Genomic DNA, 115,343 nt, shown 5'->3' with positions numbered 1-115,343 from the left:
ATCTTCCCCGCGCTCGCCCAGGTCGTGGAGCAGGTGCTCACCAGCGCCGGCTACACGCCCCTGCTGTGCACGCAGACACCCGGCGGGTCGACCGAGGACCAGCTGACCGAGATGCTGGTGGACCGGGGCGTGGCCGGGATCGTGTTCGTCTCCGGCCTGCACGCCGACTCCACCGCCGACATGGGCCGCTACACCAAGCTCGCCGGGCGCGGCATCCCGTTCGTCATGATCAACGGCTACACCGAGAAGGTCTCCGCGCCGTTCATGTCCACCGACGACCGGGCGGCCATGCGGCTGGCCGTGTCGCACCTGGTCGAGCTGGGCCACGAGCGGATCGGGCTGGCCGTCGGGCCGCGCCGGTTCGTGCCCGTGCTGCGCAAGATCGAGGGTTTCGTGCAGCACATGCGCACCGCCCTGCCCTACACCGCCGAGCAGGCCGAGGAGCTGGTGCAGCACTCGCTGTTCACCGTCGAGGGCGGGCAGTCCGCGGCCGCGGCGTTGCTGGACAAGGGGTGCACCGCGATCGTGTGCGGCAGCGACCTGATGGCGTTCGGCGCGATCCGGGCGGCGCGGCAGCGCGGGTTGGGCGTGCCGCAGGACGTGTCCGTGGTCGGGTTCGACGACTCACCGCTGATCGTGTTCGCCGACCCGCCCCTGACGACGCTGCGCCAGCCCGTCGAGGCGATGGGGCAGGCCGCGGTCAACGCGCTGCTGGAGGAGATCGGCGGCACCCCCGCACCGCACGCCGAGTTCGTGTTCCTGCCCGAGCTGGTGGTGCGCGGCTCGACGGGCGCGCGGCCGAGGTGAGCACCGTCGGGGCGACCGCCGACCGGGCCAGGGCGCTGCGCATGCGGGCGCAACGCCTGACCACCCCCGCCCGGTCGCTGTCGGAGCTGCTGCGCGACGTGCTCGCCGTGCAGGCGCAGGACCTGGCCGCGGCGGGACTGGCCGTGCGCGCCCGCACCACCGGCCTGTCCCCCGCCGACCTGCGCGCCGCGCTCGACGCCGGCGACGTCGTGCGGACGTGCGCGATGCGCGGCGCGGTGCACCTGGTGCGCCGCGAGGACGTCGGCTGGCTGGTGGCGCTGCTCGGCCCGGTGAACGCGGCCCGGTCCCGGCGGCGGCGGCTGGAGCTGGGCCTCACCGACGAGGTCTGCGGGCGGGCGCTGGACGCGCTGCGCGAGGTGCTGACCGAGCCGCTGACCAGGGCGCAGGTCGTGGCGCGGCTCGCCGGGGTGGGGGTGGCGCTCGACCCGGCCGCGCCCGCCTACCTGCTGGCCCACGCCGCCAACCTGGGCGTGGTGTGCGCGGGCGAGTCGACCTACCGGCTGCTGGAGCCGTCCGACGACGAGCCGCGCGGCGCGGCCGAGCTGGTCCGGCGCTACCTGCGCGCCTGCGGTCCCGCCACGGTCGAGGACTTCACCGCGTGGAGCGGCCTGCCGGAGGCGGAGGTGCGGGCCGCGTTCCCGTTCGGCGAGCTGGTCGAGGGCAGGCACGGCTGGCAGTTGCCCGCCGCCGACGCCGCCGACCTGGACGGCACGGTCCGCCTCCTCGGCCCGTTCGACACGTTCCTGCTGGGCTACGCCGACCGGGCGCTGCTGCTGGACCCGTCGCACGCGCCGCGGGCACGGTCCGCGGGTCCGCACGTCGTGGTGGACGGCCAGGTGCGGGGCACGTGGCGTCGCCGTGACGGCCGGGTGGTGGTGGAGCAGTTCGGCCACATCCCGGTGTCCGACCTGGACGTCGAGGTCGAGTCGGTCCTGGCCTGGGGCTGACGGGGGTTCAGTAGCACGCGAACTCGGTGTCGAGGACCGCGCAGGTGCGGGCGTTCCTCCTGCTGCTGGTCCGGAACGGGTGCCCGTCATCCGTGATCGGCAGGACGCCCACCTGGCCTTGGGAGGCCCAGTGCAGGTCGATCACCCAGTCGCAGTCGCACCCGTCGGTCTTCGCCTCGACCACGAACGTCTCGGTGTCGGTCAGCGAGACGGTGTAGGGGAACTTGATCGGCTTGCGTTCCCACTGCGGCGTGTCCGGGTCCGTCGCGCCGAACTGGTCCTCGGCCGTCGGCGCGACCGGATCCCGGTCGAGGTCCACCGAGAGCCGGCGCACGACCCCCGGTCCACCGCACTGCCGCACCACGGCGGTACCGCGCAGCGGTTCACGCCTGGCCACGACGCGCACCCGGAGGTCCGTGAGCACGACCTGCGCGTCCGACCTGCCCTGCACGGTGATCATGACCTGGCCCGGGCTCGCCGCCGCGCCGCCCTCGTTCACCTGGTCCCACTCCGACCAGCCGCCGTGGGACGTGACCTCCTGCGGGACCGGCAGCCGGATCTGCTCCGGCGGCTTCGGCGTGATCCACGGCGCTCCGCAGGTCGGCGTGATCTTGCGGACGGCGTGCGTGAACGGTATCGGCTCCGTCGGAGCCGCCCGCCCGCTCGCCGGCGCTGCGGTCCCGTCGTGGTCGAGCAGGCGGTTCGCCAGCAGGCCACCGGTGCCGGCCGCGAGCACGACCAGGGCGACCACCACGATCAGCGCCAGTGCGGAGGAGTTGTGGTGCACGACGTAGCTGAGGTTGTTTGTGACGACGTTGCCCGTGCCCCGCGCGGAGGCGCTCGCGGCAGGCGCGGCGTCGGCCCGTCCGGTGCCCGAGGTGCCCACAGGGCGGTTCCCCATCAGCGCGAGCAGTCCGGAGACGACGGTCACGAGCAGCACGACCAGCCATGCGAGCGGGTTGCTCTTCCACTCGGTGGCGAAGTTGATCACGATTCCCGACAGCGCGGTGGCCCCGGACGTCGCGAAAGCCAGGATGCGTTGTCGGCGGTCCGCGCCGGTCGTGCCCATCGTCGCCCCTTCCGGCCCGCCGACTTCGCGGATGGGATGACCTGTGACAGGACTATCGCGCCGGCCACCGAGCACGTGACGCCACATCACTCGAAAGGGCGAGCGGCAACGGGATCCCGCGGGCGGTGGAAGAGTGGCCCGCCCGCCGGGAGTCACCTCGGACAGGGGCCGCGGGATGCCGGTGAACATCGCCGCACCCGAGATCGCCACCAGGGCGAAGCTGTCCACCGCGCCGGAGGTGAACCGGCTTGAACGCCGTCCCGCCCGGCACGCGGTCCACGGCCCGTTGCGCGGCTGGTGGTGCACGTTGGCCACCGGCCACCCCGAAGGCAGGCGGTGGAAGGCCGTAGTGGCGTTCGCCCCCGCCGCCGCGGGTGCCCGCGCCTCGGCGGCGCCGCTCGGCGCGGCCGAGGCGCCCCGACCGGACCGGGGACCACGAGCAAGGCGGTCGTTCCCGCTCGCACCACGACTCCCACCACGCTCCATTGCGCAAGGACGTGCAGCTCCTTGCACGCCAACACTGTCGGAGAAACCGTGCAAACGCCTGACGTGCCGAGACACCGGAAAGGGCTTGCAAACTGCTTAGCCCGGGCGTTGCTTCGTGGATCTCCCGGTGTGCGCGCGAGCGGATGTCGTACGGTGTCCCGATGACCGAGCGGGCATCGGGAGGCGGTGTGGTGCCGCGTGCGCTGAGTTCGTTCGTCGGCCGCAAGGACCTGCTGGCCGAGCTGCGCCGGCGGATCGGCGCCGCACCGCTCATCACGCTGACCGGCGTGGGCGGCGGCGGCAAGACCCGCCTGGCGCTGGAGCTGGCGGCGCAGGTGCACCGGGCGTACGACGACGGCGTGCGGGTCGTGGAGCTGGCGTCCGCGCGCGGCGGCGACCCGGAGTTGTTGGCACAGGTGGTGCTCAGCGCCGTGGGCGTGCCCGACCAGGCCACCACCACGCCGCTGGAGACGTTGGTCGACTACCTGCGCCACCGCCAGGTGCTGCTGGTGCTCGACAACTGCGAGCACCTGGTCGAGCCGGTCGCGCGGCTGGTGCGCGCGGTGCTCGGCGCGGCGCCCGGCGTGCGCGTCCTGGCCACCAGCCGCGCCCGCCTGCGCGTGCCCGGCGAGGTGCTGGTCATGGTGCCGCCGCTGGACGTGCCCGCCGAGGACGCGCCGATGGACCTCGGCTACGAGTCCGTGGCGCTGCTGGTCGACCGGGCCGAGGCGAGCGTGCCGGGCTGGCGGGTGACGCCGGAGAACTGGCCGGACGTGGTGCGCGTGCTGCGGCGCGTCTCGGGCATCCCGCTGGCCATCGAGCAGGCCGTGGTGCGGATGCGGTCCATGCCGGTGTCGCTGCTGGCCGACCGCCTCGACGACGTGATGCGCGTGCTGACCGCCAACGACACCACCGCGGTCGAGCACCACCAGACCATGGCCGCGCTCATCGACTGGAGCCACGCCCACTGCACGCCGGCCGAACGCCTGCTGTGGGCGCGCCTGTCGGTGTTCGAGGGCGGCTTCAGCCTCCCCGCCGCCGAGGCCGTCTGCGCGGGCGACGGCCTGCCCGCCGACGAGGTGGCCGACGCCCTGGCGGGGCTGCTGGACAAGTCGATCGCCCTGCCCTCCGCCGATCGCAGCCGCTACCACCTGCTGGAACCGCTGCGCCAGCACGGCGCGGCGAGCCTGCGCGCCGCCGGCGAGGTGGACGAGGTGCGCCAACGCCACCAGGACTACTTCCGCCGCGAAGCCGCCCGCCTGGCCGAGTCGTTCGCGGGCCACAACGAAGCCGCGCTGCTGGCCGCCGTCGACGCCGACATGGCCAACCACCGCGTCGTCCTCAACGACCTGATCCGCAACCCCGACACCGCCCACGTCGGCCTGCTGATGAGCGTCGACCTGGCCCGCACCCGCTGGTACACCTACGCCGGCCGATTACCGGAAGAACGGCTGTGGCTGGGCCGCGCCCTGGCCGCCACCCCGCCGACCCCGGACCCGCTGCGCGCCAGCGCCATCGCCCTGGACGCCTGGATCGCCCTCTGCCTGGGCGTGGAACGCGAACTCGTCGCCCGGCGCGTCGACGAAGCCGACGCCATGGCCCGCGAGGTGGGCGGCCCGGTCCCCGCGGTCACCTTCGTGCGCGGGGCGTACGCGGTCCTGGCCCTCGGCGCGATCGAAGGCGTCGAACTGCTGCGCCAGGCCCACGAGGAGTTCGGCGCGCTGGGCCCGGCGTTCGCCGTCGACCACCACCTGGCGCACATCCTGCTCACCGTGTCGCTGGTGCTGCTGGGCTCCCGCGAACAGGCCGAACCGGCCGCCGAGGAGTTCCACGCCGAGTGCCGGCGCCTCGGCGCGCTCTGGGGCATCAGCTGGGCACACTGGTGCCGCGGCGTCGTCCAGACCCGCTGGGGCGACCCGGTCGGCGCGCTGGACGTCCTGCTCGAAGGACTGCGCGTGCAACGGGAGATCCGCGACAAGTGGGGCCCGCTGTGGTCCATCGAAGCCCTCGGCTGGGCCCACTCGCGAGCGGGCGACGGCTCGGCGGCCGCCCGCATGCTCGGCCTGGCCCACGGCCTGCACCGCGTCACCGGCGTCCGCGTCGACGGCCTGGTCCCGTTCGCCTGGATGACGGCGCAGGCCGTGGCCCGCGCGAAGGCCGTCCTGGGCGAGGACGAGTACGCCCGCGCCTACGCGAGCCCGGCCGAGTCCGTGGACCAGGCCCTGGCCGCCGTCCTGGACGAAGTCCCGACCACCGAGCCGAACCGCCGCCCGGGCGGCCTCACCCCGGCCGAGTGGAACGTCGCGAAACTGGTGGGCGACGGCCTCTCCAACCCGGAGGTGGCCACCAGGCTGGTCATCTCCCCCGCCACCGTCCACACCCACCTGACCCGCATCTACCGCAAGCTCGACATCACCAACCGCCACCAGCTGATCACCCTGCTGGCCGGCCTCCCCGACTGACCACACCACGCGGGTCGGCCCGCTGCGGCTTGATTCGACAGGGGTTCGGGTGCCCCGGGTCGGATCAAGCCGCAGCGGCCATGGACCTCACCCCTCCAACAGCACCCTCGCCTCGGCGAACGTGTTGGGCACCACCTTGTCCGCCCGCACCAGCTCCCCGGCCTCCACCACCAACCGCGCCCGCGGCGCCCGGATCCGCAACGCGCTCAACGCCGCCCGCGCCTCGATCCGCGCCAGGTGGTGCCCCAGGCAGTAGTGCACCCCGTGCCCGAACGCCGCGTGCCCCAGCGCCGCGTTCCCGCCCACCGGCACCCGCATGGGGTCGAACCGGTCCGCCGTGGGCCCGTGCACCTCCGGGTCGCGCCCCGCCGTCCCGAGGCCGATCATCACGACCGACCCCTCCGGGATCACCCCGCCGGCCAGCTCGATGTCGGTCTTGGCGCGGTAGTGGGGCGTCACCCGCACCGGCGGGTCCCACCGGGCCGCCTCCTCGATCGCCAACCCCACCGTCTCGGCGTTCAGCCCGTCCCACGCGCCGGGTGAGGACAGCAGCGCGACCACGGCGTTGCCGATCAACCCGGTCGTCGTCTCGTGCCCGGCCACGAGCAGCAGGATCGCCGTGGTCAGCAGCTCCTCGGGCGTCAGCCGCTCCCCGTCTACCCGGGCCTGCACGAGCCCGCTGAGCAGCGCGTCGTCCGGCTGCTCCCGCTTGTACTCGATCAGCCCGGCGAGGTAGCCGAACATGGCGTCCGACGCCGGCACCACCAGCTCGGGGCGTTCGGTCATCATCGCCGCGGTCCAGTGGCGGAGCTGGTCGCGGTCCTCGACGGGCACGCCGAGCAGGTCGCAGATCACCGTCAGCGGCAGCGGGAAGGCCAGGCCCTCGATCAGGTCGGCCTCGTCGGGCAGCGCGGCCACCAGGTCGTGCGCGGTCCGCTCCACGATCGGCTGCAGGGCGTTGATGCGCCGCGCGGTGAACGCCTGCGACACGAGGGCGCGCAGCTTGCGGTGGTGGGGCGGGTCGGTGTTGAGCATCGACGGGCCGATGATCCGCGACAGGTCGGTCGGCCGCCCCTTGCGCGCCAACTGGTCCTGCATCGCGGTGCGCAGCCCGACGGCGTCCTTGGCCAGCCGGTCGTCGGCGAGCAGCGCGCGGGTCGCGTCCAGTCCCATCGTGGTCACGAGCACTTCGAGGCCGTTGGGCAGCTCGGCCGGGTGCACCGGGCCGACGCGGGCCAGGGCGTCCTCGTGGGCGTGGTGTTGCCAGCCGCGCAGCGGGCCGCCGACGAGGGCCTGTCGGTCCGGGGCGAACTCCGCGGTCAGCTGCACGTCGTCTCCTTGGTGGTGCGGTGGTGGGGTGATCGGGTTCCGGTGATCGGGTTCTGCGGCGTCCACTTTCGTGTGAGCCCCACACGCCGCGCATCCACCGCTCTCCGTATTCCGGGTGACAGCGTACGGAGATCGGTGGACGCCACCCGGCCGCCGCGAATACGGAGGCGCGTACGGAGGTTTGCCGATGCGGGCTCCCGCACACCTGCGCGAGGCTGGAGGGCGTCCGACACCCCGACGGTCGGACGCAGACCGGGCGGATCGGGCGGATCCGCCGCCGCCCGGCGTCCCGGGGGGAACGGGGAGGTGCCGCACCCCCGCGCGGCACCTTTCCCCGCTCGCCGGCCACTCCACTCGCCGGCCACCCGCTCTCCGGCGTGGCCGGCCGTCAGCCGTCAGCCGCGATCCGGCCCAGCACCCGGTGGAACACGCGGTCCAGCACGTCCGCCTCCGCCGCCGACAACCCGTCGAACAGGTACCGCCGCACGGTCTCCACGTGCCCCGGCGCGGCGGACTCGATGGCCGCCCGCCCGGCGGCCGTGAGCCGCACCATCGACCCGCGCGCGTCCTCGGCGCAGTCCTCCCGCGCCACCAGCCCGCGCTTCTCCATCCGCCCGACCTGGTGGGACAGCCTGCTGCGCTCCCACCCGACCAGCGCGCCCAGCTCCCGCGACCGCAGCACACCGCCCTCGGCCCCCGACAGCGGCACGAGCAGCGCGTAGTCGGCGTTGGACAGCCCCGAGTCGCGCACCAGCTGCCGCTCCAACGCGCTGTGCAGCTCGCGGTGGACGGCGAGGTACGCCTGCCACACCCGCGCCTCCCGCTCGTCCAGCCACCGGGGTCCGCCCATGGCAGCCCACGCTAGCAAGATGTTGACGTGTCATCAATGTTCGCCTACGTTGTTGACGTGTCCACAAAGGGAATGCAGCTCGGGGTCTACAGCTTCGGCGACCGCCACCCCGACCCGGTCACGGGCGAGCAGGTGTCGGTCGCGGACAAGCTGGCGCAGACGCTGGAGCGGATCAGGCTGGCCGACGAGCTGGGGCTGGGCTTCTACGGCCTGGGCGAGCACCACCTCGCCGACTACTCGATCTCCAACCCCGGCACGGTCCTCGCCGCCGCCGCGAGCACCACCTCCCGCATCACGCTCAGCAGCGCGGTCACCGTGCTCAGCACCGAGGACCCGGTGCGCGTCTACCAGCAGTTCACGACGCTCGACCAGCTCAGCCGGGGCCGGGCCGAACTGCTGGCCGGGCGCGGGTCGTTCACCGAGTCCTTCCCGCTGTTCGGGGCGGACCTGGAGGACTACGACGAGCTGTTCGAGGAGAAGCTCGCGCTGCTGCTGCGCCTGGACCGGGAAGACCCCATCACGTGGTCCGGCAGGTTCCGCGCGCCGCTGGAAGACGCGCACGTCTACCCGCGGCCCTACGGCGAGCGGCTGCGGATCTCGGTGGGCACGGGCGGCAACCCGGAGTCGTCGGTCCGCGCCGGGCTGCTCGGCCTGCCCGTGGTGTACGCGGTCATCGGCGGCGAGCCGGAGCGGTTCGCGCCGCTGGTGGACCTGTACCGGCGCGCGGGCGAGGCGGGCGGGCAGGAGGCCGGGGACCTGCACGTGACCATGAGCGCGATCGGCCTGGTCGCCCGCCGGTCCCAGGACGCCAAGGACTCCTTCCACCCGTACTGGCTGGAGACCATGAAGTACGGCGCACGGGCACGCGGCTGGCCCGTGCCGTCGCGCGCCGAGTACGACTCGTGGGCCCGGGGCGCGCGCTCGATCTTCGCGGGCAGCCCGCAGGAGGTCGCCGAGCGGCTGATCTCCGTGGGCCGGCTCACCGGGGCGGACCGCTACGCGATGCAGATGGACTGGTCGGGCGTGCCGCACCGCCTCGTCATGGAGGCCATCGAACTCCTCGGGACCGAGGTTAAGCCCTTGGTGGACAAGGAACTCGGAAGCTCCACAGAGGACTGAAGCGGCGGAACCCCCGGTGTGACACCACCCACTCGTGGTCACGCGGAGGAGACGCACCCGTGAATCCCCGGTAAAGTCGCACGTCGGCGGCTTTTCTTGGAGGACTTTCACAGTGCGTCTTCGTCGCACCGGTGCCCACCGGTGACCCTCGCCCCCCATCCCGAACACCTCGCTCCGGTCGACGTCCCCGCGCTGTTCCGCGCCGGCGTCGCCGCGCCCGCGCGGACCCTGGTCGACGTCCTGGCCGACACCGCGCGCCGGCACCCCCACTCCCCCGCGCTGGACGACGGCACGACCTCGCTGACCTACCGGGAACTGCTCGACGCGGTCGACGCGCGGAGCCGGGAACTCGCGGCGGCCGGCGTCGGCGTCGGCGACCGGGTCGGCATCCGCGTCCCCTCCGGCACGGTCGACCTGTACGTCGCGGTGCTCGCCGTGCTCACCGCGGGCGCGGCGTACGTGCCCGTCGACGCCGACGACCCGGACGAGCGCGCCGAACTCGTGTTCGCCGAGGCCGGCGTCTGCGCGGTCGTCACCGACCGGCTGGAGCCGCGCGGCACGCCCCTGGGCCTGGTCGGCCCGCCCGGGCCGGACGACGACGCGTGGATCATCTTCACCTCCGGCTCCACCGGCAAGCCCAAGGGCGTCGCGGTCTCGCACCGCGCCGCCGCCGCGTTCGTCGACGCCGAGGCCCGCCTGTTCCTGGTCGACGACCCGATCGGGCCCGACGACCGGGTGCTGGCCGGGCTGTCGGTCGCGTTCGACGCCTCGTGCGAGGAGATGTGGCTGGCCTGGCGGCACGGCGCGTGCCTGGTCCCCGCGCCCCGCGCGCTGGTCCGCACCGGCTTCGACCTCGGCCCCTGGCTGGTCGAGCGCGAGGTCACGGTGGTGTCCACGGTCCCCACGCTGGCCGCGCTGTGGCCGGTCGACGCGCTGGACGACGTCCGCCTGCTGATCTTCGGCGGCGAGGCGTGCCCGCCCGAGCTGGCCGAGCGGCTCGCCGTCGACGGCCGCGAGGTGTGGAACACCTACGGCCCGACCGAGGCCACGGTGGTGGCGTGCGCGGCCCGGCTGACCGGTGAGGGCCCGGTGCGGATCGGGCTGCCGCTGGACGGCTGGGAGCTGGCCGTGGTCGACGCGGCGGGCGCGCCCGTCCCGATGGGCGGCTCCGGCGAGCTGGTGATCGGCGGCGTCGGGCTGGCCCGCTACCTCGACCCCGCCAAGGACGCCGAGAAGTTCGCCCCGCTGCCCGCGCTGGGCTGGGACCGCGCCTACCGCAGCGGCGACCTGGTCCGCGCCGAGCCCGAGGGGCTGCTGTTCCTCGGCCGGGCCGACGAGCAGGTCAAGCTGGGCGGGCGGCGGATCGAGCTGGGCGAGGTCGACGCGGCGCTGCAGGCGCTGCCCGGTGTCGCCGGCGCCGCCGCCGCGGTGCGCACGACCGGGACCGGCAACCAGGTCCTGGTCGGGTACGTCGTCGCGCCGGACGGCTTCGACCAGGCCGACGCGGTGGCCAGGCTGCGCGCGGCGCTGCCCGCCGCCCTCGTGCCGCTGCTGGCCGCGGTGCCCACCCTGCCCACCCGCACCTCGGGCAAGGTCGACCGGGCCGCGCTGCCCTGGCCGCTGCCCGACCTCGACGCGCCGGCGCCGGCCGCGGACCTCACGCCGACCGAGCGCTGGCTGGCCGAGCAGTGGTCGCACCTGCTCGGCTCCCGGGTCGCCGGCCGGGACGCGGACTTCTTCGCCCACGGCGGCGGCAGCCTCGCCGCCGCCCAGCTGGTCTCCACGATCCGGACCCGCCACCCCGCCGGCTCGGTCAACGACGTCTACCAGCACCCGACGCTGCGCGCCCTGGCCGCGCGCCTGGACGAGCTGGGCGGCGACCAGGGCGTCACGCGCGAGGTCGCCCCCACCCCGCGGCGCACCGGCGTCGTCCAGACGCTGCTGCTCGTGCCGTTGACGGCGCTGGTCGGCCTGCGCTGGTGCGTGGTCCTGGCCGCGGTCGGCAACGTCGTCGGGTTCACCCCGCCGGTCTCGTGGTGGTGGATCGCCGCCGGGTGGCTGGTGTTCGTCAGCCCGCCGGGCAAGATCGCCATCGCGGCCGGTGGCGCGCGGCTGCTGCTGCGCGGCCTGCGCCCCGGCACGTACCCGCGCGGCGGTGGCGCGCACCTGCGGCTGTGGACCGCCGAACGGCTGGCCGGGTTCAGCGGGGCCACCGACCTGGCCGGCTCCTGGCTCACGCACTACGCCCGCGCGCTGGGCGCCCGGATCGGCCCGGACGTCGACCTGCACGCCGCACCGCCGGTGACCGGCATGCTCAAGCTCGGCAAGGGCTGCGCCGTCGAGCCCGAGGTCGACCTGTCCGGGCACTGGGTCGACGGCGACCGGGTGCACGTCGGCCGCATCCGGGTCGGCGCGGGCGCGGTCGTCGGCGCGCGCAGCACCCTGTTCCCCGGCGCGCGGATCGGCAAGCGGGCCGAGGTCGCGCCCGGCTCCGGCGTGCTCGGCTCGGTGCCGACGGGCCAGCGGTGGGCCGGAGTCCCGGCGCAGCGCCGCGGCAAGGCGGCGCGGCCCGGTCCGCGACCGCCGCGGTCGGCGTGGTGGAAGTTCGTCTACGGCGTCACGACGTCGGCGCTGGGCCTGCTGCCGGTGGCGGCGGCCCTGCCCCCGGCGCTGGTCCTGCTGCGCGGGCCGCTGACGCCCGGCTCGGCGCTGCTCGCCGTGCCGGCGGCGACGGTGGCGTGGCTCGGCTCGTACGCGCTGCTGGTGCTGGTGTCCGTGCGGCTGCTGGGCCTCGGGCTGCGGGCGGGCGCGCACCCCGTGCACAGCCGCGTCGCCTGGCAGGCGTGGACCACCGAACGGCTGATGAACACCGCCCGGGTGGCGTTGTTCCCGCTGTACGCGAGCCTGTTCACGCCGGTGTGGCTGCGGGCGCTCGGGATGCGCGTCGGCCGCCGGGTCGAGGCGTCCACCGTGCTGGCGCTGCCGAGGATGACCACGATCGACGACGGCGCGTTCCTCGCCGACGACACCATGGTCGCCTCCTACGAGCTGGGCGGCGGCTGGCTGCGCATCGCCGCCGCGCGGGTCGGCAAGCGCGCGTTCCTGGGCAACTCGGGCATGACCGCCCCCGGTCGCTCGGTGCCCAACCGCGGCCTGGTGGGCGTGCTGTCGGCGACCCCCAAGCGCGCCAAGGCGGGCACCTCCTACCTGGGCATGCCGCCGATGAAGCTGCCGCGCGCGGCGGAGCGGGGCGACCAGAGCCGCACGTTCGACCCGCCGCGCCGCCTGGTGGTGGCCCGGGCGCTGGTCGAGCTGTGCCGGGTCGTGCCGGTGATGTGCCACGTGGCGCTGGTCGTCGGCGTGCTGTTCGCGCTGCGGGCCGCGCTGTCCTGGGCCCCGTGGGCGGCGCCGCTGCTGGCCGGCCCGCTGCTGCTGACCGCCGCCGCGGTGGCGTGCGCGGTGTCGGCGACGGCGAAGTGGCTGCTGGTGGGCCGCTTCCGGGCGCGGGAGCACCCGCTGTGGAGCGGGTTCGTGTGGCGCAACGAGCTGGCGGACACGTTCGTCGAGGTGCTCGCGGTGCCGTGGCTGGTCGGCCGCGCCGGCGGGTCGCCGGTGATGGCGGCGTGGCTGCGCTGCCTGGGCGCGCGGGTCGGCCGCGGCACGTGGGTCGAGTCGCACTGGTTCCCGGAGGCGGACCTGGTGCGGCTGGGCGACGGCGCGGCGGTCAACCGGGGGTGCGTGGTGCAGACCCACCTGTTCCATGATCGGATCCTGCGCATGGACCAGGTGGAGCTGGCGGCGGGCGCGACGCTCGGACCGCACGGGATCGTGCTGCCGGGCGCGACGGTCGGCGCGCACGCGGTGGTAGGCCCGGCGTCGCTGGTGATGCGCGGCGAGCACGTGCCGGCGGGCACGCGCTGGCTGGGCAACCCGATCTCCGCCTGGCGATGACCGGCCCGTACCTGCCCGGCCACGGTGACGACGGCTACCGGGTCGAGCGCTACGACCTGGAGCTGGACTACAAGCCGCACAGCGGCCGGTTGGCCGGTCGGGCGACGCTGTCCGCCGTCGCCGCCGGCCCGTGCGCCCGCGTGGTGCTCGACTTCGGGACGCTCGCGGTCGGCCGGGTGCTGGTGGACGGCCTCCCCGCGCGGCACGTCCACGGCGGCGGCAAGCTGCGCGTGCGCCCGGCGCGGCCGGTGGACGGGCCGTTCACCGTCGAGGTGCGGTACTCCGGCCAGGTCCGCCCGGTCCGCACCCGGCACTGGGGCGAGCTGGGCTGGGACCGGCTCACCGACGGCGCGCTGGTGGCGAGCCAGCCGATCGGCGCGCCGTCCTGGTTCCCGTGCAACGACCTGGTGCGGGACAAGGCGGCCTACCGGGTGTCGGTCACCGCGCCGTCGCCGTACACCGTGCTGGCCAACGGAGTGCCGGTCAACGGAGTGCCGGTCGGGCGGCACGGGAGTGGCGGCGGCACGACGTGGGTCTACGAGCAGGCCGAGCCGATGGCCGCCTACCTGGCGTCGGTGCAGATCGGCCGCTACGAGCGGCTGCCGCTGGCCGCGGGGCAGGACGTGGCCGCACCCGCGCGGCTCCTGCGCGCCGCGCGGCACGACTTCGCCCGCCAGCCGGCGATGATGGCCGTGTTCGAGGAGCTGTTCGGCCCCTACCCCTTCCGGACCTACCAGGTCGTGGTCACCGACGACGAGCTGGAGGTGCCCGTCGAGGCGCAGGGCATGTCGGTGTTCGGCGCGAACCACGTCGACGGGCGGCGCGGGCACGAGCGGCTGGTGGCGCACGAGCTGGCGCACCAGTGGTTCGGCAACAGCGTCGGGCTGGCCGACTGGCGCGACATCTGGCTCAACGAGGGCTTCGCCTGCTACGCCGAGTGGCTGTGGTCGGAGCGCTCCGGCGGGCCCGCCGCCGCGGTCCACGCGGCCCGCGCGCACGCCCGGCTGGCCCGTGCGCCGCAGGACCTGCGGATCGGCGACCCCGGCGTGCCGAACCTGTTCGACGATCGGGTCTACCAGCGCGGCGCGCTGACGCTGCACGGACTGCGCACGCGCCTGGGCGACCCGGCGTTCTTCGCCGTCCTGCGCGAGTGGACCGGCGCGCACCGGCACGCCACCGCCACCACCGGCGACTTCGTGGCGCTGGCCCAGCGCCACGCGACCGAGCCGCTGACCGCGTTCTTCCGCGCCTGGCTGGCCGAACCGCGCCTGCCCCACCCGTGATTCGATCACGGCGGTATGGGGTAGATGTCCGTTATGCCCGGTCGAGTAGCGGTGTTCGCGCCGTCACCTGAGTTGACGGTCACGGTGGAAGAGCTGGACGGCACGCCCGACATCCACATCCACGCCGGAGGTCAGGGCGTGTGGATCTCGCGCATGGTCGAGTCCCTGGGAGCCGAGGTCGTGCTGTGCGCGGCGCTCGGCGGCGAGACCGGGCAGGTGCTGCGGCACCTGATCGGGATCGAGCTGAAGGCGCGCGAGGTCGCCGCCCGCAACGGCGGGTACGTGCACGACCGGCGCGACGGCGGGCGCGACCAGGTGGTCCGGATGCCCGCCGACGCGCTGTCGCGCCACGAGCTGGACGACCTGTACGAGATGACGCTGGTCGAGGCCCTCGGCGCGGGCGTCGCCGTGCTCAGCGGGCCCGCCGCGCAGGACACCCCCGTGCCCGACTCCGTCTACGAGCGACTGGCCAAGGACCTGCGCGGCAACGGCTGCCACGTCGTCGTGGACCTCTCCGGCGACCGGCTGGCCGCCGCGCTGGCCGGCGGGCCGACCGTGGTCAAGGTCAGCCACGAGGAGCTGGTGTCCGACGGGCTCGCCGCCTCCGACGCCCTGCCCGACCTGGTCGCCGCGTGCCGCGAGGTCGCCGAGTGCGGCGCGAGCGCGGTGGTCGTGTCCCGCGCCGCCGACGAGACGCTGGCGTGGCTGGAGGGCGAGCTGTACCTCGTGGAGGTGCCGGAGCTGAGCCCGGTCGACACCCGCGGCGGCGGCGACTCGATGACCGCCGGACTGGCCGCCGGGCTCGCGCTGGGCGAGTCTTTGGAGGAGTCGCTCAAGCTGGGCGCGGCGGCCGGCGCGGTCAACGTGACGCGGCACGGCCTGGGCACCGGCAGCGGCGACGTGGTGCGCGAGCTGGTCGAACGGGTGCGGCTGCGGCCCTGGGAGGACGACTGATGAGGGTGCTCATCACCAACGACGACGGCATCGACTCGCCCGGTCTGGCCGCCCTGGCGGCCGCCGCGGTGGCCCACGGCTGGACGACGGTCGTCGCCGCGCCGGCGCGGGAGTCCAGCGGCACGAGCGCCGGCCTCACCGCCGCCCAGGACGACCGGCGCGTGGAGGTGGCGCGGCGGGAGCTGCCCGGCCTGCCGGGCGTGCCCGCCCACGCGGTCGCCGCGCACCCCGCGTTCATCGCCCTGGTCGCCTCCCAGGGCGCGTTCGGCGACCCACCGGACGTCGTGCTGTCGGGCGTCAACCGCGGCGCGAACGTCGGCCGCGCGGTCCTGCACTCCGGCACCGTCGGCGCGGCCCTGACCGCCGCCGTCAACGGCGCCCGCGCCCTGGCCGTGTCGCTGGACGTCGGGCTGGACCCGGACGTGCCGCACCACTGGGACACCGCCGTCGCCGTCGCGGCCCGGCTGTTCGACCGGGTCGCCGCGCTGCCGGCGGGCGCGGTGCTCAACCTCAACGTGCCCAACCTCGCCGAGGTCGGCGAGCCGAAGCGGGCCGCGCTGGCCGAGTTCGGCGCGGTGCGCACCAGGATCAAGGACGGCGACGACGGCTCCATCAGCCTCGCCGCCGTCCTGGTGGACGACGAGCTGGAGCCGGGGACCGACGCGGCGCTGCTGGCCGAGGGTCACCCGACCGTCACGCCGCTGCGGTCGGTCGCCGAGGACCCCGACGTGGAGGTGTAGCCGCTAGTCGTCCTCCGCGCCCGGCGCGGCGGCCTCGGACTGCTCGACGACGTCGGAGCGGCCCAGCGCGTCCTCCGCACCGTTGACCAGGTCCGGACCGCCCCACTGGGGTCCGTCGGACTGGCCGAGCCTGTGCTTGCCCATGCTGTGCCTCCCTCGATCCCCGGACAGGTACCCACCGCCGGGCGGTTCACACCCCGAACGGCCGGTGGCCTGCCTCGGGGTGAGGCAGGCCACCGGGGGACGCACGGCCGGGGGGTCGTCAGCCGGCGTAGTGCACGTCCGGCCACGGCGGGGTGGCCATGCCGCTGCCGATGGGGAAGCTGGGGTGCGGCGGCTGGTTGTACGCGGTGTTCTGCCAGGCGATCGCCACGCGGTACATCGTGTCGTGCATCAGCGTGGGGATGCGCCGGTCGGTCCGGTGCGGGGTGGAGTAGATCCGCAGCCCGGAGTTGTCCGACTTGCGCCAGACCACCTCCTCGCGCCAGTCGCCCAGGATGTCGCCCGACAGGGCCGGCGTGGCCTTGGTCCCGTTGTTCGACGCCACGCCCGAGCCCGTCAGCAGGCGAGTGTCACCGCTCGTGCCGTACTTGTCGATGCGCGTCTGGTCCACCAGCTCCCGCGTGGGGTCGCCGTCCCACCAGGCCAGGAAGTTGATCGAGGACGGCTTGCGGCCGATGTTCTGGCCCGCGGTGTTGCGCAGGCTGCCGTCCATGGCCGACCACATCTCCGCGCCGGGGTTGCCCGCGTAGATGTCGTCGGCCACGCCCCGGCCGTTGTCGCCGCCCGAGGCGGTGGTCCACAGCCGCTGCCCGGTGCGGGCGTCGGCGAACCAGGAACCCGGCTTCGAGGAGTCCTCCGAGACCTTGAAGTACTCCAGCCCCGGCCGCGCGGGGTCGAAGTCGCCCAGGTGCGCCGCGTCGCCGTGCCCCAGGCCCGTGGTCCACAGGCCGCGGCCGTTGTCGTCGATCGCCGCCGCGCCGTAGACGATCTCGTCCCGGCCGTCGCCGTCGACGTCGCCGACGGTCAGCGCGTGGTTGCCCTGGCCCGCGTAGCCGCCGTTGCCCGACGCGTTCGAGTCGAACGTCCACCGCTTGGTGAGCGCGCCGTCGCGGAAGTCCCACGCGGCGATCACCGCGCGCGTGTAGTAACCGCGCGCCATGATCAGCGACGGCCGGGCGCCGTCCAGGTACGCGGTGCCCGCCAGGAACCGGTCCACCCGGTTGCCGTAGCTGTCGCCCCACGACGACACCGTGCCGCGCGGCGGGTCGTAGTTCACCGTCGACACGGCCGCGCCGGTCTGACCGTTGAACACGGTCAGGAACTCCGGACCGGACAGCACGTAGCCGTCGCCGTTGCGGTAGTCGGCGCTCGCGTTGCCGATGACCGCGCCGCGGCCGTCCTTGGTGCCGTCGGCGGTCTTCATCGCCACCTCGGCCTTGCCGTCACCGTCGTAGTCGTACACCTGGAACTGGGTGTAGTGCGCTCCCGCCCGGATGTTGCGGCCCAGGTCGATCCGCCACAGCCGGGTGCCGTCCAGCCGGTAGGCGTCGACGAACACGGTGCCGGTCACGCCCGCCTGGCTGTTGTCCTTGGCGTTGTCCGGGTCCCACTTGAGGACGAACTCGTAGTCGCCGTCGCCGTCCAGGTCGCCCACGCTCGCGTCGTTGGCGACGTAGTTGCTCCCCGGCGACTGGATCGGCACGTCCCGGTAGCCGGAGCCGAACGCCAGCGACGCGGGCGACGCCGGCTGCTCGACGCCGTTCACCACGGCGCGCACGGTGTAGGAGGCGTCCGCCGCCGCGCCGTCGTCCAGGTAGTTGGTCGAGGTCGTGATCGGCGACGGGGTGAGCTTCGTGCCACCCCGGTACACGGTGAAGCCGACGTCCTGCGGGTCACCCGCCAGCAGCCGCCAGCTCACCAGGTTGCCGCTGCCCGACCGCACGCTGACCACACCGCGGTCCAGGCGCTCGACCTGCCTGCGGCCGGTCGGGTCCGACGGGCCGGGCCCGGGCGTGGTGGTCGTCGTGGTCGTCGTGGTGGTGGTGGACGTGGTGGTCGTCGTCGTGGTGGTGGTCGGGTCCACGGTGCCCGTGCAGACCGTGCCGTTGAGCGTGAACCGGGTCGGCACGCCGACCTCGGTGCCGCTGGTGGTGCCGTTGAACCCGAACGACACCGAGCCGCCGGTCGGGATGGACCGGTTCCAGTCCACGTTGGACGCCGTCACGCTCGCGCCCGACGCGGCGAACACGGCGTTCCAGCCCTCGCCGAAGCGCTCGGGGCCGGGGAACGACCAGCCGAGCGTCCAGCCGGCGACCGGGTCGCCGAGGTTGGTGACGACCACGGTGGCGGAGAACCCGCCCTGCCACTTGTTCGGCACCGTGTAGTCGACCCGGCAGCCGGGTGCCGCCGAGGCCACGCCGGCGACCAGGAGGCCGCCGGACAGCGCGGTGATCGCCGTAGCGGCGGCGATCGCCCGTGCCCTGAACGAATTGGTGAGCACCGTTGCTCCTCCGTCGATTTCTGGGAGCGCTCCCAGTCGTGACCGGGGTTACGCCCTCGCCCACGCTCATCAGAGCACCACGACCGAGCGCCCGTCAAGGATGAAACGATTCATCCCGTCCTGTCACACTGGGAAATGCCAGGGCTCCCACCTGGCCGCGAGCGGAATGAAAAGTTTCAACGAACCACCCGCTCACCTGGTGCGCCGACGCGGCCGCGCCACCCTCCTGCTCGACTCCCGCACCACCAGCTCCGGCGCGAACAGCACGTGCCGGTGCCGGTGCTCGTCGGGCGTCATCGTCTCCGCGATCACCAGCTCGGCGGCCGTGCGGCCGATCAGCTGGCGCGGCTGCCGCACCGACGTCAGCGGCACGGCGGCGGCCGCGGCGAAGTCGATGTCGTCGTAGCCGACGATGGCGACGTCCTCCGGCACCCGCACGCCCGCGCGCACCAGCACCTGGAGCACGCCCAGCGCGAGCAGGTCGTTGGCGCAGAACACCGCGTCCGGGCGGGTGGCGCGGGCCAGCAGCTGCTCGGCCGCGCGCTGGCCGGACGCCACGTTGAGCGCGGGCACCCGCAGCTCCTCCAGCACGCCCTCGTCGCGACCGGCCTTGCGCACCGCGTCGACCGCGCCCTCGTGCCGCTGGCGGGCCTGGTGGATGCGCGCCGGGCCGTTGACCATCACGATCCGCTCGTAGCCCTCGGCGAGCAGGTGCGTGACGGCCAGCTCGCCGCCCGCCCGGTCGTCCACGGCCACCGCGCACAGGTCCGGGTCGGTCGTCGGGTGGTCCAGCAGCACCACGGACATGCCCCGGTCGCGCAGCCTGCGCACCGCGGCCAGGTCCGCGTCCACGGGCGTGATCAGCACGCCGTGCACCCGCTGCTCGGCCAGCAGCTCCACGTGCCGCGCCTCGCGCCGTGGCGACTCGTCGCTGTTGCACAGGATCACCGCGTGCCCGGCCTCGCTCGCCGTGTCCTCCACGCCCCGGGCGACGTCGGTGAAGAACGGGTTGCCCACGTCGAGCACCACCAGCCCGATGGCGCGCGGCGTGCCCGAGCGCAGTTGCCGCGCCGCGTCGTTGCGGACGAAGCCCAGCTCCTCGATCGCGCCCATGACCCGGTCCCGGGTCGCCGGGGCGACGACCTCGGGGCGGTTGAGCACGTTCGAGACCGTGCCGACGGACACCTTCGCGCGCGTGGCCACGTCGCGGATGCTCACCGATGACACCACCGTGCCTCCTCGGCGGACTGAAGGTGTGGGAGGTGGACTCTACCGGCCGGTACCGCTCCCGACCCGAGCCGACCGCCCGTGTCGATCACCGCAGGAACGCGGCGGCCACACCCGCGTCCACCGGGATGTGCGCGCCGGTGGTGTGCGACAACTCCCCCGCCGTCAGCGCGAACACCGCGTTGGCCACGTGCTCGGGCAGCACCTCCCGCTTGAGCAGCGTCCGCCGGGCGTAGAACGCGCCCAGCTCCTCCTCCGGCACCCCGTGCACGGCGGCGCGCCGGGCGCCCCAGCCGCCCGCGAAGATGCCCGAGCCGCGCACCACCCCGTCCGGGTTCACGCCGTTGACCCGGATGCCGTGCTCGCCCAGTTCGGCGGCCAGCAGCCGGACCTGGTGGGACTGGTCGGCCTTCGCCGCGCCGTAGGCGACGTTGTTCGGCCCCGCGAACACGGCGTTCTTGGAGGCGATGTAGACGATGTCGCCGCCCATCCCCTGCTCGACCATCACCCGGGTCGCGGCCCTGGCGACCAGGAACGACCCGCGCGCCATGACGTCGTGCTGGAGGTCCCAGTCCCGGGTCGTGGTCTCCAGCAGCGGCTTCGAGATCGACAGGCCGGCGTTGTTGACCACCAGGTCCACGCCGCCGAAGGCCAGGCACGCCTCCTCGACGGCCGCGGTGACCGCGTCCTCGTCGGTCACGTCGGCGATCGCGGCCACCGCGGTGTCCGGGCCCAGCTCGTCGGCCACCGCACGGGCCGCCTCGGCGTCGACGTCCGCGACGACCACGCACGCGCCCTCCGCGGCCAACCGCCGCGCGACGGCCCTGCCGATGCCCGAACCCGCGCCCGTCACCAGGGCGACCCGGGCGGCCAGCGGCCCGGGCGCCGGCAGGCGGCGGAGCTTGGCCTCCTCCAGCGCCCAGTACTCGATGCGGAACTTCTCGGCCTCGTCGATCGGCGCGTACCGCGACACCGACTCCGCGCCGCGCATCACGTTGATCGCGTTGACGTAGAACTCGCCGGCCACGCGCGCGGTCCGCTTGTCCCGGCCGTAGGAGAACATGCCGACGCCGGGCACCAGGACGACGGCCGGGTCGGCGCCGCGCATCGGCGGCGAGTCCGGCCCGGCGTGCCGCTCGTAGTAGGCGCGGTAGTCCTCGCGGTAGGCCGCGTGCAGCTCGCGCAGCCGGGCGGCGACCTCGGGCAGCGGCGCGGTCGGCGGCAGGTCGAGCACCATCGGCCGCACCTTGGTGCGCAGGAAGTGGTCGGGGCACGAGGTGCCCAGCGCGGCGAGCCGCGGGTGCGCCTCGTGGGCCAGGAAGTCCAGCACCGCGTCGGCGTCGGTGAAGTGGCCGACCTGCGGCCGGTCCGTCGAGGTCAGGCCGCGCAGCAGCGGGGCCAGCGCGGCGGCGCGGGCACGGCGCTCCGCGGCGGGCAGCGGGTCGTGCAGCCGCGCGCCGAACGGGTCGGGCCTGCCGTGCTCGGCGAGGAATCCGGCGGCCCGCCGGATGATCTCCAGCGACCGCTCCCGGCACTGCCGCGAGGTCTCGCCCCACGCGGTGATGCCGTGGCCGCCGAGGATTACCCCGATCGCGTTCGGGTTGTCCCGGGCGATGGCGGCGATGTCGAGGCCGAGCTGGAACCCGGGCCGCCGCCACGGCACCCACAGCACGCGGTCACCGAACGCCGCCGCGGTCAACGCCTCGCCGTCGGCCGCGGCCGCGAGCGCGATGCCGGCGTCGGGGTGCAGGTGGTCGACGTGCGCGGCCCGCACGAGGCCGTGCACGGCGGTGTCGATCGACGGGGCCGCGCCGCCCCTGCCGTGCAGGCAGTGGTCGAACGCGGCGACCATCTCGTCCTCGCGGTCCACGCCCGGGTAGACGTCGACCAGGGCGCGCAGCCGGTCCAGCCGCAGCACGGCCAGGCCGTGCTCGGTCAGCGTGCCCAGGTCGCCGCCGGAGCCCTTGACCCACAGCAGGTCCACCGGCCCGCCGGTCACCGGGTCGGTCCCCACGCCCTTGGCCGAGGTGTTGCCGCCCGCGTAGTTCGTGGTCGCGGGGTCCGCGCCCAGCTCGTGCGACCGCGCCAGCAGCGCCCGCACCGGGTCGTCCACCCGGTCCTCCCCTCCGCCGGTCACGCGCCCCAGCCCGCCTGCTCGCCGCCCACCCGTTCCGCCACGATCCGCTCGCCGTACCCCGAGCGGGCGTAGGCCGCCATCGGGTCCGGGTCCAGCCCCATGCCCTCGCGCACCGACGCCACCAGCGGGCGGACGTCGGTGTTGTAGGCGTCCATCACCACGGCGTTCGCGCCGAGGACGTCACCGGCCAGCTGCGCGGCGCGCAACGCGTCCCGGTCGACCAGCAGCGCCTTCGCGGTAGCCTCCTGCACGTTCATCACCGACCGGATCTGGCCGGGGATCTTCGGTTCGATGTTGTGGCACTGGTCGAGCATGAACGCCACGCCCGAGGTGACGTCCAGCGCGCCGCCCCGCACGACCTCGACCATGATCCGGAACAGCTGGAACGGGTCCGCCGCGCCGACCATGAGGTCGTCGTCGGCGTAGAAGCGGGAGTTGAAGTCGAACCCGCCGAGCCTGCCCGCGCGCAGCAGCACCGCGACGATGAACTCGATGTTGGTGCCCGGCGCGTGGTGGCCGGTGTCGACCACCACCCGCGCCCGCTCCCCCAGCTCCAGGCAGTGCGCGTAGGCGGTGCCCCAGTCGGGCACGTCGGTGGTGTAGAACGCGGGCTCGAACAGCTTGTACTCCAACAGGACGCGCTGGTGGGGCGCGAGGCGGTCGTAGGTCTCGCGCAGCGCCTCGGCGAGCCGGTCCTGCCGGGCCCGGATGTCGTCCTGGCCGGGGTAGTTGGTGCCGTCGGCGAACCACAGCTTGAGGTCGCGCGACCCGGTGGCGTCCATGACGTCGACGCAGTGCAGCAGGTGGTCGACCGCCTTGCGGCGCACGGCCGGGTCCGGCGAGCACACGCTGCCCAGCACGTAGGCGTCGTCCTGGAAGACGTTGGCGTTGACCGTGCCGACGGACACGCCCAGGTCCCGCGCGAACTCCGCCAGCCCGGCGTAGTCGTCGACCGCGTCCCACGGGATGTGCAGCGCCACGGACGGCGCGACGCCGGTGAACCGGTGCACGGTGGCGGCGTCGGCGACCTTCTCGTGCGGCGTGCGCGGCACACCGCGCTGGGCGAAGACCTTGAACCGGGTGCCGGAGTTGCCGAACGCCCACGACGGCAGCTCGATGCGCTGCCCCGCGAGGGCCTCGGCCGCGCCGTCCGGCCCGGGTGACCCCGTGTTGCTGTCCACGTCGGACTCCTTACCTGCTCGGTCGAGGTGGAAGACCCCGGTCGGCGGTCTCATGGCCTCGTCGGGGCGCACGCGTCCAGGGCCGTGGAGAACTCGGCCACCTCGGCCTGCCACCGGTCGTTGACCTCGCGGGCGGCCGTGCCCCGCCGGGCCGCGTCCCGGTCGGGGGTCTCCAGGTGGCCGACGAGCAGCCCGTCGTCGGCCAGGAAGAGGCTGTAGTCGCCCCACCCGGTACTCCTCCGGCCGCTCGGGGCGCACCCGGAGCGGGAAGCAGACACGGCGCACGCCGACCTCCCGGGACGGAACGCTTCAGGCTGAAGCCGTGGTTGCGGCACAACGCCGTCAACGGTCCGGGCCGCCGCGTCTCACGGTGGCCGCACGCCGTCGTGGAAGGTCACCCGGACGGCGATCTCCCGCCGCTGCCCCGGGCGCAGCACCAGGGGCTCGTCCCGGGCCAGCGCCGAGCCGATCCCCTGGTACCGCCCGACGCGGACGAACCACGGGTCGGTCGGTCCGGACACCACGGCGGTCCACGGCCGCACGGGGTCGGCCACGACCACCGCCAGCCACGGCGCGGTCCGGCCGTCGACCTCCGCCTCCCCCGCGCCGTTGGGGCTGTAGACCCGCACGGACAGCGGGTCCAGCTCGGGCAACCGCCAGAACCAACCGCCGCAGCCCGCGCCCCCGCCGGTGCCGCGCAGCACCACCTCGCGCTCGGCGGTGAGGACGCTGGTCCAGTCCAGCTCCCAGCCGTCGGCGACCGGGCGGCGGCGGACGCGGCGGTGCTCGCGCAGCAGCACCCCGCCCGCCGCGTCGCACCAGGCCGGCTCGTCCGGGCCGGTCGCCTCCACGCGACCCAGCCCGCCGGGCACGTCGTCGCGCCCGCCCCACAGGTTGACGCCGTTGACGTCGGGCAGGGCGAGGCCGATGCCCCGGTGCCACGGGTGGTCGGCCGGGTGCTCGCCGGTGACCACGACCCCGCCGAGGGTGCGCACGGGGTGCAGCGCCGGTCGCGGCACGACCAGCGGCAGCCGCACGGCGTCCCAGCCGTACCGCGCCACGCCGCCCAGCGGCGACCACGGCACCTCCAGCTCGGCGAACGTCCGCAGGTGCTCGGCGGCCTTCGCCACGACGTGGTCGACGCCGTCCACGTCGACCCGCCTGCCGTTGCGGCGCAGCCACGCCGGGTCGATCGGGGCCGGGTCCGGCGCGGTGCGGACGGCCTCCACCACGCGGGTGAACGCCCCGGTGCGGTCCAGCGGGGCGTTCAGCGGCACGGCCGGGTCCGCCAGGTGGTCCAGCAGGTTCCGCAGGGGCGAGTCGGCGCGGTAGCGCTCCTCGATGCCGTCGACCACCAGCCGGTGCCGGGCGTAGTGCAGCTCGGCGCGTGTGCGGCTGCCGTGCACGACGAGCACCGGGTCCCGCACGACCTCGGCGCACAACGTCACCGCGACCACGACGACCGTGCCGCGGCGCGTGCGCAGCCGCAGGCACGACGTGTCGTCGGCTTCGACGTCGCGCGAGCGCAGCAGCTCCAGCTCGATGTCGTGCACGTCGTCCACGCCCGTGCTGCCGTCCAGGGCCAGCGCGGTCGCGATGCCGTGGGCGAACGGGTTGGTCAGCGCGCCGTCCACCACCGGCACCCCGTCGAGCGCCCGCCGACCGGCCCACGGCGCGCGGGCGTAGTAGGCGTCGTCGCGCGACCACGTGCCGCGCACCCCGATCCCCCGGACCTCCCCCAGCGCGCCGGACCGCATCAGCCCGGCCAGCCGGCGCACCGCGGGCGAGCCGAGGCTCTGGAAGCCGACCTGCACCGCCCGGCCCGTCGAGCGGGCCACCAGCTCGTGCCAGTCCGCCAGCGTCGGCGTGGGCGGCTTCTCCAGCAGCAGGTGCGCGCCGGCGTCGAGCACCTGGTGCGCCAGCGGGACGTGCGTGTGCACGGGGGTGGAGACGATGCCGAGGTCCGCGTCGGCCATCAGCGGGGGCAGCTCCGCCCGCACCGGCCGGTCGCCGACGAGCCGCCGCGCCTCGGCGTCGAGCGGGGCGACCTCGCACACGCCGGTGAGCCGGACCCGGCCCTCGGCCTCCAGCGCCGCGATCTCCCGCAGGTGGAGCCTGCCGTAGCCGGACGCCCCGGCGAGCACGACCCGCGGCGTCACCGCCCCTCCGCCGCGGGGGGCACCACGAACCCGGACATCGGCCCCCTCGTCCCGATCACCGCTGGTGAATTGAATCGGTTCAAGCACCGTAGGCAGGATCACGCACCGCCGTCAAGACCGGCCTCGATCCGCCGCAACGCCACCGAAGCCCGCTCTTGCCTCGTGGATCGAGCCGGGCAACCGGGTGGACCGGTTCCTCGCCGACGTCGCCTACCCGGGACGTCGCCTACCCGGTCGGCAGGTGGCCCTCTTGCCCGCGCACGGCAGGGACGGCACGTCGCCGGAGTACGGCTCGCTCGCCACCCGGGGGCGCACTCGCCCGGCATCGCCGACGTGGACGGCGACGGCGGGCAGGAGGTCGGGTACGGCTCGTCCACCGCGGTGCACGAGGGCGGGCGGTACGCGCCTTACGGCTGCGCGATGCGGGCCGCGGCCGCGGGCGAGGTGCTCTACGGCGGCTGCACCGGCGTGGACACCGGGCGCGGGATGGTCGGCGACGTGGTGCCCTCCGAGCCCGGCCTGGAGACCCGGGCGTCGGTGCCCGGCGGCTGCGCACCGCGGACAGCTCGGCCCTGCGGATCCACCTGAGCACGGAGGTCACCGGCCACAAGCCCCGCACGCCGACGCACGACCCGCGGTACCGCGTGGACGCGGCGCGGCGGCAGACCGGCTACGACCAGCCCGGCTCCTGCCCGGCCTCGGACGTGGAGTGGGCGAGGGTGCCCCGTTAGGGTCGACGGGTGATCACCCTGGCCGTGGCCCAGCCGCGCTGCACCGCCCTGGACGTGCCCGCCAACGTGGCGGCCCACGCGGAGGCGGTGCGTGCGGCCGGGGCGCGGGTGGTGGTGTTCCCGGAGCTGTCGTTGACCGGCTACCACCTCGACGCGCCGGTGGTGCCGTTCGACCTGCTGGAGCCCCTGGTGGCGGCGTGCGCCGAGACGGGCTCGGTGGCGTTGGCCGGCGCGCCGGTGGCCGGGCCGTGCATCGGCGTGCTGGAGGTGACCGGCGCGGGCGTGCGGGTGGCGTACCGGAAGGTGTGGCTGGGCGGCGGCGAGCCGGACCGCTTCCGGCCGGGTGACGCGCCCGCGGTCGTCGAGGTGGACGGGGTGCGCCTGGGGCTCGCGGTCTGCAAGGACACGGGCGTGCCGCGGCACGCGGCGGACACGATGGCGTTGGGCGCGGACGTGTACGTGGCCTCGGTGCTGGAGCACGCGCACGACGTCGGCGTGCTGGACGAGCGGGCGCGGCGGGTGGCGGCCGACCACGGCGTGTGGGTGGCGGTGGCGAGCTTCGCGGGCGGCACGGGCGAGGGGTACGGGTCGGCGGCGGGCCGTTCGGCGGTGTGGGACCCGTCGGGCGCGGTGGTCGTCGCCGCAGGCACGGGCGTGGACGAGGTGGTGCGGGCGGTGGTCCCGGGACGCGCCGGGTGACGTCGCCGGTGGCGGGCGCGCGTGGCCTCTAGAGTGGCGCCATGGAGGTCGCGGTGGTCACCGGCGCGGCGCGGGGCTTCGGGCGGGAGATCGCCCGCCGGTTGCGGGCCCGCGGGTACGAGGTCGTGCTGACCGACGTCGACGGCGCGGTGCAGGAGGCCGCCCGGGAGGTCGGCGGGCACGGGGTCGTCGCCGACGTGCGCGACCCGGCGGCGCACCGCGCGGTGGCGGAGCGCGCGGCGGCGCTGGGGCGGCTGTCGGTGTGGGTGAACAACGCGGGCGTGGTGCTCACCGGGCAGCCGTGGGAGCACGACGACGACGTGGTGCGGCGGACCGTCGAGGTGAACCTGCTGGGCGTGGTGTTCGGCTGCCGGGCCGCGGTGGAGGCGATGCGGGAACGCGGCGGGCGGATCCTCAACATCGCGTCGATGTCGGCGTTCGGGCCGGTGCCGGGGCTGGCGGTGTACGCGGCGACCAAGGCGGGCGTGCTCAACTTCGGGCTGAGCCTGGAGGGGGACCTGCGGCGGGCCGGTGTGCCGGTGCGGGTGCTCACCTGCTGCCCGGACGCGGCCGACACGCGGCTGGTGCGGGACGTCCGCGACGACCCGGCGTCGGCGATCCTCTTCTCCGGGGGCGGGCTGCTGTCGGCGCAGGAGGTGGCCGACCGGGCGGTGGCGATGCTGGACGGCCGGCGGTTGGTGCGGGCGGTGCCGGGGTGGCGGGCCGGGATGGCGCGGGTGGGCGCGGTCGTGCCGTCGGCGGGGTTGCGGGCGCTGGCCGGGTTGCGGCGGTTCGGCGAGCGGCGGCGCACCGGTCGGTGAGGTCGGCGCGGCGGCGGCCGCGCTGATCCGGAAGGCGCACGGGGTTGCGCCGGACGGGCGCGGTCGTGGGGTCGGTGGTCGCCCACCGGTGCACTTTCACCGTCCACAGTGGAATGAATGCGCGATCTTCTCCGTCACCCGACCGATGTCTCCGCATCAGTGCGGCCCCATCGTGGTGACCATCGCACCGACGCCCGCACAACGACGTGCGGCCTCACCGGGAGGTGCACCCCGATGATCCATTCCGTTCCCGCCGCGCACGCGGACGAAGCAGGGGCGCGGGCCGAGACCATGGCCCGGTTCCTGCGCGACGTACCCGTCCCCTTCACCCGCGTGCTGTCCCTGTGGGTGGGCTACCGCCTGCGCCGCGACCCCCGGCGACCCGACGCGCCGCACCACCTCACCCCCCGACAGGCCCACCTGCTCGGCTTACCCCCGCACGCGGAGGTGACCCGGCGCGAGGGCTACCTGGTGCCCCACCTCGGCGACGACGGCCCGCGCCTGGCCGCGATCACCGCCCTGGTTCACCAGCGCGCCCTCGACCTGGACGAACCGGGGCGCGACGAGCTCGACCGCGGCTACACGCCGCTCGGCGTGCTGGTCACCGGCGCGCGTCGGGCGACCCACTACGCCGCCACCACCCCGGCCCCCGACGACCCGGACTTCGCCGACCCGCTGCCCGACGAACCCGGCGACGTGCCCGCCCTGTGGTGCCAGGCCACGCTGCTCAGCGCCGGCCGGCCCGTCGCGCTGGTGCGGGAGACCGTCTACCGGGTGGCGTTCACCGGCCGCCGCCCGCCCGACCTGACGCCCTACCTGACCCCGGCGCCACCCCGCCTGGTGTCCTGATGCGCGCCCGGACCGCCGCGCTCGCCGCGGCGACCGTGGCGGCGGGGTCCAGCGGGTACGTGGTCGCGGCGGTCCTCACCGAGGTCGCCGCCGACCTCGGCGTCACCACCGGCGCGGCGGGCCGGGCGATCACCGCGTTCGCCCTGGCGTACGCGGTCGGCTCGCCGGTGCTGGCGATGCTCACCGCGCGGTTCGAGCGGCGGGCCCTGCTGGTGGCCGCGCTGCTCGTCGCCGCGCTGGGCAACGCCGGGGCGGCGCTGGCGCCCACGCTGGACCTGCTGCTGGTGGCCCGCGTCGTGACCGCGTGCGGCGCGGCGCTGGCCACGCCGGCGGCCACCGCGGTCGCCGCGCAGCTCAACCCCGGCCACAAGGCCAAGGCGATGGCGGTGGTGACGGCGGGGTTGACGGCGGCGACGCTGCTGGGCGTGCCCGCCGGGCGGTTCGTCGCCGACCGGCACGGCTACCGGGCGGCGTTCGTGCTGGTGGCCGTCCTGTGCGTGGTGGCGGCGCTGGTGGTGCGGTGCGCCGTGCCGACCGTGCGGCCCGGCGCGGCGGTGGGGTTCCGGCAGCGGCTCGCACCGCTGGCCGACCCGCCCGTGCGCCGGCTGCTGGCGGTGTCGCTGCTGGCGTGCCTGGCGACGTTCAGCGTCTACGGCTACCTCGGTCCGATCACCGGCCGCCCGCCCGACAGCGGCCACCTGCTGGCCTACGGGCTGGGTGGCGTGCTGGGCAACGCGCTCGGCGGCGTCGCCGCGGACCGGCACGGGCCGCGCGCTCCGCTGCTGGTGGCGCTGGGCGGGTGCGCGGCGGTGCTCGTGCTGCTGCCGGGCCTGCTGGCGGGTGCGACGGCGTTCGTCGTGATGGCCGCGTGGGGCGCGTCGTTCTGGGCGTTCAACCCGCCCCTGTTCGCGACCCTGGTGGCGCTGGACCCGGACCGGGCGAACCTCCTGCTCGCCCTGAACGCCTCCGCCATCTACTCCGGCATCGCCGGCGCGGGCGTGCTCGGCGGCGCGCTGGCCGCCCCGGCGATACCCCTCGTCGGCGCGGCCGTCGCCGTCGCGGCCGCCGTGATCGCCGCCACGAACCGCGAGAGGGGGCTGGTGCCGCGCTGATCGGCGCGATCCGGGTTAGGTTGCCCGCATGGCCGGAAAGGTGCCTTCGGTGGAGCTGGAGGTCGGGGACCGCGTCGTGCGGATCTCGAACCCGGATCGCGTCTACTTCCCCGCCCGCGGGGAGACCAAGCTGGACCTCGCCCGCTACTACCTGTCGGTCGGCGACGGGATCGTGCGCGCCCTGCGCGACCGGCCGTGCATGATGCACCGCTACCCCTCCGGCGTGACCGGCGAGAAGGTGCACCAGAAGCGGCTGCCCCACGGCGCGCCGCCGTGGGTGCGCACGGTGCGGGTGCACTTCCCCCGCTACGACCGGCACGCCGACGAGCTGTGCGTGGCCGACGTGGCCGACGTGGTGTGGGCGGTGCAGATGTCGACGGTGGAGTTCCACCCGTGGAACTCGCGGCGCGCCGACACCGAGAAGCCCGACGAGTGGCGCATCGACCTCGACCCGATGCCGGACTGCCCGTTCGACCGGGTGCGGCGGGTCGCGCACGTGGTGCGCGAGGTGCTGGCCGACCTGGGCGCGGTGGGCTGGCCGAAGACGTCGGGCGGGTCCGGGCTGCACGTCTACGTGCGGATCAAGCCGGAGTGGGGCTTCGCCGACGTGCGGCGGGCGGCGCTGGCGTTCGCGCGGGAGGTGGAGCGGCGCGCGCCCGACGACGTGACGACGGCGTGGTGGCGACGCGACCGCGACCCGCGCAGCCTTTTCGTGGACTACAACCAGAACGCCCGCGATCACACGATCGCCAGCGCCTACTCGGTGCGCGGCGTGCCGGAGGCGACGGTGTCCACGCCGGTGCGGTGGGACGAGATCGACTCGCTGGACCCGCGCGACTTCACCATCGCCACGGTGCCCGCGAGGTTCGCCGAGCTGGGCGACCTGCACGCCGGCATCGACGACGCCGCGTTCTCGATCGAGCCGCTGCTGGAGTGGGCCGACCGCGACGGGGTGGACGTCCCGGAGCCCTAGCGCAGCACGCGCGGCCGGCACCGGCCCAGGGCGATGCCGTTCTCGACGTGGTGCAGCGCCTCGCGCTCGGTCCAGCCCTCGACGCCGTCGTGCCGGGCGGCGGCGGACAGCAGCACGGCCACGGCGGTGGTCTCGTCCAGCCAGCCCGCGCCGACCAGCTCGCCGAGTCGGCAGGCGGCGGTGAACACGACGTGCGCGCGGGTGCCGGGCCGGGCCTCGCGGACCCGTTCGGACTCGCCCTCCAGCACCGCGGCCCGGTAGGCGTCGACCCGGCGCGGCGACGGCCGCTGGGCCGGGATCGGCGGGTGCTCCGGCGCGGGCGGGGTGAGCACGGCGACCAGCCACTCCGGCGCGGGCGCGACCGGGGCGTCCCGCAGCACGCGGTAGCGGTGGGGGCCGAGCGCCGAACCGGCGGCGACGACGTACCCGCCGACGCCCCGCGTGTCGACGTGCGGCGCGATCCGGCCGACCGTGTTGCCCAGCGGCACGTCCGGCGCGCGGAAGTAGCGGTGCTCTCCCCCGCTGGGCGTGGCCACGGTGTAGGTGTCGCGGGGGTCGTCCGCGCCGTGCTGCCAGGCCCGGCGGGCGAACGCCTGTCGGCCGTGCGGCACGTCGAGGTCGACCACCAGCAGCCCGGCCGGGCCGCACGCGACGCCGACGTTGTAGGCGTGGCGCGACCACCAATGCCCGATCCGGTCGCGGTCCAGGGTCGCCGCGTCCTCCCAGCCGCGCACCGCGGGTTCCTTGCCGTGCGGGCGCAGCGGGACCACGGGCCACCCGCGTGCCGCGGCGTCCAGCGCCGCCCGGTGCCTGGACATGCTCGTCCCCCTCGGTGTTCGGGCAACGGGGGAAGCGCCACCACCGTCCAGTGTGCCGGTCCGCGACCGCCGGGACGACCACCGTTCGGACCCGGGCACCGGCCGGTCGGGCCGGGGCGGGCTCGGCGATGTCCGACCGGGCGGGCGCGGGACGGCGACCCGTTGTCGGACCCGGGTGGCAGGATCCCCGGCGTGACCGTTCCCGCGGTGCTGCGCACGTTGGCCCGGCTCAGCGCCTCCGAGCAGCCGCAGCGGGTCCAGCTCGACCTGACCAGGACGGCCGGCCTGGTGTGGCTGGGCGCGGCCGGGTCCGCGTGGCGCGCCCTGACCCGGGACGGGGAGTCGCCCGTGCCGTGGACCGCGCGGCCCGACCAGCAGGCGACCGCGGACCGGTTGGCGTCCTTCGACGCGCTGCACCGGGAGGACCGGCTGCTGCGGCTGGGCTGGGCGTTCCTGTGCGGGCCGGCGACGGTCGGCGGCAGGCGTCGGCGCGTCTGCCTGCCGCTGGTGTCGCGGCCGGTCCGGCTGCACTCGGCCGCCGGGCGGCGCGCCTACCGCGTCCACGTCGCCGGTGACGTGGGCCTGTTCCCGCTGCTCACCGACTGGTCCGAGGCCGCGGGGCTGGAGGCGCGGCTGACCGGGGACGAGGAGTGGATCGGCGCGGTGCTGGCCGCGAGCGGGTTCTCCGACGTGCCCGTGCTGGGGCCGGAGCACGACCCCCGCGAGCTGATCGGCGGGGACCGGCTGGTGGTCGTGGCGGGCGCGGGGTTGCACGCGGGCGAGCCCGTCGTCGGCACCGAGCGCGGCGCGGCGCTCTACGCGTGGGCCCGCCGCGCCGGGGTGGGGTCGACGGCGCTGGCCCGGCTGTACTCCTCGGCCGAGGACGCGCCGGCGGCCGACGGCGCGGTGCACGGCGCGGCCGACGACGCGGTGCACGGCGCGACGCCGTTGAACCCGGACCAGCGGGCGGCCGTGGTGGCGGCCCGGACCGCGCCGGTCACCGTGATCGGCGGGCCGCCGGGCAGCGGCAAGACGCACGTGCTGGCCGCCATCGCCCTGGACGCGGTGGCGTCGGGCCGCTCGGTGCTGCTGGCCGCCCGCACCCGCAACGCCGCCGACGTGCTCGGCGAGGCGGTGCGGCGCGCGGGCGGTCCGGTGCCGGTGCTGTTCGGCGACTCCGAGCTGCGGCAGGAGGTGGCGCGCGAGCTGGGCGCGGGCCTGGCCGCCACGACGGTGAAGGGCGAGCCGGAACGGCTGGAGCGCGGCAGGCGTGACGCCGTGGCGGCCGTGACCCGGGTCGAGCGCGCGGTCGGCGCGGCCCTGCGCGACGAGGAGCTGGCCGGGGCGGCGGTGCGGTTCGAGGCGCTGATGGCGGCGCACCGGGTCGTCGCGCCGCGCGCCTTCGGCGGTGACGCGGACTTCGAGCGGCTGCACGGGTTGCTGACCCCGCGGCAGGGGGCGCTCGGCGCGCTGCGGACGCGGTGGGCGGCGCGCTCGGCGCGGCGGCTGGTCGGCGCGGCGGACGACGTGGACCCGGCGGACCTCGACGCCGCGGTGCGGGCCGCCGAGCAGTCCGCCGCGCAGGTGCGGGTCGCCGCCGCCGGCGGCACGTCGCTGGAGTCGTTGCGGGGGCTGCTGGCGGACGAGGACGTGCGGGCCCGGGCGGCGACCGCCGCGTGGCTGGCCGCCCTGGCGGTGAGCCGGCGCGGTGCGGGCGCCCGGCGGGCGGTGGCGGCGCTGGCGCGGGCGTTGCGGTCGGGCCGGGCGGCGCGGCGGCGGGCGTTGACCGACGTCCCGCCCGGGGACCTGGTGCGCGCGTTGCCGCTGTGGGTGGGGACGTTGGCCGACGTGGAGGACGTCCTGCCCGCCGCGCCCGGCATGTTCGACCTGGTGGTGGTCGACGAGGCGAGCCACGTGGACCAGCCGTTGGCCGCGCCCGCCCTGCTGCGCGCCCGGCGGGCGGTGGTCGGCGGCGACCCGCGCCAGCTGCGGCACGTCTCGTTCGTCGGCGAGCGGGCGGTGCGCGAGGCGGTGGCGGCGGAGGGCGCGGAGGCACTGGCCGACCGGCTGGACGTGCCGAGGGTCAGCCTGTTCGACGCGGGAGCGGCGGCGGCGGGCGTGCACTGGCTGACCGAGCACCACCGCTGCGCCCCGCACCTGATCGGGTTCGCCGCGACCCGGTTCTACGAGGGGCGGATGGCGCTGCTCACCACGCACCCGGCGATCGCGGACGCGCACCGCGTCGACGTCGAGCGCGTCGCCGGCGTGCGCGACGACAACGGCGTCAACGCGGTGGAGGTGGACGCGGTGCTGGCCCACCTGCGCCGCCGCATCGCGGCCGGTGCCCGCTCGATCGGCGTGGTGACGCCGTTCCGGGCGCAGGCGGACGCGGTGGAGCAGGCGGTGCTCGACCGGCTGACCCTGGACGGGATCACCGCGGGCGGGGTGCGCGTCGGGACCGCGCACGGCGTGCAGGGCTCGGAGTTCGACGAGGTGGTGATCAGCCTGGCGCTGACCGACGCCGACCCGCCCGCCGCCTGGCGGTTCGCCAACGACCCGCACCTGCTCGCCGTGCTGACGACCCGGGCGCGGCGACTGGTGCGCGTGATCACGTCGGCCGCCGCGCCGGTCGGGCTGGTCGCCGAGTACCTGCGGCACGCGGAGTCGCCGCCGGGCGGGCCCGCGGGCGTCGAGCCCGCCGACGGGTGGACCGCGGCGCTGGCCGCCGAACTGGCCGGGCTCGGCCTCGTCACCCGCACCGGTTACCCGGTCGGCCGGTGGCGGGTGGACGTGGTGGTGGGCGAACGCGCCGCGGCCGTCGCGCTCGACACCCGGCCGCACCCGGACGGCGCGGCGGCGCACCTGGCCCGGTGGCGCGCCCTGCGCGGCGCGGGCTGGCGGGTGCGCGACGCGTTCCCGAGCCGGTTCGGCCACGACCCGGCGCGGGCCGCGCTGGAGGTGGCGCACGAACTCGCGGCGGCTACGCCCCCTCGCGCAACCACTCCAGCGCGGCCGGAGCGGACGTGACGATCGAGATGTGGCCGTCCTCCGGCGACAGGCGCAGCTCCGCCGAGGGGCACCGGCGGGCCAGCCACTCGCCGTGGGCGCTCGGCACCACGCGGTCCCGGCCGCCGTGCAGCAGGAGGACGGGAACGGTCACGTCGGCCGGGTCGAACCCCCACGGGGCGACGTAGGCCAGGTCGTCGTCCACCAGCGCGGCCGGCCCCGCCGCCACGGCCGGGCCCACGACGTCGTCGAACCACGACCAGTCGCCGGCCAGGGCGGCGAGGTCGGCGTCGATGAACTCCGGGTCGTAGACCGCGCCCGACGCCTCGAACCGCTCCTTGGTCTCCCGACCGGCCTCGGCGGCGCGCAACGACGCCACCCCGGACGCGGCCATGCCGGCGAACCAGTCGAGCCCGGCCGCGGTCCGCGGGGCGAGCCCGGCCACGCTGACCACCGCCACCGCGCGAGGCTCCAGCGCGCCGCACGCGAGGGCGTGCGGGCCGCCGCCGGAGTGCCCGAACACCGCGAACCGGTCCAGGCTCAGCACGTCGGCCACGGCGGCGGTGTCGGAGGCGGCGGAGGCCACGTCCCTGCCCGGTCGGGGCGTGGAGCCGCCGTAGCCGGGGCGGTCGTAGGAGACCCAGCGCAGGCCGAGCCGGCGGGCGGTGTCGAACAGCGGCGCCGGCGGCGCGCCGGTGTTGGGCGTGCCGTGGTGCCAGAAGACGGGAAGGTCGCCCTCGCCGGAGTCGTAGGCGTGCAGCGCGCGACCGTCGGGCAGCCGAATGTCGATCTCCGTCACCACGCCCGGAGCGTAACAGCGGCGCACGGCGCGCGAATCGTGGTTTGGCGCTCCGGTGCAGTGGCTACCTGGTGCCTGCGCCTTGAGAACACAGGGTGCCGAAGGAGCGTGCCGTGAACATGGTGGACCTGCCCGACGACGAGCTCGACCCGGAGGCGGGTGGCATCGCCGAGTGGGCGCGGCGGTTCGCCGACGACGCCGACGAGCGGCGCGTCGCCGACCTGGTGCTGATCGCCGCGGAACTGGCGGACAACGCCCGCCGGCACGCCGAGGGGCCGTGCCGGACACGGGTGTCGCGGGTGGACGAGCGGCGGGTGCTGCGGGTCGAGGTCGAGGACGGCAGCCCGAGCCTGCTGCCCGTGCTGGGCCGGGCCGACGACCCGACCGCGGGCAGCGGGCTGCTGCTGGTCAACCGGCTGTCGGTGCGCTGGGGGTTCGACCGCGGCGGGGATCGGAAGGTGGTGTGGGCGGAGGTCCCGCTCGCGTGACGGCCGAGCGCGGGCGGCACCGCTTGGACGCGGGAGCGCGACAACGCGCCCGGTGTCCACCCCACCGGGAATACGCGAAAGCGCCGACGATTCCGGTGATCGCCCGCGAATGGCGGTGAGCCGGCGGCGGAATTCGCCGTCGGCACTGGCCAGGTGGTTGCCGAGCGCGCGCCGATTCGATGGCGCCGAGCGCCGGTGATGGGCGTTGTCGCAGGTGGGAGGCGGTAGCGGGCACAGCGAAACCGTGGCCCGCTCGGTTTCGCGATTTCCTCGGCATTTGCCCCCGGAGGTCGTCAACGGGCAGTCTGTGCGCCATCGTCGGTGCGCGGTTGGACGTCCTGGTCGCACCACGCCCCACCACCGCGTTCCACCACCGCGCGAAAGCACCGGGAGCCGCCGTGACCGATCCGCACCGGGTGCGCGACGGTGCCGACACCTCGTCGGGCCGCCGATGACCGCGCCGCTGCCCGCGGACGCGGAAGGGCCGCGGGCCCGCGCCAGGCTGGCGAAGAAGTGGGCCTACCTGCTCGACGCCCGCACGTTCGTGCCGGTGAGCGGGGCCGAGCTGGAACGGCAGTTGCTCGGCCTGGTCGAGCGGCTGTGCGCGGGCGTGGCGGCGGAGTCCCAGGCGCAGCGCGCCGGCCACGAGGTCGGTGACGCCCTGGTCGACCTCGGCTGCGCCACGGCCGAGGCGTTGCGGGTGTCGGTGGAGGTCGTCGGCAAGGGCCTGCTGGGCATGGCGTCCCTCGCGCCGCCGGACGTGCTGGGCCGGCGGGTGGCCGAGGCGATCGCCTCGCTGGCCGCCGCGTTCGTCGACCAGGCCCGCCGAACCGTGCTCTCCCAGCAGGAGCAGGTCGGCCGCTCGCTGTTCAAGGCGATGCGCGACGCGCAGGTCGAGCTGCTGCACAGCGAGGCCAGGTTCGAGCTGCTGGAGCACCACCTGTCCACGGGCATCGCGATCGCCGCCGCCGACGGCACCCTGGAGCGGTCCAACGGCGCGCTGGCCCGGATCGTCGACCGGCCGGCCGCGGAGCTGACGGGGTCCTCGCTGTTCGCCCTGGCGCACCCGGACGAGCGGGCGGCGCTGCGGGCGGAGCTGGCGCACCTCGTCGCGGACGGCACGGCGTCGATCACCCAGCCGCGCCAGCTGCTGCGCGGTGACGGCGAACCGGCGTGGGTCGTGCTCACCCTCGCGCCGCTGCGCCGGCCGGACGGTCCCGCGCGGGTGCTCGTGCTCGCCGAGGACGCCACGGACGTCAACCTGCTGCAGGGCCAGCTCAACCACCAGGCGCTGCACGACGTGCTGACCAGGCTGCCCAACCGCCAGTTCTTCACCAGCCGCCTGGAGCAGGCGCTGCGCACCGCCGACCCGGCCGCCGGCGTCACCGTGCTCCACCTCGACCTCGACGGCTTCTCCCGCGTCACCGGCGGCCTCGGCCGCGACGTCGGCGACCACGTGCTCAAGGTCGTCGCCGGCAGGTTGGAGGCGGCGGTGGCCGGGGAGGAGGCGATGGTGGCCCGGTTCGGGCACGACGAGTTCGCGATCCTGGTGCGGAACACGCCGACCACCCCCGACGTGGTGACCACGGTCCGGCGGATCAACGACCTGCTGTCCGAGCCGTTCCACTCCGGCGGTGAGCGGCTCGCGGTGTCGGCGACCATCGGCGTGGTGCACCGACCGCCGCGCGACTCGGCGCCGTCGGACCTGCTGGACTCGGCGGACCTGACGCTGCGGCGCGCCAAGGGCAACGGGCGCAGGCAGTGGGAGCTGTCGGACCGGGCGCAGGACGGCCGCGACCGGCGCGCGTTCAGCCTGGCCGCGACCATGCCCGGCGCGTGGGAGAACGGCGAGCTGGAGGTCCGCTACCGGCCGGTGGTGCGGCTGGCCGACGGGCGCGTGGAGTCGGCCGAGGCCGTGCTGCGGTGGGACCACCCGGCGCTGGGCGAGCTGCCGCACGAGCAGTGCCTGGCGCTGGCCGAGGACACCGGCCTGATCGTGCCGCTGGGCGCGTGGGCGCTGCGGGTGGCGTGCGAGCAGGGCCGAGCGTGGCGGCGGGAGCTGGGCCGGGACCTGCCGGTGCGGTGGGCGTTGACGCCGAGCCAGGCCGCGGACCCGGACCTGCACGCCGTCGTGCGGGACGTGCTGTCGGGCACGGGGTCGCCGACCGCGACGCTGCGGCTGGGCGTGCCGGTCGGGGTGTTGTTCGGCGAGCGCGGCGAGGCCGCGGACACCCTGAGGTACCTGGCCGAGGACGGGGTGGGCATCGAGGCCGAGGACTTCACCGCCGCGCCGGACGACGTGGTGCGCCTGCTGGACGGCGTGCCGGTGCGGGCGGTGCGGGTGGCCCAGTCGCCGGCGGCGCGACCGGGGTCGGCGGTGGCGCGGGCGTTGGCGGGGGTGCTGGCCGTGGTGCGTGACGCCGGCGTCGGCTTGACCGCCGCCGGCGTCACGGCACCGGAGCAGGCCCGGTGGTGGCGGGAGGTGGGTGCGGACACCGCGTCCGGTCCCCTGTTCGCTCCCGCCGGCCCACCGGACGTGATCACCCGATAGCGCCAGTCGCGGCGGGCGCTGTCGGGGAGCCGGTGGCCAGGTAGCCGGAGGTGGTGCTCTCCCCCGGCTTGACGGCCGCGTTCCGGAAGGGGTTGCGGGCCGTCACGGTGGCGCCGTCGGTGGTGACGGTCGCGCCCCAGGGCGTGCCGGACGCGCCCTGGGGGGCGGGACGCCTCCGACAAAGCGTTTGTTCCACCGCTCCCGCGGCGGCCGTTTGCCCCACCCGGGGACGGGTAGCCGCCGGTGCATGGCAGACGAACGCGAATCCCGGCCGCCATACGGCGACCAGTACGAGAACGCGAGCAAGGGCTCCCTGGAGGAGAACGCCGAGGGTCCGCTGGACGAGGGCAACCCGCCCGGTCGCAGCGACACGGGCTCGACGCACCCGGAGGCCAACCCGACCGGCAACATCGGCATCTCGGACTACGCCGTGGACGAGCGCAACGGGTAGGGCCGGGCCCGTCGGCCCGGACTCCACGCCGTGGCGTGGAGTCCGGGTGGCCCGCGTCAGATGCGGCAGGTGTCCAGCGAGCTGACCAGGATCGCGCGGGCGCCGACGCGCCACAGCTCGTCCATGATGAACGGCGCGTCGTCGCGCGGCACGAGCGAGCGGACGGCCACCCAGCCCTCGCGGGCCAGCGGCGACACCGTCGGCGACTCGATGCCGGGCACCAGCTTGAACGCCTCCTCCTGCGCCTCCACGGGGCAGTCGAAGTCGAGGATCACGTACCGGCGCGCGATCAGCACGCCCTGGAGCCTGCGGTGCAGGATCTCGACCGCCCGCACCGCGTCGGGCGCGTCGGCGACGGTGTCGCCCTGGATCAGCACGGCCTCGGACTTGAGGATCGGCGAGCCGAACGTCTCCAGGCCCGAGGTCTTCAGCGTGATGCCGGTCTCCACCACGTCGGCGATCGCGTCGGCCACGCCCAGCTCCACGGCGGTCTCCACCGCGCCGTCCAGCCGCACCAGGTGCGCCTTGACGCCGAGGTCGGACAGGTGGTGCTCGACCAGGTTCGGGTAGCTGGTCGCGATCCGCTTGCCCTCCAGGCCCTCGGCGTCGTGGATGCCGCCGGGCCGGGAGGCGAAGTAGAACGACGCCCGGCCGAAGCCCAGCGGCAGGATTTCCTTCGCCGACACGGTGGAATCGAGCAGCAGATCACGACCGGTGATGCCGACGTCCAACGACCCCTCGCCCACGTACACCGCGATGTCGCGGGGACGCAGGAAAAAGAACTGCACATCATTGGCCGGGTCCGCCACGATCAGCTCACGGCCGGACCTGTTCACCCGGTAGCCCGCCTCGGCCAGCATTTGCGCCGCGGGAGCACTCAACGAGCCCTTGTTGGGCAGGGCGAAGCGAAGAGGAGCCATGGCGCGAAGTCTCCCACACCGAGCGGTGCGTCCCCGTCCCGGGTATGTCGCGGTGTCCCACGGGGTGGAAACCGCGGGGTGTGGTGCCGACGTCACCCGTCCGGGCTTCCCACCAGGTGAACATCGGGCGCTCCGCGCCATTGCCCGCCGTCGACGGCAATAGCTTTGACGGCGGTCGACCGCCGCATTAAAAATGTCCGTCGATCCGATACGGGCGGCCATTGGCGACCCGGTTGCGAAAGGCACGCCCGCGGTCGGCCCCGGAATGCCCGGGTGCCGCAATGCCCGGGTGCCGGTCAGCCCCCGTTGGACCACCAGGTGGCCCGCGCGACGACGGAGAAGCCCAGCGACTCGTACAGGGGTCGGCCGGCCCTGGTCGCGGTGAGGGTCACGGGGACCGGGGAGTCGTTCACCACCCCGCTCATCAACGCCCGGCCGACGCCGCGCGAGCGGTGCTCGGGCAGGGTCGTCACCCAGTAGGCCCCGACCGCGCCGGCCGACTCGACGGCCAGGCACGCGCCGGCCACCACGCCGTCGCGCCGGGCGGTGCGCAGGTGGAACCCGCCGTGCCGCCGGAGCGCGAGCGGCAGGGCGTTGCCGGTCGGGAAGCCCTGGAGCGGGAAGCCGTCCACCACGACCCGTTCGGCGGCGGCCCACTCCTCGGCGGTGCGGGCCGGTCGGACGTCGAGGTGCGGCGTCGGCGTCGGCAGCGGCCCGGGCGGGCGGACCATCACCGGCAGGGTCCGCGGGGTGAGCCCGAGCGCCGTGCCGTCGATCGCGCCGAACGAGTCCTCGACCACCACGCGGGCCCCGGTGCGCTCGACGAGCAGCCGCAGCTCGGCGAAGTCGTCCGGGTCGGGGTCCGGCCGCAGGGCGAGCACCCGCAGCAGGGTCGGCCCGCTCATCGCCAGGAACGCCGGGCGGGTGATCAGGTCGTGGCCGCGGGCGCGGGCGAGCGCGCTGGTCAGGACGGCGGCGTTGGCCACGGCGAGGCGCAGCGAGGCGGACATGGGCCGAACCCTATTCGGCGTCCCGACCGGTGGTCGGGCCCTGTCCGCCTCGTCCGCGGGCCGCTCAGCGCCCGGCGAGCAGCTGGTCGAACGGCACGAACCCCGGGTCGGCCGGTGTGGTCGACGCGCGGCCGGCCAGCAGGTCGGCCAGTTCGCCCGCGGCCCGCTCGACCCGGGCGGGCAGCCCGTCCGCGCCCCAGTCCGACGACGCGGCGTACACGCCGGTCGGCACGACGACGGCCCGCAGGTAGGCGAACAGGGGCCGCAGGGCGTGGTCGAGCACCAGCGAGTGGCGCTCGGTGCCGCCGGTCGCGCCGATCAGCACCGGCTTGCCCGCCAGCGACCCCGGCTCCAGCACGTCCACGAACGACTTGAACAGCCCGCTGTAGGACGCGTTGAACGTCGGCGTCACGGCGATCAGCGCGTCCGCGCCGACCACCGACTCCACCACCTCGCGCAGCCGGGCGCCCGGGAACCCGGTGACGAGGTTGTCGGCGATGTCGCGCGCCACGTCCCGCAGGTTCGCGGTGCGCACCTCCAGCCCGGGCACGAGTCGCCCGGTGGCCTCGGCCAGCCGGGTCGCCAGCAGTTGCGTGGACGACGGCGACGCGAGCCCGGCCTGCACGACGGCGAGCGAGGTCATCGGACACCCGCCGTCAGCATCGAGGCGTGCGTGGGCGCGTCCGGCACGTCGGCCGGGCGGCCGACGGCGAACTCCCGGCGCAGCGTCGGCACGATCTCGCCGAGCAGGTCGAGCTGCTCCAGCACGGTCTTCAGCGGCAGGCCGGCGTGGTCCATCAGGAACAGCTGGCGCTGGTAGTCGCCGAAGTGCTCGCGGAAGGTCAGCGTCTTGTCGATGACCTCCTGCGGGCTGCCGACGGTCAGCGGGGTCTGCTCGGTGAACTCCTCCAGCGACGGCCCGTGCCCGTACACCGGCGCGTTGTCGAAGTAGGGGCGGAACTCCCGGACGGCGTCCTGCGAGTTGCGGCGCATGAACACCTGGCCGCCGAGCCCGACGATCGCCTGGTGCGCCGCGCCGTGGCCGTAGTGCTCGAAGCGCTCGCGGTAGAAGGTGATCAGCCGCTGGAAGTGCTCCTTGGGCCAGAAGATGTGGTTGGCGAAGAACCCGTCGCCGTAGTAGGCGGCCTGCTCGGCGATCTGCGGGCTGCGGATCGAGCCGTGCCAGACGAACGGCGGCACGCCGTCGAGCGGGCGCGGCGTGGAGGTGAACGACTGCAGCGGCGTGCGGTGCTTGCCCTCCCAGTCCACGACGTCCTCCCGCCACAGCTTGTGCAGCAGCGCGTAGTTCTCGATGGCCAGGTCGATGCCGTCGCGGATGTCCTTGCCGAACCACGGGTACACCGGGCCCGTGTTGCCGCGGCCCATGATCAGGTCCACCCGGCCGTCGGCCAGGTGCTGGAGCATGGCGTAGTCCTCGGCGATCTTCACCGGGTCGTTGGTGGTGATCAGCGTGGTGGCGGTGGACAGGATCAACCGCTCGGTGCGGGCCGCGACGTACCCGAGCATGGTCGTCGGCGACGACGGCACGAACGGCGGGTTGTGGTGCTCGCCGGTCGCGAAGACGTCCAGGCCGACCTCCTCGGCCTTGAGCGCGATGGCGACCATGGCCTTGATGCGCTCGGCCTCGGTCGGCGTCCGCCCCGTGGTGGGGTCGGGCGTCACGTCGCCGACGGTGAAGACACCGAACTGCATGGCCACTCCTCGATCAGTTAGTTGTACTTTCAACTAAACGGCACAACCGTACCCGGTCGCCCGTTATTCCGGTGTTGTCTGGTGGCCCGGAGCACGCCAAGGTGTGTGTCACGGGTCACCGATGGGGGAGGCACGGCACGGTGCAGCACGAGCTGGTGCGGCGCGCCGCGGACATCGTCCCGGTCCTGCGCGCCCACGCGGCCTGGGGCGACGAGAACCGCAGGCTGCACGAGGACGCGCTGGACGCGATGGCCGACGCGGGCGTGCTGCGGCTCAGGGTGCCCGCCGAGCACGGCGGCCACGAGGCCGACCTGACGACCCTGGTCGCCGTGATCGCCGAACTCGCCCGCGGCGACGGGTCGGCCGCGTGGACCGCGGCGGTGTGGGCCACCTCGACATGGGTCGTCGGCCAGTTCCCCGCCGAGGTGCGGCGCGAGGTCTTCGCCAAGCCCGACGTGCGGGTCACCGGCATCCTCAGCCCCACCGCGACGGCCGCGCCCGTCGGCGGCGGGGTCCTGGTCAACGGCCGGTGGGCGTTCACCACCGGCGGGCCGCAGAGCCACTGGGCCACCAGCGCCGCCCTGCTGCTGCCCGACCTCGCGCCCGTCGCCCTGGCCATCCCGCTGGTCGACCTCGAGGTCGTCGACGACTGGCACACCACCGGCCTGCGCGCGACCGGCAGCGTCACCACCGTCGCCAAGGACGTCTTCGTCCCCCGGGAACGGGTCCTGCGGCTCGCACCCGTGCTGCGGGCCCACCCCGACGCCGCCGAACCGATGTTCCGCGCGCCGTTCATGCCCGCCGCCTGCGCCGCCGTCAGCGCGCCCGCCGTCGGCCTGGCCCGCGCGGCGGTCGACGCGGCCCGCGCCCGGGCCACCCCCGCCGAGCTGCGGGAGGCCACCGTGCTCGCCGACGAGGCCGAGCTGCACGCCCTCCGCACCGCCGCCGCCGTCGACCACCGGGTCGCCACCGGCCGGGACTGGACCCCGCAGGACCGCGCCCTGGTCCGCCGCTACCTCGGCGAGACCTGCCTGCGGGCCCGCGACGCGGTCGACGTCCTCGGTGCCGACGACCCGGTGCTGCGGCGCATCCGGCGGGACGTGCACGCGGTCAACCTGCACGCCGTCCTGCACCCCAACGCCGACGCCGAGCGCTTCGGCCCCGTGTTCCTCGGCGGGCGGTAGCCCCAGGTCGGCGCACCGGCGCGGCCCCCTCCGCTCCCGGCGACCACGCCCCCGACCCGCCACACCTCCCACCGCCGGCTCCGCACCTGCCCGCCGCCGAACCCCTCGCCCCCGCACTCGCCCGCCGCCGCACTCGCCCGCCGCCGGCTCCGTCGCGCCGGCCCCGTCGCCGCCGGCCCCGCCGAACCCGCGTCAGTCCCGCTCGACCAGGTGCCCCACCACGTCCGGACCCGGGTGCGCGTGCCCCGAACCGTCCCGGCGCTCGTCCGCCGCGGGCAGCTCCACCGGCGACCCGTTGCGCGCCGACCCCGCGGGCCGCGGCCCGACCCACGCCAGCGCCAACGCCGTCTCGCCCTTGAGGAACCGGTGCGCCCGCACCCCGCCCGTGGCCCGCCCCTTCGCCGGGTACGCCGAGAACGGCGTCACCTTCACGCTCTGCCCCGTCGACGTGACCACCATCGGCTCACCGTGCTCGTCGTCGTCCGTGCGCACCGCGCCGAAGAACACCACGTGCGCGCCCGAACCCACGTTGATGCCCGCCATGCCGCCACCCCGCAGGCCCTGCGGCCGCACCAGCGACGCCGGGTACCGCAGCAACGACGCCTCCGACGTCACGAACACCAACGTCTCGTCGCTCCCGCGCAACCACGTCGCGCCGACCACCTCGTCACCCTCCTTGAGGGTGATCACCTCGAACTCGTCCGACCGCACCGGCCACTCCGGCGCGCACACCTTCACCGTGCCCGACCTCGTGCCCAGCGCCAACCCCGGCGACCCCGCGTCGGTCAGCGGCGCGATGCCGACCACCTCCTCCCCCGCGCCCAGCTCCACCAGCTCGCTCGCCGCCATGCCACCGCTCAGCGACACCGTGCCGCTCTGCTCCGGCAACACCGGCAGCGGCAGCACGTCGGTCTTGAACGCCCGCCCCCGGTTCGTCACCAGCAGCACCTGCCCGCGAGCCGTCGTGTGCACCGTCGCCGCCACCGCGTCGTGCTTGATCCGCCCGTTGCGGCGACGCGCCTCCGACGACTCCTCCGACTCGGCCGCCGTCCGCGCCACCAACCCCGTCGCCGACAGGATCACCTGGCACGGGTCGTCCGCGACCTCCAGCGGCCCGGCCGGCTTCGACGCCGCCAGCACCTCCTTCAGGTCGCCGTCCAGCAACGTCGTCCGCCGCTCCTGCTGGAGGTCCTTGGCCACCTTCGCCAGCTCCGTCGACACGACCTTCTTCAGCACGGCCGGGTCGTCCAGGATCTTGCTCAGCTCGGCGATCTCCGCGCGCAGCCGGTCCTGCTCCGCCTCCAGCTCCAGCGAGTCGTAGCGGGTCAGCCGCCGCAGCGGCGTGTCCAGGATGTAGCCGGCCTGGGTTTCGGAGAGCTTGAACGACTTCATCAGGCCCTCCTTCGCCGCCGCCGCGTTCTCGCTGCCCCGGATCAGCCTGATCACCTTGTCGATGTTCAGCAGGGCCTTGAGCAGGCCCTCGACCAGGTGCAGCCGGTCCTCCCGCTTGCGCCGCCGGTACCGGGTCCGGCGGGTGACGACCTCGTAGCGGTGCGCCAGGAACACCTCGAGCAGCGCCTTGAGCCCCAACGTCCGCGGCTGCCCGTCCACCAGCACCAGGTTGTTGATGCCGAACGACTGCTCCATCGGCGTCAGCCGGTACAGGTCCGCCAGCAGCGCCTGCGGGTTCACCCCGACCTTGCACTCGATCACCACGCGCGTGCCGTTCTCGCGGTCGGTGAGGTCCTTGACGTCGGAGATCCCGGTCAGCCGCTTGGACTTCGTCACCTCGTCGGTGATCTTCTCGATGATCTTCTCGGGGCCGACGCCGTAGGGCAGCTCGGTGACCGTGATCGCCTGCCTGCCCCGGCTGCCCTCCAGCAACCCGGTCTCGACCTTGGCCCGCATCCGCACCACGCCCCGGCCGGTCTCGTACGCCTTGCGCACCTCGTCCAGCCCGAGCAGCACGCCACCGGTCGGCAGGTCGGGGCCGGGCACGAACTCCATCAGCTTGTCCAGCGTCGCGTCCGGGTGCGTCACCAGGTACCGCGCCGCGGCCACCACCTCGCCCAGGTTGTGCGGTATCATGTTCGTCGCCATCCCGACCGCGATCCCGGACGTGCCGTTGACGAGCAGGTTCGGGAACGCCGCCGGCAACACGGACGGCTCCTGCAACGACCCGTCGTAGTTGGGCCGGAAGTCGACCGTCTCCTCGTCCAACTCGCCGACCAACAACATCGCCGCGGGCGACATCCGGGCCTCGGTGTTGTGGTTGACGAACCCGCCCGCGAGGAACGAGTGGTCCTCCGACCGCACCCGCACCGAGTAGACCTCGGCCGGCTCGCACGCTTGGACCTCGGTCACCGCCTCGAAGCGGTAGCCCGAGTCCATGACCGGCAGGATCGTCGCCAGGACCTCGGTGTCCTTGATCCGGTCGATGATCCGCAGTCGCTCGGTCTCCCACCGCTCGACGCGGTCGAAGTTGTGCTTGGTCAGCCACTTGCGGCCGCTGCCGCGGCGATCGGACTCCAAGGCCCCGCGCACGTAGTCCGCGACGAACGGCACGCCGTCGGAACTCAGCCGGTGCGCCCGCAACGGCGAGTGTCGGAGCAGCGCGCTCAACCGGGCCTGCTTCGTCCTGAGGAACCCGACCCGTTCCGCGAACGCCCGCACGTTGCGCAGGCCGGACACGATCAACCGGTGCTCCACGGCGCCGTTGGGCCGTCGGTACGACCGGTTGGTCGCGATCACGCCGAATTCCGCGAGCAGCTCCTGGAGCTGCTCGGCCAACCTGGGGCTGTAGGTGCTGTACTGGACGGTGAAGCCGTTGTCTGCTTCGCGGCAGCCGCCGTCGCCTTCGAACGCCGCCATCAGGAACGCCCGCTTGACGCCCCAACCGCCGTTCCAGACGAACTCGGGCACGAACTTGTCCCGCGCCTGGTGGCCGATGAACTCCGCGAGCGGGCTGTTCCGGAACGCCTCCATGCCACCGGCGTACTCCTGGACGTCCAGTTCGCGGATCAGCTTGCGGTCTTGGCGCGTCCGCCGCTCCGTCACGTACCGCCTGCCGCCGACCACCTGGTCGTACGCGTGCAGGACCTCGGTGAAGAAGTGCTCGTCGGTGTTGTTGAACCCCGCACGCGTCGCGTTCGCGTAGCCCTCGGACACCCACGCGCCACCGAGCACGCCCAGCACGTACTCCTGCGCCGTCGGCACGACCTGCGACCACGCGTTGCGCGCCACGGCCACGACCGCGCCCGGCTTCAGCTCGTCCAACCGACGCCACTGGAACAGCGGCACGCCCATCGGCGCTTCCAGGCACAGCACCAGGTGGTTCTCGCTGCCGCGCAGCGAGAACCCGGACTTCGTGGTCATGCGGATCGTCGGGTGGACACCCGAGTTGAAGACCTTGTCGACCTGGACCGCCTTGCCGTCCTTGTCGAGGACTTCGAAGTCGACGTCGGCCTCGGTGTCCGCGGGCAGGTTCACCAGGTCGGCGATGCGAGGGCTGGTACCGTCGGCCAGCCGGATCCGCGTGTCGCCCACGACGCAGTAGCGGCTCGCCGCCGGGCCGTCGTCCGGACTCCCGAAGTTCCCGTGCCCGTCGATCAACGGCGTGTTCAGCGAGAAGTCCTGGGCCAGCCGGACCATCGCGTCGTAGATCGCCGTGTCGCCGTGCGGGTGGTACTTGCCCATGCAGTTGTGCACCACGAATCCGCTCACCACGAACGCGTGCTCCGGGGCGGCCACCTGGATGTCGTAGGTGGTGTCCGGCGCGGCCGGCTCCACGGACACGACGCGCGGGAACGGCTCGTCGGCGGCGCTCCTGGCCTCCCGGATCACCCGTACCAGGCCGTCCTGGCGCGGGCCGACGCCGGTCCAGCGCAGCAGGGCCACGGCCAGCGCCGCGGCGTCGCGGCCGGTCACCACGAGGGTGCCCGCGTCACGTCGGGCGCGCAGGCCCGCGTCGGCCAGCACGGCGTACTCGGCGTCGCCGCCCGGCAGCACGATGCCGTCCGCCACGTGCCCCGCGGCGGCGAACAGGCCCGCCAGGAACGGCGCCCACGCCGTGCGGTCGCCCAGCACGGCGGCCGGAGGGCCCGCCACGGCGGCGACCAGCTCCGCGCGGTGCTCGAAGGTGAGGCCGTGCCGCCCGGTCTCGGCGTCCTTCTCGCGGGACGTGGTCACGTCGTGCGCGATCGCCCAGCCGTGCGCGACGTCGATCGCCTCGTCGTCGGCCGGCTCCAGCCGCACCCGGCCGTCGGGCAGCACCTCGCCGGCCGCGGCGAGCAGGCCGAGCACGAAACCGGACGCGTCGCCGTCGACGAGCAGGGTCGCGTGCCGGTCCGCGCCGAAGCCGGTCGTGCGGGCGCCGACCAGGTCGCGGGCGGCGGTCCAGTCCTCGTCGGCCCAGCCGGTGCCGGTGTGGAACCGCTGCCCCGGCGTGACCAGCAGGGAGTGGCCGTCCGACCAGGTGACGCGCACCAGCTCCGACACGGGGTTCTCGTAGACGGCGGTCACCTCGACCGGTTCGCCGCGGCCGTCCAGCACGCGGTCGCCGACCTCGATCCCCTCGATGGGCCGCAGGCCCTCGGGGGTGGAGACCAGCGCGCCGCGCACGAAGCAGTCGCCGACCACGCGGGAGGACTTGACGTACGGGCTGGTCGGGCGGTGGCCCTGCTCGTTCATCGAGAACAGGATGCGGCGGTGCACCGGCTTGAGGCCGTCCCGCGCGTCGGGCAGGGCGCGGGAGTGGATCACCGAGTAGGCGTACTCCAGGTAGGAGTCCTCGATCTCGGTGGTCAGGGAGTTGTCGAAGACCTGCGCGCCCGCGTTGTCGAAGGCGGACGGGTCGACCCTGGTCGTGGGGGTCTTGCGGCGTGCCATGGTCGGTCGTTCCCTCGTGTGTCGGGCGGGTTCAGACGTCGATCGCGGACTGGTCGACCCGGGCGGCCGACTCGACGAGCCACGCCCGGCGCGGCTCGACCTTCTCGCCCATCAGCAGCTCCAGCGCGGCCTCGGCGGCTTCGGCGTCGTTGAGCGTGATGCGGCGCACGGAGCGGGTGGCGGGGTTCATCGTGGTCTCCCACAACTCCTCCGCGTCCATCTCGCCGAGGCCCTTGAACCGGGGCACCGGCTTGACCACGGTCTTGCCGGCCTTCTCCAGCCGGGCGACCTTCTGCTCCATCTCGCGCTGCGTGAAGGTGAAGTGGGTCTCCGGGTTGCGGCCCTTGGTGACCACCTTGTGCAACGGCGGCATCGCCGCGTAGAGCCGCCCGTCCTCGATGACGGGTCGCATGTACTTGGCGAACAGGGTGATCAGCAGCGTGCGGATGTGGGACCCGTCGACGTCCGCGTCGGCCATCAGGATGACCCGGCCGTAGCGCATGGCGGACAGGTCGAACGTGCGCCCGGTGCCGGCGCCGAGGACCTGGACGATGCTGGCGATCTCGGCGTTGCGCAGGGTGTCGGCGAGGCTGGCCTTCTGCACGTTGAGGATCTTGCCGCGCAGCGGGAGCAGCGCCTGGTACTCGGACACGCGCGCCATCCTGGCGCTGTTGTGCACGAAGACACCGGCTTCGAGGGCGAAGTTGTGGTGGTCGTCGACCGTCAGGTCGTACACGTCCGCCGTCTCGCCGAGCGGTTCGACCGCGAGCACCGAGTGGTTGACGTGGGCCGCGGCCTGCCTGAGTCGGGCCAGGTCACCGTCGAAGCCGTCCAGGAGCCGTGCGAACTTCAACCCGGTGCGGGCGTGGGCGAGCCGCTCGGCCTCGTACGCGCCGCCGATCTCGGCGTCGGTCAGCGACAGCAGCGGGCGCAGGCGCTTCAGCGCGGCCAGCCGCCTGCCTTCCTGCTGCTTCGCGACCCGTTCGGAGCGGGGGACGGTCTCGACGTAGCGACGTCGTCCCTCCTGCACCTTGCCCAGGTGGTCGTTCTCCGGGTCGAGCATGCGCAGCTTCATCCGGAGCGAGTGCCGTTCGGCGAACTCGGGGTGCTGCCGGTGCCGGGCGGTCACCGCGTCGCGTTGGCGTTCCCTCTCCGAGGGGTCCGCGAACTGCTCGACCGTCGTGCGCGAGCGCCAGGCCGGCAGGTTTTCGTCGGCCCACTGCCGCTTGGCCCGCTCGCTCCACTCGGTTCGGCGGCCCGGCTGGGCGAAGAAGAGCCGGACCCGCTCCGCCGCGGCTTCGCGGTGTTCGGCGTCGGCCCAGTAGGCCGCTTGCCGCTCCCGCATCCGTTCGGCGTACTCGGCCCGTTCGGCGTCCGTGAGGGACGCGTACCAGTCCTGGAAGCCCTGCTCGATCCGCTGCCGGAACCCCGGGTCGGCGTTCAGCGAGGCCAGGCGGGCGAGGCACGCCTGGCGGAACTCCGGGTCCCGCCACTGCGCCGACAGCATGGCCGACTCGAACTCGAGGCCGCCTCGCTCGAGCCATGCGCGGTAACCGGCGTGGACGTGCTCGCCCATCATCGAGGCGTGCAGGGCGGCGTGGTCGTCCCACGTCATCCGGCGCAGGTTGCGGGGGTCGTTGTTGCGCTTGTCGACGTCCACGTGGTGGCGGACGGTGCCGTTCTCGGCGCTGTCCAGCCCGTGGCGGAGGTTGAACGCGTCGGCGAGGTAGTGCGTGTAGACCCACTCGGCGCGGTCGTTCATCCAGACCCGCTCGTAGCCGTCGAGCTCGTCACCCGCGGCCTTGGCGGAGACCGAGCGGTACAGCGGCATCAGGGAGTCGCCGGGCTGGAGCTGGTCGGCCCGCCGGTAGGAGCCGTCACGCAGGCGGAACAGGTGGTCCGGGGTGCAGCGGACCGATTCGCCGCCGTCCAGCGTGACGCGCACCAGCGGCGCGGCGCGCTTGGTCAGCCGCGGTTCCACGAGGGGGACCACGACGACGCGCCCGGCGTGGTTGGTGGCGTAGCCGAAGTGGGTCACGCCTCGCCTCCAGTCCGCCGCGAGTTCGGCGAAGGACAGGGACCGGCCCGAGGCCAGGGCCACGCGCGTGTCGCCGGTGAAGCACCCGAGGGCGCTGTCGCCTTCCACGAGGAACAGCTCGCTGCGCGCCACGCCGGTGGTGCGGCAGTCGACCAGCTTGGCGGGCATCGCCGCGCCTTCGAGGGCGGTCTTGCGGCGGGCGGCGTCCTTCTGCTGCTTCTGGGTCAGGCGGACGCGGGAGGCGTCGACCACCTTCTGCAGGACGATCTTGGCCTCGCCCTTGGTGCGGCGGTCCTCGGTCCACGCCTTGAGGTGCTTCTCGACGATGCCGAGCGCCACCCTGGTGATGCCCGCGGTGGACAGCTCGTCCTTGGTCTGGGAGGTGAACTGCGGTTCGGGGATGCGGACGTGGACGACGGCGGTCATGCCCTCGAGGACGTCGTCCAGGGTGGGCGGGTCCTCCTTGGGCTTGAGCAGGCCCCTGGTCCGGCCGATGGCGTCCTGGATCGCCTTGAGCGCGGCGCGTTCGAAGCCGCGCCGGTGGGTGCCGCCGTGGACGTTGCGGATGGTGTTGGTGAAGCACTCGATCGTGCGCTCGTAGCCGGTGCCCCAGCGCAGCGCGATCTCGACCTCGGCGTGCCGCTCGACCTTGGAGCGCATGACGCCGTTCTCGTCGGCCGCGTTCTCGTGGTAGACGCCTTCGCCGGTGATGAGCAGGGTGCCGCTGACCGGCTTGTCGCCGGCGGGCGCGAGGTGGTCGACCATGTCGACCAGGCCGCCCGGGTAGTGGAACGTCTCCTCCTGCGTGCCGTCGTCGGTGGCCACGCGCAGGACGTAGGTGACGCCGGGGACGAGGAACGCGGTGTTGCGCAGCTTGGCGCGGACGGCCTCGACGTCGAGCGAGGCGCCGTTCTCGAAGTAGCGGGAGTCGTGCCAGTAGCGGGTGGAGGTGCCGGTGCGCTTGGTGCGGCCGGTGACGCGCAGGCCGGACTGGGGGGTGAAGGCGGCCTTGGGGCCGGGGCCGTCGAACACGCCGGGCACGCCGTGCGCGAACGACATCTCGTGCGTCTTGCCCTCGCGGCGGACCACGACGTCGTAGCGGTGGGACAGGGCGTTGACGGCGGAGGCGCCGACGCCGTGCAGGCCGCCGGAGGTCTTGTAGCCGGAGCCGCCGAACTTGCCGCCGGCGTGGAGCCTGGTGAGGACGAGTTCGACGCCGGACAGGCCGGACTTGGCGTGGGTGCCGGTGGGGATGCCGCGGCCGTCGTCGTCGACCTGGACGCTGCCGTCGGCGTGGAGGGTGACGACGATCTTCGTCGCGTGGCCCGCCACGCCCTCGTCGGTGGAGTTGTCGACCACCTCGGTGAACAGGTGGTTGATGCCCCGGCTGTCGGTCGACCCGATGTACATGCCGGGACGCTTGCGCACCGCCTCCAGACCCTCCAGGTGGGTCAGGTCGTCGGCCCCGTACAGGATCTCAGCGGTCACCGGGTCGTTCTCCCCAGGTCGTGGCGTGCGTCGAGCGGTTCACGGTAACCGAGGACGCCGCGCGATCGGTGCGCTCCCCGGTGTCCGGACGTGGTCGGGCACGTGGTTCGGTGGTTCACCCGCGATCTTGTCATACTCGAACACAGGTTCGAACATGGAACCACGGCGGAGCAAGCACCCGGAGCCGCCGGGTACCCGACGGCCGCTCGCCGCACGCGCGGTGAGGGCTTGGCCGGTGGCGGCGGTGGCGAGCGGTGCGCCGTCGACGGTGCACGCGCTGTTGACCGGTGGTGACGTTCTGCGGTCGACGCGGGCGGCGGCGACGGTGGCGGGTGGCGCCGGTGTGATCCGCGGCGCGCTCGTGCACCTCGGCGTGTCGGCGTTGTGGACCGGGGTGGCGGCGGCGGTGGACCGGCGGTGGCCGTTGGGCGTGGGCCGGGGTGCGGTGGCGGGCGCGGTGGTCGCGGTGGTGGACCCGGGGGTGGTCGCGCGGTGGTTCCCGGCGGTGCGCCGGCTGCCCCAGGCGGCGCAGTGGGCGGACCACGTGGCGTTCGGCGCGCTGGTCGGCGCGGTGTTGAGGTCCACAGTGGACGGGCGTGGCGCGGTGCGGTCGAGCCCGGCCGGTCGCCGTCCCGCTAGAGTGCTGCCCATCCCGCGCTGTCGTGCCTGGAGGTGATCGGGCGCTTTGATGTTCCGTCGTGCCGCCCCCAAGGAGCGTGCCCCGCAGCAGGTGGAGCCGGTGGTCGAGGCGGAGCCGACCGCTCCGGTCGTGCCGCCGCCACCCCCGCCCGCGCAGTTCTCCGCCTCGTTCGCGGGCGCGACGCTGGTCGTGGGTCCGCCCGGTGGCGCGAGCCCGGCCGCGGTCGCGCTGGGTCGCGGCCTGCCGGTCGACCGGGGTCGCACGGTGGTCGTGGTCGAGCCGCCGGGCGGCGACGAGGCGTCGTTCTGGCCCGCGGTGGCCGCGGCGCTGCAGGGTCGCGGCCCGGTGCGGTTGATGACGGCGCACTCCGGCTCGATGCGGCCGACCGCGCCCGCGCAGTGGCTGTCGGAGCAGTTGCAGGCCGAGGTGGTCGCGCCGGACGGCGTGGTCACCACCGTGCCGGGTGCGGCGTTCGTGGCGGGCAGCGGCGGGTACGGCTGCTGGCTGCGGTTCCTGCCGGGCGCGTCGCCGGTGCCGATGGGGCGGCGGTTCCCGGTGCCGAACTGGGAGGCGGTCGACCCGAACACGCCGTGGCCGACGGGCGAGGTGGGCGTGTCCGAGCCGATCCCGGCGGGGTTGTGGCTGCGGGCGCAGCGCGCGCCGTTCGACCCGCAGGCTCCGGACGCGCGGGCGGTGGTCGGGCTGCCGTGCCGGGACAACGTGCTGACCGTCGTGGTCGGCGGTCCGGGTCAGTCGGCGATCCCGACCGACGAGGTGTGCCGGTTGCTGGGCGGGCTGCCGTCGGCGGCCCGGTCGCGGGTGCGGCTGGTCTGGTACGGCGGTGAGCACCAGGCGCAGGCGGTGGCCGACCAGCTCGGTGAGCCGATCTCGCTGTACACGGGGTTGCCCGTGGGGTCGTTGCGGTCGGGTGCGGCCGTGGTCGCGGTGAACCCGCGCGGGCAGCAGACGTGGCGGCCGTACGTGACGGAGGTCCGGTACGCGCCCGGTGGCGCGCCGGTCGTGTCCGGGTACCGGGTGCCGGTGCAGGGCCTGGTGGAGCGGGGTCCGGGGATCTTCGACCTGGGTGGCGGCGTGGTGCTGGAGGTCGTGCCGTCGGGGTTGTGGGTGCGCGACGCGGAGGACAACGGGCCCGAGGTGCGGTCGCTGCCGGTGGACCCGGAGTGGGCCCGGCTGACCGTCGGCACGCCCGGCCGCACGACGGCCGGTGCGGTGGCGGTGGCGGGTGCGTCGCTGGTGGAGCGGCTGGAGCCGGAGGTGCGGCGGCTGCTGAAGGTCGTGTTCTGCGACCCGACGCCGATGCCGCGTCCCCCGGTCGCCGAGGAGCCGCCGCCGCCGGCGGGACCGGACGAGGCGGTGCCGCTGAGCGTGGACGGGCCGCTGGGCGACTCCCCCGCGCCCGTGTGGGGTGAGCAGGTGGGCGAGGAGGTCGTGCCGGCCGACCACCGCAGCACGGAGCAGGAGCGGGACGCGTTGCGGCGGATGCTCGGCGAGCGGTACGGCGAGCACGCGGCGGTGGCGTGCCGGCACATCGCGGAGCGGCCGGACGACCCGGAGGCGTTCGAGGCGGTGGTGACGGACCTCGCGGCGGTGTCGGCCTGCCTGCGCGACGACGAGGAGATCATGGTCGAGGCGCTGCGGAGCGGGAAGCTCGGGCGGTTGTGGCCGTACGCGGCGGCGGTGGTGTCGGGGTTGCGGCGGATGCCGGCGCACCAGGGGGTGACGGTGTGCTGGGGTGACGCCCGTCGGTACCGGACGGGTGACGTGCTGGTCGAGCACGGGTTGCTCAGCACGGTGGCCGGGCCGACCGTGCCGGTGGACGGGCGGGTCGAGTTCCTGCTCTGGTCGGCGACGGGTCGGCGGGTGTCGGTGGTGGACTCGTTCGGCAGCGTGGTGCAGGAGCGCGTGGTGTTCCCGCCGGGGACGGCGTTCAAGGTGCTGGCCGTGGTCGAGGCCGAGGAGTCCGCGCCGATGCAGGTCATGGCGCAGGAGGTGGTGGGCCGCCACCACGAGCTGCCGCCGGGTGTCCTGGGGAGCCTGGAACGGGCCGCCGTCGCCCTGCGCAACCAAGCCCGCGCCACCGCTTGAGAACGGGACCCTGACGATTCATTCGCACCGTTGCAATCTTCGACGGGGTCAATCGCCACATTCGCCGACAAGTGCAGTCGCCCGCAACAGCGGTAGTGTTCGCGACCCGATCCGTCGAGAAACGGGTGTATCAGCAGGCCACGATTTGTGGTGTCGAGGTCTTCGGAGGCTTACCGATCGGCCGGATCGCCTGAATCCCGAGTGCCGAACCGGACTGGCCGGACTGGGCAGGCGCACTTCTCTTGGCGCGCTCTCACCCGCAGCCGCCGGGTGGGCGGGTTGGGCATCGGTCCGGCCTCGAACCTGGCCGATGTCGCACGCACTGGTCGTCTGAAAGGGCTTACGTCACCCTCGGTGGCGTTCGGGACCTCATCGACCGTGCCGCCGTCGACAGCCTGTGTCGGGTCCACAGGATCCGCATCCCTACGACGGCGCGTGACACGGCCTTCACCGACCGGGCTGTCGGCCGACCGCGCGCAGCCGAGATCACGGAAGGCATCCGCCTCGTCGGGGTTTCGCGCTGTGGCTGGTGGTCGGCATGCCTACTGGTGGACCATTGCAGCCGTGGCGGACGGGATGGCGGCGTGGGTGGCGGACCAGGTGGCGCGTGCCTCGTCCGGTGGAACCGTGGTGCAGGCCGGACGGGATGTGGTCGTGTCCGTCGACCAGCGCGTTCGGCGGCGGAGCTGGGCCGGGTGGCGGCGTACCCGGACCCGACGTGCCTTCCTGGTCACCTCGGCGTTCGACCAGAAGTACTGGCTCGCAGGTCTGACGCGACGGTTGCACGCGGCGCTCGACCGCGATGGGGTGGCCCTGGTGCTCAAAGTCCCGGACCGGGACTTCGACTCCGCCGCCCAGGCACATCACCTGCGGCGGGTTCTGTCGACCCGTCGCGACTACGTCGGCGGGTTCGTCGTGGCGACCGAGGTGGAGCGGGCCCGGGAGGACCTGGCCGCCTTCTGCGTCGAGTTGGACCTGCCGGTCGTGTTCACCGACGTCGAGCCGTTCGAGCTCGAGGACCAGTACCCCGACAACGCCGCGTTCGTCGGCTACCCCGCCGGTGAGATCGGGGCGACGGCCGGGCGCTGGCTCGTGACCCACTTCCACGAGCGGGGGATCACGCAGCCGCGGGTGTTGATCGTCGCCGGTGAGGAGAACCGGGATCGGCAGCGGAGGTGCGCCGAAGTCATCCGAGAGGCCTTTCCCGGGGCGGCGGTCGTCATTGATGCCAGCGGTGCCTTCAAACCTTCCCGGGCGCACGACGCCGTGCTGGCGCACCTGCACGCGCACGAGTCCGTAGACGCGGTATTCTGCACCAATGACGAGATGGCGCTCGGTGCCGTGGACGCGCTGCGGAGCACGACCTGCGGTGCCGTTGTCGTCGGAGTGGACGGGACAGTCGAGGCGACCGCGTTGATCGATGCCGGGACGAGCGCGTTACGCGCGACCGTCGTCCAAGATCCGCATCGGCTGGCCGAAAGTGCTGTCCGCGTTCTCGAACGCCTGTGCGACGGTCGTCCGACGCCGAAGCGCACCGCCCTGCAACCCGAGGTCCACCAGGCGAGCAACCGCCACCCCGGGCGCTTCTGACGTTCCACGAACGGCCCGGGCGGGGTCAGTAGGCCGTGGCGCGGTCGGCGAAGTGGGCGGCGGGGGTGACGCCGGCCGAGGCCGGGTAGGAGATGCGGTCCGGGGTGCCGTCCGACGTGTAGCGCTGGGCGGGAGCGGCGGCCAGTTGGTCCAGCCACGCCGTCGAGCCGTAACGGGCGTCCTCGCCGGCCGGGTCCTGCGAGCGGATGCGCGGCGTGCTCGCCGGGTCGAAGGTCGACGCGAACGGTGACGGGGCCGGACCCGCGCCCACCATCAGCACGCACACGTACTCGTACGCCGTCCCCTCGGCCCCGCCCCGCAACGCCAACCCCCCGTTCGACGGCGCCGCGCCGAACGGCAGCGCCAGGCTGGTCACCCGGTAGTCCGGCACCGCCCGCTCGATCTCCCGCTGCCCGGACGCGATCGCCTCCTGCGCCTCCCGCTCCCCCGCCGTCGCCAGGTTCGTGTGGTCGCGCGTGTGGTTGCCGATCTCGAAGCCGTGATCGCGCAGCCAGCGCAGCGCCGCCCCGTCCGGGGAGTCGAACGGCCCCGCGTTGACGTACAGGCTGGCCACCGGCCGGAAGCCCGGGTGCCGGGCGGCGACGTCCAGCAGGATCGCGACGGCCGTCCCGGCCGCCGGTTGCCCGTCCGGGCCGAGCGCGAACTGGGTCGCGTCACCGTCGTCGAACGTCAGCACGACGGGGTGCGCGCCCGCCAGCAGGTCGATCCGCCCGGTCGCGTACTCCGTCGTCGTCACCGGCACGTAGCCCTCGGCCACGAGCCGTTCCAGCTCCGCCCGGAACGCCGCCGGCGTCCGGTCGTACACCGACGTCGGCTGCTCGACCAGCCGGTGGTACATCAGGATCGGCACCTGGCCCAGCTCGTTCGCGCCCACGGCGGCGGGGTCGGGCGGCGCGGCGGGCGACGGCGCCGCGGTGGACGGCCCGGGCAGTTGCGCCGCCGCCTGCTGCGGCGGGTCGGCCGCGTGGTGGGTGGCGCACCCGCAGCACAGGGCCCCGACGAGCGCCAAGACGGTCCGGACGAGCCCCCGCGACGTGGTCTTCACACCCCGATGTTGACTCGCCCGGACCGGCCCGACACGGCTGTACACCCCATCGGATGACCTTCGGTTTGGCCCCCGGTCGCCCGGTCAAGTCGCTGGTTGCCGCTGCCCCGCCCAGATCGGAGTCGCCCGATGTCGGATTCGCCCCGCAAGCTCAAGCGCGTGCTGATCCCCGTGGTCGGCGTGGTGGTGCTGCTGCTGGTCGCCGGGGTCGTCACGACGATCGTGTACGGCCGCGGCGTCGGCCTGGCCGTCGCTGAGCTGGGCGAGGGAACCGCTGTCACTCCTTCGGGTGTCGAGCGCGTGTCCATCACGACCGCGGACGCCGGCGGGCTCGACCGTGTCACCGTGCAGGTGGACGGACAGCCGGTCGAGGCGCGGCGCGCGGACGGCCGCATCACGTTGGGCGGGGTGCGGCTCGCCGAGGGCAGGCATACGCTGGCGGTGCGGGCGGCCAACCCGCTGCCGTGGATGCCGGACGTGCAGGTGCAGCGCGAGTTCACGGTGGACGCCACGCCGCCGACGCTGACCGTGGAGGTGGCCGAGGCGCAGTCGCCGCGCGGCCCCGTCACGGTGAAGGGCGCCGCCGAGGGCGCGGAGTCGGTGCGGGTCGGCGACCAGCGGGTCCCGGTGCGCGACGGCCGGTTCGAGGCGTCGCTGGCGTCGGTGCCGGGCACCCTGCAGGTCGAGGCCGCCGACGCGGCGGGCAACGCGCAGCGCAGCGACGTCGCGGTGAAGGTCATCCACCCGGGGATGCGCGCGGTGCACATGAGCGCCGCCGCGTGGGCGACGGAGTCGTTGCGGGACCCGGTGCTGGCGCTGGCGCGGGAGCACCGCATCGACACGGTGCAGCTGGACATCAAGGACGAGAGCGGCGAGATCGGCTACGACTCCCGGGTGCCGCTGGCCCGGGAGATCGGCGCGAACCGCAACTACTACGACGCCCGCGCGGTGGTCGACGAGCTGCACAAGGCGGGGTTGCGGGTGGTCGGCAGGCTCGTGGCGTTCCGCGACCCGGTGCTGGGCAGGGCGTCGTGGCAGTCCGGCGCGCGGGACCGGGTGGCGCAGAACACCTCGGGCGCGCCCTGGTCGGCGCACTACGGCGAGTACGCGTTCACCAACTTCGCCAACCCCGAGGTCCGCGCCTACAACGTCGCGCTGGCCGAGGAGGCCGCGTCGCTCGGCTTCGACGACGTCCTGTACGACTACGTGCGGCGGCCGGACGGCCCGCTGGGCCAGATGGTGTTCCCCGGCCTGGCCGTCAGCCCCGAGCAGTCCATCGTGGACTTCCTGAAGGACAACCGGGCCGCGGTGCGGGAGCACGGCGCGTACCTGGGCGCGTCGGTGTTCGGGATCGCGGCCCACAGCCCGCAGGACGTGGCCCAGGACATCGCGGCCATGGCGACGCAGGTCGACTACGTCTCGCCGATGGTCTACCCGTCGCACTGGGGTCCGGGCGAGTACGGCGTGGACGACCCGAACTCCAAGCCCTACGAGATCGTGCGGGCGTCGGTGGCGGACTTCGTCGGGATGACCAAGGGCACCGGGTCCACGGTCATCCCGTGGTTGCAGGCGTTCTCGCTGGGCCACCACTACGGGCCCGGCGAGGTGCAGGCGCAGGTCCGGGCGTCCGCGGACGCCGGTGCGCGGTCGTTCCTGCTGTGGAACGCCGCGTGCACCTACGACCCCGCCGGGTTGGAGCCCGCATGAAACCGGTGTCCCTGCTGCCCTACCTGACCGGCGTGTGCCTGGCGGCGACGACCGTCGTGGCGCTCGACGTCGGCTCCGCGGCGCGGTCGACCACGGTGGCGTGGCCCGCGTCGGGTGTCCTGCCCGGCACGGCGGCGGCCACCGCGCAGGACGCGGCGCCGGTCGAGGCGTTGCGCGCCGGCGCGGACCTGCCGCCCGGCCCGCCGTTCCCGGAGCACGGGTCGGGCACGTGGCACGTCGTGCCGCCACCGGGTCGCGGCGCCACGTCCGGCACGCCCTACGCGGTCGAGGTGGAGGACGGCGTGGTGCTGCCGCACGGTGACGACTCGTTCGCCGCCGTCGTGGACCACGCGCTGCGCCACCCGCGCGGGTGGGCGGGCAGGCACCCGTTCCGCCGGGTGGGCGGCGACGAGCAGCCGGAGCTGCGGATCAGGTTGACCTCGCAGCGGACCGCGCGGGCGCTGTGCGGGTTCGAGCTGCCCTACGACACGTCGTGCCGGGTCGGGTCGGTGGTGCACCTGAGCACGGCGCGCTGGTTCCGGGGCGCGCACACCTACGGCGGTGACCTGCGCGGTTACCGGATCTACGCGGTCAACCACGAGGTGGGCCACTTCCTGGGCCTCGGCCACGAGCCGTGCCCGGCGAACGGCGCGCCGGCGCCGGTGATGATGCAGCAGACGTTGAGCGTGGACAACGACGGGCTCGCCTCGATCACCACCGGCAGCGACCAGGGCCTCGCGATCGTCCCGGACGGGAAGGCGTGCCTGCCGAACCCGTGGCCGTGACCCGGGCCGGGATGGGCCACCGTCGCGCGGACGCGCCTCCGCGCGGCGGTGGCCTGGCGGGGTCACCCGGCCGCGGCCGTCCTGGCCCGCTGCTCGGCGACCAGGTCGCGGTACCAGTGGAAGCTCGCCCGCGGGGTGCGCTCCAGGGTGTCGTAGTCCACGTGCACGAGGCCGAACCGGTGCTTGTAGCCGTGGGCCCACTCGAAGTTGTCCAGGAACGACCAGACGAAGTAGCCGCGCAGGTCGACGCCGGCGGTGAGGGCGTCGTGCGCCGCCGCGAGGTGGACGCGCAGGTAGTCGATGCGCTCCTGGTCCACGAAGTCCGGGCGGTCGGGGTAGACGCACCCGTTCTCCGTGACGTACACCGGCGGCAGGCCGGGGTAGCGCTCCTTGAGCCCGACGAGGGTCTGGGTGAGCCCTTCCGGCTCGACGGGCCAGTTCATCGCGGTGCGCGGCACGTCGGGCAGGCGCGTGGTGTCGATGCCGACGTCGATGGACGTGCGCGTGGCCGGGTCGGGGTCGCGGTGCGGCGCGTCGGCCACGTGCTGCCGGTAGTAGTAGTTGATGCCGACGTAGTCCAGCGGCGTGGAGATCAGCTCCAGGTCGCCGTCGCGGCGGAACGACAGGTCGGTGACGCCCGCGAAGGTCTCCTCGTAGTCCTCGGGGTAGCGGCCGGCGAACAGCGGGTCGGTGAACTGGCGGCGCAGCAGCAGGTCGTGGCGGCGGGCGGCGGCGAGGTCGGCGTCGGACCCCGTGACGGGGGTCGACGGCGACTGGTTGAGCACGATGCCGAACTGGTGGCCGGGGGTGCCGCGCATCGCCTGGACCGCGAGCCCGTGCGCGACGAGCAGGTGGTGGGCGGCGGCGAGCGAGCCGTGGCCCTCCCGCGCGCCGGGGGCGTGCCTGCCCTCTCCGTAGCCGACGATCGAGGAGACGTACGGCTCGTTGAACGTCGTCCACTTCGTGACCCGGTCGCCCAGGGCGTCGTGCACGACCGCCGCGTACTCGGCGAAGCGCTGCGCGGTGTCGCGCGACCGCCAGCCGCCCAGCTCCTCCAGCGCCTGCGGCAGGTCCCAGTGGTAGAGGGTGAGGAACGGCTCGATGCCGCGTTCGAGCAGCCCGTCGACCAGGCGGCTGTAGAAGTCCAGGCCGCGCGGCTCGACCCGGCCCGCGCCCTCGGGCAGGATCCGCGGCCAGGCCACGGAGAAGCGGTAGGCGTCCACGCCGAGCTCGCCGAGCAGCGCCAGGTCCTCCGGCACGCGGTGGTAGTGGTCGCACGCGACGGCTCCGGTGTCGCCGCCCGCGACCGCGCCCGGCACCGCGGCGAACGCGTCCCAGATCGAGGGGCCTCGGCCGTCGGCGTCCACGGCGCCCTCGATCTGGTAGGCCGAGGTGGCGACGCCCCAGCGGAATCCTTCGGGGAAGTCGGTCATCCTTTGAGAGCTCCTTGCATGATCCCGCCGACGATCTGCCGGCCGAACAGGAGGAACACCGCGAGCACCGGCACGGTGCCGATCGTGGCCGCGGTGAGCACGAGGGTGTAGTCGGTGGTGTAGCCGCTGGCCAGGGTCGACAGCGCGGTCTGCACGGTCGGGTTCTCCGGGGTCAGCACGACCAGCGGCCAGAAGAAGTCGTTCCACGCCTGCATGAACGTGAACAGGCCCAGCACGGCGGCGGCCGGTCGCGCGGCGGGCAGCACGACGTGCCAGTACAGGCGCAGCGAGCTGCACCCGTCCATGCGGCCCGCCTCCAGCAGCTCGTCGGGCACCGCGCGTTCGAAGTACTGGCGCATGAAGAACACGCCGAACGCGGTGACCAGGCCGGGCACGATGACCGCGTGGATCTCCCCCGCCCAGCCGAAGTCGCTCATCATCATGTACAGCGGGATGACGCCCAGCTCCGTCGGCACGGCCTGGGTGGCGACGACGAGCAGCATGAGCGCCGACCGGCCGCGGAACCGCAGCTTGGCGAAGGCGAAGCCCGCCAGGGTGGAGAAGAACACCACCGAGACGGTGATGGTCCCGGACACGATGAGCGAGTTCGTCATCGCCAGCGCGAAGTCCGACTGGTCGAACACGCGGGCGATGTTGGCGAACAGGTTGCCGCCGGGCGCGAGGACCGGCGGCACGCTGTCGACCTTGTCGGGGGTCTGCGAGGACACGACGAGCGACCAGTACACGGGGAACGCCGACCCGGCGAGCACCGCGATCAACGCCGCGTAGGTCCACGGCCCGGGCAGCCGCAGCGCCCGCCGCCGCCGGGACGGCGCGGGCGCCGGCGGCGCCGGCCGTTCGAGCACGCTGGTCATGGTGTCCTCTCAGTCCGTCCGGATGCGGCGCGCGGCCAGGTAGCTCAACCCGGTGATGGCGACCGTGGCGATGAGCAGCAGCCAGGCGATGGCCGAGGCGTAGCCGAAGTCGAACTTCGCGAAGCCCTGCTCGTAGAGGTAGAGCGCGGCGGTCTGGAACTGGCGGTCCGAGCCGCCGGTCGCCGCGCCCGCACCGGGGTTGAACAGCAGCGGCTCGGCCAGCAGCCGCATGTTGCCCGCGGTCGCGATCACGGTGGAGAAGATGATCTGCGGGCGCAGCATCGGCACGGTGATCCGCCAGAACTGCTGCCAGGAGCTCGCGCCGTCCAGCCGGGCCGCCTCGTACACGCTGGTCGGGATGGCCTGCATGGACGCCAGGAAGATCAGCGCGTGGTAGCCCGTCCAGCGCCACACCACCATGGCGGCGATGGCGGTGTGGGAGCTGCCGGTGCCCGCCTGCCAGTCGACCCGGCCCGCGCCGAACAGCTCCAGCACCCAGTTGACCAGCCCGAAGTCCCGGCCGAACAGCTGCGCGAAGATGATCGTCACCGCGGCCACCGAGGTGATGTTCGGCAGCAGCACGCCCATCCGGAAGAACGTCCGGCCGCGCAGCCGCCGGTTGAGCAGCTGCGCGATGCCGAGCGCGAACAGGATCTGCGGGACGGTGGTGAGCAGCCACAGGCTCAGCGTGTTGCCCATCGCGTTCCAGAAGTACGGGTCCGCGGTGAGCAGCCGGACGTAGTTGTCCACGCCGACGAACGTGGCCGCGTCGCCGTCGAGCAGGTTGCGGTCCTGCAGGGACACCCACGCGGTGTAGAGCAGGGGGAACAGGCCGAACACCGCGAACAGCAGGAAGTACGGCGCGATGTAGGCGTACGGCGCGTACCGGATGTCCCACCGGTGGCGGCGTTCGCGCCAGTCCGTCTTCATCAGTCCTCGAGCCTCTTGACGTCGCCGACGAACTGCGTCCAGGACTCGTCGGGGCTCTGCTTGCCCTGCTCGACGCGCTGCATGGCGTTGCCCAGCTCGGTCTGCACGTCACCGGCCTTGGGGCCCTGGTACTGGGGCTTGAGCGCGCGGGCGGCGTCGGTGAAGACCTTGCCGACGGGCGCGTTGTTGAAGAACGGGTCCTGCTTCTTGGCCACCGACTCCTCGCTGTAGAGCTTCGGCGTGGACGGCAGCAGCCCCGCGGTGGCGAAGACCTTGGCCTGCTGCTCGGGCGCGGTCAGCCAGGCGGCCAGCGCGACGGCCTTGTCGGTGTTCTTGCCCTGCTTGGGCACGGTCAGGTAGGAGCCGCCCCAGTTGCCGCCGCCGCCGGGCACGGCCGCGAGGTCCCACTTGCCGGAGGTGTCCGGTGCCTGGTCCTTGATCTTGGCCATCATCCACGCCGGGCAGGCCAGGGTGGCGAACTGGCCCTGCTTGAAGCCGGTGTTCCACTGCGGGGTGCTGTGCAGCAGCCCGGCGGACAGGCCGTCGGCCACGCCCTGGGCGACCAGGTTCCAGCCCTTGCGGATGTCGGCGTTGTCGCCGACGACGATCTTGTCGTTCTTGTCGTAGTAGCCGGTGGGCGCCTGGCCGACGATGGCGTTGAGCACGGTCGGGCCGCCGTCGAAGAACTTCGCGCCCGCCGGGGCCTTGGCGGCGAACTGCCTGCCGGTGGCCATGAACTGCTCCCAGGTCGGCCACAGCGCGGAGACCTGGTCGCGGTCGGAGGGCAGGCCGGCGGCCTCGAACAGGTCGCGCCGGTAGCAGATGGCCAGGCCGCCGACGTCGGTGCCGTAGCCGATCTGCTTGCCGTCCTTGGACAGCGAGCCCTCCCACTTCCAGTCCAGCCAGCGGTCCTTGACGTCGGAGCCGAGCTCGACGAACTGGCCGGGGTTGGCCTTGAACTGGTTGATGTAGCCGACGTCGACGGCCTCGATGTCGGCCGCGCCGTTGTTGGTGGCCAGGTGGGCGGCCAGGTTCTTGTGGTGGTCGGAGTAGGAGGCGGTGCGGTCGGTGATGTCGACGTCCGGGTGCGCCTTCTCGTACTCCTCGAACAGCTGCTGGTAGCCGAAGTTGCCGAACAGCCCGATGGTGATCCTGGTCTTGCCGTCGCTCGCGCCGCCGCCGCAGCCGGCGACGAGGCTCGCGGCCAGCAGGGCGACGCCGACCAGGGTCGGAGTTCGTCTCATAACGCGGCTCTCCCTCTTCATTGATAAGCGGGCCGTTTTCGGGCACGCCGGAGCCACGTGGGTCGTTCCGGTGGTTTCCGGCGAATTCGGCCGGGTTCCGCGCCCGGCCGCTGTGGTGTACATGACAGCCTCGGTGCGGCGACACCGTCAAGTAACGAAGCGATAACCACCCTGTTGCACCCCTTCGGCGTTTCCGCAGGTGGTACCGTGTCAACCCTGGTCAAGGGCTACTGGCCGGGCGGCTGTAACCGGTTACAAAGAAAGGGCGGGAGATGACCACGATCCGTGAGATCGCCCAGCTGTGCGGGGTGTCCGTGGCGACCGTTTCACGCGTTTTCAACCAGCCGCTGACGGTCAGCAGGGAAAAGCGCGAAGTGGTCGAGCGGGTGGCCCGCGAGCTGGACTACCGGCCCAACGAGTCGGCGCGCGCGTTGGCCACCAAGCGGTCGGGGCTGATCGGCCTGGTGTGGGACACCGACCACCGCAGGCCCGGCTGGCGGCACCCCTACCTGCAGGAGCTGCTGATCGGGTTGAAGTCGGCGCTGAGCGCCCACGGCTACCACCTGCTGATGCTGGCCACGAGCGGCTCGGCGGCGTTGCGGGCGGTCGGCGCGTCGCTGGCGGACCCGGTCGCCTACGTGAACATGACCCGGCGGCACCACCTCGGCGGGCTGGTGCTCATCGACAGCGGTTCGGACGCCCCCGCGTTCGCCGCGTTCGCCCAGTCCGGGCTGCCGTGCGTGGCGGTGGACGTGGACGTCGACGGACCGCGGGCCACCTACGTGACCTCGGACAACGCGGGTGGCGCGGCGATGGCGGTGCGGCACCTGGTCGAGGCCGGGCACCGCCGGATCGCCACGGTCACCGGGCCGCGCGCCAACCGCCCCGCGGTGGACCGGCTGGAGGGCTTCCGGGCCGCGATGGCCGAGGCGGGCCTGCCCGTGCCGCCGGAGTACGTGGTGGAGGGCGACTACTACCGGCCCAGCGGCCAGGCGGCGATGCGGTCGCTGATCTCGTTGCCGCAGCCGCCGACGGCGGTGTTCTGCGCGAGCGACGAGATGGCGGTCGGCGCGTTGCTGGCCGCGCGGCACGCGGGGCTGCGGGTGCCGGACGAGCTGGCCGTGGTGGGGTTCGACGACATCGAGCTGGCGGCCCTGGTGGACCCGCCGTTGACCACGCTGGCGCAGGACAAGGCCGGGATCGGGGTGGCCGCGGCACGCGCCGTGCTCACCATGGTGCACGGCGGGGTGAAGCCCGCGCCCGCGTTCCTGCCGACGAAGCTGGTGGTGCGCGCCTCCAGCCGGTGAGCGGGTCGGGTCAGCAGGTCGGCGGCGGGCTGCTGCCCGGTGGCCCGAACTCCAGCCGCAGCGAGTCGGTGCGGGGCACGACGAACGCCGTGCCGGCCGACGAGCGCCACGTCGCGGGCAGGAACACGTACTGGCCGCCGGACTGCAGCAGCAGCTTCAACCCGTCGTAGCGGTACTTGTAGGCGGTGTCGGGTCCGCCGCACGCCACCTGGCGCACGCCCGCGCCCGACAGGTTCAGGCCCTGCCCGCTGTAGAGCACGACGGCGGGCATGTCGGGCACGCGCGCCTCCACCTCGTACCCGCGCCGCGTGCCGACCGCGCTGGAGTAGTCGCCCACCGACCAGAACAGGCCGATGCCGACCAGCAGGAACGCCGCCACCGCCTCGACGGCGCCGAACCTCGCCCCGCGCCGCTCACGACCGGCGGTGACGCTCCACCACCGCCACGCGAACGCCAGCAGCACCACGCCGGTGGAGAAGCCCAGGCCCGGCAGGCCCGGGTAGCCGCGCATCGTCCCGGGGTCCGCGGTGACCGGCACCGTCACCGCGAGCAGCACCAGGCCGGCCACGGCGGCCACCGGCGCGCCGACCCGCAGCAACGCCGCCCACCTCCGCGCGGACAGCCGGGTGCGCAGGTACCGGGCGAGGAACGTGACGACCAGGACCGCGATCGAGACCCGCGCCAGCGGCAGGAACAACCCGTCGGCACCCCGCGCCAGCACCTCGTCCGGGGTCTGGCTGAGCAGCGTGTAGTGCACCCGGAAGTGGGCGAAGAAGACCTGCGTGGCCACCAGGCCGAAGAAGTACAGCAGGGACGTCAGCAGGGTCGTGTTGGCGACCACGGCCGCCACGATCCGCAACGCCCGCGCGGGCCCGGTGCGCGACTCGGCCGGGTCGGCCGGCGTCGGCGCCGCGACCGCGCCCCGCCGGGTGACGACGGTGGTCACCGCCCGCTGCCCGTGGTGCCGGTCGTCCGGGTGGTCGTCCGGGCGGTCGTCGTGGTCGTGGTCTCGACCGCCGGCTCGGTGGTCGTCGCGGTCACCTGTCCGCTCGACGGCGGGCAGGTCTGGCCCAGGAAGATGGTGATCTTCTCGCCGGGGTGCACGGTGGGCGGAGCGGCGTGCGTGACGCAATTCCCCCCGTCCTGCGACTCGACGTCGAACGTGATCCCGCACAGGGTGTCGCGGCACCGCGGCGGCAGCTTCGGGCGCAGTTGTTCCGTGATCTTCGCTTCCACCTCGTCCGGGAAGTGGCCCTCGAAATTCGTGACGTCGTAGGTGACCGGGCTGCCGGGCACGCCGGGCAGGTCCCGGGTCGTGCGCTCCGCCGTCGCCGGGACGCCGCCGGGAGCCGGGGACGTCGTCGCCCCCGGCTCCGCGGTCGCGGTGTCGCGCGCCGCCCCCGACTCCGCCGGCAGGCTGCCGCCGGCCGGCGTGGTCGGTGGTCCCTGCGGTGTCGTGGCGCACCCCGCCAGCACCGCGCAGGCCAGGATCGTGAAACACCCTCCGGTAGTCGGCCACCTCATCGGCCCTCACCGCCCCGTTGCTCCGCATGGCTCTACGTACTAGGAGCTTCGGGGCAACGGGCCGGATACACCGCAGGGCCGGTCAGGGGCGGAAGACCGCGCGCACGCAGTCGTCCTCCTTGTCCTTGAACAGCTGGTAGCCGCGCGCGCCCTCCTCCAGCGGCAGGACGTGCGTGGCCAGGTGGGTGGTGGTCAGCTCGCCCGACGCCAGCCGGTCGAGCAGCATGGGGATGTAGCGCTGCCCGTGCTGCTGCGCGCCGCGCAGGGTGAGGCCCTTGTTCATCACCGCGCCGAGCGGGAACTTGTCGACCAGGCCGCTGAACACGCCGAGCACGAAGACGCTGCCGCCCTTGCGGCAGTTGTGGATCGCCTCCCGCACCGCGATCGGCCGGTCGGTCTCCAGCTTCAACTTGCTCTTGACCTGGTCGTAGGCGTACTGGGGGCCGTAGCTGTGCGCCTCGCAGCCCACCGCCTCGATGCACACGTCCGGGCCGCGGCCGCCGGTCATCTCGCGCAGCGCCGCACCGATGTCGACGTGCTGGTAGTTCAGCGTCTCCAGGCCGAACACGCCCTCGGCCTGCCGCAGCCGGTAGTCGAAGCGGTCGATGACCACCACCCGTTCCGCGCCGAGCAGCTGGGCCGAGCGGGCGGCCATCTGGCCCACCGCGCCGCTGCCCCACACCGCCACGACGTCGCCGGGCCGCACGCCGCCCAGGTCCGCGCCCATCCAGCCGGTGGGCACGGAGTCGGAGGCGAACACCGCGCTCAGGTCGTCCACGCCCTCGGGGACCGGGATCGCGTTGTGGTCGGCGAACGGCACGCGCACGTACTCGGCGTGGCTGCCCTTGAAGCCGCCCATGGCGTGCGAGTAGCCGAAGATGCCGCCCGGGTCCGCGCCCCAGAGCGCCTGCGTGATGCCGGGGTTGGTGTTGGTGTTGTCGCACAGCGACCACAGGTCGTTGCGGCAGTAGTAGCAGTGCCCGCAGCCGATGAACGACGCCACGACGACCCGGTCGCCGGGCTTGTGGCGGGTCACCCCCGGGCCGACCTCGACGACCTCGCCCATGAACTCGTGCCCGATCACGTCACCGGCCTGCATGAACGGGATGTGCCCGGTGAGCAGGTGCAGGTCCGAGCCGCACGCGGTGCTGTACCGCACCTGGAGGATCAGGTCGCCGTCGTTGAGGATCCCCGGGTCGGGCACCTGCCGCACCCGCACGTCGTTGACGCCCTCCCAGCACAACGCCCTCACAGCCGCCCCTCCCCCGCCGCCTTGCCGATCACCGCGCGCAGCACCTTGCCCGCGGGCCCGGGGTGCGTGGTGGACGGCGTGTCCGGTCGGATCACCGTGCCGGTCTCCAGCAGCGACTTCGTCTTCCGCAACGCCACCCGCAGGTCCTCCCTGGACACGCCGTCCTCGGGCACGGCCAGCAGCTCGGTCCCCCGGTCCCCGGGAGCGGCGCGCAGGCGCACCTGCGCCCGCTCGCCCAGCTCACCCAGGGGTCCGGGCAGCGGCTCCAGCCCGGCCACGTCCTCCAGCGGCCGGTCCACGGTGACCGCGAGCCAGTGGTCGGACCGGTCGCGCCGCAGTTCGCGCCGGCGGGCCGTCACCCGCCGGCCGACCGCGACGGCCGCGCCCACCCCCGTGACGGCCACGACTTTCAGGGCTGCGTTCATCGCTCCACCTCTCGTCCGCGAAGGCCGCGGGGTACCCGCGACCCGGCGGGTCATCCCGACAACGTGAAAACCGTTCGTCACGGGTACGCGACCAGCAGCGCCCCGCCGACCGCCGCCAGCAGCGAGCAGCCCGCGAGCACGTGGGGGCTCAGCCGCTGCCAGGCCGCGATCCGGCGGGCGTCGCGCCACGCGCGCGGCTCGGCCGCCGACACCCGGCACGCCACCGTGAACACGCCGAGGCCGAGCAGCCACACCAGCCCCGTCCACAGCAGGACCGCGCCCAGGGCGCCGCCGTTCACCGGGCCCCGCCCAGCAGCGGCCCGACCAGGCGGCGGATCTCCGCCGACGGCTCCATGCCCAGCTCGGTGCGCAACCGCACCCGGTAGCTGGTGTACTGCCGCACGGCCTGGGCGGGGTTGCCGTCGGCCAGGTGCAGCTCGACGAGCGTGCGGTGCGCGCTCTCCCGCAACGGGTCGGTCTGCACGGCCGCCAGCGCCGCCTGGTGCGCGCGGTGCCGGTCGCCGGTGGACCGGAAGCGGGCGCTGAGCGCCTCCAGCGCCCGCAGCCGCGCCTGGTGCCACCAGTCCCGCTCGGCGACCAGCCACGTCTGGTCCCACCCCGGCAGCAGGTCGGCCTTGAGCAGGGCCACGGCCTGCGGTTCGGGCACGTGGTCGGGCGCGGCGACGGTGGCGGCGAGCCGGCACGCGCGGTGGAAGTCCACCTCGACGTGCGGCACCAGGGCCAGCGCGTCGTCGGTGGTGCTCACCAGCGGCCCGGCGGGCGTGGCGAGCCGCCACAGCGTGGAGCGCAGGCTCGCCGCGGCCCGGCGGGCGGTCGTGTCGGGCCACAGCTGCGCGGCCACGACCGCGCGGCTGACCGGCGCGTCACGCAGGGCGAGCAGGGCCAGCAGCCTGCGGGCGACCGGGATGACGTGCACCTCCACGTGGTCGCACGCCAGGGCGAAGCCGTCGAGCAGTCGGATGGAGGGTCGGAGCTCTGGTCGAGCGCTGGTCACTGACATCGGGGCACACCCATCGGCTTCACGGCATCCAGATCGCACGGGTGCCCTCGAATCGGGCGGGCACACCACCCGTCGGGGTTTTTTCTCGGCCCGCCTACCGGCGGCGGTGACGGTGCGGTGACGCCGCTGTGCCACGTCCGCGCCGCACCGGTCATGCGGCGTTCCTAGCGTCGACGTCATCAGTCGACCGAGGAGGCGTCATGTTCCTGCACACCAGCAGGTTGCAGTTCGAGGCAAAGCCCGCACAGCCCGACGCGCTGTTCGCGCGCAAGCTCCAGGAGCTGATCGGCGGCGCGTACGGCGAGATGACCGTGACCATGCAGTACCTGTTCCAGGGGTGGAACTGCCGCATGGAGGGCAAGTACAAGGACCTGATCATGGACGTGGCCACCGAGGAGATCGGCCACGTGGAGATGCTGGCCACGATGGTGGCCCGGCTGCTGGAGGGCGCGCCGTCGGAGGTGGCGGCCAAGGCGGTCGAGGACCCGGTGATCGCGGCCGTCGTCGGCGGCATGGACGTGCAGCAGGCCATCGTCAGCGGCGGCGGGCCCACGCTGTCCGACGCCAACGGGGTGCCGTGGAACGGCCGGTACATCGTGGCCAGCGGCAACCTCATGGCCGACTTCCGGGCCAACGTGGCCGCCGAGGCGCAGGGCCGGTTGCAAACCGCGCGGTTGTACAACATGACCGACGACCCGGGCGTGCGCGACATGCTCAAGTTCAACCTCGCCCGAGACACCGCCCACCAGAACATGTGGCTGGCCGCGATCGAGGAGTTGCAGGAGGACGGGCTGGAGGGCCCGATCAGCCCGAGCGCGCTGTTCGAGGAGGAGCACCAGGAGCACGCGGGCACGATCTGGCACAACTCCGACGGCACGTCCGGGCCCGAGGGCCGCTGGGCGACCGGGACCGCACCCGACGGCTCGCACGAGTTCTCCTACGTCATGGACCCGGTGCCGCTGGGCGACAAGGCGTCCGCGCCCACGCCGGACCCCCTGCTGTACGCGACCAGCCCGGCCAACCTCGGCCTGATCGAGCGGGCGATCCGCAAGCTGACCTGACCACCCGCGTGGCGGTCGCCCGAACGTGGGCGGCCGCCACGGCACACCCGGAAGGCACGGTGGAATGGTCGGAATCTCCTCGAGCACCCCGGTGGTGGCGCGACTGCGCTCGGCCGCCGTGGTCATGGGTCCCGCGTTCGTGGTCGCGGTCGCGTACGTGGACCCGGGCAACTTCGCCACCAACATGGCGGGCGGCGCGACGCACGGTTACCTGTTGCTGTGGGTGATCGTGGGCGCGAGCGCGTTGGCGATGTTCATCCAGTACCAGTCGGCCAAGCTCGGCGTGGTCACCGGGCGCAACCTGCCCGAGCTGTGCCGCGAGCACTACCCGCGACCGGTGACCGCGCTGCTGTGGGCGCAGGCCGAGCTGGTCGCGATGGCGACCGACCTGGCCGAGTTCGTCGGCGCGGCGGTGGCGCTCAACCTGCTGTTCGGGGTGCCGCTGCTGCCCGCCGCGGTGATCACCGCCGTGGTGTCGGCCGCGGTGCTGGCGCTGGCCCCGCTGCGCCGCCGCCGGTTCGAGTCGGTGATCGTCGGGCTGCTCGCGGTGGTGCTCGGCGGGTTCCTCTACCAGGCGTTGCGGCTGGGTCCGCCGACGGGCGCGGCGGCCGGGCTCGTGCCCGGCTTCGCGGGCGCGGACAGCGTGCTGCTGGCCACCGGCATGCTGGGCGCGACCGTGATGCCGCACGTCATCTACCTGCACTCCGCGCTGACCCAGCACCACCACACCACCGACCCGGTGGCGCGGCGGCGCACGCTGCGGGCCAGCCGCGCCGACATCGTGCTCGCCCTCGGCGTCGCCGGGGTGGTCAACGCCGCCATGCTCGTCGTGGCGGCGGGCGCGTTCCACGGCGGGGGCTCGGCGCGGGAGTCGCTGGAGGACATGCACACCGGGCTGGGCGACGTGCTCGGCCCCGGCGCGGCGCTGGCGTTCGCGCTCGCGCTGCTGGCCTCGGGGCTGGCCGCGTCCAGCGTCGGCACCTACTCCGGGCAGGTCGTGATGGAGGGGTTCCTGCGCCGCCGCATCCCGCTGGCCCTGCGCCGGCTGCTCACCATGGCGCCGGCGCTGGCCGTGCTCGCGCTGGGCGTGGACCCGACCCGGGCGCTGGTGCTCAGCCAGGTGGTGCTGTCGTTCGGCATCCCGTTCGCCCTGGTGCCGCTGCTGCTGCTCGGCCGGCGGCGCGACGTCATGGGCGAGGCGGTCAACCGGCGGGCCACCACGCTGTTCGGCGCGGCGGGCGTCGCGACCATCTCGGCGCTGAACGTGTTCCTGCTGGTTCGCACGATCGCGGGGTGACGCTCACCCCGGCAGGGTGAACGTCGAGCCGCGGTCCACGCACGTCACGGTGACCGGCGGCTTGCGCCGCTCCACCTCGGCGACGAAGTCCGACAGCGGCGACTTCATCACGCTGTAGTCGTCGAAGTGCACCGGCACGGCCTGCCGGGGCCGCAGCAGCTCCAGCAGGTCGACGCCCTGCTCCCCGTCCATCGTCAGCAGCACGCCGAGCACCTTCGTGCCGCCCAGGTGCAGCACGGCGACGTCGATGGACGGGTAGCGCTCGCGGATCTCGCGCAGGTCGTCGTGCACGAGCGTGTCACCGCTGAGGTAGAGCCGCAGCGGCGTGGCGGTGGGCGTGGCCCGGTACTCCACCATGCTGCCCATGACCGGCGGCAGCAACCGGGCCAGCCCGCCCCGCGCGTGCCGGCCGGGCAGCGCCGTGACGGTGAGGCTCGCGTCGTCCTTGCGCAGGCTCAGGTCGGCCCACGTCGACAGCGCCACGGGTTCCCGGAACCCGCGCCGCTCCAGCCGCCGCGCGGCGTGCGGGGTGGTCAGGATCGGCAGGTCGCGGTCCAGCTCGCGGGCGGCGATCCGGTCGAAGTGGTCGCCGTGGAAGTGCGACAGCACCACGGCGTCCAACGGCGGCAGGTCGCCGATCCCGACGGCCGGGTCCTTGACCCGCTTGGCCAGCACCCCCTGGCCGATGTGGGTCCACTGGCCGCGGTGCAGGAAGTTCGGGTCGGTCAAGAGGGTGAACGGACCCAGCCGCAGCACCGTGGTCGCGTTGCCGACGAAGAACAGCGAGTTCATGGCGGCGGGGTGCCCCCGGACGGCCCGGTCAACCCAGCCCGCGCAGCACCTCCCGCACCCGGGGCTTCCACGGCCAGTTCGCCGCGTTGTCCGGGCAGCGCAGCGCCAGCTCCCACACCCGCCGCGCGCCGTCCTCGTCGCCGAGGGCCGCCAGCGCGCGGCCGTAGTAGAACAGGTCGCGCGCCAGCTCCTCGCGGTGCGCGGGCGGGTCGCCCAGCTCGTCGGCGGGCAGCCGCCCGAACAGCTCCGCCGCGGTCTCCCAGTCCCCCGTCACCGCGGCCGCGCGGGCCCGGTACCGGTCCAGCAGCTCGGGCCGGCCGCTGTCGGCGTACCACTGGTCCTCGGCCAGCGTGGCGAGCCGTTCGGCGACCTCGTCCCGGTCCTCGGTGAACAGGGCCAGGTCCAGCAGTTGCGCGTGCGCCGAGGTGGTCCACCGCGTCAGGTGCGGGCTGGTGACCTCACCGCCGGTGAACAGCGCCAGCGCCTCCTCGTGCGCGGCGCGGTACTCCTCGGGCGCGACCGTGCCGCCCAGCAGCCCCACGCGCATCGCGACGAGCCGCGTGAAGGCCGCGCCGACCCGGTCGCCCGCCTCCTCCGCCGCGTCCACCGAGCGGGTGAACCACTCCGCCGCCCGCGCCGGCTCGCCGTGCAGGAACTCCAGGTACCCCAGCTCGTAGCACAGGACGGCCCGCTGCCGCGTCGAGGTGACCCGGTCGAGGTCCTCCACCGCCGCCACCGCCTCGACCAGCAGCCGCCGCGCCTCCTCCAGGTCCGCGGGTCGCCCGGTGCGGCGCAGCCTGGTCGCCTGGCCGTGCGAGAACTCCAGCAGGGCGACGGACCGGCGCTGCTCGTCGGCCACCGCGTCGGCGAGGTACTCGGGGTCGGTCAACCGGGTCAGGACCTCGCGGTTCAGCCCGGCCGCCGCCGGCCGGTACCCCAGCACCGCGTGCAGCGTGCCCGCCAGGTCCGGCACGCCCTCGTCCACCAGGCGGGAGACCACGCCGCTCAACCCGCCGGCGATCGCGGACCCCGCCGGCGTCGACCCGCCCTCCAGCGCCGCCCAGGCGTCCACGTAGTCGGCCAGCACCGCGTCCAGGCCGCGCCGCCGCGCCTTGGCGAGGCCGTGGTCCGGCGCGGCCAGCAGCGCGGTCAGCGCCCGGGCGCAGTCGGCCCGCAGCTCCGGCGACCCGGCGAGCCGGATGCCCGAGACCAGGTGCGCCACGGTGTGGTCGAGGGCGTAGTCGTCGTCGCAGGCGGCCCAGTCGGCGCCCCAGCGGTCGATCAGCCGCTCGGCGATCAGGTAGTGGTTCTCGTCGGCGTCCACGTGCCAATGATCCACCATCGGATGATCTTCCGCCGAGATCAGGAACTCGGCGAAGCTCAGGTGGCACAGCCGCAGCCCGGCGTCGTCGCGGGTCAGCAGCTGCCCGAGGTGGTCCAGCGCCCGCGCGGCCTCCCGCTTGCGGCCCGCCAACCGGGCCAGGTCGAGCAGCGCCGCGCGCGGCAGCGGGGCGCGGGCCACCGCCAGCACGTCCAGCAGCGGCCGGCACACCTCGTCCCAGAACCGCAGCCCGGCCGGCGCCTCCCGCTTCTCCACCGTGCGCAGCACCAGCGTGAGGAAGTACCCGTAGAACCCCTCCAGCCCCGCGGGCAGCACCGCGAAGTCCGCCAACGCGGCCACCCGCGCCGCGTCACCGGCCTCGGCCGCGTCCCGCAGCGCCGCGCCCCACAACGCCAGGTACAGGAAGTTCCCGTCGGCCTGCGCCGCGATGCGCCGGGCCAGCCAGGCCACGCCGCTCGCGCGCACCACCGGCAGCCGGGCCACCGGCGGGTCGGTCAGCAGGCCGCGGGCCAGCTGCACCAGGTCGCGCCGGACGTCCTCGGCCGCGGCCTCGATCGCCACCTCGCGCACCCGGTCGCCCTGGCCGCGCCGGAACCGCTCCAGCAGGCGGTCGTCGGGCCGCGCGGACGCCACCACCCGCACGTTCGCGGGCAGCTCCGGAGCCTCCGCCAGCCAGTCCAGCACGTCGGCGCCCTCCGCGCCCGTCGCCCGGAACCGCAGCTCGTCCAACGCGTCGACCAGCACCACCACCAGCGCGTCCGGCTCGTCCTGGGCCAGCCGCCGGGCCGGTTCCAGCAACGCGAACTCCTGCAGGTCGGGCACCGGCAGGGACCGGGTCTCCGACACCACCAGCCCGACCTCGACGCCGACGACGTCCCCGGCCACGACGTCCGCCCGCTGGGCGACCCGCAGCGCCGTGTGCCGGAACGGCGACACCCGCCACACGTCGACCCGCGCGCCGACGGCCCGCCCGTGCACCTCGCCGAACGACTGCTCGACCCGCACGTCGACGTCGGCGCCCATCACCCGCGGCCGCAGCGCGGCGAGCTGGTTGCCCAGCCGCAGCAGCAACGACTTCGCGTCACCACTGGCCAGCGGCCCGCCGTCCAGCCGGTTCAGGAAGTACCGCGGCGACACGCCGTACCGGCGGGCCAGCCACGCCATCACCGTGCTCTTGCCCGTGCCCGGACCGCCCAGCAGCAGCACGAACCGGCAGCCGGGGTCGGCGAAGTGCCCCTCGATCCGGTCCAGCAGCCAGGTCCGCTCGACCAGCCCCCGGGCCAGGTGCTCGTCGACCACGTCCTCGAACAGCAGCTCCGCCGCGGTCAGCGCCGGTAACGCCGGGTCGGTCACCCGCCGATCCGATCCACGTCCACGCCGATCACCTCGGCGTTCTCGCCGACCTCGGTGACCCGCACCGCCGCCCGCACGGTCGCGCCGCCGGTCACCGCCCGCGCCCGCACCGCCGCCGCGTACCCCGCGACGCTCTCCACGTCGATCTCGCCCTCGACCACCGGACCGGAGGTCTCGCGCCGCTCGCCGCGGAACGTGATGCGCTGCCCGTAGACCGCCTCCAGCAACCGGCGCACCGCGTCCGCGGACTCCAGCAGCTCCCGGTCCCCGGACGCCACCGCCTCCACCCCGTCGGCGTAGTCCTGGAGCCTGCGGCGCAGCTCGCGCAGGTCCGGCTCCACCCGCTCCAGCACCGCGTCGTCCGCGCGCAGCGGCAACCGCAGGCCGCCCTCCAGCTCCGGCACCGCCCCCGGGCTCACCTCGATGGCCTCGTCCCGGCGCTCACGACGCCGCTTGAGCAGCTCCGTCGCCTGCCCGTACAGGAACTTGACGCCCTCGGTCAGCGCCGCGGCGCCGAGCACCGACAGCGTGAGCGGATCGGCCATGCTTCCCCTCCCCCGGATCGCGTGATCAGGAGGGTAGTACCGCCGATCCGCCACGCGGGCAAGTGCCCCGTGCGCCGGTCATCCGATCAGACGTTGCGCCGGTACTGCCCACCCACCTCGAAGAACGCCTCGGTGATCTGCCCCAGCGTGCACACCCGCGCCGCGTCCATCAGCACGTCGAACACGTTCTCCCCCGCCGCGGCGGCCTCCTTCAACCGCCGCAGCGCGGGCTCGGCCTCGGCGGCGTGCGCGGCGGCGAACGCGCGCGTCCGCTCCACCTGCGACCGCTTCTCCTCCTCGGTCGCCCGCGCCAGCTCGATGGACACCGGCTCCCGCTCCCCGTGCTCGGGCAGGAACGTGTTCACGCCGATCAGCGGCAGCGAACCGTCGTGCTTGCGCTGCTCGTAGAGCATCGACTCGTCCTGGATGCGACCGCGCTGGTACCCCGTCTCCATCGCGCCCAGCACACCGCCGCGCTCGGAGAGCCGGTCGAACTCCGCCAGCACCGCCTCCTCCACCAGGTCGGTCAGCTCCTCGACGACGAACGAGCCCTGCAACGGGTTCTCGTTCGCCGACAGGCCCCACTCCTTGTTGATGATGAGCTGGATCGCCATCGCCCGGCGCACCGACGACTCCGTCGGCGTCGTGATCGCCTCGTCGTAGGCGTTGGTGTGCAACGAGTTGGTGTTGTCGTACAGCGCGCACAACGCCTGCAGCGTCGTGCGGATGTCGTTGAAGTCCATCTCCTGCGCGTGCAGCGACCGCCCGGAGGTCTGCACGTGGTACTTGAACTTCTGCGACCGCTCGTTGGCCCCGTACCGCTCCCGCATGGCGATCGCCCAGATCCGCCGGGCCACCCGGCCGATCACGCTGTACTCGGCGTCCATGCCGTTGGAGAAGAAGAAGGACAGGTTCGGCGCGAAGTCGTCGACGTCCATCCCGCGCGCGAGGTAGGACTCGACGTAGGTGAACCCGTTGGCCAGGGTGAACGCGAGCTGGCTGATGGGGTTCGCCCCGGCCTCGGCGATGTGGTAGCCGGAGATCGACACCGAGTAGAAGTTGCGCACCTTGTGCCGGATGAACCACTCCTGGATGTCGGCCATCATCCGCAGCGAGAACTCGGTGGAGAAGATGCAGGTGTTCTGCCCCTGGTCCTCCTTGAGGATGTCAGCCTGCACGGTGCCGCGCACGGTCGCCAGCGCCAGCGCCCGCAGCTCCCCGGCCTCCTCCGCCGACGGCTCGCGGCCGTGCTCGGCGCGGAACTTGTCGAGCTGCTGGTCCACCACCGTGTTGAGGAAGAACGCCAGGATCGTCGGCGCCGGCCCGTTGATCGTCATCGACACCGACGTGGTCGGCGCGGTCAGGTCGAACCCGTCGTAGAGCGCCTTCATGTCGTCCAGCGTCGCGATCGACACCCCGGACGTGCCGATCTTGCCGTACACGTCCGGCGGGGTGTCGGGGTCGCGCCCGTACAGCGTCACCGAGTCGAACGCGGTCGACAGCCGGGTCGCCTCCGAGCCCTGCGACAGGTACTTGAACCGCCGGTTCGTGCGGAACGCGTCACCCTCGCCCGCGAACATCCGCGCCGGGTCCTCGCCGTCCCGCTTGAACGGGAACACCCCGGCCGTGTACGGGAAGCGGCCCGGCAGGTTCTCCTCGCGCAGGAACCGCAGCAGCGTGCCGTCGTCCTCGTACCGGGGCAGCGACACGCGCCGCACCTTGGTGCCGGACAACGTCTCCCGGGTCAGCTTCGTGCGGATCTCCCGGTCCCGCACCCGGACCACCATCTCGTCGCCGCTGTAGTCCTCCACCACCCGCGGCCACGACGCCAGCAGCTCCGCCGACACCGCGTCGACCCGCTTCTCCGCCGCCTCCAGCAGCGACGTGATCGCGGCCGTGTCGTGCCCGGCCGCCTCCAGCTCCGCCCGCGCCGCCCGCAGGTGGGCGGCCCGCCGCACCGCGTCCACGTGCGTCTCCGTGGCCCGGTGGTAGCCGCGCACCGTCTCGGCGATCTCCGCCAGGTACCGCACCCGGGTGGGCGGCACCACGGTCGCCGCCGACGTCGACACCCTGCCCGCCACCGCAGGCAGCACGCCCTCGGCCACGTCCAGGCCGCGCCCCGCCAGCTCGCCCCGCAGGTGCTGGTACAGGGCCGTCACGCCGTCGTCGTTGAACGTCGCCGCCGAGGTGCCGAAGACCGGCATGTCCTCCCACGACGCCCCGAACGCCTCCCGGTTGCGCACCAACTGCCGCGCCACGTCCCGGCGCGCGTCCTCGGCGCCGCGCCGCTCGAACTTGTTGATCGCGACCACGTCGGCGTAGTCCAGCATGTCGATCTTCTCCAGCTGCGACGCGGCGCCGAACTCCGGCGTCATCACGTACAGCGAGAGGTCGACGAACGGCACGATCGCCGCGTCGCCCTGCCCGATGCCCGGCGTCTCCACGACGACCAGGTCGAACCCGGCGGCCTGGCACGCCAGGATGGCGTCGGCCAGGCCCTCGGGCACCTCCGAGCCCGCCTTGCGCGTCGCCAGCGAGCGGAAGAACACCCGGTCGCCGTCCAGGCAGTTCATCCGGATGCGGTCGCCGAGCAGCGCGCCGCCGCCCCGCCGCCGGGTCGGGTCGACCGCCAGCACCGCCACCCGCAGCTTGTCCTGCTGGTCGAGCCGGAACCGGCGCACCAGCTCGTCGGTCAGCGACGACTTGCCCGAACCGCCCGTGCCGGTGATGCCCAGGACCGGCACCGACCGCTCGGCCGCGACGTGCGCCATCCGGTCGCGCACGTCCGCCGGCAGCGCACCGGCCTCGATCAGCGTGATCGCCCGCGCCAGCACGTCCTCGCCGCCGGTGAACAGGCCGTCCCACGACGACGGCGGGCGCTCGGCCAGCGGGTGGTCGCACGCCTCGACCATCGTGTTGATCATGCGGGCGAGGCCCAGCTCCTGCCCGTCGGCCGGCGAGAAGATCCGCGCGACGCCGCGCGAGTGCAGCAGCTCGATCTCCTCGGGCACGATGACGCCGCCACCGCCGCCGAAGACCTTGATGTGGCCGGCCCCGCGTTCGGCGAGGAGTTCCACCAGGTAGGTGAAGTACTCGACGTGACCGCCCTGGTAGGCGCTGATCGCGATGCCCTGCACGTCCTCCTGGACGGCCGCGGCGACGACCTCGCTCACCGACCGGTTGTGCCCGAGGTGCACCACCTCGGCGCCCTGGGACTGCAGGATGCGGCGCATGATGTTGATCGCGGCGTCGTGCCCGTCGAACAGGCTGGCCGCGGTCACGAAGCGAACCGGGTGCGACGGGGTGTGCAGCGGTGCAGCGGTCACGACTGGCTCCTTCGGCAGCGCGGAACTGCCTCCAGATTACTAGGACATCCGTCTATCGGAAGTAGGAGGAGTTGTGCGCCGGGTCACCGCGCGGGAGGGTCCTCGACCGGTTTGCCAACCCTGGTCGTGCGCCGTTCCGAACAGCCGTGTAACTTCCGTCCAAACGGGGTAGAGGATCTTCCATGAGCAGCACACCGATCTACGACGAGCTGGCCGCCATCCTGCTCGCCGACCACCCGGGCGCCGCCGAGGCGGCTCCCCCGGGGCCGCCGCAGGCCGAGGTCGCGGAGGAGCCCGCGAAGCAGGTCCGCACCGGCGGGAGACGGCGCAAGCCCGAGCCGGACGCCTGACCTTTTTCAGTCTGCACTGAAGTTATAGAGCCCGTTGGAGTCGAACGGTTGTTCGACTCCCGGGTTACGCTGCCGCCATGCAGGTGTCGCTGTTCGACGACGACGCGCGGGCTCCCGCGCTGCGCCCGCTGACCGGTGTGCGGCGGACCGAGCTGGGCGACGGCGCGTGGGTCGACGTGCTCCCCGGCTGGTTGACCGGCGCGGACGCGCTGTTCCGGCGCCTGGCCGCCGAGGTCCCCTGGCGCGCGGAGCGCCGGCGGATGTACGAGCGCGTGGTGGACGTGCCGCGCCTGCTCTGCTTCTACGACGAGCGGGCGCCGCTCCCCGACCCCGTGCTGACCACGGCCCGCGACGAGTTGAGCGCCTGGTACGCCGACGAGCTGGGCGAGCCGTTCCGCACCGCGGGCCTGTGCTACTACCGCGACGGCCGCGATTCCGTGGCCTGGCACGGTGACACGATCGGGCGAGGTTCGCGCGAGGACACGATGGTGGCGATCGTGTCCGTCGGCACCCCCCGGGCGCTGGCGCTGCGCCCCCGCGGCGGTGGCGAGACCGTGCGGTACGCGCTCGGCCACGGCGACCTGATCGTGATGGGCGGGTCGTGCCAGCGCACGTGGGAGCACGCCGTGCCGAAAGCGGGCAAAGCGGTCGGACCGCGCATCAGCATCCAGTTCCGGCCGCGCGGGGTGCGCTGACCAGCCCGGAATTGCTCCTTGTCCCGCCTGACCGCCGTCACTACTCTCCCTCTGGGAGCGCTCCCAGAACGTTGCGAACATCCTCAAAGGAGAGCGGTATGCGGCAACGGAGATCCATCCTCGGCGCTCTGCTCACGGCTGCGGTAGCCGTCAGCGGAGTCGTCGTGATGGCGACGGCGGGTCAGGTCACGGCGGCCCCGGCCGGTGGTTACCTGCACACCGCGGGCAGCAAGATCGTGGACAGCACCGGCGCGACGGTCCGGCTGACCGGCATCAACTGGTTCGGCATGGAGACCGACAACAAGACCTTCCACGGGCTGTGGTCCAACCGCACGTGGAAGCAGCAGCTCGACCAGATGGCGTCGCTCGGGTACAACACCCTGCGCATCCCCTTCTCCAACGACGCGCTCAAGCCGGGCGCGACAGCGTCGGGCGTGAACGACTTCGTCAACCCCGACCTGGTGGGGCTGTCGCCGCTGCAGATCCTCGACAAGGTCATCGACTACGCGGGCCAGAAGGGGATGCGCGTCATCCTCGACCGGCACCGGCCGACCAGCGCCGGGCAGACCGCGCTCTGGTACACCGCCGCCGTGCCGGAGAGCACGTGGATCAACGACTGGAAGATGCTGGCCCAGCGGTACGCCGGCAACACCACCGTCATCGGCGCGGACCTGCACAACGAGCCGCACGCCGAGGGCACGAACCCCAACGCCACCGGCGCGTGCTGGGGCTGCGGCGTCGTGGAGCGCGACTGGCGGCTGGCCGCCGAGCGGGCCGGCAACGCGATCCTGTCCGTGCAGCCGAACTGGCTGATCTTCGTCGAGGGTGTGAGCTGCCCGAGCGGCGGGCTGTCGAACACCTGGGACAACGACCCGTCCAACGACGAGGACTGCGGTTGGTGGGGTGGCAACCTGTCGAAGGCCGGCCAGTACCCGGTGCGGCTGGACGTGCCGAACCGGCTGGTCTACTCGCCGCACGAGTACGCGACGTCGGTGTACGAGCAGGCGTGGTTCACCGCGCCGGACTTCCCGGCCAACCTGCCCTCGGTGTGGGACCGCTACTGGGGCTACCTGTACAAGAACAACACCGCGCCGCTGATGATGGGCGAGTTCGGGTCGACGCTGGCCAACCCGAAGGACAAGGTGTGGCTGGAGAACCTGATGGCGTACACCGGGAAGGGTGTCAACGGCATCTCGTTCACGTACTGGTCGTGGAACCCCAACTCGGGTGACACGGGCGGCATCGTCGGCGACGACTGGACCACGGTGAACCAGGCGAAGCAGTCCATCCTGCAGCCGTACCTGATCCCCCCGACCGGTGGGACGACCACGACGACCACCACGACGACGACCACCACCACCTCGTCCGGGACGGGTTCCGGGTCGTGCAAGGCGGTGTGGCGCCAGGACAACGCGTGGCAGGGCGGCTTCCAGGGCTCGCTGACGGTGACGAACAGCGGCACCGCCGCGGTGAACCCGTGGAAGGTGGTGTTCACCCTGCCGTCCGGCGTGACCATCGGCAGCGGGTGGAACGGCACGTTCAGCCAGAGCGGCACGACCGTCACCGTGACCGCCCCGTCGTACGCGCCGTCGCTGGGCGCGGGCGCCTCGGTGGCCCTCGGCTTCACCGCCAACGGCACCGCCGCCACCCCGGCGGGCGTCACCCTGTCGGGTTCCGCCTGCACCGCCTGACACGGCTCGCGGGTGAGTGAGGGCCTCCGGCGTGCGGCACGCCGGAGGCCCTCCCGTGTCGGGGCGGCGGTCGGTCGGCGGGCCCCGTTGTTCCAACTCACGTGTGGCGCTTATGGAAACGGTGTTATCGTCGTTCGGGCCGGACAGCTCCACCGTCCGGCGATGCCGACGCCGGTCCGGCACGGCGTCGTCACCGGTCGGCGGGGTTCGGTGACGACGCCGGTGCTCCCGTCAGCCGGACAGGCCGGAACCCCCCGACCTCCGCACGACGTGGCCGGGCGGGACCTGCTGCTCGCAGCAGTCGCAGACCATCCGCGTGCGCACGACCCCACCGCAGGCCGCGTGCTCGGCGACGGCGGGCGGTCCGGTGGGCGAGGGCTCGTGCCGGTCGCCCCACGCCATGAGCGCGAGCAGCACCGGCGTCAGGTCGCGCCCCTTGGCGGTGAGGCGGTACTCGTGGCGCGGCGGCCGGTCCTGGTAGAGAACGCGTTCCAGCACGCCGCACTCGACCAGGTTGTTGAGGCGGTCGCTGAGCACGTTGCGGGCGATGGGCATCCGGTTGAGGAACCCGTCGAACCGGGTCACGCCGGAGACCGCCTCGCGCACGATCAGCAGCGTCCAGCGCTCGCCGACGACCTCCAGCGCGCGGGCGATCGAGCAGACCTGGCCGTCGTACGTGCGTCGGAGCATTCGCGCATGATAACCAGGGGTTTTTCGGCGCAACCCGTTCATCGGCGGGTGAATGGCGCCCGTCCGCCGCGGTGGTGCCGGTTACCGGACGTCACGGGTGTTGGGAACGCTCTCACCAGCGCCGGTCGGGCCTGCGGCATACCGATGCCTCAGGAGCCGTCCGCCGGGCGGGGCTCCTCCCCCGGCCCCTCCACGACCGCGGTCCGCTTGTCGGCGACCTCGCCGAGGTAGCGCAGCACCACCGCCGCCGCGGACACGACGGGCACGGCCAGGAACGCGCCCGCGATGCCGTAGAGGCTGCTGCCCGCCGTCACGGCGAGCAGGACGACGGCGGCGTGCAGGCTCAGGCTGCGCGACTGGAGCACCGGCTGGAGCACGTTGCCCTCGACCTGCTGCACGACGACCACGATCACCAGCATGATCACCGCGGTCGTGAGGCCGTTGCTGACCAGCGCGACGAGCACCGCGAGCGCACCCGCCACGAACGCGCCCACGATCGGCACGAAACCGCCGAGGAACGTCAGCGCCGCCAGCGGCACGGCGAGCGGCACGCCCAGCACCACCAGGCCCAGGCCGATCAGCACCGCGTCCACCAGGCTCACGATCGCCTGCGTGCGGATGAAGTCGCCGAGCGTGGTCCACGTCCGCTCCAGCACGACGGTCACGTGCCCGCCGGCGCGCTGCCCGATCACGCCGCGCAACCACGGCGTGAACCGCGGCCCGTCCTTGACGAACAGGAACGCCAGCAGCAGCGCCAGGACGCCGGTGACGATGCCGGAGGTCACCGTGCCGACGCCGGTGAGCAGGCCGTTCGCGATCGACCCGACGCTGGACTGCAACTGGTCGACGCCTTGTTGCAGCATCCGGTCGAGCTGGCCCTCGCGGAGGTTCAGCGGCGGTCCGGACAGCCAGTCGCGGGCCTGCTGGAGGGCCTGGGTGGCGCTGTCGGCGATCTGCGGCACGCCGGAGGCGATCGACGTCGAGATGAGCGCGACGACACCGCCGAGCACGGCCAGCCCGCCGACGACCACGACCGTCGCCGCCAGCGCGGGCGGCACGCCGCGGCCGCGCAGCCACCGGGCGGGCGGCCACAGCACCGTCGTGATCAGCAGGCCCAGCAGGACCGGCATCACCACGACCCAGAGCCTGCCGATCAGCGTCCAGAGCAGCCAGAAGCCGATCGCCACCAGCGCGAGGCGGGCGCTCCACCGGGCCAGCCAGGTCACCCCGTGCCCGATGGCCTGGCCGCGGTCGGTCCAGCGGCGGTCTTCAGCGCTCACGTCTGCCCATCCCTCCGGCCGCGCCGTGCGGCGCCTGTGCGGCAGCCTGCCAGAACCGGTCGCCGCCCACGTGCCGGCGCCCGGCGGGGGCGTGCCGGGAGACGTAGGCTGCCGAACGTGAGCGACACTTCAGCACCCGCGGCGGAGTCCGGCAACCCCGAGCACCGGCGCGGTGGGACGTACTCGGTCAAGGGCAAGGAGTACACCCGCGACACGCGGTACATCACGACGCGCGTCACGGCCGACGGGCGGGACGGGTTCCCGGTCGAGGCCGGGCGGTACCGGTTGGTGGCGGCGCGGGCCTGCCCGTGGGCCAACCGGTCGATCATCGTGCGCCGGTTGCTGGGGCTGGAGGACGCCCTGTCGCTCGGGCTGCCCGGGCCCACGCACGACGAGCGGTCGTGGACGTTCGACCTCGACCCCGGCGGGCGCGACCCCGTGCTGGGCATCGAGCGGTTGCAGGAGGCGTACTTCAAGCGCGACCCCGATTACCCGCGCGGGATCACGGTGCCCGCCATCGTCGACACGACGACCGGTGCCGTGGTGACGAACGACTTCGCGCAGATCACGCTGGACCTGTCCACCGAGTGGCGCGAGCACCACCGGGCCGGTGCGCCCGACCTGCTGCCGCGGCGGCACCTCGACGAGGTCGAGGCGGTCAACCGGCGCGTGTTCACCGAGGTCAACAACGGCGTCTACCGGTGCGGGTTCGCCGGCACGCAGGAGGCGTACGACGAGGCGTACGACCGGCTGTGGACGGCGCTGGACTGGTTGGAGGAGCGGCTGGGCGGGCAGCGCTACCTGGTGGGCGACACGATCACCGAGGCGGACGTGCGGCTGTTCACCACGCTCGTCCGCTTCGACCCCGTCTACCACGGCCACTTCAAGTGCAACCGGAACAAGCTGGCCGAGATGCCGGTGCTGTGGGCGTACGCCCGCGACCTGTTCCAGACGCCGGGGTTCGGCGACACGGTCGACTTCGAGCAGATCAAGCGGCACTACTACCTCGTGCACAAGGACATCAACCCGAGCGGGATCGTGCCGGACGGGCCCGACCTGTCCGGCTGGGTGACGCCCCACGGCCGGGAAGCGCTGGGCGGGCGGCCGTTCGGCGACGGCACGCCGCCCGGTCCGGTCCGCGAGGGGGAGCGGGTCGACCCGGCCCACACGCCGCTGCGGTGAGGCGCGGCGGGCCCCGAGCGCGGAGTTCAGGGTACCCGGACGTTCGACACACGGGACCGGAGTGTTCGACACACGGGGTCAGGGGGGTGGGGGGCTCGTGCTCTCGCGGACGACCAGCTCGGTGGCCAGGTCGATGCGCTCGTTCGGCGGGCGTTCGCCCCGGGCCAGGCTGAAGACCATCTGGGCGGCGGTGGTCGCCATCTCGCGCAGCGGTTGGCGGACCGTGGTCAGCTGCGGTCCGATCCACTCCGTGACCGAGAGGTCGTCGTAGCCGACGACCGACAGGTCGTCCGGGATGGACAGACCCAGCTCGCGGGCCGCCCGCATCACCCCGAGCGCCTGGAAGTCCGAACCCGCGAAGATCGCGGTCGGCCGGTCGGGGCGGCGCAGCAGCTCCATCCCGTGGCCGTACCCGCCCTGCACGTAGAAGTCGCCGTACCGCACGAAGTCCGGGTCGACGGCGACGTCCGCGGCCTCCAGCGCGCTGCGGTACCCGTCGACCCGCGCCCGGCTGCACAGCATGGTCGTCGGGCCGGAGATCACCGCGATGCGCCGGTGCCCCAGCGCGAGCAGGTGCCGGGTCGCCGCCAGGCCGCCCGCCCAGTTCGCCGAACCCACCGTCGGCACGCCCGGCGGCGGCTCGCCCGCGGTGTCCACGAACACGAACGGGATGTTGCGCGTGGCCAGTTGGCGGCGCTGCTCGGCGTCCAGCCCCGCCAGCACGAGGATCACGCCCAGCGGTCGGCGGGCCAGCAGGTCGTCGAACCACTCGCGGCGCGGCCGGTGCTCGCCGCCCAGCTCCGACAGCACCACGGCCGCGCGCTCGGTGGCCGCGGCCAGCTCGACCCCGCGGATGATCTCGGTGGACCACGCCGAGTGCATCTCGTGGAACACCAGGTCGATCAGCGCGGGCCGGGACGACTGCCGCGCCCGTCGTCGCCGGTACCGGTGCTGCTCGATGATGCTCTCCACCCGGGCCCGGGTGTCGGGCGCGACGTCCGGCCGTCCGTTGAGGACCTTCGACACGGTGGGGATGGAGACGCCCGCCTCCGCGGCGATGGAGGAGATCGAGGCCGCGCCCCTCACCGCCTTCTCCGGCACGGCCCCGACGGCGTCCCGCTCGGTCGACGACCCCATGCTGCCCCCCGTGCTCGCGTCGCGGCCGCACTTCGCCACCGGTTCTAAAGTTTCGACGGCCGAGCGTAAAGGTTCAACCTTTCGATCTCCACCATGATGGTTCGCATCTCCGACGTTGGACCTGATCGGCCCAATGGAGCGCGGGCTGTTCATACCTGTGAACTGCGAAGACACTGGAGCATCGCGGCTGTTGACGTCGTGCGGAGATCCTCCTACGGTTCCCCCACCGGATCGGCATGTCGGAAAGTGCGTCGATAGTTTCGGTCTCCACGACGACGTGAGCGGGGGTACCTGGTCGATGAGGAACAGGACGACGGAGGTCGGCGACGCCGTGCCGACGACCGCCGACCGACCGGACCCGGTGTGGCGGGACGTCACCAGGCCCGTCGCGGAGCGGGTCGACGCGCTCGTGGCCGCCATGACGCTGGAGGAGAAGCTCGCCCAGCTCGTCGGCGTCTGGGTCGGCGCGGACCCGTCCGGCGCGGGCGTCGCACCGCACCAGCACGACCTCACCGCCGAGCCCGTGGTGTGGGACGAGGTGATCGCCTCGGGGTTGGGCCAGCTCACCCGGCCGTTCGGCACGCGCCCGGTCGACCCGGTGGCCGGCGCGCGCTCGCTCGCCGCCTCGCAGCGGCAGGTGGTCGGCGCCAACCGCTTCGGCATCCCGGCGCTGGTGCACGAGGAGTGCCTCACCGGGTTCGCCGCCTGGCAGGCCACCGCCTACCCCGCGCCCCTGGCCTGGGGCGCGTCGTTCGACCCGGACCTGGTGGCCGCGATGGCGGGCCTGATCGGCGGCTCGATGCGCGCGGCGGGCGTGCACCAGGGGCTCGCACCGGTCCTCGACGTCACCCGCGACTACCGCTGGGGCCGCACCGAGGAGACCATCGGCGAGGACCCCTACCTCGTCGGCACCGTCGGCACGGCCTACGTGCGCGGGCTGGAGCGGTCGGGGGTCGTGGCCACGCTCAAGCACTTCGCCGGGTACTCGGCCTCCCGCGCCGGGCGCAACCTCGCCCCCGTGGCCATCGGCCCGCGCGAGTTCGCCGACGTCGTGCTGCCGCCGTTCGAGATGGCCGTGCGCGACGGCGGCGTCCGGTCGGTCATGCAGTCCTACACCGAGGTCGACGGTCTGCCGTCGGCCGCCGACGCCGGGCTGCTCACCACGCTGCTGCGCGACACCTGGGGCTTCGACGGCACGGTGGTCGCCGACTACTTCGCCGTCAAGTTCCTCCAAGCGCTGCACGGCGTCGCCGAGGACGAGGCGCACGCCGCCGCGCTGGCCCTGACCGCGGGCGTGGACGTCGAGCTGCCGACCGTGCGCTGCTACGGCGCGCCGCTGCGCGGGGCGGTCGAGCGCGGCGAGGTGGCCGAGGCGCTGGTGGACCGCGCGCTGCGCCGGGTGCTGCGCCAGAAGGTCGAACTCGGGCTGCTCGACCCCGACTGGTCCCCGCTGCCCGCCGACGTCGAGGACCTGCGGCTGGACTCCCCCGAAGCACGGGACGTCGCCCTGCGCCTGGCGCGCGAGTCCGTGGTGCTGCTGGCCAACGACGGCGTGCTGCCGCTGCGGCCGGGCGTGCGGCTCGCCGTCGTCGGCCCGCTCGCCGACGACCCGATGGCGATGCTGGGCTGCTACTCCTTCCCCGCGCACATCGGCGTGCACCACCCCGACGCCGGGCTGGGGCTGGAGATCCCGACCGTGCTGTCCGCGCTGCGCGACGCCCTCGGCGGCGACGTCGCGCACGCCAGGGGCTGCGAGGTCACCGCCGAACCCGACGCCGACGACGTGGCGGCCGCGGTCGCGGCGGCACGGGACGCCGACGTCTGCGTGGTGGCCGTGGGCGACCTGGCCGGGCTGTTCGGGCGCGGCACGTCGGGCGAGGGGTGCGACGCGACCGACCTGCGGCTGCCCGGCGCGCAGGCGGACCTGGTCCGCGCCGTCCAGGCCACCGGGACGCCGGTCGTGCTGCTGCTGGTCACCGGCCGCCCGTACGCGATCGGCGACCTGGCCGACGGCTCGGCGGCCGTCGTGCAGGCGTTCTTCCCCGGCCAGCTCGGCGGCCGGGCCCTCGCCGACGTGCTCACCGGCGCGGTGTCGCCGTCGGGCCGGTTGCCGGTGGGCATCCCGGGCGACCCGTCGGGGCAGCCGGGCACCTACCTGACCGCACCGCTCGGCCGGCGCACCGAAGTGTCCAACGTGGACCCGACGCACGCCTTCCCCTTCGGCCACGGCCTCGGTTACCACGCGTTCACGTGGTCGCCCGTGCGCCTCTCCCCCGGCGGCGGGTCGTGGGCCACCGACGGCGAGGTCGAGGTCGAGCTGGACGTGCGCAACCCCGGCGACCGCCCCGGCGCGGACGTCGTGCAGCTGTACCTGCACGACCCGGTCGCGCAGGTGACGCGCCCGGTCGTGCGGCTCGTCGGCTACGCACGGGTGGAGCTGGCCACCGGCGCGTCGGCGCGGGTCCGGTTCCGCGTCCCGGCCGACGTCACGTCGTTCACCGGCCGGGACGGGCGGCGCGTGGTGGAACCGGGCGCGGTGCAGCTGCGGGTGTCGCGGTCGAGCGCGGACGTGCACGAAGCGGTGGACCTCCGGCTCGTAGGCCCGTTGCGCGAAGTCGACCACACTCGGCGGTGGCTCACCGCCGTGTCGGTCACCCACGAGGAGGTGCAGCGGGCATGACCACCCAGATCCGCGAAGCCGCGACCGGGACCCCACCGGACCGGACCGGCGCACCGCCGAAGGCCGCCGGGCGCCCCCGCCGGGGCACCTCCTGGCGCAAGGCGCTCAGGCGCGACTGGCAGCTCTACACGCTCGCTGTCGTCCCGCTGCTGTTCTTCCTGGTGTTCCGCTACGCCCCGATGCTGGGCAACGTCATCGCGTTCCGCAAGTTCGTGCCCGGCGGCAGCATCTACGGCGAGACGTGGGTGGGCCTGCGCTACGTCAAGATGTTCATCGGCGACCCGAACTTCTGGCAGGTCTTCGGCAACACGATGGTGCTGGGCGCGCTGTCGCTGGTCTTCGCGTTCCCGCTGCCGATCGTGCTGGCGCTGCTGCTCAACGAGGTCCGCTCCCGCTACTTCAAGCGGTTCGTGCAGACGGTGTCCTACCTGCCGCACTTCCTGTCGATCGTGATCGTGGCCGGCATGGTGATGCAGCTCGTGTCGCTGGAGGGCACGGTCAACCAGGTCGTGCGGGCCGTCGGCGGCGAGGCGGTCTCGTTCATCCAGGACCCGGCCTGGTTCCGCACGATCTACGTCTCCTCCGAGGTCTGGCAGACGGTCGGTTGGGGCACGATCCTCTACCTGGCCGCGCTGACCACGATCGACGCCCAGCTGTACGAGGCGGCCCGGATCGACGGCGCGAACCGGTGGCGGCAGACCTGGCACGTGACGCTGCCGGGCATCCGGCCGACGATGATCACGCTGCTGATCCTCAACATCGGCACGTTCATGGCGGTCGGGTTCGAGAAGGTCCTGCTGCTGTACAACCCGCTGACCTACCCGACCGCGGACGTCGTGTCGACCTACCTGTACCGGGTCGGCCTGGTGTCCAACAACTTCAGCTACGCCGCCGCCATCGGCCTGTTCGAGTCGGTCATCGGCCTGGCGCTGGTCCTGTCCGCCAACGCGATCTCGCGCCGAGCAGTGGGGACGAGCCTGTGGTGACCACCGACCCGACCCGCCTGCTGGAGCGGATGGACGAGCCCGCCGGGCCCCGCCGCACCTCCCTGGACGACTCGCCCGGCTACCGCGCGTTCCGCGTCGTCAACACCGTCGTGCTGCTCGGCGTGGTCGCCGTGACGCTGTACCCGTTCGTCAACATCGTCGCCCAGTCGTTCAGCAGCGAGGTCTACATCCGCACCGGCCAGGTCAACGTGGTGCCGCGCGGGTTCAACCTCGACACCTACGAGCTGGTCGCCTCCGACCCCGCGTTCTGGAACAGCTACCTCAACACCGTCGTCTACACCGTGACGGCCACCGCGATCTCGATCGTGCTCACCACGGTCTACGCCTACGTGCTGTCCAAGCACCGGCTCAAGGGCCGCGGCCTGCTCGTCGGCATCGCCGTGTTCACGATGTTCTTCAACGGCGGCCTGATCCCGAACTACGTGCTCGTCAACGGGCTCGGGATGACCAACACGATCTGGGCGGTCGTGCTGCCCAACGCGATCAGCGTGTTCAACCTCCTGGTCATGAAGGCGTTCTTCGAGAGCCTGCCGAGCGAGCTGGAGGAGGCCGCCGCGATCGACGGCCTGAACACCTACGGCACCCTGCTGCGGATCGTGCTGCCGCTGTCCAAGGCCGTGCTCGCGACGATGGTCCTGTTCTACGCGGTGGCCAACTGGAACTCCTGGTTCCAGGCGTTCCTCTACCTCGACCGCGCCGACATGTTCCCGGTGACGGTGTACCTGCGCAACATGATCGCCGGCGCCACGTCGGCGACCTCGGTCGGCGCCGTGGAGACCAACGCGGTGGCGATCTCCGCCAACATCAAGTCCGTGACGATGGTGCTGACCGTGCTGCCCATCGTCGCCGTCTACCCCTTCATCCAGCGCTATTTCGTGTCGGGCGTGATGCTCGGCGCGGTCAAGCAGTAGCGCGCCCGCTCGAGTCGACGACGGTGTCGAACACCTCCTGAGGAGACAGCACGATGAGAACGAAGTGGAAGCGCGCGCTGGCGACCGCCGTCGCCGGCGGCCTCGTGGTCGGCCTGGCGGCGTGCAGCGAGGACGGCGCCGACGCGGGCGGGGGGATCAACCTCGACGGCAAGAAGGCCGCGGCCATGGCCGACTACCGGGCCGGCACGCAGTTCAAGGCCACCGAACCGCTGGACGTGAGCCTCCTCTTCCTCGACCAGGCGCACTACCCGCTCAAGGACGACTGGCTGCTGTGGAAGGAGGTCGCGCAGCGCACCAACGTCACGTTCAAGCCCACGGTCGTGCCCTACAGCGACTACGACCAGAAGCGCGGCCTGCTGATCAGCTCGGGCAACGCGCCGACGATCATCTCCAAGACCTACCCGGGCCAGGAGGAGCCCTTCGTCTCCTCGGGCGCGATCCTCCCGGTCAGCGACTACCTCGACCTGATGCCGAACTTCAAGGACAAGGTCGAGAAGTGGAAGCTCCAGCCGGAGCTGAACACCCTGCGCCAGGAGGACGGCAAGTTCTACGTGCTGCCCGGTCTGCACGAGAAGGTGCAGCAGGACTACACGCTGGCGTTCCGCACCGACGAGCTGCAGCGGCTCAACCTCCAGGCGCCGAAGGACTGGGACGAGGTCCACACCGTCCTCAAGGCGATCAAGGCCGCGCACCCGGACGCCTACCCGCTGTCGGACCGCTTCGAGGGCAAGTCGATCCTCAACATCGCCGCCCAGACGTTCGGCACCCAGGCCGGGTGGGGCTACGTCAGGAACACCACCTGGAACGACTCGGCGCAGAAGTTCGACTTCACCGGCACGATGCCGGAGTACAAGCAGCTCGTGGAGTACTTCCACCGGCTCGTCGCCGAGGGCCTGATGGACCCGGAGAGCTTCACGCAGAAGGACGACGCGGCGATCCAGAAGTTCGCCGGCGGCAAGTCCTACGCGATCAGCAGCAACGCCCAGAACATCATCAACGACTACCGGCCGAACGTCTCCAAGATCCCCGGCGCGACCGTGGCGAAGATCCCGGTGCCCGCGGGCCCGAAGGGCGACGTGCTGCGCGGCTCGCGGCTGGAGAACGGCCTGATGGTGTCGGCGAAGCTGGCCGAGAGCGACAAGTTCGTCGCCACCATGCAGTTCATCGACTGGCTGTGGTACTCCGACGAGGCCCAGGAGTTCACCAAGTGGGGCGTCAAGGGCACCACCTACGACAAGGACTCCTCGGGCAAGCGGACGCTCAAGCCGGAGATCGCCTTCGGCGGCATGAACGTCGGCGCGCCGAAGAACCTCCAGCGCGACTTCGGGTTCCAGGGCGGTGTGTTCAGCTACGGCGGCGCGACCGAGCTGGTGCAGTCGATGTTCACCGAGGAGGAGCTGGCGTTCCAGAAGACGCTGGCGAACAAGAAGCAGCTCCCGCTCGCCCCGCCCGCGCCGCTGAGCGAGGAGGAGCGCGAGCGCGCGACCCTGTGGGAGACCCCGCTCAAGGACCTCGTCACCCAGGCGACGCTCCAGTTCATCCTCGGCCAGCGCGACCTCTCGACGTGGGACGCCTACGTCAAGGAGCTGGAGGCCAAGGGCATGAACGACTACGTGGAGCTGGTGAACAGCGCGTACAAGCGCTACAAGGAGAAGAACGGCTGACCGGCCGCGACGGCCGCCGCCCGCTGACGGTGGCCGGGTCGCGGACCCGGCCGCCGTCGTCCCTGGAGGGTACGTGAACCGCATTGCCGTCCCCGGCGAGCCGCTCGGCCGCCTCTCCGAGTCGTGGCGCCACTGCGTCGGCACCGGCCGGCTCAACCTCGCGCTGCGCGCCGACCACCAGGAGTCCCTGGCCCTCGTGCAGCGCGACATCGGGTTCCGCTTCCTCCGCGGCCACGGGCTGCTGTCCGACGACATGGGCGTGCACCGCCGGTCCGGCGACGGGGTGACCCGCTACTCGTTCACGTACCTGGACCAGGTGTTCGACCGGTTCCTGGAGCTGGGCATCCGACCGTTCGTGGAGCTGGGGTTCATGCCGACCGCGCTGGCCTCGGGCGAGGACTCGGTGTTCTGGTGGAAGGGCAACATCACCCCGCCGCGCGACTGGGACGAGTGGGCGGCGCTGGTCCGCGCCGTGGTCGGTCACCTGGTCGACCGCTACGGGTTGGACGAGGTCCGCGGCTGGCCGATCGAGGTGTGGAACGAGCCGAACCTGGTCAACTTCTGGAAGGACGCCGACCAGCAGGCGTACTTCCGCCTCTACGAGGTCACCGCGCGCACCGTGAAGGACGTCGACGCCGGCCTCCGGGTGGGCGGTCCGGCGCTCTCGCCCGGCTCGGACGAGTGGTGGGCGCCGTTCGCCGAGTTCGTCACCCGCCGGGACGTGCCGATCGACTTCGTCAGCAGGCACGCCTACAGCTCCGGCCCCGCCCAGCACGTGCCGTTCGGCACCTATCAGACCCTGGCCGCGCCCGCGACCCTGCTGGACCAGTTCGACGCGCCGCGCAGGCACCTGGCGGGCACCGCCCTGGCCGGGTTGCCGGTGCACGTCACCGAGTACAACAGCTCCTACCGGCCGGACAACCCGATCCACGACACCGCCTACCACGCGGCCTACCTCGCGCCGGTGCTCACCGGCGGCACGGAGCTGGTGGACTCCTACTCCTACTGGACGTTCTGCGACGTCTTCGAGGAGGAGAACGTGCCGACCTCGCTGTTCCACGGCGGGTTCGGCCTGCTCACGCACCGGCAGGTGCCCAAGCCGACCTACCACCTCTACGCCTTCATGGCCCGGATGGGCACCCACGTGCTGGCCCGCGGCGACGACCACCTGGTGTGCGCCGCGGACGACGGCCGCGTCACCGCGCTGGCCTGGCAGCCGGTCGGCGGCACCGACGCCCCGGACGCCCCCGAGCGGCACGAGGTGCGGCTGTCGGTCCCGCTGGCGGGTCCGCGCGCGTTCCTGCGCCGCGAGCGGGTCAACGAGCACGACGGCAACGCGTTCGGCGCGTGGCGCGAGCTGGGCCGCCCCCGCTCCCCCGACCGGCGGGCGCTGGAGGTGCTGCGCGACTGCGCGCGCCCGGCCGTCGAGCACCGGTCGGTGGCGGTCGTCGGCGGGCGGGTCGAGCTGGACCTGGCGCTGGCCCGGCACGAGGTGACCTTCGTCGAACTCACCCCCGTGCGCGCCGAGGCGCACGAGGGGCTGGACGACCGGCGGCTGCTCGGCGCATCCGACGACCGGCTCGTCGCGCCGCACGAGAGGCCGTGACGGTGGCCGCGCGATCCCCGGGCGACCCCGCCGCCGAGATCGGCGCGGGCATCCTGTCGCGCGTCGCCGCCGTCGTGTACTGGTTCGTCGTCATCGAGGCCATGCTGCTGCTGACCACGGCCCCCGGCTTCCTCGCCCTGCTGTTCCTCGACCGCGGCGCCGGCAACGCGCCCCTGGTCGGGCTGTGCTTCGCCCCCGTGGGACCGGCGCTGTCGGCCGCCGTCTACGCCTGGCGGGTGTTCCTCGGCGACCGCGACCTCTCCCCCGCCCGGCACTTCCGCCGCGGCTACCGGCTCAACTGGCTCGACGTGCTGCGCTGGTGGCTGCCCGCGCTCGCGCTGCTCACCGTCATCGGCTTCACCCTGGCCAACCTGGGGCTGGCGGGCGTTCCCGCCGGGTACGGCGTCGTGCTGCTGGTGGTCGCGGTGGCCGTGCTGGTGTGGTCGGCCCAGGCGCTCGTGCTGTCGTCCGCGCTGTCGCTGCGCACCCGGGACACCGCGCGGCTGGCGTCCTACTACCTGGCCGCCCGGCCGGCGAGCGCGCTCGGCGCGTTGTCGCTGCTCGTCGCGGCCGGCGGGCTCGTCGTGCTCACCTCCGACTGGGTGCTCGCGCTGCTGGCCTCCCCGTTCACCCTGCTCCTGCTGCGCAACGCCGAACCGGTGCTGCGCGACGCCACCGAGAGGTTCACCGCGTGACCTCCCAGCCCAGGATCGGCTACGGCGGCGACTACAACCCCGAGCAGTGGCCCCGGGACGTGTGGGACGCCGACTACGCCGCCTTCGCGCTCGCCGGCGTCGACACGGTGACGCTGGGCGTCTTCGCGTGGGCCCACCTGCAACCCGCCGAGGACCGCTACGACTTCACGACCCTGGACGCCATCGTGGACCGGGCCGCGGCCGAGGGCGTGCGGATCGTCCTGGCGACGCCGAGCGGGGCGATGCCGCCGTGGCTGGCGCACGCCTACCCGGACGCGTGCCGGGTCGACTTCGAGGGTCGGCGGCACGTCTACGGGCAGCGGCACAACGCCTGCCCGTCCTCCCCCGACTTCCGCCGGCTGTCGGTCGCGCTGGCGGGCCGGCTCGCCGAGCGGTACGGCGACAACCCGGCCGTGGTGGCCTGGCACGTGGGCAACGAGTACGGCGGCGCGTGCTGGTGCCCGGCGTGCGGCGCGGCGTTCCGCGGGTGGCTGCGCGACCGCTACGGCTCGCTGGACCGGCTCAACGACGCGTGGAACACCGCGTTCTGGTCGCACACGTTCACCGACTGGGCCCAGGTCCAGCCGCCCAACGCGCTGTCGGAGCACTGGCGCGGTCCCGACCACACCGCGTTCCAGGGCATCACGCTGGACTACCGGCGGTTCACGTCGGACGCGCTGCTCGGCGGGTTCCTGGCGGAGAAGGCGGCGATCCGGCAGCACTCCGCGGCCACGCCCGTGACCACGAACCTGATGGGCCTGTACCAGCCGGTCGACTACCACCGGTGGGCGCCGCACCTGGACTTCGCGGCGTGGGACAACTACCCGCCGGAGGACCGGTCGTCGTCCCGCACGGCCGCGCGGATGGCGCTGGCGCACGGGCTGGTGCGCGGGCTGCGCGGCGGCGAGCCGTTCTGGGTCATGGAGCAGACGCCGTCGGTCACCGCGAGCCGGGACGTCAACCCGGTCAAGCGGCCCGGCGTGCTGCGGCTGTGGTCCTGGCAGTCGGTCGCGCACGGCGCGGACGCCGTCCTGTACTTCCAGCTGAGGCAGTCGCGGGGCGCGTGCGAGAAGTACCACGGCGCGGTGCTCGACCACGCCGGCCGCACGGACACGCGGGTGTTCCGCGAGGTCGCCGCGCTCGGCGCGGAGTTCGCCCGGGTCGGTGACGCGCTGCTGGGCGGCCGCACGCCCGCGCGGGTCGCGCTGCTGGTCGACTGGGACAGCTGGTGGGCCGTGGAGCTGTCCGACGGGCCCAACCGCAACGTCCGCTACCTCGACGTGCTGACCGCCTACCACCGGGCGCTGTGGCAGGCGAACGTGCCGCTGGACGTGGTGCCGGTGACCGCCGACCTGTCCGGCTACGACGTCGTCGTCGCGCCGCTGCTGCACCTGGTGAAGGGCGACCTGGCCGAGCGGGTGACGGCGCTGGTGGAGGGCGGCGGCACGTTCGTCACCACGGCGCTGTCCGGACGGGTGGACGAGTACGACAACGCGTTCCTCGCCGACGTGCCCGGCCCGTTCGCGTCGCTGCTCGGGCTGCGGGTCGAGGAGACCGACGCCCAGAGGCCCGACGTGGTCAACCCGGTGACGCTGTTCGGGACGCGGCACGAGGCCCGGCAGGTGTTCGAGGTCGTCGTGCCCGACGACGCGCAGGTGCTCGGCACCTACGGCGCGGACTTCTACGCCGGCACGCCGGCCGTGACGCGGGCGGCCAGGGGTCGCGGCCACGCGTGGTACGTGGCGACGTTGCTGGACGACGACGGCGTGGCGGCGGTCGTGCGCGCGGCGCTGGCCGGGCACGGGCCGGTCGGACCGCTCGGCGACGTGCCGGACGTGGAGGTGACCGAGCGGGTCGTGGCGGACGGCACGCGGTACCTGTTCGTGCTCAACCACGGCCCGGCGCGGACCGTGCCCGCCCCGGTGGACGGCGAGGACCTGCTCACCGGGCGGCGGCTGCGGACGGGTGAGGAGCTGGACCTCGCCCCGACGGCCGTCCTGGTGATCCGCCGCGCGTGAGACGGTTCGCCGTCAGTGGATGGTCCGGCCGTGCGCGTCCGGCACGCCCGACTTGCGGAAGAAGTAGGTGTTGACCTGGTCCCGCCACTCGACCGCGCACCGCAGCTGCTCCCGCAGCAGCACGGTGACCCGCTCGAACACCTCCGGCGGCACGTGCCCCTCGACCTTCGCCCACGTCTCGGCCATCCGGGTCACCTCCTCGCAGCCGGCGAAGTGGGTGTCGTAGATGTGCTGGATCACCGTCGTGCCCGAGTGCAGGACGTGGTGGTAGGGCACGTGGTGGAAGAACAGCAGCAGCTCGTCCGGGCACGTCCGGGTCGACTCGTAGACGTCCCGCCACGGCGCCGGGAACTGGCCGGTGAAGCCCGTGCCGGTGGCCCGCGTGCGGTCCACGCCCACGCCGTCGCGGTCGGCGAAGTGGTAGGTGCCCCAGCGCGAGTACTCGTACCCGTCCACGTTCGGCCCGTAGTGGTCGCCCGGGTTGACCATGAAGCCGACGCCCAGCGGCGCGGTGTAGCGCTCGTAGGTCGACCACGAGCCGTCCATCACCTCGTGCAGCGCCTGCCCGACCGTGGCCGCCTCGCCGAACGTCAGGCCGATCCACTCGTCCAGCACGGCCTCCGGCGCGAGCCGGTCGTCCCACGCGAGGCGGCCGAACCCGAACAGGTTGGCCTGCGCCAGCGGGTGCCCGGTCCAGAACGGGTCGTCGCCCACGTTCGACACCGCCACCACGCCGCCGGCCGGCCCGGTGGCGCGGCCGGCGGCGACGTCCGCGACCGCCGGACCGCCCTCGCCCCACGGCCGGAAGCCGAGCACCTCCCGCCACTGCGGCACGAGGTGGCACACGTGCTTCTGCTGCCCGGTGTACTCCTGGGTGACCTGGAACTCGACCGCGAGCCGGGTGCGGGGCATGGCCGCGATCACCGGCGACAGCGGCTCGCGCACCTGGAAGTCCATCGGTCCCGCCTTCACCTGGAGCACCACGTTCGGGTCGAACGCGCCGTCCAGCGGGGCGAAGTGGTCGTGCGCCGCGCGGGCCCGGTCGGTCGAGCGGTCGCGCCAGTCCTGCCGGTGGTCGTAGACGAACGCGCGCCAGAACACCGTACCGCCGAACGGGGCGAGGGCGCGGGCCAGCGCGTTCGCGCCGTCGGCGTGGTCGCGGCCGTAGTCGAACGGGCCCGGTTGGCCCTCCGAGTCGGCCTTCACCACGTACCCGCCGAAGTCGGGGATCGCCGCGTACACCGCGGCCGTGGTGCGCGCCCACCAGTCCCGCACCGCCGGGTCGAGCGGGTCGGCCGTCGGCAGGCCGCCGAGGGTGATCGGCGCGGCGAAGCCCACCGACAGGTGAACCCGGATGCCGTGCGGGCGGAACACCTCCGCCAACCGGGCCGCGTCGGGCAGCAGGTCGGTGAGCAGCCGCGCCTCGGTGCGGTGCACGTTGACGTTGTTCAGGCCCACCCGGTTGACGCCGATCGAGCCGAGCAGCCGCGCGTAGGCGCGGGCCCGGGACAGGTCGGCCCGGACCCTGCCGTCGGCGTAGAAGATCGACCCGCCCGCGTAGCCGCGCTCGACCTGCCCCATCACCGGGTGCGGGTCGAGGTTGTCCCAGTGGTCCAGCATGCGCAGCGGTTGGCGGGGCGCGTGCCGCGCCGGCGGCGCGGCACCGGTGAACGCCGCCTCGCCCTGCCGCACCACGTGGTGCAGGCCGTACAGCAGGCCGACGCCGCCGGTCGCGCGCACCCGCGTCGTGCCGCCCGACCGGCCGACCGAGAACGCCTCCGGATCGGTCTCGCCCGGGTCGGGCGCGCACACCAGCTCCAGGTCGGCGGGACCGGTGGCGACGAGCGCCCCGCCGTGCCCGGCGGTGGCCGCCGCGACCTCGGCGCGCACCGTGGCGACGACCGGCCCGTCCCCGGTGACGCGGACCCGCCGCGAGCCGAGGGAGCGGAACGCGGCGGTCGGGAGCCACGCGGGGTGCACGCCGGTCGTCAACGGGGTCCTCCCGGTCCGGGACAGGTGACACGACCAACCTAGGTCGGCTCCGGTTCCCGGGCAAGGAGGATGACCAGTCCACTGTCGACGGTCAAGGACACGCTCGGCTACGAAACTTTTGCGCGGCAAGCCATTGCGGTGAACCGTCTCAACCGGACCGCTCGAACAGCTCCAGCGGGACGGCGTCCGCGAGCGCCCGGTAGCCGGCCGGGGACAGGTGCAGGTGGTCGCCCTCGTCGTAGGCCGCGAGCAGGCGGCGCGGGTCGTGCGGGTCGCGGACCGCCGCGTCGAAGTCGAGCACCGCGTCGAACGCACCGCCGGTGCGGACCCACTCGTTGACCGCCTGCCGCGACGCCTCGCGGTGGCCGTCCGGGTCGTCGTACGCCTCGTTGCCGCCCAGCGGCGTCAAGGTCGCCCCGTACACCGCGATCCCGTGCGCGTGGGCCCGGATCACGATCTGCTCGTAGGCCGCGCAGAGGTCGTCCACCAGCCCGGCCTGCGCGGCGGCCGCGGCGTCGGCGGTGCAGACGTCGTTGACGCCCTCGAACACCACCAGCCAGGACACGCCGGTCAGCGCGAGCACGTCGCGGTCCAGCCGGGCCAGCGCGCCGGGGCCGATGCCGTCGTTCAGCACCCGGTTCCCGCCGGTGCCCTGGTTGAGCACGGCGACGTCGGCGGTGGCCGGGTTCGCCCGCAACCGGGCCGACAGGTGGTCCGGCCAGCGGTCGTTGCCGTTGGTCGTCGAGCCGCGGCCGTCGGTCAGCGAGTCGCCCAACGCCACCACCGCGCTCGCCATGCGCTCCGACCACACCTCGATGCCGCTCAGGAAGTACCAGTGGTCGGTGGTCGCCGCGCCGGGCAGGTCGTGGGCGGCGACGTGGTCGCCGGCCAGGAGGTGGGACGTCGTGCGGGAGCCCGGGTGCGCGGTGACCCGCTCGGACGCCTGCCCGTCGGCCAGGTGGACCGTCACCGCCAGGTTCTCCTCGGGCCGCACCGGGAACTCGACCGGGTCGGACACCACCTGCGCCCCGACCGGCACCACGACCCCCGCCCGGCCGCGGAAGGTGACCGGCCGCACCGACCCCGGCTCCACCGCCGCGACACCGGCCCGCCCGCCGACCGGCCGCGCCACCGTTACCGAGGTGAGCGGCAGCGGCGCACCGCCGAACGCGTTGGAGAACCGCAGCCGCAACCGCTCACCGCCGACGGTGGCGCGCGCGGTCTGCCGGAGCGTCGCGTCGGCGAGCACCACGCCGTCCCGGGTGAAGGGCGCCGGCGGGAGGTCGGCCGGGCCCGGCGCCTGCGGCGCGGACACCCACGTGTGCACCCAACGACCGACCGGTGATGCGCTGGAACTCATGGGTGGACCGACCTCCGCGATTCGTCAAGGGGATCAAGGTCAACAGGATCAGGGGCGTGCGCCCGGGCACGCACGCTACCCGGCTGGTCCCCGCGGTTGCGCCGTCCGGGCGACCCCCGGTGTGACGGGGTGTCCCGGAGGGAACCGTGTCCGTGACGTCGCCGGCGACGTCGGGACTCGGGAGGGCGGGCATGCGGTGGCTCCTGGTCGCGTTGGCGTTGGTCGTCTCCGGCTGCGGCGGGCTCGGTGCCGACACCTCGGACGCGCTCGTGACCATGGGCTTCGGCCTGCCCGACGAGCACGCGACCGCGCGCGTGGCGGTGTTCCGCCAGGCCAACCCCGACGTGGACCTGCGCATCAGCGAGGGCGCGTTCGACGAGCAGCAGTTCCTGTCCTCCGTGGCCGCGGGCGACCCGCCCGACCTGGTCTACGCGGACCGGCGCAAGCTCGGCGGCTACGCGGCGCGCGGCGCGGTCCAGGGCCTCGACGACTGCCTGCGCGAGCACGACGTCGACCTCGGCCGGTTCCGCGAGGCCGCGCTGCGGCAGGTCACCTACGAGGGCCGGGTGTACGGGGTGCCCGAGTTCTCCAGCGTGCGGTTGCTGATCGTCAACAACCCGGTGGTGCGGGCGGCGGGCGTCGACCCGGCGTCGCTGTCCACGACCGACTGGGCCGGTCTGGGCGCGCTGACCGACCGGCTGGCTGAGGTCGACGGCGGTCGGGTGCGGCGCATCGGGTTCGACCCCAAGGTCCCCGAGTTCCTGCCGCTGTGGGCCAAGGCCAACGGCGCGGAGCTGGTCGGCCCGGGCGCCCGGCTGGACGACCCGCGCGTGGTCGAGGCGGTCCGCCTCACCACCGACCTGGTGGCCCGGCAGGGCGGTTGGGCGTCGTTCAAGGCGTTCCGCGACACGTTCGACCAGTTCGGGGCGAACAACCAGTACGCGACCGGGCAGCTCGCCGCGATGCCGATGGACTCCTGGTACCTGAACACGCTGGCGACCAACTCCCCCGACGTCGACGTGACCATCGCGCCGTTCACCGACCGCGAGGGGCGGGTGCTGACCGAGTCGGGCGGGCAGGCGTGGGCGATCCCCAAGGGCGCGCGGCACCCGGACCTGGCCTGCCGCTTCCTGGTCACGATGACCGACACGCGGACGTGGGTCACCGCGGCGACCGCCCGGCGGGACGCGCTGGCCAAGGCCGGCCGGCCCTACGGCGGCACGTTCACCGCCAACCGCGAGGCCGACGAGCGGATCTTCCGCGAGGTGTTCGACCCGAAGGGCAACCCGATCCTGCAGCGGGGCGTGCCGGTGGTGCTGTCGTTGCAGGACGAGGCGTTCGCGCTGCCACCGAGCCCGGCGGCGAGCGAGTTGGTGCGGGCCTGGGAGGGGGCGGTGAACCGGGTGCTGGTCGGGCAACAGGACCCGCAGGAGGCGATGGCGCAGGCGCAACGCGAGGCGGAGCGCGCGCTCAAGCGGGTCGGCGGGAGGTAGCGCGGTGAGGGTGGACGGGCGCGAGCCGCGGGCCGGTCGGCGAGGCGCGCGGGTTGTGGCGGATGGGCGCGAGCCGCGCGGGCGAGGGGCGCGGGACGTGACGGACAGGCGCAAGCCGCGAGCGCGAGGCGCGTGGGTGACGGGGAACGGGCCGCGCGCTCACCGGCGGGAGGGGGCGCGGTGACGGTCGGCAGGCGCGAGTCGCGGGCCGGGTGGCTGTTCCTGCTGCCCTGGGTGATCGGGTTCCTGGCGTTCACCGCCGGGCCGATGCTGCTCAGCCTCTGGCTGTCGCTGACCCACTACGACATGCTCAAACCGCCGGCGTTCGTCGGCCTGGACAACTACCGCGAGGCGGTGACCGACGAGCGCGTCGGCACCGCGCTGTGGAACACGGTGTTCTTCACCGCGCTGCACGTGCCCGCGCAGATCGTGCTGGCGCTGGCCCTGGCGGCGCTGCTGCGCCGGGCCGGCCGCGGCAGCGGGTTCTTCCGCACGCTGCTGTACCTGCCGGTGATGACGCCGCCGGTGGCGTTGGCGGCCCTGTTCCTGCTGCTGCTCAACGGGCAGCACGGCGCGGTGAACGGGTTCCTCGGCTGGTTCGGCTTCCAGGGGCCGAACTGGACCACCGACCCGGCGTGGATCAAACCCGGCCTGGTCGTGATGGGCCTGTGGACCGTGGGCAGCACGGCGGTGCTGTACCTGGCGGCGCTGACCCGCGTGCCGGTGGAGCGGTACGAGGCGGCGCGGCTGGACGGCGCGAGCCCGTGGCGGCAGTTCTGGCACGTCACGCTGCCGGGCATCAGCGGCACGGTGTACTTCACCGTGGTGGTCAACACGATCGCCTCGTTGCAGGTGTTCACCGAGGCCTACGCGATGTTCTTCGGCGCGCGCGCCAAGGCGTCGGCCGAGGGTGACGCGGCCCTGTTCTACGTGATCCACCTGTTCCAGGAGGCGTTCGGGTCCCTGCGCATGGGCTACGCGTCGGCGCTGGCGTGGCTGCTGTTCGCGGTGATCGCGGTGATCACCGCCGTGCAGGTGCGGCTGTCGCGCCGGTACGTGCACTACGAGGGTGAGCGGTCGTGAAGCGCGGCGCGGTGTGGGCGGCGCTCGTCGTCGTCACGGTGGCCTTCGGCTACCCGTTCTGGTGGCTGGTCAGCGCGTCGCTGAAGGACCGGGCGCACGTGTTCGACAACGCGCTGCTGCCCCGGCCGTTCTCGCCGGGCAACTACGTCGAGGTGTGGCGGGCCGTGCCGCTGCTGACGTGGATCGGCAACAGCGTCGCGGTCGGGCTGGCGGCGGCTGCGACGGCCACGGTGGCGAGCGCGCTGGTGGCGTTCGGGTTCGCGATGTTCCGGTTCCCGGGCCGCGACGCGCTGTTCGGCGTGGTGCTGGCGACGATGATGCTGCCCGGCGCGGTGACCATGGTGCCGGTCTACCTGGAGTGGCACGCGCTGGGCCTGGCCACCACGCAGGTCCCGCTGTGGGCGCAGAACCTGTTCGGCTCGGCGTTCTACATCTTCCTGCTGCGCCAGTTCTTCCTCGGCCTGCCGCGCGAGGTGTTCGACGCGGCGAAGGTGGACGGTGCGAGCCCGTGGCGGCTGTTCACGTCCATGGCCCTGCCGCTGGCGAAGCCCGGCCTGATCGTGGTGTTCGTGTTCGAGCTGAAGGCCGCGTGGACCGACCTGGTGAAGCCGCTGATCTACCTGCGCGACCCCCAGCTGTACACGGTGCCGCGCGGGTTGAAGGCGGTGCTGGACCGGTTCGGCGAGGGCGGCGAGGAGCAGTGGGAGCTGGTGCTGGCCGCGAGCACGATCGCGACCGTGCCGATGGTCCTGCTGTTCCTGGTGGCCCAGCGGCACTTCATGCGCGGGACGGTCACCCAGCACGTCGAGTGACCAGCGGGGTGAGCACCAGCCCGAGCGCGTTCGCGGTGACGGCGCCGGCCAGCGCGATGCCCCAGCCGACCGGGCCCAGGGGCGTGCAGCCGAAGAACCGGCTGACGCCCGGGGTCTGGATCACCGCGCCGAGCGCGGCGGCCGAGCCGAGGCTCGCGACCAGCACCGACCGGTCCCACCCGCCGGTCAGCAGGGTCTGGCCGAGCTGGGTGCCGACCAGCGCGGCCAGCGCGACGGTGCTCGCCCGGCGCGCGCGGCCGGTGAGCCGGGCCGCCGTCCACGCGGCCGACGCCCCGAACGCGGTGGTGAGCGCGCGGGCGGTGATGTCCCTGGTCAGCGCGTCGCCGAGGGACGACGACGGCCCTTCGCGCAGCAGGTCGGGCACGGACTCGCGGGTGGGTCGGCTCACCGCGATGGCCATGGCGGGCGCGAGGTCGGTCAGCAGGTTCATCAGCAGCAGTTGCCGCGCGGTCAGGGGCGACCGGCCGGTGAGCGCGGACCCCAGCACGCTGAACGCGATCTCGCCCAGGTTGCCGCCGAGCAGGATCGCGAGCGCCTCGCGCACCGACGCCCACATGGCGCGGCCTTCCACCAGCGCCGCGATGATCGTCTCCAGCCGGTCGTCGGTGACCACCAGGTCGGCGGCGGCGCGGGCGGCGGGCGTGCCGCGCCTGCCCAGGGCGATGCCGACGTCGGCGAGCCGGATCGCGGGCGCGTCGTTCGCGCCGTCCCCGGTCATCGCCACGACGCGGCCGAGCCGCTGGTAGGCCTCGATGATCCGCACCTTGTGCGCCGGCGTGCAGCGGGCGATCACGTCGACCGCCGGCAGCAGGGCGTCCAGCTCGTCGTCGGACAGCTCGTCCAGCCGCGCCCCGGTCACCACGGTCACGTCCGGGTCGCCGTTGACCTCGCCCGCGATCGCCTCGCCGGTGGCCGGGTGGTCGCCGGTGAGCATCACGATCCGCACGCCCGCCTCGCGCAGCTTCGCCGCGGCCGGTGGCGCGCCGTCGCGCACCGGGTCGGACAGGGCCAGGAAACCCAGCAGGGACAGGCCGCGCACGTCGTCGTCGGTGACCGCGTCGCCGTCGAAGCCGGCGCGTTCGGCGACCGCGAGGACCCGGTGCCCGCGACCGGCCAGCAGCTCCACCCGCCGCTCCAGCCGGCGCAGCTCGCCCGGGTCGACGTCGCAGCGCGGCAGCACGGTCTCCGGCGCGCCCTTGACGCTGAGCAGCAGGCGGGCGCCGACCCGGCCGACGGTCGCGTGGTAGCCGCGGGAGGGTTCGAACGGCAGCGCCTCGACGCCGGTCCAGCCACGTGCGCCGGTCGTCGGGCCCACCCGGGCCCGCAGCGCGCCCTCCAGCACCGCCCGGTCGGTCTGGTGCGCGAGGTCGGCCGGGTCGGCCGCGGCGGGCGTGGCGCGCACGGCGGCGGCCAGGACCGGGCGCAGCCCGTCGGGCAACTGCCGCGGGTCCGCGCCCCGGCGGCCGTTGTCGACCCGGCTCACGGTCAGCCTGCCCTCGGTCAGCGTCCCGGTCTTGTCGAAGCACAGCACGTCGACCCGGCCGAGCGCCTCGATCGTGCGCGGGTTGCGCACCAGCGCGCCGTGACCGGCCAACCGCCGGGCCGCGGCGAGTTGCGCGGCGTTGACCAGGAACGGCAGGCCCTCCGGCACCGACGCGACGGCGAGGTTCACCGCCGCGCCCATGCTCTGCCGCAGCGGCACGCCCCGCAGCAGCCCCGCGCCGGTGACCGCCACCGCCGAGCCGAGCGCGACGGGCAGCGTCTTGCGGGTCAGGTCGGCCAGCCGCGCCTCGACGCCCGTGGTCGGCGCGTTGCGGCGGGCCGCGGCCAGGCTGCGGCCGACCTCCGTGGCGTCACCGGTCGCCACCACCACGGCCACCGCCTCCCCGGCGGCGATCGTGGTGCCCTCGTAGAGCATCGAGGCGCGGTCGGCCAGGTCCGAGGCCACCACCGGCGCCGGGTCCTTCGGCACGGGCAGCGACTCGCCGGTGACCGACGACTCGTCCGCCTCCAGCCCGTCGCCCTCGACCAGCCGGCAGTCGGCGGGCACCACGTCACCCGCGACCAGGCGCACCACGTCGCCGGTCACCAGCTCGTGGGCCGTCACCTCCCGCTCGCCGCCGTCGCGCACGACGGTCGCGCGCACCGCCGACCGGCCGAGCAGCGTGGCCAGCGCGCGGTCCGTCACGACCTGCTGCACGCTGCCGATCAGCGCCGACACGCCCACCACGCCGGCCACCAGCGCCGCGTCGACCGGGGAGCCCACCGCCGCCGAGACGGCCGCGCCACCCGCGAGCACCGGCGTCAGCGGGTTGGCCAGCTCCGCCAGGAACGCGCTGCCCAGGCTCGTGCCGACGGCCTGCCGCCCGGTGGACGTGCGCTGCCTGCGCTGCGCCTCGCGCTCCGACAGCCCCTCCCGCCCCGAACCCACCCGGTCCAGCGCGGTCGCCACCGGCATCAGGTGCCACGGCTGCGCGGCGGCCGGTGCGACGACGGCACCGCTGCCGGGCAGCCGCCGCACCCGCCAGACGGCGTCGGCGAAGGCGACGGCCGACGCGCCGTCCACCGCGCGCACCGCGTTGCGGGCCGCCGCCGGACCGCGCGTGCTCAACGCGCCGACCGCGCCGATCCCGCTCGCCGCCTGCGCGAGCATGATCGCGTCCCGGGTGACGCCGCGCGCCGCCGGCACCGCCTCCACCACCAGCACGACCGAGTCCAGGTCGCGGACGAGGACGTGCGCGCCCCACGGCGGCGGCTCGCCGTCGCGGACCACCCCCACGCCGCAGTCCGCCGACCCGAGCGCGCGCCGGTTGTCGGACACCAGCAGCACCACGTGCCCGTTGCCCTGCAACTCGCGCACCGCGCCGACCAGGCCGTGCCCGGACGGCACGACGTGGTCGGCGAACCGGGCCGGGAGGCGGTCGCGGTCGGTGCCGACGACCACCCGCAGCCCGGCATCCCGCGCCGCCGCCGCGAGCGCGTCCACCGCCGGCGGCACCTCCACGTCCACCGCCAGCACGGCGTGCAGCCGACGGTCCCCGGCCAGGCCGAGCACGATCCCGTGCCCGGCGAGCCGGCGCCGTTCCCGCACGCCCCGGCGCCCCCGCGGGTCGAGGAGGTCGACCGGGCCGATCGCCCACCCGCCGTCCCGGCGCACGGCCGCCGGGTCCGCCGGGTCGAACAGGGCGAACGCCCGCTCGGCCGCTTCGGCGGACCCGGTGCCCGGCAGCGGCACCAGGTCGGTGAGCGCCCAGCGGCCCGAGCCGAACGCCGTCTCGTCCAGCACCAGCACGTCGACCGCCTCCAGGCGGCGCAGCACCGACCGCTCCATCACCAACGCGCCCCTGGTCGCCAGCACGCGGCCCAGTTGCGCGGCGAACGCCGCCTGCCCGACCGACGGGGCCTTCGGCAGGCTCGCCACGCCGAGGGCGGCGGCCCGGCGCGGCCCGGCGACCCCGGCCGCCGCCGCGGCGACCGCCGCGCCCGCCGCCAGCGCCCGCCGCGCGTAGCGGTCGGCCGGGCCCTCGGGGAACGGGAGGGGCCGCTCCACGGTGATCGGCTCCGCCGCGGCGTCGTCCGGGCCGTGGATCAGCTGCGACTCGGCGGCGCACCACGCCCGTTCGTGCGCCTTGACCTCGCGCCACTGCTGCACGCGCTGCGCGACGTCCAGCAGCGTGCCCTGGCTGCGCGAGGCCAGGCCCTGCACCAGGGCGGCGACCACGGAGGTGGCGGTGCCGGCGCGTTCCCGGCCCCGCAACCGCCCGGCGGCCAGCTCGCGCAATCCGGGGTGCAGGTCGACGGCGCCGATCACCGCGCCCAGCTCGGCGGGCACCGGCGCCCACGGCGCCAGCTTCGTGAGCGCGGCCAGCGCCAGGCCCGCCGCGTCGGCGGCGATCGCGGGCAGCAGCCGGGTGCCCTCGAGGCCGTCCGCCGGGTGGTGCAGCTCGTCCTCGACCAGCCGCTCGTCGTCCGTGGCCGGCTCGGACTCGGCCCGCCGCACCAGCTCGACCAGCTCCTCGATGGGCGGCGCGGGGTGCCCGACGGCGAGGATCACCCGGGCGGAGGGGGCGTTGACGCGGGCCCACAGCACGCCGGGGTGGCGTTCCAGCTCGCGTTCGACGCGCTCGGCCACCTGCCCGCCCTGCGGGCCGTGCACCCCGTGCGCCTCGATGTGCACCCGCCCCGCGCACGACCACACCCGGCGGCGCTCCCGGCGCGGCGCGGGGGTCTGCTCCAGCGGGGCGAGCGCGAGCCCCACCAGCCCCCTGGCCAGGTCGCCTGCCGCGCGCACGGGGTCGATGCCGAGGAGTTCCACCGTGCCTGTCTTCCCGGTCCGGAGGCGGCTAAGCGCCACGATCGGGCGGTTGACGAGCCGCGCGTCAGTCCTCGAAGACCACCTCGGCCCACCGTGGTGTGCCTGCCCCCCGGTCACCACTCGCAGCGCGTCGCCAGGCCCGCGACCAGCGGCAACCCCGTCCGAGCCGCCACGGCGCACGGCCCGGACGCGCAGGCTGACGACCAGCGCCTCGCGCCACCGGTCCAGGACCAGCTCCGCGTACGGCGGGGAACCGTGCCGCCGGCTGTCACACCCGGCAGCGTCCCACCGGAGGTGGGCCGCCCGAACCTGACGACTGCCTCGCGATCGCCGGACGGCGTTCCGACGTGTGGTGGTTCCCGAGCTGTGACCTCGGAAAACGAGACTTTGATAACATCGTGTCACGGCCGACGCGGGCCGTCCGCTCGACAAGGATGGCAGCGTGACCAAGGCACAGAAGATCGCAGCGGCGTGGGCGAGCCTGCCCGTGTCGGAGTTGACCGACCAGGTCCGCCTCCTGGTCAAGGCCCGGGACGCCGCCGCCCGCGCCGTCTGGTCGGCGGTGCGCGAGGACCCGGTGGTCGCCGCGCGCGTGCGCGGGGCGTTGGCGGGCCTGAAGGCGGAGTACCGCGGTCACCGCGACGAGGCCATGTGGCTGATGTGGATCGGCCAGGTCCAGCAGCAGCTCGCCGTGCAGCCGGTGGCGGCGGTCGTGGTCGAGGACGTCGTGCCCGAGCTGGAGCCCGTCGTGGAGTCGTGGGAGCCGCAGGCGTGGGAGCCTCGGCCGCAGCCCGCGGCGCCGCGGCCGGTCCACGACGCGCCCGCCGTGCTGTTCCAGGAACCGGCGCCTGTCGCGAAGTAGCTCCCGCCGACCGCGGCACGCGATGATGCGGGTGGGCCGGACGGGCGTGCCGGCGGAAGCGAGGTGCGGCGGTGGGGTCGACCGGCGCCCGGCGGGTGGTGAGCCGGGAGCAGGTGGTGCGCGGGGCCTGCCGGTTCTTCCTGCGGCACGGTCGGGTCGACATGGACGCGCTGGCGACGAGCCTCGCCATCAGCCGCGCGACGCTGTACCGGGTGGTGCACAGCCGTGACGGGCTGCTCGCCGACGTGCTGTGGGCGCTGGCCGACCGGTCGCTGGACCGGGCCCGGCGGGAGCGCACCAACGGCGGCGTGGAGGGCGTGCTGGAGGTGACGCGCCGGTTCGTGGCGGAGCTGCGCGCGGCCGGGCCGTTCCGGGCGTTCCTGCGCGGGGAGCCGGAGACGGCGGCGCGGGTGCTGTTCCACTCGGGCGGGGTGCACCGGCGGGCGGTGTCGGCGCAGAAGGAGATCCTGCTGGAGGTCGACGGCGGGCCGTGGTCGACGGCGGCGCTGGACCAGGTGGCGTTCCTGTACGTGCGCATCGTGGAATCGGCCCTGTACGCGGAACTGCTCACCGGCGCGCCGCTGGACCCGGCGCTGGCCGAGACGGCCGCCCGCACGGTCCTCCTGCAACACCGCTGACCCCCTCCCCTGCTGCGACTGCGGTCTCACGATCGGCCGCCGTCCTGGTGCGCGCTGTGCGCGCCTGGTTACCGTCGGCGATGATCCCATCCCCCATCGCTGTGGGAGCCGGTATGCCCCCTCCACCCTGGCGTCGGGTCGGCCTGGTCGCGGCCCTGCTCGGGCTGCTCCTCCCGACGTCCCTCCCCGCCTCCGCCGCACCCGCGGGCCCCGTGCCGCTCGTCGTCGGCCCGCTGCCCGGGACCGTGCCGGGCGACCGGCTGGCCGAGCGGATCGAGGACACCTACCCGTTCTTCGCCACCACCGACGACCTGGCCTCCGCCGGGTACGTCGAGCAGGAGTTCCACCTGTCCGGCACGGCCGACGCCCACGCCGCCGACGGCACGCAGCTCGCCACCGCCGTGCCCTACGCGACCCGGGTCATCGTCCGGCGACCGGCGCGGACCCGGGAGTTCAGCGGCACGACCCTGGTCGAGTGGCAGAACGTCACCGCGGGCTACGACCTGGACGCCCTGTGGAACGCGGAGTCGGTCGTCCGCGCGGGTCACGCCTGGGTCGGCGTCTCCGCGCAGCGCGTCGGGGTCGACCAGCTCCGGGCGTGGAGCCCGGCCCGCTACGGCGCCCTGGACGTGACCGGCGGCGGGCGGTTCACCGCCGACGAGCTGTCCTACGACGTGTTCACGCAGGCGGGTCGCGCCGTGGCCTCGGGCGCGGTGCTGGGCGGGCTGCGGACCAGGACGTTGCTGGCCGTGGGCGCCTCGCAGTCCGCCGGCCGGATGACCGTGCTGTACGACCGGGTGCTGCCGCGGCAGCACCCGGTGTTCGACGGTTACGGCTTCATCGTCGGCCAGGCCCCGACCAGGGTCGGCGCGGAACCGGTGTTCCAGGTCCTGTCCGAGACCGACGTGCGCACCACCCGGCGCCCGGCCGACACCGACCGCTTCCGCCGCTGGGAGGTGGCGGGCGCGGCCCACTCCGGGTACCAGGGCCAGTCCTACCGCGCGCCGATCTCCGAGCGCGACCTCGGGGGTGCGCCGCAGTACCGGTGCGACCGCCCGCCGTTCAGCCGCGTGCCGATGCACCACGTCACCGCCGCCGCCTACGACCACCTGCGCCGCTGGGTCGAGCGCGGCACACCGCCGCCCACCGCCCGGCCGCTGGAGTTCGAACCGGACGGCGTCACCAAGAAGCGGGACGCGGAGGGCCTGGCCCTGGGCGGCATCCGGCTGTCGCAGGTCGTCGCCCCGCGCGCGCTGAACACCGGCGACAACTCCGGCGAGGCGTTCTGCCGGCTGTTCGGCACGCACGTGCCGTTCGACGCGGCGACGCTGGCCCGCCTCTACCCCGGGCGCGGCGACCACGTGCGCCGGGTCGTGGCGGCCGACGCCGCGAACGTGCACGCCGGTTACCTGCTGCCCGCGGACGCGCGGCGGAACCTCTCGGATGCCCTCGAGATCGGAGCACGGCGATGAGAATCGCGTTGGCGGCGTTGATCGCCGCATTGGTGTCCACCGTCGTCGTCTCGGCGCCCGCGCGCGCCGAGACCCTCACCCCCATCGTGTTCGTGCACGGCCAGCAGGGCTCGGCCCAGCAGTGGCAGTCCAACGCGAAGCGGTTCTCCGGCAACGGCTACCCCGACGCGCTGCTGCACGCCTACGAGTACGACACCAGCGTCCTCACCAACGACCACGCCATCGCGGGCCTCGAAGCGTTCATCGCCGACGTCAAGGCGCGCACCGGATCGTCCAAGGTGGACGTCGTGGCGCACTCGCGCGGCACGATCGTCCTGCACACGTACCTGTCCTCCCCGGCACGGGCGGCGTCGGTGCGCCGGTACGTCAACGTCGACGGCCGGTCCAGCGCCACCCCGCCGGGCGGCGTCCCGACGCTGGCGCTGTGGGGCAGCCTGCAGCCCACCGGCTTCATCGGCGGCGCGGTGAACGTCCACCTCACCACGCTCGGCCACACCGAGACGACCACGTCGGCCGACGGGTTCGCGCACATGTACCGGTTCCTGCGCGGCAGGTCCGCGCTCACCACCCGGGTGCTGCCGGAGCTGCCGACGGCGGTCCGCATCGCCGGCCGGGCGACGTACTACCCGGAGAACGAGGGCGTCGACGGCGTGGTGCAGGTCTGGCAGCTCGACGGCAGCACGGGCGCGCGGGTCGGCACGCCCCGGCACACCGTCCGCACCGGCTCGGACGGCTCCTTCGGCCCGCTGCCGGTCGACGGCCGCGAGCACTACGAGCTGGTGGTGCTGCGCGAGGGCCAGTCGCCGCACCACTTCTACTTCGAGCCGTTCGAGCGCAGCGACCGGTTCCTGCGGTTGCAGCTCTCGCGGCCCGGCGGCGTCACCGACAACATCGACCGCTGCTCCACGCACACCGCGCTGACGATCATCCGCAACCGCGAGTGGTGGTCCGACCAGCTCGACAGCGACCGGTTGGAGCTGAACGGCGTCAACGTGCTGGCACCGGCCGTCTCGCCGCGGCTGCGCCAGGTCCTCGCCGCGTTCGCGTTCGACGACGGCTGCGACCTGGCCTCCACGCCCGGTGTGGTGCTGCCGCCGTTCGCGACGCTGCCGTTCCTGACCGGTGTCGACGCCTACCTGCCCGCGCGGGCCGACGGCGGCGGCACGATCCGGGTCACCGAGGCCGCCCGGGGTGACGCCGGGCGCACGCGCACGATCGCGGTGCCGAACTGGCCGTCGGACGCGCACTCGGTCACCGTGCAGTTCAACGACTACCTCGACTGATCACACCCGGTGCGGCGAGGTGGTGGTGGACCGCCACCACCTCGCCGCACCTGGCGTCAGAAGCCCAGCGCGGTCAGCGCCGCGTGCGCCATCACCCGCACCCCGACCGCGAGCGCGCGCTCGTCCGGGCAGAACGACGGCTGGTGCAGGTCGCCGTGCGGGCCCTCGCCGGACCACGTGCCCAGCCGCGCGTACGAGCCGGGCACGTGGTCCAGGTACCAGCCGAAGTCCTCGCCGCCGGTGGACTGGCCGGTGGACGTGACGGCCTCCGGCCCCAGCGCGGCGGTGACGGCGTGCTGGAGCAGCGCGGTGCTCTCCGGGTCGTTGTCCACCACCGGCACGGCGCGGACGTGGTCGAGCTCGAACCGGACGCCCGTCGGCCGCAGCAGCCAGCCGACGATCTCCTCGACCAGCGCGGGCAGCCGGTCGTTCACCGCCGGGTCGCCGGTGCGCAGCGTCCCGCGCAGGAGCCCCTCGCGAGCCGGCTCCGGGGCGTCCATCGCGCCCCACGCCAGCACCGTGCCCGACCTCGGGTCGACGCGCCGCGCCAGCATCCCGGGCAGGCCGGTGGCCACCGCGCCGAGCGCGTGCACCACGTCGGAGCTGAGGTCGCCGGGCCGGCCCGTGCCGCGCACCCGCAGCTCCAGCATGTCGCAGGCGGAGGTGATCGGCCCGACCCTGGTGCCGACCCGGCCCACCGGCACCTTGGGGTCGCAGTGCAGGCCGAAGATCCGCTCGACGCCCACGACCCCGCCGGCCGCGATCACGTCGTGCGCGCCACCGGGCTCCTCCTCCGCGGGCTGGAACAGCAGCCGCACCCGCCCCGGGAGCGCGGGCGCGGACGCCAGCGCCGCCGCCGCGCCGAGCAGGACCGCGGTGTGCACGTCGTGGCCGCACGCGTGCGAGACGCCGGGGACGCGGGACGCCCACGGCTCCCCGGTGGTCTCCGGCACGGCGAGCGCGTCGATGTCGGCCCGCAGCGCGACGCACCGCGGCCCGGTCCCGACCTCGCAGATCACGCCCGTGCCGGTCGGCAGCACCCGCGGGCGCAGGCCGAGGGACCGCAGCAGCTCCTCGATCAGCGCCGTGGTGCCGAACTCCTCGCGCTTGAGCTCCGGGTTCGCGTGCAGGGTCCGCCGCCACGACCGCACCAGCGCGAGGTTCGCCCCCAGCCACCGGTCCAACCACCCGGGACCGCGGCCGGCCCCGAGGTCGACCGGTGGCGGCGGCGCCCCGACCGGCGGGCGGGCGGTGACGACGCCCGGGCCGCCGGTCGAGGTGGGCGAGGGCTCGCTGGCAACAGAGGTCATGCCACATCCTCGTGCACCGGGAGTGCATGATCCACTGCTGACCGTCACAACCGCCCGTTCGGGTGGCCCTGACAACCGGCACGGTGGTCAGATCGCCGAGCAGTCGGTCTTGTCCGTCCAGTCCGCGCCGCACAGGTAGAGGGCGAACGGCGTGTTGTAGCCGTAGCGCGCGCCCAGGAGGTTGTACTCGCCGACGTCGATCCGCCGGGCCACGTAGTGCTCCGTGGCCGTGGCGGTGACCTTCTCCGCGTACGGCGGCGCGGGCGTCGTCGTGGTCGGGTTGCCGCCGGTCGTGGTCGGCGTCGTGCCGCCGCCGTCCAGCCCCCAGAAGCGGGCCAGGTGGTAGGCGGCGCAGACGTCGACGTCGAGCATGTAGGCCGCGGTGCCCCCGCACTGGGTCGCGCCGGTGCCCGGGTCGACGGGCTGGCCGTGGTTCATGCCGGTGATCGAGTAGTGCTCGACCGTGCCGCCGTAGACGCGGTGCGGGTAGCCGCCCACGGTGTCGCTGACGTCGGGCACCTGGTCGGTGCCGTTGACGTTCGTCCACTGCTCGACCAGTTCCGCGCCGTTGAGCGGCGCCACGGTGGTGTCGGCCGAACCGTGCCAGATGGACACCTTGGGCCGCGGGCCGGAGTACGCGAAGGCCGCGCGGACCTTGTCGCCCCACTGGGCCGGGGTGAGGTTCGTGCCCGGGTTCATGCAGCCGAACGCGGCCGTCATCGTGGTGGCGCACTGGTAGGGCAGCCCGGCCACGATGCCGCCGCCGGAGAACACGTCCGGGTACGTGGCGAGCATGACCGCGGCCATCGCGCCGCCCGCGGACAACCCGCTGACGTACGCCGAGGTCGCGCCGTTGTCCTGTTTCGCCCTGTCGACCATCTGCTTGACCGACAGCGCCTCGCCCGAGCCGCGGCGCGTGTCGCCCGCCTCGAACCAGTTGAAGCACGAGTTGGCGTTGTTCTGCGACTTCTGCTGGGCCGCCACGACGGTGAACTTCCAGCGGTCGGCGAGCTGCAACCAGCCGGTGGCCGCGCCGTAGCCGGTGGCGTTCTGGGTGCAGCCGTGCAGGGCGACGACGACCGGGCGGCCCGCGGGCAGGTTCGCGGGCACGTAGCGGAACATCTGGAGGTTGCCGGGGTTGGAGCCGAAGCCGGTGACCTCCTGGAGGGTCGCGGCGGCGGCCGGTCTGGGCGACGAGACCAGGGCGACCACCGCGGTCACCGCGACGGCCACCACCGCGACGAGTGCCGGCACGGGACCGCGGCGGGCGATCCGGGCAGGGTGACGATCCGACATGGGCGCATCCTCCACGTTGAGTGATGGCGATCACGTTCGACAGCCCGACGCTAGGAGCGCGCCGGGCGGTTCGTCGCTGGTGACCCGCGCCACTCTTCGGGACGCGCCGGTGTGTGGTGCCGCCACTCGTGTAGCACCACCTCCGATACTTTCGTAAGCCGGAGAAGGTAGTGCCTTTGCCGCAGATTACGAACTTCACCTGCGTTCTTGCGTCTCTATAGGCGTAGGTCAATCCTTGACTCCGACGATCAACAGCCTTAGTTTCCCGAAAGCGTCACGCTTCTGTATCGCAACTTTCGGTCCGGTTCGGCAGTGCTCCCGCTCGTCAACCCCCTTGGAGGATGTGATGTCCCGAACCGCTGTCACCGCCGCCGGCGTTCCCGCCGCACGCGGCA

General features: G+C 74.0%; 86 protein-coding genes and 3 pseudogenes (1 of these 89 running past the window's edge). 46 read left to right on the top strand and 43 right to left on the bottom strand.

Annotated features, from left to right (window positions below):
• Together ACIGNX_RS10260 and ACIGNX_RS10255 are read left to right on the top strand one after the other, a co-directional pair.
• On the top strand, positions 1-807 hold the 3' portion of the coding sequence (locus ACIGNX_RS10260; RefSeq protein WP_396538381.1) for a LacI family DNA-binding transcriptional regulator. The gene continues 219 nt to the left of window position 1, outside the view; only the last 807 of its 1,026 coding nucleotides appear in the window; the start codon falls outside the window, past its left edge; it ends in the stop codon at positions 805-807.
• Positions 804-1,775 carry a winged helix DNA-binding domain-containing protein gene (locus ACIGNX_RS10255; protein WP_396538379.1) on the top strand — a complete coding sequence of 324 codons (972 nt, stop codon included), beginning with the start codon at positions 804-806 and terminating at the stop codon, positions 1,773-1,775. Before ACIGNX_RS10260 ends, ACIGNX_RS10255 begins: the two co-directional genes overlap by 4 nt.
• A gap of 7 nt (positions 1,776-1,782) precedes the next feature.
• On the opposite strand, the gene ACIGNX_RS10250 is transcribed toward ACIGNX_RS10255, so the two are convergent.
• Positions 1,783-3,159, bottom strand: coding sequence for a hypothetical protein (locus ACIGNX_RS10250; RefSeq protein WP_396538377.1), 1,377 nt, complete (start codon positions 3,157-3,159; stop codon positions 1,783-1,785).
• Positions 3,160-3,491: 332 nt separating this feature from the next.
• On the opposite strand from ACIGNX_RS10250, the gene ACIGNX_RS10245 reads away from it, so the two are divergent.
• Positions 3,492-5,792, top strand: coding sequence for a LuxR C-terminal-related transcriptional regulator (locus ACIGNX_RS10245; RefSeq protein ID WP_396538375.1), 2,301 nt, complete (start codon positions 3,492-3,494; stop codon positions 5,790-5,792).
• 87 nt (positions 5,793-5,879) lie between these two features.
• On the opposite strand, the gene ACIGNX_RS10240 is transcribed toward ACIGNX_RS10245, so the two are convergent.
• Together ACIGNX_RS10240 and ACIGNX_RS10235 are read right to left on the bottom strand one after the other, a co-directional pair.
• Positions 5,880-7,121 (bottom strand): cytochrome P450, encoded by a 1,242-nt coding sequence (locus ACIGNX_RS10240; RefSeq protein WP_396538373.1) that lies wholly within the window; start codon positions 7,119-7,121, stop codon positions 5,880-5,882.
• Positions 7,122-7,509: 388 nt separating this feature from the next.
• Positions 7,510-7,971 (bottom strand): MarR family winged helix-turn-helix transcriptional regulator, encoded by a 462-nt coding sequence (locus ACIGNX_RS10235; protein WP_396538371.1) that lies wholly within the window; start codon positions 7,969-7,971, stop codon positions 7,510-7,512.
• A gap of 72 nt (positions 7,972-8,043) precedes the next feature.
• Between ACIGNX_RS10235 and ACIGNX_RS10230 the strand changes: the two genes are divergently transcribed.
• The 5 genes from ACIGNX_RS10230 to surE all read left to right on the top strand — a co-directional run bounded on the left by ACIGNX_RS10230 (position 8,044) and on the right by surE (position 16,018).
• Positions 8,044-9,090 carry an LLM class flavin-dependent oxidoreductase gene (locus ACIGNX_RS10230; protein WP_396539179.1) on the top strand — a complete coding sequence of 349 codons (1,047 nt, stop codon included), beginning with the start codon at positions 8,044-8,046 and terminating at the stop codon, positions 9,088-9,090.
• A gap of 141 nt (positions 9,091-9,231) precedes the next feature.
• Positions 9,232-13,041, top strand: coding sequence for a Pls/PosA family non-ribosomal peptide synthetase (locus ACIGNX_RS10225; protein WP_396538369.1), 3,810 nt, complete (start codon positions 9,232-9,234; stop codon positions 13,039-13,041).
• Positions 13,038-14,324 (top strand): M1 family metallopeptidase, encoded by a 1,287-nt coding sequence (locus ACIGNX_RS10220; protein WP_396538367.1) that lies wholly within the window; start codon positions 13,038-13,040, stop codon positions 14,322-14,324. The genes ACIGNX_RS10225 and ACIGNX_RS10220 overlap by 4 nt, the downstream gene beginning before the upstream one ends.
• Positions 14,325-14,357: 33 nt before the next feature.
• Positions 14,358-15,278, top strand: a complete 921-nt coding sequence (locus ACIGNX_RS10215) for a PfkB family carbohydrate kinase (protein ID WP_396538365.1) — start codon at positions 14,358-14,360, stop codon at positions 15,276-15,278.
• Complete coding sequence (gene surE, locus ACIGNX_RS10210; RefSeq protein ID WP_396538363.1) at positions 15,278-16,018, top strand: 5'/3'-nucleotidase SurE; 741 nt, start codon at positions 15,278-15,280, stop codon at positions 16,016-16,018. Before ACIGNX_RS10215 ends, surE begins: the two co-directional genes overlap by 1 nt.
• Positions 16,019-16,021: 3 nt before the next feature.
• On the opposite strand, the gene ACIGNX_RS10205 is transcribed toward surE, so the two are convergent.
• The 7 genes from ACIGNX_RS10205 to ACIGNX_RS10175 form a co-directional block, all read right to left on the bottom strand.
• Complete coding sequence (locus ACIGNX_RS10205; RefSeq protein ID WP_396538361.1) at positions 16,022-16,162, bottom strand: hypothetical protein; 141 nt, start codon at positions 16,160-16,162, stop codon at positions 16,022-16,024.
• A 118-nt stretch (positions 16,163-16,280) separates the two neighbouring features.
• Positions 16,281-18,521: a cellulose binding domain-containing protein gene (locus tag ACIGNX_RS10200; RefSeq protein ID WP_396538359.1), complete on the bottom strand. Its 2,241-nt coding sequence runs from the start codon at positions 18,519-18,521 to the stop codon at positions 16,281-16,283.
• Between the two features lie 192 nt (positions 18,522-18,713).
• On the bottom strand, positions 18,714-19,748 hold the full coding sequence (locus tag ACIGNX_RS10195; RefSeq protein ID WP_396539177.1) for a LacI family DNA-binding transcriptional regulator: 1,035 nt from the start codon (positions 19,746-19,748) through the stop codon (positions 18,714-18,716).
• An 88-nt stretch (positions 19,749-19,836) separates the two neighbouring features.
• Entirely contained in the window at positions 19,837-21,885 is a 2,049-nt protein-coding gene (locus tag ACIGNX_RS10190; protein WP_396538357.1) for a bifunctional aldolase/short-chain dehydrogenase, read from the bottom strand.
• Positions 21,882-23,066, bottom strand: a complete 1,185-nt coding sequence (gene rhaI, locus ACIGNX_RS10185) for an L-rhamnose isomerase (protein ID WP_396538355.1) — start codon at positions 23,064-23,066, stop codon at positions 21,882-21,884. Before rhaI ends, ACIGNX_RS10190 begins: the two co-directional genes overlap by 4 nt.
• Positions 23,067-23,116: 50 nt before the next feature.
• Positions 23,117-23,344, bottom strand: a complete 228-nt coding sequence (locus ACIGNX_RS10180) for an L-rhamnose mutarotase (protein ID WP_396538353.1) — start codon at positions 23,342-23,344, stop codon at positions 23,117-23,119.
• Positions 23,345-23,431: 87 nt separating this feature from the next.
• Entirely contained in the window at positions 23,432-25,225 is a 1,794-nt protein-coding gene (locus ACIGNX_RS10175) for a DUF6807 family protein (RefSeq protein WP_396538351.1), read from the bottom strand.
• A gap of 333 nt (positions 25,226-25,558) precedes the next feature.
• Here ACIGNX_RS10175 and ACIGNX_RS10170 point away from each other — a divergent pair, with 333 nt between their 5' ends.
• From ACIGNX_RS10170 to ligD, 7 genes are all read left to right on the top strand, one after another.
• Positions 25,559-25,813 carry a hypothetical protein gene (locus ACIGNX_RS10170; RefSeq protein WP_396539205.1) on the top strand — a complete coding sequence of 85 codons (255 nt, stop codon included), beginning with the start codon at positions 25,559-25,561 and terminating at the stop codon, positions 25,811-25,813.
• Entirely contained in the window at positions 25,774-25,956 is a 183-nt protein-coding gene (locus ACIGNX_RS10165; RefSeq protein WP_396539175.1) for a hypothetical protein, read from the top strand. The genes ACIGNX_RS10170 and ACIGNX_RS10165 overlap by 40 nt, the downstream gene beginning before the upstream one ends.
• Before the next feature lie 9 nt (positions 25,957-25,965).
• Positions 25,966-26,655, top strand: coding sequence for a carbon-nitrogen hydrolase family protein (locus tag ACIGNX_RS10160; RefSeq protein ID WP_396538349.1), 690 nt, complete (start codon positions 25,966-25,968; stop codon positions 26,653-26,655).
• A 41-nt stretch (positions 26,656-26,696) separates the two neighbouring features.
• Positions 26,697-27,476 carry an SDR family NAD(P)-dependent oxidoreductase gene (locus ACIGNX_RS10155; RefSeq protein WP_396538347.1) on the top strand — a complete coding sequence of 260 codons (780 nt, stop codon included), beginning with the start codon at positions 26,697-26,699 and terminating at the stop codon, positions 27,474-27,476.
• A 234-nt stretch (positions 27,477-27,710) separates the two neighbouring features.
• Positions 27,711-28,325 carry a hypothetical protein gene (locus ACIGNX_RS10150; protein WP_396538345.1) on the top strand — a complete coding sequence of 205 codons (615 nt, stop codon included), beginning with the start codon at positions 27,711-27,713 and terminating at the stop codon, positions 28,323-28,325.
• Positions 28,325-29,437, top strand: a complete 1,113-nt coding sequence (locus tag ACIGNX_RS10145; RefSeq protein WP_396538344.1) for an MFS transporter — start codon at positions 28,325-28,327, stop codon at positions 29,435-29,437. Before ACIGNX_RS10150 ends, ACIGNX_RS10145 begins: the two co-directional genes overlap by 1 nt.
• A 28-nt stretch (positions 29,438-29,465) precedes the next feature.
• Positions 29,466-30,410: a non-homologous end-joining DNA ligase gene (gene ligD, locus ACIGNX_RS10140; protein ID WP_396538342.1), complete on the top strand. Its 945-nt coding sequence runs from the start codon at positions 29,466-29,468 to the stop codon at positions 30,408-30,410.
• Here the strand turns inward: ligD and ACIGNX_RS10135 are convergent.
• Positions 30,407-31,228 (bottom strand): bifunctional DNA primase/polymerase, encoded by an 822-nt coding sequence (locus ACIGNX_RS10135; protein ID WP_396538340.1) that lies wholly within the window; start codon positions 31,226-31,228, stop codon positions 30,407-30,409. The genes ligD and ACIGNX_RS10135 overlap by 4 nt on opposite strands.
• Positions 31,229-31,420: 192 nt before the next feature.
• Between ACIGNX_RS10135 and ACIGNX_RS10130 the strand changes: the two genes are divergently transcribed.
• Positions 31,421-34,255, top strand: coding sequence for a DEAD/DEAH box helicase (locus ACIGNX_RS10130; RefSeq protein ID WP_396538338.1), 2,835 nt, complete (start codon positions 31,421-31,423; stop codon positions 34,253-34,255).
• Here ACIGNX_RS10130 and ACIGNX_RS10125 read toward each other — a convergent pair.
• Positions 34,209-35,036 (bottom strand): alpha/beta fold hydrolase, encoded by an 828-nt coding sequence (locus ACIGNX_RS10125; protein WP_396538336.1) that lies wholly within the window; start codon positions 35,034-35,036, stop codon positions 34,209-34,211. The genes ACIGNX_RS10130 and ACIGNX_RS10125 overlap by 47 nt on opposite strands.
• A gap of 116 nt (positions 35,037-35,152) precedes the next feature.
• Here ACIGNX_RS10125 and ACIGNX_RS10120 point away from each other — a divergent pair, with 116 nt between their 5' ends.
• The 3 genes from ACIGNX_RS10120 to ACIGNX_RS10110 all read left to right on the top strand — a co-directional run bounded on the left by ACIGNX_RS10120 (position 35,153) and on the right by ACIGNX_RS10110 (position 38,523).
• Complete coding sequence (locus tag ACIGNX_RS10120) at positions 35,153-35,521, top strand: ATP-binding protein (RefSeq protein WP_396539173.1); 369 nt, start codon at positions 35,153-35,155, stop codon at positions 35,519-35,521.
• A gap of 451 nt (positions 35,522-35,972) precedes the next feature.
• The gene (locus ACIGNX_RS10115) at positions 35,973-38,072 is read left to right on the top strand and encodes a putative bifunctional diguanylate cyclase/phosphodiesterase (protein ID WP_396538334.1); all 2,100 of its coding nucleotides are present in this window, start codon (positions 35,973-35,975) and stop codon (positions 38,070-38,072) included.
• 247 nt (positions 38,073-38,319) lie between these two features.
• Complete coding sequence (locus tag ACIGNX_RS10110; RefSeq protein ID WP_396538332.1) at positions 38,320-38,523, top strand: hypothetical protein; 204 nt, start codon at positions 38,320-38,322, stop codon at positions 38,521-38,523.
• Between the two features lie 56 nt (positions 38,524-38,579).
• Here ACIGNX_RS10110 and hisG read toward each other — a convergent pair whose 3' ends face one another.
• The 4 genes from hisG to ACIGNX_RS10090 all read right to left on the bottom strand — a co-directional run bounded on the left by hisG (position 38,580) and on the right by ACIGNX_RS10090 (position 42,166).
• On the bottom strand, positions 38,580-39,443 hold the full coding sequence (gene hisG, locus ACIGNX_RS10105; RefSeq protein WP_396538330.1) for an ATP phosphoribosyltransferase: 864 nt from the start codon (positions 39,441-39,443) through the stop codon (positions 38,580-38,582).
• 296 nt (positions 39,444-39,739) lie between these two features.
• Positions 39,740-40,453, bottom strand: a complete 714-nt coding sequence (locus tag ACIGNX_RS10100; protein ID WP_396538328.1) for a GNAT family N-acetyltransferase — start codon at positions 40,451-40,453, stop codon at positions 39,740-39,742.
• Between the two features lie 64 nt (positions 40,454-40,517).
• Complete coding sequence (locus tag ACIGNX_RS10095) at positions 40,518-41,096, bottom strand: FMN reductase (RefSeq protein ID WP_396538326.1); 579 nt, start codon at positions 41,094-41,096, stop codon at positions 40,518-40,520.
• Positions 41,093-42,166 (bottom strand): LLM class flavin-dependent oxidoreductase, encoded by a 1,074-nt coding sequence (locus tag ACIGNX_RS10090; protein ID WP_396538324.1) that lies wholly within the window; start codon positions 42,164-42,166, stop codon positions 41,093-41,095. Before ACIGNX_RS10090 ends, ACIGNX_RS10095 begins: the two co-directional genes overlap by 4 nt.
• A gap of 140 nt (positions 42,167-42,306) precedes the next feature.
• On the opposite strand from ACIGNX_RS10090, the gene ACIGNX_RS10085 reads away from it, so the two are divergent.
• Entirely contained in the window at positions 42,307-43,350 is a 1,044-nt protein-coding gene (locus ACIGNX_RS10085) for an acyl-CoA dehydrogenase family protein (protein ID WP_396538322.1), read from the top strand.
• 192 nt (positions 43,351-43,542) lie between these two features.
• On the opposite strand, the gene ACIGNX_RS10080 is transcribed toward ACIGNX_RS10085, so the two are convergent.
• From ACIGNX_RS10080 to ACIGNX_RS10065, 4 genes and pseudogenes are all read right to left on the bottom strand, one after another.
• Positions 43,543-48,237 (bottom strand): DNA gyrase subunit A, encoded by a 4,695-nt coding sequence (locus ACIGNX_RS10080; RefSeq protein ID WP_396538320.1) that lies wholly within the window; start codon positions 48,235-48,237, stop codon positions 43,543-43,545.
• 31 nt (positions 48,238-48,268) lie between these two features.
• Positions 48,269-48,907 (bottom strand): annotated as a pseudogene (locus ACIGNX_RS10075) (toprim domain-containing protein); the annotation flags it as partial.
• 6 nt (positions 48,908-48,913) lie between these two features.
• Positions 48,914-50,383 (bottom strand): annotated as a pseudogene (locus ACIGNX_RS10070) (Hint domain-containing protein); the annotation flags it as partial.
• Positions 50,360-51,763, bottom strand: a pseudogene (locus ACIGNX_RS10065) (ATP-binding protein); the annotation flags it as partial. The pseudogenes ACIGNX_RS10070 and ACIGNX_RS10065, both read right to left, overlap by 24 nt.
• Positions 51,764-51,917: 154 nt before the next feature.
• Between ACIGNX_RS10065 and ACIGNX_RS10060 the strand changes: the two are divergent.
• The 3 genes from ACIGNX_RS10060 (at position 51,918) to ACIGNX_RS10050 (ending at position 56,099) form a co-directional block, all read left to right on the top strand.
• Positions 51,918-52,439, top strand: a complete 522-nt coding sequence (locus ACIGNX_RS10060; RefSeq protein ID WP_396538318.1) for a hypothetical protein — start codon at positions 51,918-51,920, stop codon at positions 52,437-52,439.
• A gap of 12 nt (positions 52,440-52,451) precedes the next feature.
• Positions 52,452-54,509, top strand: coding sequence for a hypothetical protein (locus ACIGNX_RS10055; RefSeq protein WP_396538316.1), 2,058 nt, complete (start codon positions 52,452-52,454; stop codon positions 54,507-54,509).
• 564 nt (positions 54,510-55,073) lie between these two features.
• The gene (locus tag ACIGNX_RS10050; RefSeq protein WP_396538314.1) at positions 55,074-56,099 is read left to right on the top strand and encodes a sugar ABC transporter substrate-binding protein; all 1,026 of its coding nucleotides are present in this window, start codon (positions 55,074-55,076) and stop codon (positions 56,097-56,099) included.
• Positions 56,100-56,124: 25 nt separating this feature from the next.
• On the opposite strand, the gene ACIGNX_RS10045 is transcribed toward ACIGNX_RS10050, so the two are convergent.
• Positions 56,125-57,165, bottom strand: a complete 1,041-nt coding sequence (locus tag ACIGNX_RS10045; protein ID WP_396538312.1) for a polysaccharide deacetylase family protein — start codon at positions 57,163-57,165, stop codon at positions 56,125-56,127.
• Between the two features lie 129 nt (positions 57,166-57,294).
• Between ACIGNX_RS10045 and ACIGNX_RS10040 the strand changes: the two genes are divergently transcribed.
• Entirely contained in the window at positions 57,295-58,872 is a 1,578-nt protein-coding gene (locus ACIGNX_RS10040; RefSeq protein WP_396538310.1) for a putative glycoside hydrolase, read from the top strand.
• Positions 58,869-59,657 carry a DUF3152 domain-containing protein gene (locus ACIGNX_RS10035; RefSeq protein ID WP_396538308.1) on the top strand — a complete coding sequence of 263 codons (789 nt, stop codon included), beginning with the start codon at positions 58,869-58,871 and terminating at the stop codon, positions 59,655-59,657. Before ACIGNX_RS10040 ends, ACIGNX_RS10035 begins: the two co-directional genes overlap by 4 nt.
• A gap of 62 nt (positions 59,658-59,719) precedes the next feature.
• Here the strand turns inward: ACIGNX_RS10035 and ACIGNX_RS10030 are convergent, their stop codons facing one another.
• From ACIGNX_RS10030 to ACIGNX_RS10015, 4 genes are read right to left on the bottom strand one after another with little or no spacing between them, the layout of a single operon-like run.
• A complete protein-coding gene (locus ACIGNX_RS10030; RefSeq protein WP_396538306.1) occupies positions 59,720-61,090 on the bottom strand; it encodes a GH1 family beta-glucosidase in 1,371 nt (456 codons plus the stop codon).
• Positions 61,087-61,965 (bottom strand): carbohydrate ABC transporter permease, encoded by an 879-nt coding sequence (locus ACIGNX_RS10025; RefSeq protein WP_396538304.1) that lies wholly within the window; start codon positions 61,963-61,965, stop codon positions 61,087-61,089. Before ACIGNX_RS10025 ends, ACIGNX_RS10030 begins: the two co-directional genes overlap by 4 nt.
• 9 nt (positions 61,966-61,974) lie before the next feature.
• Positions 61,975-62,895 carry a carbohydrate ABC transporter permease gene (locus ACIGNX_RS10020; RefSeq protein ID WP_396538302.1) on the bottom strand — a complete coding sequence of 307 codons (921 nt, stop codon included), beginning with the start codon at positions 62,893-62,895 and terminating at the stop codon, positions 61,975-61,977.
• A complete protein-coding gene (locus ACIGNX_RS10015; RefSeq protein ID WP_396538300.1) occupies positions 62,895-64,139 on the bottom strand; it encodes an extracellular solute-binding protein in 1,245 nt (414 codons plus the stop codon). The genes ACIGNX_RS10020 and ACIGNX_RS10015 overlap by 1 nt, the downstream gene beginning before the upstream one ends.
• Before the next feature lie 272 nt (positions 64,140-64,411).
• Here ACIGNX_RS10015 and ACIGNX_RS10010 point away from each other — a divergent pair, with 272 nt between their 5' ends.
• On the top strand, positions 64,412-65,446 hold the full coding sequence (locus tag ACIGNX_RS10010) for a LacI family DNA-binding transcriptional regulator (protein WP_396538298.1): 1,035 nt from the start codon (positions 64,412-64,414) through the stop codon (positions 65,444-65,446).
• 10 nt (positions 65,447-65,456) lie between these two features.
• On the opposite strand, the gene ACIGNX_RS10005 is transcribed toward ACIGNX_RS10010, so the two are convergent.
• From ACIGNX_RS10005 to ACIGNX_RS09980, 6 genes are all read right to left on the bottom strand, one after another.
• The gene (locus tag ACIGNX_RS10005; protein WP_396538296.1) at positions 65,457-66,392 is read right to left on the bottom strand and encodes a hypothetical protein; all 936 of its coding nucleotides are present in this window, start codon (positions 66,390-66,392) and stop codon (positions 65,457-65,459) included.
• On the bottom strand, positions 66,389-66,970 hold the full coding sequence (locus ACIGNX_RS10000; RefSeq protein WP_396538294.1) for a hypothetical protein: 582 nt from the start codon (positions 66,968-66,970) through the stop codon (positions 66,389-66,391). The genes ACIGNX_RS10005 and ACIGNX_RS10000 overlap by 4 nt, the downstream gene beginning before the upstream one ends.
• A gap of 82 nt (positions 66,971-67,052) precedes the next feature.
• Positions 67,053-68,222, bottom strand: coding sequence for a zinc-dependent alcohol dehydrogenase (locus tag ACIGNX_RS09995; protein ID WP_396538292.1), 1,170 nt, complete (start codon positions 68,220-68,222; stop codon positions 67,053-67,055).
• Positions 68,219-68,647: a hypothetical protein gene (locus ACIGNX_RS09990; protein WP_396538290.1), complete on the bottom strand. Its 429-nt coding sequence runs from the start codon at positions 68,645-68,647 to the stop codon at positions 68,219-68,221. Before ACIGNX_RS09990 ends, ACIGNX_RS09995 begins: the two co-directional genes overlap by 4 nt.
• 77 nt (positions 68,648-68,724) lie before the next feature.
• Entirely contained in the window at positions 68,725-68,946 is a 222-nt protein-coding gene (locus ACIGNX_RS09985; protein WP_396538288.1) for a hypothetical protein, read from the bottom strand.
• Complete coding sequence (locus tag ACIGNX_RS09980) at positions 68,943-69,668, bottom strand: BTAD domain-containing putative transcriptional regulator (protein ID WP_396538286.1); 726 nt, start codon at positions 69,666-69,668, stop codon at positions 68,943-68,945. Before ACIGNX_RS09980 ends, ACIGNX_RS09985 begins: the two co-directional genes overlap by 4 nt.
• A 200-nt stretch (positions 69,669-69,868) precedes the next feature.
• On the opposite strand from ACIGNX_RS09980, the gene ACIGNX_RS09975 reads away from it, so the two are divergent.
• A complete protein-coding gene (locus tag ACIGNX_RS09975) occupies positions 69,869-70,729 on the top strand; it encodes a manganese catalase family protein (RefSeq protein ID WP_396538284.1) in 861 nt (286 codons plus the stop codon).
• A gap of 64 nt (positions 70,730-70,793) precedes the next feature.
• Positions 70,794-72,026, top strand: coding sequence for an Nramp family divalent metal transporter (locus tag ACIGNX_RS09970; protein ID WP_396538282.1), 1,233 nt, complete (start codon positions 70,794-70,796; stop codon positions 72,024-72,026).
• A gap of 3 nt (positions 72,027-72,029) precedes the next feature.
• On the opposite strand, the gene ACIGNX_RS09965 is transcribed toward ACIGNX_RS09970, so the two are convergent.
• From ACIGNX_RS09965 to icmF, 4 genes are all read right to left on the bottom strand, one after another.
• Complete coding sequence (locus ACIGNX_RS09965; protein WP_396538280.1) at positions 72,030-72,818, bottom strand: MBL fold metallo-hydrolase; 789 nt, start codon at positions 72,816-72,818, stop codon at positions 72,030-72,032.
• 28 nt (positions 72,819-72,846) lie between these two features.
• Positions 72,847-75,513 carry a hypothetical protein gene (locus ACIGNX_RS09960; RefSeq protein ID WP_396538278.1) on the bottom strand — a complete coding sequence of 889 codons (2,667 nt, stop codon included), beginning with the start codon at positions 75,511-75,513 and terminating at the stop codon, positions 72,847-72,849.
• Positions 75,510-76,058 carry a hypothetical protein gene (locus ACIGNX_RS09955; RefSeq protein WP_396538276.1) on the bottom strand — a complete coding sequence of 183 codons (549 nt, stop codon included), beginning with the start codon at positions 76,056-76,058 and terminating at the stop codon, positions 75,510-75,512. Before ACIGNX_RS09955 ends, ACIGNX_RS09960 begins: the two co-directional genes overlap by 4 nt.
• An 86-nt stretch (positions 76,059-76,144) precedes the next feature.
• The gene (gene icmF / locus ACIGNX_RS09950) at positions 76,145-79,384 is read right to left on the bottom strand and encodes a fused isobutyryl-CoA mutase/GTPase IcmF (protein ID WP_396538274.1); all 3,240 of its coding nucleotides are present in this window, start codon (positions 79,382-79,384) and stop codon (positions 76,145-76,147) included.
• Positions 79,385-79,566: 182 nt separating this feature from the next.
• On the opposite strand from icmF, the gene ACIGNX_RS09945 reads away from it, so the two are divergent.
• The 3 genes from ACIGNX_RS09945 to ACIGNX_RS09935 all read left to right on the top strand — a co-directional run bounded on the left by ACIGNX_RS09945 (position 79,567) and on the right by ACIGNX_RS09935 (position 82,120).
• Positions 79,567-79,734: a hypothetical protein gene (locus tag ACIGNX_RS09945; RefSeq protein WP_396538272.1), complete on the top strand. Its 168-nt coding sequence runs from the start codon at positions 79,567-79,569 to the stop codon at positions 79,732-79,734.
• Positions 79,735-79,811: 77 nt separating this feature from the next.
• Positions 79,812-80,429, top strand: a complete 618-nt coding sequence (locus tag ACIGNX_RS09940) for an alpha-ketoglutarate-dependent dioxygenase AlkB (protein WP_396538270.1) — start codon at positions 79,812-79,814, stop codon at positions 80,427-80,429.
• 98 nt (positions 80,430-80,527) lie between these two features.
• Positions 80,528-82,120 (top strand): cellulase family glycosylhydrolase, encoded by a 1,593-nt coding sequence (locus ACIGNX_RS09935; RefSeq protein ID WP_396538268.1) that lies wholly within the window; start codon positions 80,528-80,530, stop codon positions 82,118-82,120.
• Positions 82,121-82,351: 231 nt separating this feature from the next.
• Here ACIGNX_RS09935 and ACIGNX_RS09930 read toward each other — a convergent pair whose 3' ends face one another.
• Positions 82,352-82,810: a winged helix-turn-helix transcriptional regulator gene (locus ACIGNX_RS09930; RefSeq protein WP_396538266.1), complete on the bottom strand. Its 459-nt coding sequence runs from the start codon at positions 82,808-82,810 to the stop codon at positions 82,352-82,354.
• A gap of 149 nt (positions 82,811-82,959) precedes the next feature.
• Entirely contained in the window at positions 82,960-84,090 is a 1,131-nt protein-coding gene (locus ACIGNX_RS09925) for an AI-2E family transporter (RefSeq protein WP_396538264.1), read from the bottom strand.
• 222 nt (positions 84,091-84,312) lie between these two features.
• Here ACIGNX_RS09925 and ACIGNX_RS09920 point away from each other — a divergent pair, with 222 nt between their 5' ends.
• Complete coding sequence (locus tag ACIGNX_RS09920; RefSeq protein ID WP_396539171.1) at positions 84,313-85,272, top strand: glutathione S-transferase family protein; 960 nt, start codon at positions 84,313-84,315, stop codon at positions 85,270-85,272.
• Positions 85,273-85,350: 78 nt separating this feature from the next.
• Here the strand turns inward: ACIGNX_RS09920 and ACIGNX_RS09915 are convergent, their stop codons facing one another.
• Positions 85,351-86,409: a LacI family DNA-binding transcriptional regulator gene (locus ACIGNX_RS09915; RefSeq protein ID WP_396538262.1), complete on the bottom strand. Its 1,059-nt coding sequence runs from the start codon at positions 86,407-86,409 to the stop codon at positions 85,351-85,353.
• A 298-nt stretch (positions 86,410-86,707) separates the two neighbouring features.
• Here ACIGNX_RS09915 and ACIGNX_RS09910 point away from each other — a divergent pair, with 298 nt between their 5' ends.
• The 7 genes from ACIGNX_RS09910 to ACIGNX_RS09880 all read left to right on the top strand — a co-directional run bounded on the left by ACIGNX_RS09910 (position 86,708) and on the right by ACIGNX_RS09880 (position 97,011).
• Complete coding sequence (locus ACIGNX_RS09910; RefSeq protein WP_396538260.1) at positions 86,708-89,089, top strand: glycoside hydrolase family 3 N-terminal domain-containing protein; 2,382 nt, start codon at positions 86,708-86,710, stop codon at positions 89,087-89,089.
• Complete coding sequence (locus tag ACIGNX_RS09905) at positions 89,086-90,075, top strand: ABC transporter permease (protein ID WP_396538258.1); 990 nt, start codon at positions 89,086-89,088, stop codon at positions 90,073-90,075. Before ACIGNX_RS09910 ends, ACIGNX_RS09905 begins: the two co-directional genes overlap by 4 nt.
• Positions 90,072-91,007, top strand: a complete 936-nt coding sequence (locus ACIGNX_RS09900) for a carbohydrate ABC transporter permease (protein WP_396538256.1) — start codon at positions 90,072-90,074, stop codon at positions 91,005-91,007. Before ACIGNX_RS09905 ends, ACIGNX_RS09900 begins: the two co-directional genes overlap by 4 nt.
• Before the next feature lie 53 nt (positions 91,008-91,060).
• Complete coding sequence (locus ACIGNX_RS09895; RefSeq protein ID WP_396538254.1) at positions 91,061-92,692, top strand: extracellular solute-binding protein; 1,632 nt, start codon at positions 91,061-91,063, stop codon at positions 92,690-92,692.
• Between the two features lie 73 nt (positions 92,693-92,765).
• Positions 92,766-94,298: a xylan 1,4-beta-xylosidase gene (locus ACIGNX_RS09890; protein ID WP_396538252.1), complete on the top strand. Its 1,533-nt coding sequence runs from the start codon at positions 92,766-92,768 to the stop codon at positions 94,296-94,298.
• 2 nt (positions 94,299-94,300) lie between these two features.
• Complete coding sequence (locus ACIGNX_RS09885) at positions 94,301-94,993, top strand: glycosyl transferase (RefSeq protein WP_396538250.1); 693 nt, start codon at positions 94,301-94,303, stop codon at positions 94,991-94,993.
• On the top strand, positions 94,990-97,011 hold the full coding sequence (locus ACIGNX_RS09880; RefSeq protein WP_396538248.1) for a beta-galactosidase: 2,022 nt from the start codon (positions 94,990-94,992) through the stop codon (positions 97,009-97,011). The genes ACIGNX_RS09885 and ACIGNX_RS09880 overlap by 4 nt, the downstream gene beginning before the upstream one ends.
• Positions 97,012-97,023: 12 nt before the next feature.
• Here ACIGNX_RS09880 and ACIGNX_RS09875 read toward each other — a convergent pair whose 3' ends face one another.
• The gene (locus tag ACIGNX_RS09875) at positions 97,024-99,003 is read right to left on the bottom strand and encodes an alpha-glucuronidase (RefSeq protein WP_396538246.1); all 1,980 of its coding nucleotides are present in this window, start codon (positions 99,001-99,003) and stop codon (positions 97,024-97,026) included.
• Between the two features lie 148 nt (positions 99,004-99,151).
• Complete coding sequence (locus ACIGNX_RS09870) at positions 99,152-100,318, bottom strand: SGNH/GDSL hydrolase family protein (RefSeq protein ID WP_396538244.1); 1,167 nt, start codon at positions 100,316-100,318, stop codon at positions 99,152-99,154.
• Between the two features lie 236 nt (positions 100,319-100,554).
• Here ACIGNX_RS09870 and ACIGNX_RS09865 point away from each other — a divergent pair, with 236 nt between their 5' ends.
• From ACIGNX_RS09865 to ACIGNX_RS09855, 3 genes are all read left to right on the top strand, one after another.
• Positions 100,555-101,856, top strand: a complete 1,302-nt coding sequence (locus ACIGNX_RS09865; protein ID WP_396538242.1) for an ABC transporter substrate-binding protein — start codon at positions 100,555-100,557, stop codon at positions 101,854-101,856.
• Between the two features lie 180 nt (positions 101,857-102,036).
• Positions 102,037-102,939 carry a carbohydrate ABC transporter permease gene (locus ACIGNX_RS09860; RefSeq protein WP_396538240.1) on the top strand — a complete coding sequence of 301 codons (903 nt, stop codon included), beginning with the start codon at positions 102,037-102,039 and terminating at the stop codon, positions 102,937-102,939.
• The gene (locus ACIGNX_RS09855) at positions 102,936-103,751 is read left to right on the top strand and encodes a carbohydrate ABC transporter permease (protein ID WP_396538238.1); all 816 of its coding nucleotides are present in this window, start codon (positions 102,936-102,938) and stop codon (positions 103,749-103,751) included. Before ACIGNX_RS09860 ends, ACIGNX_RS09855 begins: the two co-directional genes overlap by 4 nt.
• Here ACIGNX_RS09855 and ACIGNX_RS09850 read toward each other — a convergent pair.
• Positions 103,732-108,087 (bottom strand): HAD-IC family P-type ATPase, encoded by a 4,356-nt coding sequence (locus ACIGNX_RS09850; RefSeq protein WP_396538236.1) that lies wholly within the window; start codon positions 108,085-108,087, stop codon positions 103,732-103,734. The genes ACIGNX_RS09855 and ACIGNX_RS09850 overlap by 20 nt on opposite strands.
• Before the next feature lie 442 nt (positions 108,088-108,529).
• Between ACIGNX_RS09850 and ACIGNX_RS09845 the strand changes: the two genes are divergently transcribed.
• The 4 genes from ACIGNX_RS09845 (at position 108,530) to ACIGNX_RS09830 (ending at position 112,342) form a co-directional block, all read left to right on the top strand.
• Entirely contained in the window at positions 108,530-108,949 is a 420-nt protein-coding gene (locus tag ACIGNX_RS09845; protein WP_396538234.1) for a hypothetical protein, read from the top strand.
• 71 nt (positions 108,950-109,020) lie between these two features.
• A complete protein-coding gene (locus tag ACIGNX_RS09840) occupies positions 109,021-109,587 on the top strand; it encodes a QsdR family transcriptional regulator (RefSeq protein ID WP_396538232.1) in 567 nt (188 codons plus the stop codon).
• A gap of 113 nt (positions 109,588-109,700) precedes the next feature.
• Positions 109,701-111,059: an alpha/beta hydrolase domain-containing protein gene (locus ACIGNX_RS09835; RefSeq protein ID WP_396538230.1), complete on the top strand. Its 1,359-nt coding sequence runs from the start codon at positions 109,701-109,703 to the stop codon at positions 111,057-111,059.
• Complete coding sequence (locus ACIGNX_RS09830) at positions 111,056-112,342, top strand: hypothetical protein (RefSeq protein ID WP_396538228.1); 1,287 nt, start codon at positions 111,056-111,058, stop codon at positions 112,340-112,342. The genes ACIGNX_RS09835 and ACIGNX_RS09830 overlap by 4 nt, the downstream gene beginning before the upstream one ends.
• Positions 112,343-112,398: 56 nt before the next feature.
• Here the strand turns inward: ACIGNX_RS09830 and ACIGNX_RS09825 are convergent, their stop codons facing one another.
• Both ACIGNX_RS09825 and ACIGNX_RS09820 read right to left on the bottom strand, forming a co-directional pair.
• Positions 112,399-113,652: an amidohydrolase gene (locus ACIGNX_RS09825; RefSeq protein WP_396538226.1), complete on the bottom strand. Its 1,254-nt coding sequence runs from the start codon at positions 113,650-113,652 to the stop codon at positions 112,399-112,401.
• 87 nt (positions 113,653-113,739) lie between these two features.
• Complete coding sequence (locus tag ACIGNX_RS09820) at positions 113,740-114,948, bottom strand: alpha/beta hydrolase family esterase (RefSeq protein WP_396538224.1); 1,209 nt, start codon at positions 114,946-114,948, stop codon at positions 113,740-113,742.
• Positions 114,949-115,343 lie beyond the last annotated feature (395 nt).

It is taken from the genome of Actinosynnema sp. NPDC053489 (genome assembly GCF_044544865.1).
Classification (GTDB): Bacteria; Actinomycetota; Actinomycetes; order Mycobacteriales; family Pseudonocardiaceae; genus Actinosynnema.
This window is presented reverse-complemented; position numbering and strand designations above follow the sequence as displayed.

Excerpts from the sequence above, each read along its gene's own strand:
- ACIGNX_RS10245 (WP_396538375.1), top strand. The coding sequence starts at position 3,492 with ATGACCGAGCGGGCATCGGGAGGCGGTGTGGTGCCGCGTGCGCTGAGT.
- ACIGNX_RS10235 (WP_396538371.1), bottom strand. The coding sequence starts at position 7,971 with ATGGGCGGACCCCGGTGGCTGGACGAGCGGGAGGCGCGGGTGTGGCAG.
- ACIGNX_RS10230 (WP_396539179.1), top strand. The coding sequence starts at position 8,044 with ATGCAGCTCGGGGTCTACAGCTTCGGCGACCGCCACCCCGACCCGGTC.
- ACIGNX_RS10220 (WP_396538367.1), top strand. The coding sequence starts at position 13,038 with ATGACCGGCCCGTACCTGCCCGGCCACGGTGACGACGGCTACCGGGTC.
- ACIGNX_RS10215 (WP_396538365.1), top strand. The coding sequence starts at position 14,358 with ATGCCCGGTCGAGTAGCGGTGTTCGCGCCGTCACCTGAGTTGACGGTC.
- surE (WP_396538363.1), top strand. The coding sequence starts at position 15,278 with ATGAGGGTGCTCATCACCAACGACGACGGCATCGACTCGCCCGGTCTG.
- ACIGNX_RS10205 (WP_396538361.1), bottom strand. The coding sequence starts at position 16,162 with ATGGGCAAGCACAGGCTCGGCCAGTCCGACGGACCCCAGTGGGGCGGT.
- ACIGNX_RS10155 (WP_396538347.1), top strand. The coding sequence starts at position 26,697 with ATGGAGGTCGCGGTGGTCACCGGCGCGGCGCGGGGCTTCGGGCGGGAG.
- ACIGNX_RS10150 (WP_396538345.1), top strand. The coding sequence starts at position 27,711 with ATGATCCATTCCGTTCCCGCCGCGCACGCGGACGAAGCAGGGGCGCGG.
- ACIGNX_RS10145 (WP_396538344.1), top strand. The coding sequence starts at position 28,325 with ATGCGCGCCCGGACCGCCGCGCTCGCCGCGGCGACCGTGGCGGCGGGG.
- ligD (WP_396538342.1), top strand. The coding sequence starts at position 29,466 with ATGGCCGGAAAGGTGCCTTCGGTGGAGCTGGAGGTCGGGGACCGCGTC.
- ACIGNX_RS10135 (WP_396538340.1), bottom strand. The coding sequence starts at position 31,228 with ATGTCCAGGCACCGGGCGGCGCTGGACGCCGCGGCACGCGGGTGGCCC.
- ACIGNX_RS10120 (WP_396539173.1), top strand. The coding sequence starts at position 35,153 with ATGGTGGACCTGCCCGACGACGAGCTCGACCCGGAGGCGGGTGGCATC.
- ACIGNX_RS10115 (WP_396538334.1), top strand. The coding sequence starts at position 35,973 with ATGACCGCGCCGCTGCCCGCGGACGCGGAAGGGCCGCGGGCCCGCGCC.
- ACIGNX_RS10110 (WP_396538332.1), top strand. The coding sequence starts at position 38,320 with ATGGCAGACGAACGCGAATCCCGGCCGCCATACGGCGACCAGTACGAG.
- hisG (WP_396538330.1), bottom strand. The coding sequence starts at position 39,443 with ATGGCTCCTCTTCGCTTCGCCCTGCCCAACAAGGGCTCGTTGAGTGCT.
- ACIGNX_RS10100 (WP_396538328.1), bottom strand. The coding sequence starts at position 40,453 with ATGTCCGCCTCGCTGCGCCTCGCCGTGGCCAACGCCGCCGTCCTGACC.
- ACIGNX_RS10095 (WP_396538326.1), bottom strand. The coding sequence starts at position 41,096 with ATGACCTCGCTCGCCGTCGTGCAGGCCGGGCTCGCGTCGCCGTCGTCC.
- ACIGNX_RS10090 (WP_396538324.1), bottom strand. The coding sequence starts at position 42,166 with ATGCAGTTCGGTGTCTTCACCGTCGGCGACGTGACGCCCGACCCCACC.
- ACIGNX_RS10080 (WP_396538320.1), bottom strand. The coding sequence starts at position 48,237 with ATGGCACGCCGCAAGACCCCCACGACCAGGGTCGACCCGTCCGCCTTC.
- ACIGNX_RS10060 (WP_396538318.1), top strand. The coding sequence starts at position 51,918 with ATGGAACCACGGCGGAGCAAGCACCCGGAGCCGCCGGGTACCCGACGG.
- ACIGNX_RS10055 (WP_396538316.1), top strand. The coding sequence starts at position 52,452 with ATGTTCCGTCGTGCCGCCCCCAAGGAGCGTGCCCCGCAGCAGGTGGAG.
- ACIGNX_RS10040 (WP_396538310.1), top strand. The coding sequence starts at position 57,295 with ATGTCGGATTCGCCCCGCAAGCTCAAGCGCGTGCTGATCCCCGTGGTC.
- ACIGNX_RS10035 (WP_396538308.1), top strand. The coding sequence starts at position 58,869 with ATGAAACCGGTGTCCCTGCTGCCCTACCTGACCGGCGTGTGCCTGGCG.
- ACIGNX_RS10030 (WP_396538306.1), bottom strand. The coding sequence starts at position 61,090 with ATGACCGACTTCCCCGAAGGATTCCGCTGGGGCGTCGCCACCTCGGCC.
- ACIGNX_RS10025 (WP_396538304.1), bottom strand. The coding sequence starts at position 61,965 with ATGACCAGCGTGCTCGAACGGCCGGCGCCGCCGGCGCCCGCGCCGTCC.
- ACIGNX_RS10020 (WP_396538302.1), bottom strand. The coding sequence starts at position 62,895 with ATGAAGACGGACTGGCGCGAACGCCGCCACCGGTGGGACATCCGGTAC.
- ACIGNX_RS10015 (WP_396538300.1), bottom strand. The coding sequence starts at position 64,139 with ATGAGACGAACTCCGACCCTGGTCGGCGTCGCCCTGCTGGCCGCGAGC.
- ACIGNX_RS10010 (WP_396538298.1), top strand. The coding sequence starts at position 64,412 with ATGACCACGATCCGTGAGATCGCCCAGCTGTGCGGGGTGTCCGTGGCG.
- ACIGNX_RS10000 (WP_396538294.1), bottom strand. The coding sequence starts at position 66,970 with ATGAGGTGGCCGACTACCGGAGGGTGTTTCACGATCCTGGCCTGCGCG.
- ACIGNX_RS09990 (WP_396538290.1), bottom strand. The coding sequence starts at position 68,647 with ATGAACGCAGCCCTGAAAGTCGTGGCCGTCACGGGGGTGGGCGCGGCC.
- ACIGNX_RS09980 (WP_396538286.1), bottom strand. The coding sequence starts at position 69,668 with ATGTCAGTGACCAGCGCTCGACCAGAGCTCCGACCCTCCATCCGACTG.
- ACIGNX_RS09975 (WP_396538284.1), top strand. The coding sequence starts at position 69,869 with ATGTTCCTGCACACCAGCAGGTTGCAGTTCGAGGCAAAGCCCGCACAG.
- ACIGNX_RS09970 (WP_396538282.1), top strand. The coding sequence starts at position 70,794 with ATGGTCGGAATCTCCTCGAGCACCCCGGTGGTGGCGCGACTGCGCTCG.
- ACIGNX_RS09965 (WP_396538280.1), bottom strand. The coding sequence starts at position 72,818 with ATGAACTCGCTGTTCTTCGTCGGCAACGCGACCACGGTGCTGCGGCTG.
- ACIGNX_RS09955 (WP_396538276.1), bottom strand. The coding sequence starts at position 76,058 with ATGGCCGATCCGCTCACGCTGTCGGTGCTCGGCGCCGCGGCGCTGACC.
- ACIGNX_RS09945 (WP_396538272.1), top strand. The coding sequence starts at position 79,567 with ATGAGCAGCACACCGATCTACGACGAGCTGGCCGCCATCCTGCTCGCC.
- ACIGNX_RS09940 (WP_396538270.1), top strand. The coding sequence starts at position 79,812 with ATGCAGGTGTCGCTGTTCGACGACGACGCGCGGGCTCCCGCGCTGCGC.
- ACIGNX_RS09935 (WP_396538268.1), top strand. The coding sequence starts at position 80,528 with ATGCGGCAACGGAGATCCATCCTCGGCGCTCTGCTCACGGCTGCGGTA.
- ACIGNX_RS09930 (WP_396538266.1), bottom strand. The coding sequence starts at position 82,810 with ATGCTCCGACGCACGTACGACGGCCAGGTCTGCTCGATCGCCCGCGCG.
- ACIGNX_RS09915 (WP_396538262.1), bottom strand. The coding sequence starts at position 86,409 with ATGGGGTCGTCGACCGAGCGGGACGCCGTCGGGGCCGTGCCGGAGAAG.
- ACIGNX_RS09910 (WP_396538260.1), top strand. The coding sequence starts at position 86,708 with ATGAGGAACAGGACGACGGAGGTCGGCGACGCCGTGCCGACGACCGCC.
- ACIGNX_RS09905 (WP_396538258.1), top strand. The coding sequence starts at position 89,086 with ATGACCACCCAGATCCGCGAAGCCGCGACCGGGACCCCACCGGACCGG.
- ACIGNX_RS09895 (WP_396538254.1), top strand. The coding sequence starts at position 91,061 with ATGAGAACGAAGTGGAAGCGCGCGCTGGCGACCGCCGTCGCCGGCGGC.
- ACIGNX_RS09865 (WP_396538242.1), top strand. The coding sequence starts at position 100,555 with ATGCGGTGGCTCCTGGTCGCGTTGGCGTTGGTCGTCTCCGGCTGCGGC.
- ACIGNX_RS09835 (WP_396538230.1), top strand. The coding sequence starts at position 109,701 with ATGCCCCCTCCACCCTGGCGTCGGGTCGGCCTGGTCGCGGCCCTGCTC.
- ACIGNX_RS09830 (WP_396538228.1), top strand. The coding sequence starts at position 111,056 with ATGAGAATCGCGTTGGCGGCGTTGATCGCCGCATTGGTGTCCACCGTC.
- ACIGNX_RS09825 (WP_396538226.1), bottom strand. The coding sequence starts at position 113,652 with ATGACCTCTGTTGCCAGCGAGCCCTCGCCCACCTCGACCGGCGGCCCG.
- ACIGNX_RS09820 (WP_396538224.1), bottom strand. The coding sequence starts at position 114,948 with ATGTCGGATCGTCACCCTGCCCGGATCGCCCGCCGCGGTCCCGTGCCG.